The 115,343-nt window shown below is 70.2% G+C and carries 90 protein-coding genes, 5 tRNA genes, 1 other RNA gene and 2 pseudogenes (2 of these 98 cut by a window edge); 35 read left to right on the forward strand and 63 right to left on the reverse strand.

From position 1 onward, the window contains the following. The 3 genes from AAD496_RS02380 to AAD496_RS02390 all read right to left on the reverse strand — a co-directional run. A protein-coding gene (locus AAD496_RS02380; protein WP_349827036.1) for a CPBP family intramembrane glutamic endopeptidase crosses the window boundary here: on the reverse strand, positions 1 to 406 show its beginning. It extends 512 nt beyond the left edge of the window; the window shows 406 of its 918 coding nt (coding positions 1-406); its start codon is at positions 404 to 406; its stop codon lies beyond the left edge, outside the window. A gap of 172 nt (positions 407 to 578) precedes the next feature. Beyond that, positions 579 to 666 (reverse strand) — tRNA-Ser (locus AAD496_RS02385). A gap of 270 nt (positions 667 to 936) precedes the next feature. After that, complete coding sequence (locus tag AAD496_RS02390; protein WP_349827037.1) at positions 937 to 2,409, reverse strand: amidase; 1,473 nt, start codon at positions 2,407 to 2,409, stop codon at positions 937 to 939. A gap of 86 nt (positions 2,410 to 2,495) precedes the next feature. Between AAD496_RS02390 and AAD496_RS02395 the strand changes: the two genes are divergently transcribed. The 6 genes from AAD496_RS02395 (at position 2,496) to AAD496_RS02420 (ending at position 9,945) form a co-directional block, all read left to right on the forward strand. After that, positions 2,496 to 3,971, forward strand: a complete 1,476-nt coding sequence (locus AAD496_RS02395) for a hypothetical protein (protein ID WP_349827038.1) — start codon at positions 2,496 to 2,498, stop codon at positions 3,969 to 3,971. A 279-nt stretch (positions 3,972 to 4,250) separates the two neighbouring features. Then, the gene (locus AAD496_RS02400) at positions 4,251 to 5,219 is read left to right on the forward strand and encodes an HTD2 family dehydratase (RefSeq protein WP_349827039.1); all 969 of its coding nucleotides are present in this window, start codon (positions 4,251 to 4,253) and stop codon (positions 5,217 to 5,219) included. 475 nt (positions 5,220 to 5,694) lie between these two features. Then, complete coding sequence (locus tag AAD496_RS02405) at positions 5,695 to 6,474, forward strand: DUF5058 family protein (RefSeq protein ID WP_349827040.1); 780 nt, start codon at positions 5,695 to 5,697, stop codon at positions 6,472 to 6,474. A 20-nt stretch (positions 6,475 to 6,494) separates the two neighbouring features. Continuing rightward, complete coding sequence (locus AAD496_RS02410; protein ID WP_349827041.1) at positions 6,495 to 7,238, forward strand: hypothetical protein; 744 nt, start codon at positions 6,495 to 6,497, stop codon at positions 7,236 to 7,238. A gap of 37 nt (positions 7,239 to 7,275) precedes the next feature. Further along, positions 7,276 to 8,508, forward strand: coding sequence for an amidohydrolase (locus tag AAD496_RS02415; protein WP_433913716.1), 1,233 nt, complete (start codon positions 7,276 to 7,278; stop codon positions 8,506 to 8,508). Between the two features lie 6 nt (positions 8,509 to 8,514). After that, entirely contained in the window at positions 8,515 to 9,945 is a 1,431-nt protein-coding gene (locus AAD496_RS02420; RefSeq protein ID WP_349827042.1) for an amidase, read from the forward strand. 13 nt (positions 9,946 to 9,958) lie between these two features. On the opposite strand, the gene AAD496_RS02425 is transcribed toward AAD496_RS02420, so the two are convergent. Both AAD496_RS02425 and AAD496_RS02430 read right to left on the reverse strand, forming a co-directional pair. After that, positions 9,959 to 10,906: a hypothetical protein gene (locus AAD496_RS02425; protein WP_349827043.1), complete on the reverse strand. Its 948-nt coding sequence runs from the start codon at positions 10,904 to 10,906 to the stop codon at positions 9,959 to 9,961. 29 nt (positions 10,907 to 10,935) lie between these two features. Continuing rightward, positions 10,936 to 11,580 carry a TetR/AcrR family transcriptional regulator gene (locus AAD496_RS02430; RefSeq protein ID WP_349827044.1) on the reverse strand — a complete coding sequence of 215 codons (645 nt, stop codon included), beginning with the start codon at positions 11,578 to 11,580 and terminating at the stop codon, positions 10,936 to 10,938. A 175-nt stretch (positions 11,581 to 11,755) separates the two neighbouring features. Here AAD496_RS02430 and AAD496_RS02435 point away from each other — a divergent pair, with 175 nt between their 5' ends. Both AAD496_RS02435 and AAD496_RS02440 read left to right on the forward strand, forming a co-directional pair. Next, positions 11,756 to 14,617: an MMPL family transporter gene (locus tag AAD496_RS02435; RefSeq protein ID WP_349827045.1), complete on the forward strand. Its 2,862-nt coding sequence runs from the start codon at positions 11,756 to 11,758 to the stop codon at positions 14,615 to 14,617. Further along, a complete protein-coding gene (locus tag AAD496_RS02440; protein WP_349827046.1) occupies positions 14,617 to 17,277 on the forward strand; it encodes a YhgE/Pip family protein in 2,661 nt (886 codons plus the stop codon). The genes AAD496_RS02435 and AAD496_RS02440 overlap by 1 nt, the downstream gene beginning before the upstream one ends. Before the next feature lie 145 nt (positions 17,278 to 17,422). On the opposite strand, the gene AAD496_RS02445 is transcribed toward AAD496_RS02440, so the two are convergent. Together AAD496_RS02445 and AAD496_RS02450 are read right to left on the reverse strand one after the other, a co-directional pair. Further along, complete coding sequence (locus tag AAD496_RS02445; protein WP_349827047.1) at positions 17,423 to 19,354, reverse strand: FAD/NAD(P)-binding protein; 1,932 nt, start codon at positions 19,352 to 19,354, stop codon at positions 17,423 to 17,425. Next, positions 19,351 to 21,570: an LCP family glycopolymer transferase gene (locus tag AAD496_RS02450; RefSeq protein WP_349827048.1), complete on the reverse strand. Its 2,220-nt coding sequence runs from the start codon at positions 21,568 to 21,570 to the stop codon at positions 19,351 to 19,353. The genes AAD496_RS02445 and AAD496_RS02450 overlap by 4 nt, the downstream gene beginning before the upstream one ends. Before the next feature lie 280 nt (positions 21,571 to 21,850). Between AAD496_RS02450 and AAD496_RS02455 the strand changes: the two genes are divergently transcribed. Then, positions 21,851 to 21,939, forward strand: a tRNA-Ser gene (locus AAD496_RS02455). A 197-nt stretch (positions 21,940 to 22,136) separates the two neighbouring features. Here the strand turns inward: AAD496_RS02455 and AAD496_RS02460 are convergent. The 4 genes from AAD496_RS02460 to AAD496_RS02475 form a co-directional block, all read right to left on the reverse strand. Next, positions 22,137 to 23,192: a hypothetical protein gene (locus AAD496_RS02460; RefSeq protein ID WP_349827049.1), complete on the reverse strand. Its 1,056-nt coding sequence runs from the start codon at positions 23,190 to 23,192 to the stop codon at positions 22,137 to 22,139. A 15-nt stretch (positions 23,193 to 23,207) separates the two neighbouring features. Then, the gene (locus AAD496_RS02465; RefSeq protein WP_349827050.1) at positions 23,208 to 25,397 is read right to left on the reverse strand and encodes a hypothetical protein; all 2,190 of its coding nucleotides are present in this window, start codon (positions 25,395 to 25,397) and stop codon (positions 23,208 to 23,210) included. A 12-nt stretch (positions 25,398 to 25,409) separates the two neighbouring features. Beyond that, the gene (locus AAD496_RS02470; RefSeq protein WP_349827051.1) at positions 25,410 to 25,727 is read right to left on the reverse strand and encodes a hypothetical protein; all 318 of its coding nucleotides are present in this window, start codon (positions 25,725 to 25,727) and stop codon (positions 25,410 to 25,412) included. Between the two features lie 211 nt (positions 25,728 to 25,938). Continuing rightward, the gene (locus AAD496_RS02475) at positions 25,939 to 26,457 is read right to left on the reverse strand and encodes a hypothetical protein (protein ID WP_349827052.1); all 519 of its coding nucleotides are present in this window, start codon (positions 26,455 to 26,457) and stop codon (positions 25,939 to 25,941) included. A gap of 1 nt (position 26,458) precedes the next feature. Between AAD496_RS02475 and AAD496_RS02480 the strand changes: the two genes are divergently transcribed. The 5 genes and pseudogenes from AAD496_RS02480 (at position 26,459) to AAD496_RS02500 (ending at position 30,590) form a co-directional block, all read left to right on the forward strand. Continuing rightward, positions 26,459 to 26,806 (forward strand): gamma-glutamyl-gamma-aminobutyrate hydrolase family protein, encoded by a 348-nt coding sequence (locus tag AAD496_RS02480; RefSeq protein ID WP_349827054.1) that lies wholly within the window; start codon positions 26,459 to 26,461, stop codon positions 26,804 to 26,806. A gap of 155 nt (positions 26,807 to 26,961) precedes the next feature. Then, positions 26,962 to 27,342: pseudogene (locus tag AAD496_RS02485) on the forward strand (gamma-glutamyl-gamma-aminobutyrate hydrolase family protein); the annotation flags it as partial. A 52-nt stretch (positions 27,343 to 27,394) separates the two neighbouring features. Then, a complete protein-coding gene (locus AAD496_RS02490) occupies positions 27,395 to 28,303 on the forward strand; it encodes a gamma-glutamyl-gamma-aminobutyrate hydrolase family protein (RefSeq protein ID WP_349827055.1) in 909 nt (302 codons plus the stop codon). Positions 28,304 to 28,610: 307 nt separating this feature from the next. Next, positions 28,611 to 29,624, forward strand: a complete 1,014-nt coding sequence (locus AAD496_RS02495) for an NADP-dependent oxidoreductase (RefSeq protein WP_349827056.1) — start codon at positions 28,611 to 28,613, stop codon at positions 29,622 to 29,624. 9 nt (positions 29,625 to 29,633) lie between these two features. Further along, on the forward strand, positions 29,634 to 30,590 hold the full coding sequence (locus AAD496_RS02500; RefSeq protein WP_349827057.1) for a phosphotriesterase family protein: 957 nt from the start codon (positions 29,634 to 29,636) through the stop codon (positions 30,588 to 30,590). Here the strand turns inward: AAD496_RS02500 and AAD496_RS02505 are convergent. Next, positions 30,578 to 30,931, reverse strand: coding sequence for a hypothetical protein (locus tag AAD496_RS02505; protein ID WP_349827058.1), 354 nt, complete (start codon positions 30,929 to 30,931; stop codon positions 30,578 to 30,580). The genes AAD496_RS02500 and AAD496_RS02505 overlap by 13 nt on opposite strands. Positions 30,932 to 31,258: 327 nt before the next feature. On the opposite strand from AAD496_RS02505, the gene AAD496_RS02510 reads away from it, so the two are divergent. Next, positions 31,259 to 31,945, forward strand: a complete 687-nt coding sequence (locus AAD496_RS02510; protein ID WP_349827059.1) for an MFS transporter — start codon at positions 31,259 to 31,261, stop codon at positions 31,943 to 31,945. Between the two features lie 20 nt (positions 31,946 to 31,965). Here the strand turns inward: AAD496_RS02510 and AAD496_RS02515 are convergent, their stop codons facing one another. Genes AAD496_RS02515 through AAD496_RS02530 form a run of 4 tightly spaced genes read right to left on the reverse strand, consistent with a single transcriptional unit; the run spans position 31,966 to position 37,233 of the window. Continuing rightward, on the reverse strand, positions 31,966 to 32,796 hold the full coding sequence (locus tag AAD496_RS02515) for an energy-coupling factor transporter transmembrane component T family protein (protein WP_349827060.1): 831 nt from the start codon (positions 32,794 to 32,796) through the stop codon (positions 31,966 to 31,968). Beyond that, positions 32,793 to 34,544: an ABC transporter ATP-binding protein gene (locus AAD496_RS02520; RefSeq protein WP_349827061.1), complete on the reverse strand. Its 1,752-nt coding sequence runs from the start codon at positions 34,542 to 34,544 to the stop codon at positions 32,793 to 32,795. Before AAD496_RS02520 ends, AAD496_RS02515 begins: the two co-directional genes overlap by 4 nt. Then, positions 34,537 to 35,484: a DUF8171 family membrane protein gene (locus AAD496_RS02525; protein ID WP_349827062.1), complete on the reverse strand. Its 948-nt coding sequence runs from the start codon at positions 35,482 to 35,484 to the stop codon at positions 34,537 to 34,539. Before AAD496_RS02525 ends, AAD496_RS02520 begins: the two co-directional genes overlap by 8 nt. 57 nt (positions 35,485 to 35,541) lie before the next feature. After that, the gene (locus AAD496_RS02530; RefSeq protein WP_349827063.1) at positions 35,542 to 37,233 is read right to left on the reverse strand and encodes an HAD family hydrolase; all 1,692 of its coding nucleotides are present in this window, start codon (positions 37,231 to 37,233) and stop codon (positions 35,542 to 35,544) included. Positions 37,234 to 37,427: 194 nt separating this feature from the next. Here AAD496_RS02530 and AAD496_RS02535 point away from each other — a divergent pair, with 194 nt between their 5' ends. Continuing rightward, a complete protein-coding gene (locus AAD496_RS02535; protein ID WP_349827064.1) occupies positions 37,428 to 38,417 on the forward strand; it encodes a LacI family DNA-binding transcriptional regulator in 990 nt (329 codons plus the stop codon). Between the two features lie 158 nt (positions 38,418 to 38,575). Here the strand turns inward: AAD496_RS02535 and AAD496_RS02540 are convergent, their stop codons facing one another. The 19 genes and pseudogenes from AAD496_RS02540 to AAD496_RS02630 form a co-directional block, all read right to left on the reverse strand. Then, positions 38,576 to 39,856 carry an MFS transporter gene (locus tag AAD496_RS02540; protein WP_349827065.1) on the reverse strand — a complete coding sequence of 427 codons (1,281 nt, stop codon included), beginning with the start codon at positions 39,854 to 39,856 and terminating at the stop codon, positions 38,576 to 38,578. Between the two features lie 54 nt (positions 39,857 to 39,910). Continuing rightward, positions 39,911 to 40,369: a helix-turn-helix transcriptional regulator gene (locus tag AAD496_RS02545; RefSeq protein ID WP_349827066.1), complete on the reverse strand. Its 459-nt coding sequence runs from the start codon at positions 40,367 to 40,369 to the stop codon at positions 39,911 to 39,913. A 133-nt stretch (positions 40,370 to 40,502) separates the two neighbouring features. Next, positions 40,503 to 40,790 carry a hypothetical protein gene (locus AAD496_RS02550; protein ID WP_349827067.1) on the reverse strand — a complete coding sequence of 96 codons (288 nt, stop codon included), beginning with the start codon at positions 40,788 to 40,790 and terminating at the stop codon, positions 40,503 to 40,505. Between the two features lie 78 nt (positions 40,791 to 40,868). Further along, on the reverse strand, positions 40,869 to 42,023 hold the full coding sequence (locus tag AAD496_RS02555; protein WP_349827068.1) for a FadR/GntR family transcriptional regulator: 1,155 nt from the start codon (positions 42,021 to 42,023) through the stop codon (positions 40,869 to 40,871). Positions 42,024 to 42,205: 182 nt separating this feature from the next. Further along, on the reverse strand, positions 42,206 to 44,038 hold the full coding sequence (locus tag AAD496_RS02560; RefSeq protein WP_349827069.1) for a phosphoenolpyruvate carboxykinase (GTP): 1,833 nt from the start codon (positions 44,036 to 44,038) through the stop codon (positions 42,206 to 42,208). Between the two features lie 319 nt (positions 44,039 to 44,357). Continuing rightward, positions 44,358 to 44,430, reverse strand: a tRNA-Arg gene (locus AAD496_RS02565). Between the two features lie 270 nt (positions 44,431 to 44,700). Beyond that, positions 44,701 to 47,355 (reverse strand): alpha/beta fold hydrolase, encoded by a 2,655-nt coding sequence (locus AAD496_RS02570; RefSeq protein WP_349827070.1) that lies wholly within the window; start codon positions 47,353 to 47,355, stop codon positions 44,701 to 44,703. 120 nt (positions 47,356 to 47,475) lie between these two features. Further along, a complete protein-coding gene (locus AAD496_RS02575) occupies positions 47,476 to 48,072 on the reverse strand; it encodes a TetR/AcrR family transcriptional regulator (RefSeq protein ID WP_349827071.1) in 597 nt (198 codons plus the stop codon). Between the two features lie 37 nt (positions 48,073 to 48,109). Then, complete coding sequence (locus AAD496_RS02580; RefSeq protein WP_349827072.1) at positions 48,110 to 48,475, reverse strand: AMP-binding enzyme; 366 nt, start codon at positions 48,473 to 48,475, stop codon at positions 48,110 to 48,112. A 146-nt stretch (positions 48,476 to 48,621) separates the two neighbouring features. Further along, positions 48,622 to 49,050 (reverse strand): annotated as a pseudogene (locus AAD496_RS02585) (AMP-binding protein); the annotation flags it as partial. Beyond that, complete coding sequence (locus AAD496_RS02590; RefSeq protein WP_349827246.1) at positions 48,999 to 49,727, reverse strand: AMP-binding protein; 729 nt, start codon at positions 49,725 to 49,727, stop codon at positions 48,999 to 49,001. The pseudogene AAD496_RS02585 and the gene AAD496_RS02590, both read right to left, overlap by 52 nt. A gap of 131 nt (positions 49,728 to 49,858) precedes the next feature. Beyond that, positions 49,859 to 51,013: an acyl-CoA dehydrogenase family protein gene (locus AAD496_RS02595; protein WP_349827073.1), complete on the reverse strand. Its 1,155-nt coding sequence runs from the start codon at positions 51,011 to 51,013 to the stop codon at positions 49,859 to 49,861. A 327-nt stretch (positions 51,014 to 51,340) separates the two neighbouring features. Continuing rightward, entirely contained in the window at positions 51,341 to 52,537 is a 1,197-nt protein-coding gene (locus AAD496_RS02600) for a phenylacetate--CoA ligase family protein (RefSeq protein WP_349827074.1), read from the reverse strand. A gap of 9 nt (positions 52,538 to 52,546) precedes the next feature. After that, positions 52,547 to 53,386, reverse strand: coding sequence for an ABC transporter ATP-binding protein (locus AAD496_RS02605; protein WP_349827075.1), 840 nt, complete (start codon positions 53,384 to 53,386; stop codon positions 52,547 to 52,549). After that, positions 53,383 to 54,564 (reverse strand): ABC transporter substrate-binding protein, encoded by a 1,182-nt coding sequence (locus AAD496_RS02610; RefSeq protein ID WP_349827076.1) that lies wholly within the window; start codon positions 54,562 to 54,564, stop codon positions 53,383 to 53,385. Before AAD496_RS02610 ends, AAD496_RS02605 begins: the two co-directional genes overlap by 4 nt. A 104-nt stretch (positions 54,565 to 54,668) precedes the next feature. Then, positions 54,669 to 55,733 carry a branched-chain amino acid ABC transporter permease gene (locus AAD496_RS02615; protein ID WP_349827077.1) on the reverse strand — a complete coding sequence of 355 codons (1,065 nt, stop codon included), beginning with the start codon at positions 55,731 to 55,733 and terminating at the stop codon, positions 54,669 to 54,671. Position 55,734: 1 nt separating this feature from the next. Continuing rightward, complete coding sequence (locus tag AAD496_RS02620) at positions 55,735 to 56,607, reverse strand: branched-chain amino acid ABC transporter permease (protein ID WP_349827078.1); 873 nt, start codon at positions 56,605 to 56,607, stop codon at positions 55,735 to 55,737. Further along, positions 56,604 to 58,607, reverse strand: coding sequence for an AMP-binding protein (locus tag AAD496_RS02625; RefSeq protein ID WP_349827079.1), 2,004 nt, complete (start codon positions 58,605 to 58,607; stop codon positions 56,604 to 56,606). Before AAD496_RS02625 ends, AAD496_RS02620 begins: the two co-directional genes overlap by 4 nt. A gap of 2 nt (positions 58,608 to 58,609) precedes the next feature. After that, the gene (locus AAD496_RS02630) at positions 58,610 to 59,521 is read right to left on the reverse strand and encodes an ABC transporter ATP-binding protein (protein WP_349827080.1); all 912 of its coding nucleotides are present in this window, start codon (positions 59,519 to 59,521) and stop codon (positions 58,610 to 58,612) included. Between the two features lie 254 nt (positions 59,522 to 59,775). On the opposite strand from AAD496_RS02630, the gene AAD496_RS02635 reads away from it, so the two are divergent. Together AAD496_RS02635 and AAD496_RS02640 are read left to right on the forward strand one after the other, a co-directional pair. Further along, complete coding sequence (locus AAD496_RS02635) at positions 59,776 to 60,534, forward strand: IclR family transcriptional regulator (RefSeq protein WP_349827081.1); 759 nt, start codon at positions 59,776 to 59,778, stop codon at positions 60,532 to 60,534. Further along, complete coding sequence (locus tag AAD496_RS02640; protein WP_349827082.1) at positions 60,527 to 62,461, forward strand: AMP-binding protein; 1,935 nt, start codon at positions 60,527 to 60,529, stop codon at positions 62,459 to 62,461. Before AAD496_RS02635 ends, AAD496_RS02640 begins: the two co-directional genes overlap by 8 nt. A gap of 70 nt (positions 62,462 to 62,531) precedes the next feature. On the opposite strand, the gene AAD496_RS02645 is transcribed toward AAD496_RS02640, so the two are convergent. The 3 genes from AAD496_RS02645 to AAD496_RS02655 form a co-directional block, all read right to left on the reverse strand. After that, complete coding sequence (locus AAD496_RS02645; RefSeq protein WP_349827083.1) at positions 62,532 to 65,222, reverse strand: ExeM/NucH family extracellular endonuclease; 2,691 nt, start codon at positions 65,220 to 65,222, stop codon at positions 62,532 to 62,534. Between the two features lie 185 nt (positions 65,223 to 65,407). Continuing rightward, complete coding sequence (locus AAD496_RS02650; RefSeq protein ID WP_349827084.1) at positions 65,408 to 65,728, reverse strand: cupin domain-containing protein; 321 nt, start codon at positions 65,726 to 65,728, stop codon at positions 65,408 to 65,410. A 106-nt stretch (positions 65,729 to 65,834) separates the two neighbouring features. Then, positions 65,835 to 69,359, reverse strand: a complete 3,525-nt coding sequence (locus AAD496_RS02655) for a bifunctional proline dehydrogenase/L-glutamate gamma-semialdehyde dehydrogenase (RefSeq protein ID WP_433913717.1) — start codon at positions 69,357 to 69,359, stop codon at positions 65,835 to 65,837. 321 nt (positions 69,360 to 69,680) lie between these two features. On the opposite strand from AAD496_RS02655, the gene AAD496_RS02660 reads away from it, so the two are divergent. Beyond that, entirely contained in the window at positions 69,681 to 71,240 is a 1,560-nt protein-coding gene (locus tag AAD496_RS02660) for a helix-turn-helix domain-containing protein (RefSeq protein WP_349827085.1), read from the forward strand. A gap of 63 nt (positions 71,241 to 71,303) precedes the next feature. Here the strand turns inward: AAD496_RS02660 and AAD496_RS02665 are convergent, their stop codons facing one another. Then, on the reverse strand, positions 71,304 to 73,046 hold the full coding sequence (locus AAD496_RS02665) for a hypothetical protein (RefSeq protein WP_349827086.1): 1,743 nt from the start codon (positions 73,044 to 73,046) through the stop codon (positions 71,304 to 71,306). 366 nt (positions 73,047 to 73,412) lie between these two features. Here AAD496_RS02665 and AAD496_RS02670 point away from each other — a divergent pair, with 366 nt between their 5' ends. The 3 genes from AAD496_RS02670 (at position 73,413) to AAD496_RS02680 (ending at position 78,192) form a co-directional block, all read left to right on the forward strand. Continuing rightward, positions 73,413 to 74,888 carry a malate:quinone oxidoreductase gene (locus AAD496_RS02670; RefSeq protein WP_349827087.1) on the forward strand — a complete coding sequence of 492 codons (1,476 nt, stop codon included), beginning with the start codon at positions 73,413 to 73,415 and terminating at the stop codon, positions 74,886 to 74,888. Positions 74,889 to 75,068: 180 nt separating this feature from the next. Beyond that, the gene (locus AAD496_RS02675; RefSeq protein WP_349827088.1) at positions 75,069 to 76,742 is read left to right on the forward strand and encodes a PrsW family glutamic-type intramembrane protease; all 1,674 of its coding nucleotides are present in this window, start codon (positions 75,069 to 75,071) and stop codon (positions 76,740 to 76,742) included. Positions 76,743 to 76,767: 25 nt separating this feature from the next. Further along, positions 76,768 to 78,192 carry a PrsW family intramembrane metalloprotease gene (locus tag AAD496_RS02680; RefSeq protein ID WP_349827090.1) on the forward strand — a complete coding sequence of 475 codons (1,425 nt, stop codon included), beginning with the start codon at positions 76,768 to 76,770 and terminating at the stop codon, positions 78,190 to 78,192. Here the strand turns inward: AAD496_RS02680 and AAD496_RS02685 are convergent. The 3 genes from AAD496_RS02685 to upp form a co-directional block, all read right to left on the reverse strand. Then, complete coding sequence (locus tag AAD496_RS02685; RefSeq protein WP_349827091.1) at positions 78,164 to 79,090, reverse strand: endonuclease/exonuclease/phosphatase family protein; 927 nt, start codon at positions 79,088 to 79,090, stop codon at positions 78,164 to 78,166. The two genes, AAD496_RS02680 and AAD496_RS02685, sit on opposite strands and share 29 nt — an antisense overlap. Before the next feature lie 142 nt (positions 79,091 to 79,232). Then, positions 79,233 to 80,057, reverse strand: coding sequence for a winged helix-turn-helix domain-containing protein (locus AAD496_RS02690; RefSeq protein WP_349827092.1), 825 nt, complete (start codon positions 80,055 to 80,057; stop codon positions 79,233 to 79,235). A 427-nt stretch (positions 80,058 to 80,484) separates the two neighbouring features. Then, the gene (upp, locus tag AAD496_RS02695; RefSeq protein ID WP_349827093.1) at positions 80,485 to 81,120 is read right to left on the reverse strand and encodes a uracil phosphoribosyltransferase; all 636 of its coding nucleotides are present in this window, start codon (positions 81,118 to 81,120) and stop codon (positions 80,485 to 80,487) included. A 133-nt stretch (positions 81,121 to 81,253) separates the two neighbouring features. On the opposite strand from upp, the gene AAD496_RS02700 reads away from it, so the two are divergent. The 4 genes from AAD496_RS02700 (at position 81,254) to AAD496_RS02715 (ending at position 83,483) form a co-directional block, all read left to right on the forward strand. Beyond that, positions 81,254 to 81,826, forward strand: a complete 573-nt coding sequence (locus tag AAD496_RS02700) for a tRNA adenosine deaminase-associated protein (protein ID WP_349827094.1) — start codon at positions 81,254 to 81,256, stop codon at positions 81,824 to 81,826. A 71-nt stretch (positions 81,827 to 81,897) separates the two neighbouring features. Further along, positions 81,898 to 82,332 carry a tRNA adenosine(34) deaminase TadA gene (tadA, locus tag AAD496_RS02705; protein ID WP_349827095.1) on the forward strand — a complete coding sequence of 145 codons (435 nt, stop codon included), beginning with the start codon at positions 81,898 to 81,900 and terminating at the stop codon, positions 82,330 to 82,332. Positions 82,333 to 82,490: 158 nt separating this feature from the next. Beyond that, a tRNA-Ser gene (locus AAD496_RS02710) sits at positions 82,491 to 82,581 on the forward strand. A gap of 110 nt (positions 82,582 to 82,691) precedes the next feature. Continuing rightward, positions 82,692 to 83,483, forward strand: coding sequence for a DUF3152 domain-containing protein (locus AAD496_RS02715; RefSeq protein WP_349827096.1), 792 nt, complete (start codon positions 82,692 to 82,694; stop codon positions 83,481 to 83,483). Between the two features lie 25 nt (positions 83,484 to 83,508). On the opposite strand, the gene AAD496_RS02720 is transcribed toward AAD496_RS02715, so the two are convergent. Together AAD496_RS02720 and AAD496_RS02725 are read right to left on the reverse strand one after the other, a co-directional pair. Beyond that, a complete protein-coding gene (locus AAD496_RS02720) occupies positions 83,509 to 84,564 on the reverse strand; it encodes an alpha/beta hydrolase (RefSeq protein ID WP_349827097.1) in 1,056 nt (351 codons plus the stop codon). Beyond that, positions 84,561 to 86,492, reverse strand: coding sequence for a helicase HerA-like domain-containing protein (locus AAD496_RS02725; RefSeq protein ID WP_349827098.1), 1,932 nt, complete (start codon positions 86,490 to 86,492; stop codon positions 84,561 to 84,563). The genes AAD496_RS02720 and AAD496_RS02725 overlap by 4 nt, the downstream gene beginning before the upstream one ends. A 70-nt stretch (positions 86,493 to 86,562) precedes the next feature. Here AAD496_RS02725 and AAD496_RS02730 point away from each other — a divergent pair, with 70 nt between their 5' ends. The 3 genes from AAD496_RS02730 (at position 86,563) to AAD496_RS02740 (ending at position 90,424) form a co-directional block, all read left to right on the forward strand. After that, positions 86,563 to 87,672, forward strand: a complete 1,110-nt coding sequence (locus AAD496_RS02730) for a histidinol-phosphate transaminase (RefSeq protein WP_349827099.1) — start codon at positions 86,563 to 86,565, stop codon at positions 87,670 to 87,672. Then, complete coding sequence (locus AAD496_RS02735) at positions 87,662 to 89,161, forward strand: FAD-binding oxidoreductase (RefSeq protein WP_349827100.1); 1,500 nt, start codon at positions 87,662 to 87,664, stop codon at positions 89,159 to 89,161. The genes AAD496_RS02730 and AAD496_RS02735 overlap by 11 nt, the downstream gene beginning before the upstream one ends. A 225-nt stretch (positions 89,162 to 89,386) precedes the next feature. Continuing rightward, on the forward strand, positions 89,387 to 90,424 hold the full coding sequence (locus AAD496_RS02740; protein ID WP_349827101.1) for a 1-aminocyclopropane-1-carboxylate deaminase: 1,038 nt from the start codon (positions 89,387 to 89,389) through the stop codon (positions 90,422 to 90,424). A gap of 158 nt (positions 90,425 to 90,582) precedes the next feature. Here AAD496_RS02740 and AAD496_RS02745 read toward each other — a convergent pair whose 3' ends face one another. After that, positions 90,583 to 91,440 (reverse strand): fumarylacetoacetate hydrolase family protein, encoded by an 858-nt coding sequence (locus AAD496_RS02745; RefSeq protein ID WP_349827102.1) that lies wholly within the window; start codon positions 91,438 to 91,440, stop codon positions 90,583 to 90,585. 154 nt (positions 91,441 to 91,594) lie between these two features. On the opposite strand from AAD496_RS02745, the gene tgt reads away from it, so the two are divergent. After that, entirely contained in the window at positions 91,595 to 92,851 is a 1,257-nt protein-coding gene (gene tgt / locus AAD496_RS02750; protein ID WP_349827103.1) for a tRNA guanosine(34) transglycosylase Tgt, read from the forward strand. 131 nt (positions 92,852 to 92,982) lie between these two features. Here tgt and AAD496_RS02755 read toward each other — a convergent pair whose 3' ends face one another. Genes AAD496_RS02755 through AAD496_RS02765 form a run of 3 tightly spaced genes read right to left on the reverse strand, consistent with a single transcriptional unit; the run spans position 92,983 to position 95,219 of the window. Further along, positions 92,983 to 93,903: an SGNH/GDSL hydrolase family protein gene (locus AAD496_RS02755; protein WP_349827104.1), complete on the reverse strand. Its 921-nt coding sequence runs from the start codon at positions 93,901 to 93,903 to the stop codon at positions 92,983 to 92,985. 19 nt (positions 93,904 to 93,922) lie between these two features. Further along, complete coding sequence (locus AAD496_RS02760; protein ID WP_349827105.1) at positions 93,923 to 94,744, reverse strand: queuosine precursor transporter; 822 nt, start codon at positions 94,742 to 94,744, stop codon at positions 93,923 to 93,925. Continuing rightward, positions 94,731 to 95,219, reverse strand: a complete 489-nt coding sequence (locus AAD496_RS02765; RefSeq protein ID WP_349827106.1) for a YbaK/EbsC family protein — start codon at positions 95,217 to 95,219, stop codon at positions 94,731 to 94,733. Before AAD496_RS02765 ends, AAD496_RS02760 begins: the two co-directional genes overlap by 14 nt. Positions 95,220 to 95,290: 71 nt before the next feature. Between AAD496_RS02765 and AAD496_RS02770 the strand changes: the two genes are divergently transcribed. Further along, on the forward strand, positions 95,291 to 96,574 hold the full coding sequence (locus tag AAD496_RS02770) for an MFS transporter (protein ID WP_349827107.1): 1,284 nt from the start codon (positions 95,291 to 95,293) through the stop codon (positions 96,572 to 96,574). A gap of 108 nt (positions 96,575 to 96,682) precedes the next feature. Here the strand turns inward: AAD496_RS02770 and AAD496_RS02775 are convergent, their stop codons facing one another. The 4 genes from AAD496_RS02775 to ffs all read right to left on the reverse strand — a co-directional run bounded on the left by AAD496_RS02775 (position 96,683) and on the right by ffs (position 101,113). Beyond that, positions 96,683 to 97,573, reverse strand: a complete 891-nt coding sequence (locus tag AAD496_RS02775) for a potassium channel family protein (protein ID WP_349827108.1) — start codon at positions 97,571 to 97,573, stop codon at positions 96,683 to 96,685. Positions 97,574 to 97,751: 178 nt separating this feature from the next. After that, entirely contained in the window at positions 97,752 to 99,248 is a 1,497-nt protein-coding gene (locus AAD496_RS02780) for a L,D-transpeptidase (protein ID WP_349827109.1), read from the reverse strand. Positions 99,249 to 99,402: 154 nt separating this feature from the next. After that, positions 99,403 to 100,947, reverse strand: coding sequence for an MFS transporter (locus tag AAD496_RS02785; protein ID WP_349827110.1), 1,545 nt, complete (start codon positions 100,945 to 100,947; stop codon positions 99,403 to 99,405). Between the two features lie 70 nt (positions 100,948 to 101,017). Then, an RNA gene (gene ffs / locus AAD496_RS02790) (signal recognition particle sRNA small type) lies at positions 101,018 to 101,113 on the reverse strand. A gap of 106 nt (positions 101,114 to 101,219) precedes the next feature. On the opposite strand from ffs, the gene AAD496_RS02795 reads away from it, so the two are divergent. Further along, a tRNA-Ser gene (locus tag AAD496_RS02795) sits at positions 101,220 to 101,307 on the forward strand. A gap of 116 nt (positions 101,308 to 101,423) precedes the next feature. On the opposite strand, the gene AAD496_RS02800 is transcribed toward AAD496_RS02795, so the two are convergent. Continuing rightward, positions 101,424 to 102,470 (reverse strand): Rv2578c family radical SAM protein, encoded by a 1,047-nt coding sequence (locus AAD496_RS02800; RefSeq protein ID WP_349827111.1) that lies wholly within the window; start codon positions 102,468 to 102,470, stop codon positions 101,424 to 101,426. 118 nt (positions 102,471 to 102,588) lie between these two features. Further along, positions 102,589 to 102,855 (reverse strand): helix-turn-helix domain-containing protein, encoded by a 267-nt coding sequence (locus AAD496_RS02805; RefSeq protein WP_349827112.1) that lies wholly within the window; start codon positions 102,853 to 102,855, stop codon positions 102,589 to 102,591. 315 nt (positions 102,856 to 103,170) lie between these two features. Between AAD496_RS02805 and AAD496_RS02810 the strand changes: the two genes are divergently transcribed. Beyond that, on the forward strand, positions 103,171 to 104,601 hold the full coding sequence (locus tag AAD496_RS02810; RefSeq protein WP_349827113.1) for a M20 family metallopeptidase: 1,431 nt from the start codon (positions 103,171 to 103,173) through the stop codon (positions 104,599 to 104,601). Positions 104,602 to 104,817: 216 nt separating this feature from the next. Further along, positions 104,818 to 105,159, forward strand: coding sequence for a DUF4190 domain-containing protein (locus AAD496_RS02815; RefSeq protein WP_349827114.1), 342 nt, complete (start codon positions 104,818 to 104,820; stop codon positions 105,157 to 105,159). A gap of 248 nt (positions 105,160 to 105,407) precedes the next feature. Here AAD496_RS02815 and AAD496_RS02820 read toward each other — a convergent pair whose 3' ends face one another. From AAD496_RS02820 to AAD496_RS02845, 6 genes are all read right to left on the reverse strand, one after another. Next, positions 105,408 to 105,857, reverse strand: a complete 450-nt coding sequence (locus AAD496_RS02820; protein ID WP_349827115.1) for a flavodoxin family protein — start codon at positions 105,855 to 105,857, stop codon at positions 105,408 to 105,410. A 58-nt stretch (positions 105,858 to 105,915) separates the two neighbouring features. Next, entirely contained in the window at positions 105,916 to 107,499 is a 1,584-nt protein-coding gene (locus tag AAD496_RS02825; RefSeq protein ID WP_349827116.1) for a polyamine aminopropyltransferase, read from the reverse strand. A gap of 67 nt (positions 107,500 to 107,566) precedes the next feature. After that, on the reverse strand, positions 107,567 to 107,992 hold the full coding sequence (locus tag AAD496_RS02830; protein ID WP_349827117.1) for a DUF350 domain-containing protein: 426 nt from the start codon (positions 107,990 to 107,992) through the stop codon (positions 107,567 to 107,569). Between the two features lie 81 nt (positions 107,993 to 108,073). After that, positions 108,074 to 108,460 (reverse strand): hypothetical protein, encoded by a 387-nt coding sequence (locus AAD496_RS02835; protein ID WP_349827118.1) that lies wholly within the window; start codon positions 108,458 to 108,460, stop codon positions 108,074 to 108,076. Beyond that, complete coding sequence (locus AAD496_RS02840) at positions 108,457 to 109,152, reverse strand: DUF2617 family protein (RefSeq protein WP_349827119.1); 696 nt, start codon at positions 109,150 to 109,152, stop codon at positions 108,457 to 108,459. Before AAD496_RS02840 ends, AAD496_RS02835 begins: the two co-directional genes overlap by 4 nt. Before the next feature lies 1 nt (position 109,153). Beyond that, on the reverse strand, positions 109,154 to 109,768 hold the full coding sequence (locus AAD496_RS02845; RefSeq protein WP_349827120.1) for a DUF4178 domain-containing protein: 615 nt from the start codon (positions 109,766 to 109,768) through the stop codon (positions 109,154 to 109,156). A gap of 236 nt (positions 109,769 to 110,004) precedes the next feature. Between AAD496_RS02845 and AAD496_RS02850 the strand changes: the two genes are divergently transcribed. Further along, complete coding sequence (locus AAD496_RS02850) at positions 110,005 to 110,916, forward strand: Sir2 family NAD-dependent protein deacetylase (protein ID WP_349827121.1); 912 nt, start codon at positions 110,005 to 110,007, stop codon at positions 110,914 to 110,916. Positions 110,917 to 110,987: 71 nt separating this feature from the next. Here the strand turns inward: AAD496_RS02850 and AAD496_RS02855 are convergent, their stop codons facing one another. From AAD496_RS02855 to AAD496_RS02865, 3 genes are all read right to left on the reverse strand, one after another. Continuing rightward, the gene (locus tag AAD496_RS02855) at positions 110,988 to 111,599 is read right to left on the reverse strand and encodes a TIGR03085 family metal-binding protein (RefSeq protein WP_349827122.1); all 612 of its coding nucleotides are present in this window, start codon (positions 111,597 to 111,599) and stop codon (positions 110,988 to 110,990) included. A 123-nt stretch (positions 111,600 to 111,722) separates the two neighbouring features. After that, on the reverse strand, positions 111,723 to 112,319 hold the full coding sequence (gene recR / locus AAD496_RS02860; RefSeq protein WP_349827248.1) for a recombination mediator RecR: 597 nt from the start codon (positions 112,317 to 112,319) through the stop codon (positions 111,723 to 111,725). 5 nt (positions 112,320 to 112,324) lie between these two features. Then, positions 112,325 to 115,343, reverse strand: the 3' portion of a protein-coding gene (locus tag AAD496_RS02865; protein ID WP_349827124.1) for a DNA polymerase III subunit gamma and tau. Its footprint extends 80 nt past the window's final position; the window shows 3,019 of its 3,099 coding nt (coding positions 81-3,099); the start codon falls outside the window, past its right edge; it ends in the stop codon at positions 112,325 to 112,327.

Genomic DNA, 115,343 nt, shown 5'->3' on the forward strand with positions numbered 1-115,343 from the left:
GTGAACCCGAAGCCGTGAGCTGCGCCGAGAGGACCTCGCGGAACCCGGAGAGTCCGGTGAGGTCGGCCGGGTAGACACCGAGGACGGCGCCGATCGGCAGGGCGACGAGGACGAGTGCTGCGGGGACCACCACGGCGAGCGCCGCATACCCGATCAGACGCCCGGCCCGGGGCAACGGCCAGATCCCGAGGGAACGGAGGACCTCACGCCGCGAGCCCGGCCGGTCGACGAGGAGTGCGGAGGAGAGAGCCCCGATGGCCGGGGTGAACATCATCGCGGCCGAGACCGGCAGGAACCACGGACTCGCGAGTCCGTCGCCGAGCCACAGCGGCAGCGCGACGAGCCAGGCGAGCCCGAAGGAGACGAGCAGGAAGACGCCGAGGGCGGCGGGGTCGTGGCGGGTCATACTTCGATCCTGCCACCACGGGCGAGCATGCTGTGATGGCGATCACTCTCACATCGTTAGAGTAAGTGAGAGTGGTGTGAGAGTTGCAGGAGTCCCGCGGCGAGGATCCTCCGCGCATGACGAAGGCCCCGTCTCCCGCGAGATTCTGCGGGAGACGGGGCCTTCGCATCGGCGGTGACGGTGGGATTTGAACCCACGGACGGGGGTTACCCGTCAACGGTTTTCAAGACCGTCGCGTTCGGCCGCTCCGCCACGTCACCAGCGCGCCCACCGCGGTGGGCGCCACGGCAGTATCCCACAACCATGCGTGTCCCACAGAACCACACCGCTCCCCCACGTAGAGCGGGCGCAGTCGCATCGAGTGGGCGCAGCCGAATCCAGTGTTCACGGATCACAGGTCGCGGCCGTCCGCGTCGATGATCTGTGAACAGTCGATGCCGCTGCGAACACTGGATGCACGGTGGGGCTTGGGCTCCACGGGTCAGGGCGCCTCGGCAGCGGGGTCTGGCGCACCCCGCCCCGCCCCCGCCTCACACCACCCCTCTCACCTCCGGGTGCCGCCGGTGGTGGTCCGTCACCTGCTGATAGGCGTGCCCGGCGGCGAGCAGCAGCTGCTCCGACCAGGGCCCAGCCACGAGCTGCACACCGAGAGGAGTGCCCCGGTCCGTCCATCCGGCCGGCAGCGTGAGGGACGGCAGGTTCGCCAGGTTGATCGGGGCGACCGGCAGCGACCGCAGGCGGGGGTCGGCCGGGTCCGCCGTCATCGCGGCCATGTCCGTCCAAGTGGGGGACGCGGTGCCGAGACCGGGCAGCACGAGGACGTCGATCCCGGCGAACAGCGTGTGCATCTGTCCGGTGAAGGCCCGCCGGCGTTCGAGCGCGTCCTGGTACTCGACGGCACTCGCGGCCAGCCCGTCCTCGATCCGCCCGGCCAGCACCCCCGCGTACTCGTCCTTCCGGGCCGGATAGGTGTCGCGGTGGACGTGGGCGACCTCGACGCCGACGAGCAGCGGCCAGTCGGCGTTCGCGGTGGCGAAGTCCGGCAGTTCCACCTCGACGACGTTCCACCCGAGTCCCCGGACGACGCCGAGGGTGTCGTCGACCATCGCCCGGGTGGGCTCGTCGAAGGCCTCCATGAGCGCCGGGGCGACACCGACCGTCGGCACCCGGTCGAGGCGTAGGTCGGTGTAGTCGGGGAGCGGCCGCGGCGCGACCGTGGGGTCGAGGCCGTCGGGCCCGGCGATGACCGCGAGGACGTGCGCGACGTCGCGGACACTGCGTCCCATCGGCCCGATGTGGTCGAGCGACGGCGCGAGGTCGAACGCCCCGTGGCGGCTCACGAGACCCCAGGTCGGCTTCAGCCCCGTCACCCCGTTCTGCGCGGAGGGTGTGCGGATCGACCCACCGGTGTCGGTGCCGAGCGTCGCGTAGGCGAGCCCGGCGGCCGCCGCGACCCCGGACCCGCTCGACGACACCCCGGTCCACGTGTCCGCGTCCCAGGGGTTCACCGGGGTGAGCAGGTCCGGGTGGTGCTCGGACAGCGCGCCTTCCGTCATCGTGAGCTTGCCGAGGATCACGGCCCCGGCCGCGCGCAACCGGGCGACCACCGTCGCGTCCGCCGACGCCATGAAGTCCCGGTGGACGGTCATGCCCGCACCCGTGGGCGCGTCGACGGTGTGGAACAGGTCCTTCACCGCCATCGGCACCCCGTGCAGCGGCCCGCGCCACCGCCCTGCGGCGAGTTCCGCGTCGGCCGCCGTGGCCGCCTGCCGGGCGGAGTCGGCCATGAGCGTCACGTAGGACCGCAGACCGGAGTCCCCGCCGTCGAGGCGCCCGATCCTCTCCAACAGATGCTCGGTGAGTGCCAGGGAAGTGGTCCTCCCGGTCCGCAGGAGTTCGGAGACCTCCGCGAGTTCGAGGTATGCGGGGTCGTCGACGGACGGGGCGGTGGGATGCGGGGACATGGGGGTCGCCGTGGGGTCGGCGGGAGAGGGAGTGGTCATGATCGGCAACCTACTATCAGGAAGTACCCGCCGGTAAGGCCTACGGTGGCGGAGTGTGCACCCGCCACGCCCCGAGGAGGTCCCCAATGAAATCGCGCCGGAGGTTGCTCGTCGGCGTCCTCGCCGGACTCGTGGCGCTCGCCGTCCTCGTCGTCGCCGGGATCACCCTGTTCGGTGACCGTACCCCGCCGACCACCTCGACGACCGCCGACCCCGTGGAGGTCCCCGTGACACCCGAGAACACCGTGCTCACCAGCGCCGTCACCTACGCCGGGCAGGCACCGGTCCGCGACCTGTGGCCCGGCGGCCCGGGGTTCCTCGTCACGGAGGGCGCGGACGCCGACACCCCCGTCCTGCGCGGCGTCGAGGCGGCGAGCGGAACCGCGCTGTGGTCCTGGTCCCGCGAGTCGACCGACCTCGACGTCCACGTGACGCCCGACGGTCGGACCGCCCTCCTGCTCACCACCACGACCGACGGCGACCGCGGCATCACCGTCCTCGACGCGCTCACCGGCGCCGTCACCTGGGAGATCGCTCCGGGCGCCGCCGCTCCGGTGGACACGGACCTGTCCCGTGCCCTGTCCGCCGCCGAGGCGCCCCTCACCGTCCGCGCCCTCGCCGATTCCACGGGGTACCTGGAGATCGGCGGTGCGCCGTCCGGGGACGAACCGGCAGGGGAGGCCGCCGAGGTGACGCGCCTGCACGTCGACCTGACGAACGGTCGGGTGCTCGGGTCCTTCGACGACACCCTCGAGGACGCCACCGAGACGGCACAGGTTCACGTCGTGGCAGGTCAGGGCGCCGGTGCGGATGGCAACGCCGCGGAGGGCACCGGGGGACAGGGCGCCTCGACAGCGGCGGGGAGCCCGGCACCGGCCAGAGAGTTCCGGGACCCCGGGACGGGGGAGGTGCTCGCCCGTGTCGACCTCGAGGAGATCGGACTGCCCGCGTCGACGGGGCTCATGTGGACGCACTTCGGGGCGCTCGCCGTCCCGGTGAAGGCCGAGCGGCCGGTGTGCGACACGGCCGGCGTGCGGACCGCGGCGGTGATCCGGCGGGAGAACCCGTTGCGGACGGGGACCGGGGGAGGGGGCATCGCGCCGAACCTCGGACTGGGGCTGCCGACGATCGACGAGGTCGTGGTCGTCGCCGACGACGGGGCGCTCGTGGCGCACGCGAAGTGCGGGTCCGGCGGGGTGCTCGCCGGGACGACCGGGAACACCGTCCTGCAGATCGACCCGCCTGCGAGCACGATCGATCCGGTCCGGAAGATCCGGCTGTACCAGCGGGAGACTGACCGGCAGGTGACGGACGCGCCGGCGCTCGCCTCCGTGCCGGAATGCGCGCCGGCGGACACCGGCTACTGGTGCCTGAGCGCACCGGACGACCCGGCCACGGACGGGCAGGTGCTCGTGTGGATCGGTGATGACGGACAGGTGTCGACGACGGAGCTCGGCGCGGTGTCCGGGCTCGACGCGGGTGGCCTCGCGGACCTCCGGGTGACCGGCGGTGCCGTGCTGGCCCGTGACACGGACGGCGGCGTGGTGGTGCTGCAGCCGTGAGGAACCGTCGGGGTGCCGAGGCGTGGGTGTCGGCCTCCGGGATTGCGAGGAAAGTGCGTGATGACGAGCCTCATGTCTCGTCATCACGGGTGACTACGAGACATCTGTCCTGCGAAACGACATCGTGCTCGTAGTCATGCGGCCTCCCGCGCGAGATCGCCCTTCCTGATCCTGTAGCGCCCCCTGAACCCGGAGCACCCTCCCCGGCCGGGGCCCGGACCGGGCCGCGCGCTAGGCTCGTGACGCACTCCACGACGACGTGACACGAAGGAGCACCCCATGACGGCCGAGGCACCGGGCCCGACCACCGCAGGGTCCACGACGACTTCCGGGTCCACCACGACCCCCGCCATCGACATCGACCACCTGCGCGAGTGGAACGGCCGCACCCTGGTCACGCACGACGTGGCGACCGCCTCGAAGTCGACCGGTCTCGCCGCGACCCTCGACCACGCGGGCGACCCGTGGGACGGGCACCTCATGCCGGTCGCCCACTGGCTGCAGTTCAACCCCGACGCCCGCCAGAGCGACCTGGGCGTCGACGGTCACCCGCACAAGGGCGGTTTCCTGCCGCCGGTCCCGCTGCCGCGGCGCATGTGGGCCGGCTCCGATGTCACCTTCCACCGGCCGATCGCCGTCGGCGAGTCCCTGCGTGAGGTCCAGACGATCGAGAACACCGTGCACAAGTCCGGGAAGTCCGGTGAGCTCGTGTTCCTCACGGTCCGCCACGAGGTGTTCGCCTCGGACGACCTCGCCACGACCGATGTGCAGACGATCGTCTACAAGGAGGACTCCGGAGCCACGGCTCCCGCACAGTCCGTGGCCGACCGTCTGGCGATGGAGCCGGCCGACACCTCCGACTGGGAGTGGGCTCACCACGTCCGCCCCGACCCCACCATGCTCCTGCGGTACTCGGCGCTCACCTTCAACGCCCACCGCATCCACTACGACCGCGACTACGCGATCGGCGAGGAGGGTTACCCCGGACTCGTCGTGCACGGCCCGCTGTCCGCCACGTACATGGTCGACGCGTTCATGCGCGCCCACCCGGGTGTCACCCCGCGGACCTTCCGGTTCTCCGCGCGGTCCCCGCTCTTCGACCACATGCCCGTCGCCTACGTGGGCCGCGCGGCGGCCACTGAGGAGGGCACTACGGAGACCGACGCCGCCGAGGCGCCCGCCACCTACGAGCTCGCCACCCTCGGGCCCGACGGCCGGGTCTGCCTCACCGGTACCCTCACCGCCTGACGCGCCGCGCCCGCACGCGCGAGATCACGGCCGTATGTCGCCGTCACGGTCCTCGAACACCGTGATGACGACATGCGGCCGTGATTTCATGTCCGGCCAGTCCGGCTTTCCCGGCCTGCCCGGACGCTCCTGCGTCGCCCGGTTCCCGGTCCGCCCCGTCCTACACATTCTGTGTAAACCCTGCGAAAAATTCGGCCCGATCGCCCGCAGGGTCTCGTGTCCGGGGTCGCATCAGGACTAGGATCGTATACAGCCCGGCCCCACCGGGTACCCCTCTCACGAGTCACGCCGCTCCTCGTACCCCGACATCCCCAGGGGGACGGGGCGCACCACCACCGGTCACCGGTGTGCCGCGGAACGATCCCCGTGCTCCGCGACACGCACCGACCCGCGACCCGCGCTCCCCGGCGCGGATGCAATACGCGGACGACCGCCCGGTGGTGGTGCTCCCCACCCCGCCTGAGGAAGGATCCCCATGATTCAGGCCCTTCCGGAGCCTCCGGCGGCCACGCTCGTGCAAGCCGCGGCCGCCCAGGACATCCCCGGTCTCGCCAATTCCCCGGTGCCGTGGATCATCGCGCTCGCGGTGTTCGTCGTCATCCTGCTCCAGTCGACCGTCTTCCTCATGGCCGTGCGCCGAAACGCGGCCTCGGCGGACATGACGAAGGCGGAGGTCAACACGGCCATGCGGTCCGGTGCGGTCTCCGCGATCGGCCCCTCGCTGGCCGTCGTGCTCGTCGCGATCGCCCTGCTGCCGGTGTTCGGCACCCCGCCGATCCTCGTGCGGGTCGGGCTCATCGGGTCCGCCGCCACGGAGACGGCCTCCGCCCAGATCGCCGCCGGCACGATGGGTGCCGACCTGGGCTCCGACACCTACACGCAATCGGTCTTCGTCGTCGCACTGTGCGCCATGAGCCTGTCCGGTGCCGGATGGATGCTTTTCACCCTCATCGCGACGCCGCTGTTGTCCAAGGGTTCCGACTCCCTCACGAAGGTGAACCCGGCGCTCATGGCACTCGTTCCGTCGGCGGCGCTGCTCGCAGCCTTCGGTGCTCTCACCGCGACCGAGCTCCCGAAGTCCTGGGGCCACGTCGTCGCGGTCGTCGTCTCGGCCCTCGTCATGGCGTTGTGTCTGTGGATCGCCAAGGTGACCGATACACACTGGCTCAAGGAATGGGCACTCGGTTTCTCCGTGCTCACCGCCCTCGTCGTCACCGGGATCGCCCACTACAACGTGCCCGGCATCGCCGCCTGAGAGAGGGGAAGGACTCACACATGTCGAACACATCGACCACCACCACCCACGCGGCCATGGACGCGGACTTCAACCGGACCACCATGGGTTGGGGCACCATCACCATGGGCCTCGGCCTGGTGCTCGCCACCTACATGCCCTTCCACTTCGTCCTGTTCTCGGACGTGCCGGTCGAGGCGACCCAGATCCTCGTGGCCTTCGCCGCCGTCGCCGGTGCCTATGCCGTGTTCTGGTTCGTCGAACCGATCACGTACTTCCCGATCCTCGGGCCGGCCGGGATGTACCAGGCCTTCATGATCGGCAACATCTCGAACAAGCTGTTGCCCGCCGCGATCGTCGCCCAGTCGGCCCTCGCGGTGAAGCCGGGTACCAAGAAGGGGTCCTATGCGGCGACCGCCGCGATCTGCGGTGCGGCCTTCGTCCACGTCGCCTCGATGCTCCTGCTCGTCGGGCTCCTCGGGTCCTGGATCGTCTCGATCACCCCGGAACCGGCGACCGTCATCGCCCAGACGTACATCCTCCCGGCCATCCTGGGCGGCGTCGTCGTCCAGCTCGTCGCAGCGGCCAAGAACGTGCGGACCACCGTCATCGCTCTCGGCGTCGGACTCGTCATGTCCGTCGGCGTCATGCAGATCCCGGGGATGCCGGGCATGATCAAGGGCTTCAACGTCGCCCTCTGTGTGATCCTGACGGTGGCGATCGTCTGGTTCACCCGGAACAAGGGCGACCGCTACGACTCCGACGACGCTGCCGGTGTCAACTGACCTCCCCGACCACCACGAGAACGTGAGGACCCCACCCATGGCACTCGCCCCCGCACTCACCGAGACGCTGCGCACCGACATGGACGCACTCGTCGGCACCTACCGCTGGTTCCACGAGAACCCCGAACTGTCGATGCAGGAGGAGAAGACGGCGGCCCGGATCGAGGAGATCCTGGCCGGATACGGCATCCCGACCTTCCGGTGCGGCGGCACCGGCGTGGTCGGTGTCCTGGAGAACGGTGACGGTCCCGTCGTCGCCTACCGCGCCGACACCGACGGCCTGCCGATCGAGGAGGGCACGGGCCTCGAGTACGCCTCGACGGCGGACGGAGTCCTGCCCGACGGCACCCCGACGAAGGTGATGCACGGGTGCGGACACGACTCGCACATCGCCTCGGCGTTGCAGGTCGCGAAGACGATGAGCACGCACAGCGACCTGTGGTCCGGCACGCTCGTGTTCCTGTTCCAGCCCGGTGAGGAGACCGCGGCCGGAGCGAAGGCGATGGTCGAGGACGGCCTGTGGGACCGCGCGCCGAAGCCGGAGGCGGTCTACGGTCAGCACATCTGGCCGGGAGTGGCCGGTCAGGTCGAGGCCTCGGTCGGCACCGCGATGGCGATGGCCGATTCGTGGAAGGTGACGGTCCGCGGCAAGCAGGCCCACGGGTCACAGCCGGAGAACTCCATCGACCCGATCGTCCTCGGCGCAGCCATGGTGACCCGTCTCCAGACCGTCGTGTCCCGGGAGATCCCGGCGACGGCGATGGCCGTCGTGACGATCGGGTCGTTCCACGGGGGCCTCAAGGAGAACATCATCCCGGAGGACGCGTGGTTCACCGTCAACGTCCGGACCTTCGATGAGGAGATCCGGGCGACCGTGCTCGCCGCGATCGAGCGGATCATCAACGGTGAGGCCGTGGCGGCGGGTGCCCCGGAACCGGTCATCGAGGAACTCTCCCGGTTCCCGCGCTGCTACAACAACCCGGAACTGGCCGAGTCCCTCGTCGCGGACTTCCGGTCCGAGCTCGGTGAGGAGAACGTGATCGTCCGCGACGCCGTCACCGGTTCCGAGGACTTCGGCCTGTTCGGTGACGTGATCGGCGTGCCCTATGTCTACTGGTTCTTCGGCGGATACTCTGCTGCCAAGCACGAGTCCGGGGAGACGATCTACGGCAACCATTCGCCGTACTTCGGCCCGGATGCGATCGAGGTGAGCCTCGACGCGGCCGTGCGGACCGGACTCACGGCACTGCTCAAGCACCTGGGGAAGTGAGGTTCCATGCCCAGTGAACTCACCTGGCTGTCCACCCGTGAACTCGCCGGCCGGATCGCCTCCGGGCAGCTCAGCGCGGTCGAGGCGCTCGACGACCACCTGGAACGCATCGACGAGGTGAATGACGAGATCAACGCCGTCGTGACCCTCGACGTCGACGGGGCGATGGAACGCGCCGTCGCGGCGGACAGGGCCTTCGCCGCGGGGGAGCGTCTGGGTCCTCTCCACGGGGTGCCGATGACCCACAAGGACACCCATCCGACAGCCGGGATCCGCACCACCTGGGGGTCCCCGACGATGGACGCGGTGCCCACCGAGGACCACCTGGTCATCGCGCGGCTCAAGGCCGCCGGTGTGAACACGACGGGGAAGACGAACGTCCCTGAGTTCGCCGCCGGGTCCCACACCTTCAACCCGATCTTCGGGACGACTTACAACCCGTACGACCGGACCAAGTCGGCCTCCGGGTCCTCCGGTGGGGTCGGGGCCGCGATCGCCGCGGGCATCCAGGCCTCCGGCGACGGGTCCGACATGGGTGGTTCCCTGCGGACACCCGGGTCCTTCAACAACTGTGTCGGTTTCCGGCCGAGTGCCGGGCGGATCCCGAACGTGCCGCCGGCGAACCCCTGGGCGTGGTTGGCGACGAGTGGTTTCATGGGCCGGACGGTCGGCGATGTCGCGCTGCTCATGTCGGTCGGCTGCGGTCCACATCCGGCGAGCCCCACCTCGATCCCGGAAGCCGGGTCCGTCTTCGACCTGCCGGAGTTCCGGTACGAGTCGACCTACGAGCCCTCGCTGTCCGGGATCACGGTCGGGTTCGCCCCGGACTTCCACGGGATGGTGCCGGTCGCGAAAGCGGTCCGGGAGGTCGTCGACGTCCAGGAGCAGGTGTTCCGCGACCTGGGCGCGCACGTGACGGATGCGCTGCCGGACCTGTCGCGGGCCGATGAGGTGTTCGACGTCCAGCGGGCCTACGACTTCGCCGCGAACTGGGGTGAGCTGGTGCGCACCCGGCGCGACGAGATCAAGGACTCCGTCGTGTGGAACACGGAGAAGGGGTTCGCGCTCACGGCGGACGACCTGGTGGCGAAGGACGCGGCGCGGGTGGCGCTCCTGCAGTCGCTCCAGTCCTACTTCACCACGCACGACGTGCTCGTGACGACGACCAGCCAGGTGCTGCCCTTCGACGCGGACATCGAGTACCCCACGGAGATCGACGGGGAACCGATGGAGACCTACCTCGACTGGATGCGGGCGGCGACGCTCATCTCCGCGACGGGGTGCCCGGCGGTGTCGGTGCCGGCCGGATTCAGCGAGTCGGGCCTGCCGGTGGGCATCCAGCTCGTCGCCGCTCCCGGCAAGGACGTCGAGCTCCTGCGCGTCGCCCACGCCTTCGAGGCGGCGACCCGGGTGCACGAACGTCACCCGGATCTCTGAGCCGGGACCCGCCTCAGCCCTGCCCGAGAACCTCGTCGAGGGCGCGGGCGGGCGCCTTGGGGTCGGTCTCCGCGGCAGTGAGCAGAGCACCGGGGAAGTAGGTCTTCTTCCCGGCCCCGGACCCGACGACGACGTATGGGCCCTCGCCCCGGACCCGCCAGGTGCCGAACCCGTTCTTCCGCAGGGTCTCGCCCAGGTAGCGGGCGGCGCCGCCGTGCCAGAACTCGTCGGTGAGCAGCTGGTCCGCGGCCGCCTCTACCAGGCGCCCCAGCAGCACGAGCGAGTCGCGGTCGAAGGTGAACAGCTCCGGCTTCTCCTGGCGCTTCACCCACTGCGCGATCCCGGGCTCGACCGAGGGCAGGAACCGCAGCAGCTGCTTCTCCTCCTCGGGCGACAGCGCGTTCCCGCTGTCCTCGGTGATCATGATGCCGGTGCACGTCCGGAAGGGCGCACCCTCGGCCCCGAACCCGGCCACGAGCGTGTCCGCGAGCGCGGTGGCGAACACCCGCGAGTCCCGCACCTGGGCTGCGCGCAGGACGAGGCCGGTGATGTGCACCGGCTCGCCCGCGCACTCGCCGTCCTTTGCATCCGGCCGGACGAAGGGCACACCGTCCCCGGTCGTCTCCCCGCTCGGGTCGACGTCCCACTCACCGCCCAGCGAGCGCAGGAACACCTCGCCGACATACCGCACCAGACCCTCGATGAACCGCTGCTTGCGCGGATCGGTGAAGTCCTCGGGCTTCTGCAGCCGCCCGATCGCATAGTTCTCCACCATCACGAGCGAGCCGGGGGAGTAGTCCTTGAGGAAGGCTTTCTCCGCCTCGGCGCCGTCCTGGGTGACGGTCACCTTCTGGGGCAGGTCCGCCTCGACGAAGCTCGTGAGCTTCACCGGCATGTTCGTGAGGAAGGCGCGGAAGGCCTGCTCCTCCGGCGTCGTGGGAGTGTCAGTGGTCTGCGACATGCCCGCCAGCCTATCGGCTCCGGACTCGGTCATCCGAAGGTGACGAAGGCGGTGAGCACCCGCACGATCCCCGCGGGGTCGAGCCGGGACCCTGACGCCGAGGCGCCCTCCACGCCCGTGAGCGCCTTGAGCTCGGCGGCCTTCGCGAGGTCGGCGAGGATGTCGAGGAGCTCGGGCGTGGGGATGGTGGGGCGGCCGCCGATCGCCGCGAGGGCGTTCTCGACGAGGACGGAGAGCTCGCGCATGTGGGTGGCCAGGAGCTCGTCGAACTTCTGCTGGAGTTCGGGCACCCGGCGGACGTAGAGCTCGATCTGGCGTTCGGCGAGCACGATGTGGGGCACCAGCGGCTTGCGGTCGAACACCTGGTGGATGGCCGCGGCGAGTGCCTGCGTGGGTTCGGGGTGTTCGGTGCGGGCGGTGTCGAAGAGGTCGTCGGCGAGCGTGCCCTGGATGTCGGACAGGGCGCTGCCCACCTGGCGGTCTATGATCGCCAGGAGCAGGTCGTCCTTCGTCGCGAAGTTCGAGTAGAAGGCTCCGCGGGTCATGCCGGCGGCCTCGCAGATCGCCTCGATGGAGGCACCCACGACGCCGACCTCCGCGATCACTCCGATCGCGGCGTCCACCAACCGGTCGCGGGTGCGCTGACGGCGCGGGGTGATCTCGGCAACGGTCACGGTCGTGGTGCTCGCTTTCCTGCTGGCGCTCCACCCGGGCTGTGGGCCTCTTCACGGCCACTTGCACGATCCCGGATCGAGGAGAACAATACAACACTGTATCCGATACAGTCCTGTATTGAACCGGGTCTGTGTGGACGGATCCCCCGACGACCTCTGACACGAGAGCGGTGCTGTGTCCTCATTCCTGTACGAACTCGGACGGACGGCCTTCCGGCGACGGTGGACCTTCGTCGGCGCGTGGTTGGCCGTGCTGGTGCTCCTCGGCGCCCTGGCCGGTCTGCTCATGAAGCCCTTCGACGACAACTTCACGATCCCCGGCTCGGAGGGCCAGGAGGCGATGGACCAACTGTCGCTCACCTTCTCCCAGGCCGGCGGCGCCTCGGGCACGCTCATGCTCGTCGCCCCCGAGGGCGAGGACGTCACGGCCGACCCCTACCGCGCGGCGATCGAGAGCGCGGTCGAGGAGATCGAGGACCTGCCGGACGTCGCGGCGGTCACCTCTCCCTTCGACGAGATGGTGAACGGCAACATCAGTGAGGACGAGGACGCCGCGATCGTGGGCGTCCAGTACGACGGGCAGGTGGCGGACCTCCCGGAGAGCACCGGGGACGATCTCCAGCAGGTGGCCGACGACCTCGTCGCCCAGTTGCCGGAGGGGACCCAGGCGACGCCCGGGGGTGGCATCTACCAGGTGACCGGCGTGCACATCTCCTGGGTCGAGGGCGTGGGCGTCGTCATCGCCTTCGTCGTCCTCTTCTTCACCCTCGGGTCGCTCGTCGCCGCAGGTCTACCCCTCGTCACCGCGATCGTCGGCGTGGGGATCGGCATGACGCTCATCCTTCTGTCGACCGCCTTCTTCACGGTGAACTCGACGACCCCGATGCTCGCGCTCATGCTGGGACTGGCGGTCGGGATCGACTACGCCCTCTTCATCGTCTCCCGTGCCCGCGACACGATCGCCGAGGGGCACGACGTGGAGGAGTCCGTGGCCCGCGCCGTCGCGACCTCCGGGTCGGCCGTCGTCTTCGCCGGTGTCACCGTCATCATCGCGCTCGTGGGACTGGGGATCGCCGGGATCCCGTTCCTCACCGTCATGGGCATCGCGGCGGCGGTGACGGTCGGAGTCGCGGTCCTCATCGCGCTCACCATGCTGCCGGCGCTGCTCGGCTTCGCCGGTGAACGTCTCCGGCCCCGGGCCCCGCGGACGAAGTCCGACGGGACGGACCGGACCACCGTGTTCCAGCGGTTCTACGCCGGATGGGAACGGTTCGCGACCAAGGTCCCGGCCCTCACCGTCCTCGTGATCGTCGTGGGACTCGGTGTCTTCGCCTTCCCCGCCACCCGGCTCGAACTCGCGCTGCCCACCAACGGCTCGGCCGAGGAGGGCAGCCCGGCCCGGGAGTCCTACGACCTCACCGCCGAGTACTTCGGCGAGGGGTACAACGGTCCGCTCGTCATGACCTTCGACATCCTGGGCTCCGAGGATCCACTCGGCGACATGGAGGACGTGGCCGACGACATCGAGGCCGTCGACGGCGTCGAGACGGTCCTGCTCGCCACCCCGAACGAGAACGCGGACACCGGCATGGTCCAGCTCGTGCCGTCCTCCGGACCCGACGACCCGCGCACCACCCAGGTCGTCCACGACCTGCGGGACATGGAACAGCACTTCATGGACGAGTACGGGTTCGACTCCGCGGTCACCGGTCAGACCGCCATCCAGATCGACGTGTCCGAGCAGCTGGGCAAAGCACTCCTGCCCTTCGGTGTCTTCGTCGTGGGCCTGAGCTTCCTCCTCCTCATGATGGTGTTCCGCTCGATCGCGGTCCCCCTCAAGGCGACGATCGGCTACCTGCTCTCGGTCGTGACCGCCTTCGGTGCCGTCGTCCTCGTCTTCCAGGACGGTCACCTGGCGGACCTGCTGGGCATCGAGCAGACCGGACCGCTCATCAGCTTCCTGCCGATCATCCTCATGGGAATCCTCTTCGGCCTCGCCATGGACTACGAGGTCTTCCTCGTCTCCGGCATGCGCGAGGCCTACGCCCACGGGGCGAGCGCGAAGGACGCGATCCGCAAGGGCTTCACGTCCTCGGCCAAGGTCGTCACGGCCGCCGCGGTCATCATGTTCTCCGTCTTCTTCGCCTTCGTGCCGACCGGCGAGAACATCATCAAGTCGATCGCACTGGCCCTGGCCGTCGGCGTCTTCGTCGACGCCTTCATCGTCCGGATGACGCTCGTCCCGGCCGTCATGGCGCTGCTGGGCGACAAGGCCTGGTGGCTGCCGCGTTGGCTCGACCGCGTGCTCCCGCACTTCGACGTCGAGGGCGAGGGCCTGTTCCACCAGGTCGCGCTCAAGGACTGGCCGCAGCCGGATTCGCCCTACCGCGTGTACGGGGAGGACATGGGTCTCGAGGGCGCCACCGGCTCGACGGTGTTCTCCGGGGTCGACGTGGCCCTGCGTCCGGGAGAGGTGCTCGTCGTCACCGGTACCGGCTCCGCGGGTCTCCTGCTCGCACTGTCCGGCCGCACGACGCTCACCCACGGCGAGCTCAAGATCGGTGAGTTCGTCATGCCCGAGCAGGCCGGCAAGGTACGCCGCGCCACCCCGCTCGTCATGGTCGACCCGCGTGCCGACGACCTGGCCGTCACCCCGACCGTGCTCCGTGGCCTCGTGGCCGACCCGCCGGAGCTGCTCGTCATCGACCACGCCGATCAGCCCCGCACCCACGAGATCGCCGATCTCCTCCGCGACCTCGTCGCCGAGGCGCTCTCCCGCGGGTCCACCGTCGTCCTCGGCATCGCCACGGCCGAAGGCGCCTGGGCCGTGCCGGAGGGCACCGAGTACACGCTGCTCGACCTCGACGTCCACGCGGGGACGACCACGGCGACCCACCCGGAGACCCAGACCGGCGGGGCACCCGCCGTCACGTCCGTCGATGTGCCCGCGGGCGCCTCGGCGGACCTGCCCACCCAGCCGATGGCCGTGCCAGGGGCGCGGACCACGGCCCCCGAGACCGACGGAGGAACGCACTGATGGCACTGTTCGAACGCGCGGACACCGGCCGCACGGTGACGTGGTGGTCCGTCCTCGGACTGATCCTCGTCCCCGTGATCATCGGGGCGGGTTTCGTCCTGGCGGTGTGGAACACGAACGACCGGCTGGACACCGTCCAGGCCGCGATCGTCAACAACGACGAGGGAACGGAGGTCGACGGGCAGACCGTTCCGATGGGCCGACAGCTGTCGGCCGGGCTCGTCGATTCCGAGATCGAGACGAACATCGACTGGGTGCTCTCCGACGACGAGGACGCGGCCGAGGGACTCGCGGACGGCCGTTACGTCACGGTCCTCACGATCCCCGAGGACTTCTCCGAGAACGTCATGTCGACCTCCGAGGCGATGTCCGCGACCGGTGAGGAGGACCCGGCGGAGGCCGTCCACGCGAAATTGGAGGTCACGAGCTCGAAGACCTCGCCGATCGCGGACTCCCTCGTCGGCCAGATGATCGCGCAGACCGCGCGGACGGCCTTCAACGAGGAGTTCGCGTCGATGGTCTTCGACAACGTCCTCGTGGGCTTCAACGACATCGGCGAACAGTTCGACACGATCGCCGAGGGCGTGAGCGACCTCGACGACGGCGCGAATGATCTGTCGGACGGCGCGGACCTGCTCGACGAGGGATTCGGTGAGTTCGTCATCGGTCTCGACACCCTCGACGAGAGCAGCACCGATCTGTCCGACGGCGCACGGGAACTGGCGAACGGTGTGGGCACCCTCAGCACCTCGATCAACGGGGAGCCCGCGGACGGCAGTACGAACATGGAGGACGGCGCCCGGCAGCTGGCGGACGGGGTCTCGACCCTGAGCGACTCGATCGACGGGGAACCGGCCGACGGCAGCACGAACATGGTCGACGGCGCCCAGCAGTTGGCGGACGGTGCCGCGCAGCTCGACACCGCGGTCTCGGGTGAGCCCGCCGACGGGTCGCCGAACCTCGTGACGGGCGCGGAGGACCTGGCGGACGGGGCCGCGGAGTACACGACCGGCGTCGACACCCTCGTGTGCACGCTCGGGGGTGCGAACGTCACCGATCCGGAGCTCGTGGAGTACTGCGGGCAGTTGACGGCCGGTGCGGATGCGGGATCGGGCGAGGGGTCGGGTTCCGGCTCCGGTGATGCCGCCGGGCTCGGTGACCTCGTCGACGGAGTCTCGCAGCTCGACCAGGGTGCGACAGGTCTGGACGACGGGCTCACGACCTACCAGGAGACCCTGCGGACGAACGCGGACCAGACGGCCGCGGCCGGTGCGGTGACCCTGAGCGAGGAACAGCGGGCCGCGATCGCCGCGCAGATGTGCGCCGATCTCCCGGCCGAGGTCGGCGGGCCCGAGGGGCCCATGTGCGACGGACTCGTCGACGCCTATGCCGCCGGGATGGGTCAGGGAGTCGCCACCGGTCTCGACCAGGCCGCCGACGGTCTCGACCAGCAGGACCCTGCGACCGGCCTGTCCCTCATGGACGTGTCCGGTCAGGTGGCCGACGGTGCCTCACAGTTGGACGAAGGCCTGTCCGACTTCGGGACGGACGCCCTCCTGCCACAGGACCAGGCCGAGCAGTTGCTGGGCGGTGGTGCTGGTCTGCGGACCGGCACCGAACAGTTCTCGGACGGCGTGGGAGACCTCGCCGAGGGGATCGGGGGACTGTCCGAGGGCGCCTCGGGCCTGGCCGACGGGGTCGTCCTCCTCGGGGACGGTGTCGGCGAACTGGAGACCGGGGCCTCGGGCCTGGCCGACGGTGTCACCCAGCTCGGTGAGGGCGTCGACGACCTGGAGACCGGTGCGACCGGTCTGGCCGACGGCATCGACCTGTACACCGACGGTGTCGGAACCCTCGCGGAGAACGGCGGCGACCTGTCCGACGGCGTGGGGGACCTGGCCGACGGCACCGGACAGCTCGCCGACGGCACGGGAGAACTCTCGGACGGCCTCGACGAGGGCAAGGACGAGATCCCGAGTTACGACGAGGGTGAACGGGAGAACCTGTCGGCCGTCATGACCTCGGCGATCGGCGGGGACGACGGGGAGGGCCTGCTCGACGGCGTCAACACCGCCTCGACGGTCGCGCTCCTCCTGGCGATGGCGCTGTGGATCGGCGCGCTCGCGACCTACACCGTCATCCGGGCGGTCCCGGCCGCGGCGCTCGTGTCGCGCAAGTCGTCCTGGCGATTGACGCTCCGCGGACTGGTGCCGGGAGTGTTCGTCGGGGTCGTCCAGGCGCTCGTCCTCGTGGCGATCAGCCTGCTCGTGCTCGACCCGACCTTCACGGACACCATCGCGCTGTTCTTCTTCGCGGTGCTCGCCGCGGTGGCGTTCACGGCGCTGAACTTCGCGCTCGTCGCCTGGTTCGGCGGGGTGGGCCGGTTCGTCTCGGTCGTGCTCGTGGTGTTCGGCATCGCCGGTGCGGTGCTCGGATCGGTCCCGGCCGCCTACCACGCAGTGGCGCCGTTCATGCCGGTCACGCCCTTCATGAAGGGTGTCACCGCGCTGGCGACCGGGGTCGGGGGCATCGGCTCCTGGGTGACGATCCTGCTCGTGTGGACCCTCGTGTCCGTGGCCGCCGGGGTCGTGGCCGTGGCCCGCAAGCGCACGGTCGGTGCCGGCACCCTCGTCGGCACCCAGGGAGCCGCCGTCGCCTGACGCGGTGGCGCCGGTGCCACCGCGCCGGTGCCGGCTCGGCCGCGCAGCCGCCGCGTCATGTGGTGCCGACGGTCTATTTGAGCAAATAGACCGTCGGCACCACATAACGCGGCCAGGATCGCCGCTACGGCCGCTCTGCGCCACCTCAGCCCGCGAGGTCGAGGAGATCCTCGACGAGGGCCTGGGCATCGCGGAACATCGGGGTGTCCCGGCCGGGGTTCGCCGCGATCGCGAGCCCCAACCGGTCCCCGGAGAGCTGGATCGAGTGGACGTACCGGCCGGGGTGGACCCGGCCGTGGAGGTCACGGGTGTGCATCGCGGGTCCCACGACCGCCAGGCCGCTGGAGTGCTGCTCGATCCCTTCGACCCACGTGGCCCCGGCCGTCACCTTGCCCTGTTCGATCAGGCGCGACAGGAACCCGTCGTCCGCCTGGAGCACGCGGTTGGCCGGGGTCGCCGCTTCGACGAGGGCCCGCGCGCGGACGTCCTCGTCCGGCAGCGCCGGGGTGTGCGCGACGAAGGCCGCCGGCTCACCCGCCCGCGTCGTCGTGATCCGCACCTGCGGACCGACGAACCGCACGATCCCGGCCTCGGCGAGCGCCGCCAGTTCGGCGAACCGCTGCGGAGGCGGCCCGTCGCAGATCCCCGCGACGAAATCCTCGAACCATCCGCGCACCTCGGTCGCGTAGCTCTCCTCGTCGACCCGCCCGGTCGCCACGAGTTCCTTGAGCAGCAGCCGTGCCTCCCACAGGACGGCGAACAGTGCCTTCTCGGGGTGCGCCTCGGGCCCGGCCACGGCCGCCGCGGTGTCCGCGCGTAGCCACTCGACCATCCACGTGTGCAGGTCGACGGCCTCGTCTCCCGCTGCCGAGGCGCCCTGCCCCGGGTGCCCGTCCGAGGTCCCGGCGTGGTCCCAGGGGACGCAGCCGGCGCCTCGGGAGCGGAGGACGACCCCTTCGAGGGGGCGGAGGAAATGCCGGAGGGGCGGGGTGCCCTCCCCTCCGGCCGCGGTCCAGGCCTCGTGGAGGTCGGCGAGGACGAGCGGCCACAGGTGTTCGTCGAAGCGAAGTGGTACGGGTCGGCCCGCGGAGTCGCGCGGGTCCGGCAGGTTCGCGGGGCGGAAGTGGGTCAGTACCCGGCGGTGCACGGGGTTCGCGCGTCCGATCGGCTTGGCCCGGTAGGGCACGCCGCGGCGGGAGGAGGGGTACAGGACGGGCTCCCGGCCGCTGGGCTCGTAGCGCAGTGCCCATTCGGGGGCACCGGGCCTCTCGTCGGGGACGAAGCGGCCACCGCGGCCGGTGGTGAGCCGGGCCTGGAGATCGAACCAGTTGAGGCCGAAACCGCGGAACAGGACGGGGGAACCGGCCTCCAGGTCGTCGACCGGGGTGTCCGCGGGGAGGTCGGGCGGCAGGTGCACGAGCCCGCCGGACGCGGCGTAGTCGTGCCAGTGGCGGCGTTCGTCGGTGAGCGCGGCAGGCACGTGGCCGAGGCAGAGGACGAGGGCGTCGACCTGGAGGACGGTCCCGTCGTCGAGGCGGAGCGTCTGGGGTCCGTCCTCGGCACCGGCGTCGACGAGATCGGTGGCCCGTGCGGCGTGGTGGGTGACGGCGAGATGCGCCGGAGCTGCGGCGAGGAGGTGCTCGTACGCCCAGGTGAGGTATTCGCCGTAGAGGCGGCGGGGTGGGAAGACGGTGTCGACCTCGGCCGGTTCCCCACCGTGTACCTCGACGTACCAGGTGCCCATGTCGGGGCCGGTGCCGACCGGGGTGACCCGGGGCGCGGACGAGGTGTCCGGGAAGACGGTCTGCTCGCCGATCGTCGTGTTCATGAGCAGCAGCGGCGACTGGTCGGTCCGCCAGACCCGGCCGGGGCCGGGCGGGTAGGGGTCGACGAGGTGGACGCGGATCTCCCCGTCGAACCCACCGGCCAGCGCCACGATCCGTTCGAGGACGCCCAGACCGCGCGGGCCCGCCCCGACCACGGCGACCGAGAGCGGGCGGCCCGTCGCCCGGGCGACCTGCGCGGGGGAGGAGGACCGGCCGACGGACTCCCGGCCGCTCCCGTGGTGCGGGCTCACCCCTCGGTCCCGGTGGTGGAGTCGGACTCGGTGGAGCCGGAACCGGTGGTCTGTGCCTCCCCGGTGGTGTCCACGTCGGGGCCGGGGTAGCCGGGCCAGGTGTCGCTGCCGGGCACGTAGCCCTCGGGGTAGCAGCCGCCGGGGATCTCCGCGGGGTTCACGGGCTCGGCTCCACCGGCGGCCTCGCCGCCCTCGGCGCCCTCGGCGGGGAGCTCGGTCTCCTCCGGGGCGGGCGCCTCGGTCGCGGTGTCCGCGTCCTCGGCACCGGCCTCCGTGCCCTCGGAACCCTCCTCGACGACGGGCTCCGGCGGGTCGACCTGCTCCTGGATCCAGGCGCGGAGGACGTCGTAGTCCGGGGAGGACATGTTGGTGACGTCGTTGTTGATCTGGGTCGTCTCCAGGCTCGCACCCTGGACCTTCGCGGCGAGCTCGACGAATGCGCCGACCTCGTTCTGCGGGATCGAGGTCTGGATGTGGGTGCCGAAGGAGCTGGCGAGCTTGGGGTAGGCCAGCGCAAGTTCCTGCGGTGTCACCTGGTCGAGCGTCGTCGAGAGCATGCGCTGCTGGCGGCACATGCGGTCGTAGTTGTCCGCCCCGTCGCGGGAACGGACGTACCAGAGGGCGTGGAACCCGTCGAGGGTCTGTGGGCCCGGGTGGATCCAGCCGAAGACGGTGTTCTTGGCTCCGGTGTTCATGTTCGTGCCGCCGCCCATGGGAATGGGGCGCTCGACCTCGATCTCGATACCACCGAAGGCGTCGATGACGTCCTCGAAGCCCTCCATGTCGACGGACACGTAGTAGTCGAGCTCGAGGCCCAGGGACCCCTCGACGGCCTGCATCGTGGCGTACATGCCGGGTTCCAGTCCGCCGGTGTCGCCGACGGACTGCGGCTCCTCCTCGGCCCAGGTCCACACGGCGTTGATCATGTCCTGGTCGCCACCGTAGTAGTTGAATCCGTAGGGCCAGCGTTCCGCCAGGGCCGTGCCCTCCGGGAAGACCGGACGGTTGAGGTTACGCGGGATCGAGATGATCGTGGCGTCGCCGGTTCGGGTGTCGACCGAGGCGACGAGCTGGGTGTCCGCGCGGGTGCCGGTGCGGCCCTCGCCGGCGTCCCGGCCCATGAGATAGACGTTCACCCGTTCCTGGTCCGCCCACAGGGTGGCGGCGTCGATACCCTTGTCGGCCTTGCCGTCGCCGTCGAGGTCGACGCCCTCGTTCCCGCCGAAGACGGTCGACATCGTCGTGGACTGGACGTGCGAGTAGGCAGCGCCGATACCCAGGGGGATACCGACGACGAGCGCGAGCGAGGCGACGAGGACGCCGCCGAGTACCCGCTGCGGGGGAGAGAACCGGCGGTGTCGTTTGACCGCGAAGAACTGGACGACGATGACCGCGAGCCACACGAGGATGCCGAGCACGAGCGTCACGGCGATGAGGTCGAGGATCTGCGGGTCGGTGGCGATCCGGGCCGCGGCCTTCACCGGTCCCCGCCACCACACCCACGCGGCGACGGTGGCGATCCCCAGGAGGAACGCCGCGAGCAGGGCGAACCCGAGGATCCGGGGACGGCCGGCGCGGATGAGACCGGCGCCCGGCAACAGCGTGCCGAGGCTCGTCCACCCGGCCACGGACGGGAAGGCGTCGTAGTGGGTCCGGGCGTGCCGGGCCGGGGCGTGGTCGTCGGCGGGTGGCGTCGCCTTCCGGGCCGTCGTCGTCCTCCCGGCCGCGGTGCTGTTCGCCGGTCCCGCCGCCGAGGCGCCCGCGGAGGCGGGCACGAACGTGTCCCGGTCCTTCGGGGCGGGGGAGGGGGTGCCACGAGTGGCGGGGGTGGTGCCTGGGGAAGGAGCGCGTCCCGGGGAGGTCGGGGTGTCGCCGGACGAGGCGCCTCGGAGGCGGACCTGCCTGCGCGGGGAGGCGGACGGACGGGGTGGGTCGGCGGGACGGGGCGCCTCGGCGGGCGTCTGTGTGCCCTGTTCGGGCACGGCCTCGTGGACGGAGGTGTCGGTGCTCTGGACGGCACGCTCGCGTTCGCGCGCCTCGGCGCGGGTGCGGGGCGGGGTCGACCAGTCCTGGCCCTTCTCCGGCAGTGCACTGCGCTCGGACCTCAACCGCGGTCGACGGGACGCCGAGTAGACGGAGGGCGGGGTGCCGGCCTCCTGCGGACGGTTCGGTCCGCCGGTCTCGCCGGGCGGCGTGCCGTTGCCGTTCTCTGGCACCGAGGAACTCCTGACGTCTGGACGGTGGGCCGACCCCTCAGGTGAGGACCGGACCGTGTTGAGCGTGCGGACACACGTGGGGTGCGTGTACCGGTGCCAGCAGTCTACGGACCGTTTCCTGGGACGATGCCCAGTGCGGGCCGCAGCTGCGGTGGTGGGGTCGGCCACAGGGCGGCGGGGGACACGCGCCGTGTTTTGCCCGCGTGGGCTCTGCGCGGGTACGCTTGTGCCGGTCGCGTGTTCGCGCCGGTGTGAACCGGGCGGGCGGGCGGTACGAACTGGAGTCGTGGCTGAGCGGCCGAAAGCACCACCCTGCTAAGGTGGAGTCCCTTGAACTGGGGACCGTGGGTTCAAATCCCACCGGCTCCGCGTTGTGAAGAAGTCCCGTTTTCCCAGGTGAGACCCGGGAGAGCGGGGCTTCGTCGTGTCCGGGTGACGTCCGGTGGCCACTGTGTGGCCGTGGTCCGGCCGCCTCCTGGTAGCCCGGCCGGCATCGAGTGCGAGGTCAGTGGCGTCTCCAGGGCCCGGATGTTCCACGGAGCTCGCACTCGATCGGAAGAGTGGGGTCAGTCGACGTCGGGTTCCTCGGAGCGGTACTTCTCCAGGGCGGCGCGGAGGACGCCCCCGGAGCGGGGGGTGCGGGAGCCGATCTGGAAATCGTCGACCGCGTTCATCAGAAGGTCCCAGACGGGTACGTAGGCACCTGCACAACCGCGCTCCCAGACGTGAGACACGGAAGGGTGTGAGTCCTCGTCCTTCACCCGCCTGACGTTCTTCAAGAACGGGGCGTGAGGTAGATCGATACGGCCTCCTCCGTGTCTGACGAAAGTGGTGGCGACGTACCGGGACGCACCCCGAACGTCTTCGTCCAGAACTCGATCCTCCAATGCATCCGCAGTCGGGAAGGAATCCAGTAGCCACTGCTCGACTGCATCAAGCGATTCCTGTGAGAGGTCCAGAGAGCCATATGAGACCCGGTCCGTTGTCCAGGTATCGATTGCTCTGTCGTTGTCGACGAGCCAGGCGGCCAGGGTCGGATTGATCCGTTCCGGAGCCGCCAACGCCATGCCCCGCCATCCGGACGACAGGTCGATGGGACCGGGTTCCCCGAAGCTCCGCAGGATCGCGTCGAGGAGCTCACGGAAGTACGTCCCGGACCGCGTCCCGGCGGCGCCGAGGACGGTCGTGTACACGTCGACGGTCCCTCCGGTCGCGTATCCGGCGGGGGAGTCCGCGCGGATGAAGGGCATTCCGGCACCCTCCTCGCCACGCTCCCAGAGTTCCTCCCACTCCCAGTCACCGCCGGCGTTGCGGAGGATCGTCTCGCCCAGGTACCGGTAGGTGCCGAGGAAGACCGCCCGGACGGTCGGGTCCTCCAGGTCCGCGGGACGGTGGAGGTGCGAGAGCAGGTGCGCCTCGACGGCGGCGAGGGAATCCGGCGTGTAGGCGGGGCCCGTGAGGACACCCGCCTCGCGGAGATGCGCGACGAAGGCCTGCGTGTCCTCCCGGAGGGAGTCGGTGAAGGACAGGAAGTACGACTCCGCCTCCGCCCGCGGAGGGCGCTTCCTGACCCCGACGAGCAGACTGCCCAGGTCGTCCGCGTCCTTGTCATCCATCGCCATGTTCTCGTCCTCCACTCAGCCGAATTCCGTGTCGGTCACTTCGTACCGGATATTGTTGTCCCGCATCCGCTTCTTCACGCTCTCACTCGGTTCCTTCGAGAGGATGTAGGTGATCTCCCACGGTGGGTCACCGTTGGCGAGCGCGACGTCCTTCTCCCATTGTGTCTCCCCGCCGTTCTTGGGACGGGAGTTGTCGATCGGTTTCCCGGACTTGACCTCGACGGCCTTCCGCTCGGTCTCGTTGACGGCATCGAAGTACCGACGGTCGCTACTGGCGTCGTTCCTCCCGTCGGCTCGGTAGGGGACTCCGTCGTCGCCGGCTCCGGGGGTCGTCTCCTTCCAATTCGACTCCGGGTCGCGGGTGGGGAACCGCTCCTGGTTCGAGAGCAGGACGGCCTCCTCGTAGGCGTTGCCCTTCCGGTTGTCGATGACCTTCTTGTCGTACTTGGCATTGAATGCGTCGAGGTCGAACTTGTTGCCCAACCGCTGCTGTTCGGCGAGGACGGACGCGGCATAGTGTTCGTCCGTCCCGAGTTTGACGGACGACTTGTCGACGTCGACGGCTGAGATGTTGTTCGATTCCGCCCACCGGACGATGCGCCGTTCGCTCCAACCCTTGAACGTCCCGGTGCTCGGACGATCGATGTGCAGAGTCCCCTTGAGGTCCGTCCCCCGCCCGACGGTGGCCGCATTGTCGAGATGCCCGTAGGAGATCGTCAGATCAGGGGTCGACGGCGTCGGCGCGTCCACGGCCCGGCGGGCGTCCGCGGCGGTGTCGGCCGTGTCCGCGATCCGGCGCAGATCGTTGAGTTTCTCGGCCTGTCGGGAGACCTTCGCCGCGACCGATCCCCACCCTGCCACGGGGACCATCCCGGCGAACGACAGCCCGGCATTCACGAAGTCGCCCTCGGCGGTGTAGATGATGCCGTTGAGTCCGTCGAAGAGCTCGCCGAGCACGGGGACGAGGCCGAGGACGTCGAGGATCCCGTGCACCCAGGCCATCGGGCCGGAGTTCTTCTCCTCGGCCTCGGCGGCGGCCTTCTCGGCCTCCTCGATGATCGTGTCCATGCGCTCGGCGATCCGCTGAGCCGCCTCGTAGTCGGGGGAGTGCGGGGACATCGCGGACTCGAGGACCGAGGTGAGCGCCACGCCCTCGTCGCGCCAGTCCCGCACGAGCAGATACTCGAGGAACTTGGCGGTGGTGACGGTGTACGGCTCGCCCTGCGGGTACCTCCGGGAGGCGCTCGTCGTCCCCTCGACCTCGCGGACAGGGGCATCCGGATCGAGCATGCGCTGGGCGAGCTCGGGCTGTCGGGCCACCTGGATGAGAGCGCCGCTCATCGCGTCCCGGAACCGCGTGCCGTCCGGCAGGGTGAAACCCGAATTCATCCATGTGTTGGATCCGGAGCCGGAGCGCTGCTCCTTGAAGTACATCTGCTCGACCGTGCCCTGCACGACGTCCGGGTCCCAGGTCCCGAAAGTCATCGCCCAGCCGAGCGCGGACGCATGCTGTGCGGTGCCGGTGGTCGGGAACTGCGCTTTCCACTCGGTCTGTTGTTCCGGCGTCCACCGATGGGACGAATTGGCGTACGAGGTGCCCATGAGCGAGGCGATCTCGTAGTACGTCAGGCCGAAGTCCTCGGCCTGACGGACCTCGTCCTCGGACGGGTAGGTGGTCTCGCCGTTCCTGTCGGTCACCGGCCGCGGGGAGAGCTCCGACTGCCGTTTCCCCAGCGCCTCGATGAATGCCCCGTACTCCGCCGGGGGCAGGGACTTCGCGAGCTGGTCGTCGAAGTACGGGTCGCCGCTGTTCTCCCGCAGGAGGCGCAGGATCTCGGGCGGGAGAGGGTCTGTGGAGTCGGCGTTCCACCCGGAGGCCGCCTCGGCGACGGTCCGGGCGTCCTGTTCGGCCTCGTGGGGCGTGGCGGTGGGGAGGTCGGACTCGTCGATCACGACGACCGACAGTTCCGTGGGGGTGGCCCGGTCGATCTCCCGGGCGAGGGCAAGGCGCCGGCGGAGATCCGGGAGCACCTCGTCGATCCATTCGCACGTGCGGTCGGCCGACTCGCTGAACTCGCTCGTCAGGTGGTGCTCCTGCGCCCGACGGGACAGCCAGAGCACGTCGGCGCGGATGTCCTCCTTCGCATCGGTCATCGCGGTGACGAGGGTGTCCATCTCCTCGAGGCCGATCTCGGCAAGTGCCATGCGGGTGGCCCCTCAGACGGAGAAGGTGGCACGCCAGTCGTCGGCGTCCACCTCCGGCTCGTCGTCCTGCACACGGATCTCGTCGGAGAAAGCGGAGAGTGCGATGTTCCCGGAGATGTCGAGTTGGTTCCGGCGGTGGCGCAGGTCCTCGGCGAAGTCCTCCGAGGTGCCGCCGATCCATGCGCCGGAGTCGAATGCGGTCTTCGCCCGGTCCAGGCGGTCGGCGAGGTCGTTCGACCGGGTGCGGACGCGGGGTTTCGTGTCGAGCAGGCTCTCCAGGTACCGGTTGGGTTCCTTCTCGGTCCCGGTGTCGTCACCGCCACCGCACATGGGGCCGCTCCTTTCCGTGTCTTCCATCCCTCGGCTCGGGTCATGGACGGCACGCAGGCGGCGTCCTCCGACACCGTACGGAGGAACCGGTGTGCGGCGGAACGGGTGTCCTGTGACAGAACGGCCACACGACACCCGTTTCCGTGTCCGACGGAAATCGTCGACGCGCGCCTCGCCGTGCGCCGCGACGGACGCCTCGACGGACGCGGACTCAGAACCTCACGCGGTAGCGGATCCGGGGGAGTTCCGTCACCGGGACGAACCCGGGCCGGGCCGCGACGACGTCCGGGATGCGGTTCACCAACTGGGTGCACGTCGTCATCATTGTCGGCACGGTGCCGTTGCTCAGGTACAGGTCGGGTTCGCCGGTGAAGTCCCAGACGTTGATGTCACCCTCGCCCTCTGCGTAGATCTTGCCGGTCATCTCGAACACGAAGATGTGACCCTCCTCCGTCGTGATCCGGTCGATGTCCGTGTAGCCGATCACCAGCCTCTCGGCGATGTCGGTGTCGAAGGCGTTCGAATGCAGGCCTCCGGCCGGTGCGTACTCCGGTCGCTTCTCGTGGGTGATCTCCTGCGGGGTGAGGCCCAGGTCCCGGACGATCGCGTCGAGGCAGGTGCGGCCGAAGGTCGGCGGTACCTCCTCGTCGATCCGTGTCCACGCCTCGAACCCCTCGGCCGTCTTCCCCACCTGGTAGCCGGCGGCCAGTTCCGGCCCGTAGTCGTCCACGTTGACGCTCGCCTTGCCGGTGACCGTGTCGATCGCGGCCCTGGAGGCCGGCCCGGACGTGCCGGCGTCGACGGGGTGCGACGTCCGGGTGGAGGTGTCGTCCTATCATCACCAGGCGGTGGACCGGGTGGGTGACGGGCTGGTCGTCACGGCGCGGGCGGACGACGGCGTGATCGAGGCGCTGGAACTGCCCGGCGCGCGGGTGCTCGCGGTGCAGTGGAATCCCGAGGACCGGGCCGCGGACCTGGCCGTCGACCAGAGCATGTTCGACTGGGTCGTCCGGGAGGCGCGGGTGGCCGGGCGGGCCGAGGTGCCGGGGTCTGAGCAGACGAAAGTGGGAGTCGCATGACGCAGGACGTGGTGGTGCCGGAGGACGGGGCCGTGGCCGGTTCGGCCGCCGTGCCCGGGTCGGAGTGGTTCGTGCAGCGACACGAGGTGTTCCCGGACCCGATGCCGGAGATCGCGTCGGGTGCCGTGCGGATCGCTGTGCTCGGGCCGCTGCAGATGCCGGACTTCACCGAGGAGATCCACGACCTCATCCGGGCATTCACCTCCTCGGCGGTGCGGATCCTGTTGGAGGAAGGCGCGGACGTCGACCTCATCGATCCCAACGCGCTGGTCGGCGAGCGGGTCCCGGCCGAGCAGGCGCTCGCCGCCGAGGGACTGTTCTTCCTGGGTGGTGGTGACGTCCATCCCTCCTGTTACGGAGGAGGTGAGGAACTGCCGCCGGGTTCCTACGGTGTCGACCGGGCGGCGGACGAGTACAGCCTCGACCTGCTGCGCCGGGCCTGGGACGACGACGCGGCGGTGTTCGCGATCTGCCGCGGATCACAGCTTCTCAACGTGTCGCGGGGCGGGACGATCATCGGGGACATCCAGCCGGGCGACCTGCACCACGGCGGGCCGGGAGACCCGATGTTCAAGGACGGGAGACCCGATGTTCAAGGACGAGGAGATCGAGGTGCTCCCCGGGACCCTCGCGGCCGAGGTGCTCGGTGCCGGTCCGTTGACCGTCCGGTCCGGCCACCACCAGGCGGTCGACGTCATGGGGGAGGGACTGCAGGTCGTCGCCCGGGCGCAGGACGGCGTGGTCGAGGGCACGCAGGCGGTCGGGAGGACGTGGATCCTCGGCCTCCGGTGGCACCCGGAGGACCCGGACGGGAACGAGGACGACTTCCTCCGTGCCCTCGTCCGTGCCTTCCTCGCGGAGGTGCGCCGCCGCCGGGGGTCAACCGGCCCTGTGATCACCGAAGCCATGGAGATCGACGAACGACAGGTCGTGGTCTGCCTGGTGCGACTGCTCATGACGGCGGAAGGGCCGATCGACGACGAGAACCGTGCCCGGGCGGGCCAGTACTACACATCGGAGGAGCGCCGCCGACTCGAAGAGATGTTCCGTGCGGGCAAGGATCTCCCGACCCTGGCGGTTGTCTTCGAACGTTCTCAGGTGGGGATCGCCTGGAAGCTGCTCGCTGAGGGGAGCGTGCGGGATTCCGCCGCGGTTCGTGAGAAGGCGACGGGTGCGAAGCGGCGTGTGGTGCCACCACAGCCACGGCCGCCGTTCCCGCCGCTCGCCGGTCAGGTTCTCGTCCTGCGTCTCGACGTGGTGAAATCCGTCGACCGGGTCCGGGACGTGGTGATGCAGTGGGTGCACATGGAAGGACTCGCGGAGGCGAAGATCGACATCGCGGGTCTGGAATCCCACTGGCCGGTTCTCCGGGTCCGTGGAGTACCGGATCGGATCGACCGGGAGATCTCCGAGAACGCCCTTGCCGTCCGTCTGCGCCGCGAGGCCCAGACCGTCGCCCGGACCCGTGCGGAGGTCGCGCGCCTGGCCGGTCCGTGATTCCCGGACCCGTCACAGGAACCCGTTCGTCGCGCATGCGTGGCATGATGCGGGGAGCGGTGCAGTGTGGCGCCCGCCTCACCTGCCGTTCCATGTGAAACGTGAGTCGTCGGCCGGGTTCGTTCCCCGGGGTTCGTTCCCCACGGACCCGACCGGTGACCGCGCAACGCCCGACCGACCGACGACCAGGAGGTCCCACAGTCGTGACCACCGTCCTTCCCGCCGCGCGCCCCGACGCCTGCGGCACTCCCGGCAAGCGCCTCGACGGCCTTCCCTGCAACCGCCCCGTACGCGTAGGAGGTGCCGCATGACGTACACCGCCACCCAGGTCCGCCTGGCCACCCGCCCGCAGGGCATGACCGACGACTCCACGTGGGAGATCACGCAGGAGCAGATCCCCGACCCGGCCGCCGGGCAGGTCGTCGTCGAGGTCGACCACCTGTCCCTCGACCCGGCCATGCGCGGCTGGCTCAACGACGTCCGCTCCTACATCCCGCCCGTCGGGATCGGCGAGGTCATGCGCGCCCACGGCACCGGCACCGTCGTCGCCTCCGAGAACGCCGACTATCCCGTCGGCACAGCGGTCGCCGGCATGTTCGGCGCCTCGGAGTACGCCCTGTGCACCCCGGCCGAGGACACCGAGTTCGAGAAGCTCGACACCGAGCTCGCCCCGGCACCGACCTGGCTCGGCGCTCTCGGCATGCCGGGGATGACGGCGTACTTCGGCCTGCTCGACGTCGGCCGTCTGCAGGCCGGAGACACTGTTCTCGTCTCCGGTGCCGCCGGAGCGGTCGGCAGTGTCGTCGGGCAGCTCGCCAAGGCCAAGGGTGCGAAGGTCATCGGGATCGCCGGTGGTCCGGAGAAGTGCGACTGGTTGCGTGAGATCGGCTTCGACGGCGCGGTCGACTACAAGAACGAGAACCCGCTGAAGAAGCTGCGGGAGCTCGCACCGAAGGGCATCGACGTCTTCTTCGACAACGTCGGTGGTGAGATCCTCGACGCCGGCCTGGCGAACCTGGCCCGTGGTGCCCGGGTCGTCATCTGCGGCGGTATCTCCAGCTACAACGAGGCGTCGCTGCCGGACGGACCCAAGCGGTACATGTCGCTGCTCGTCTTCCGCGCGACGATGACCGGGTTCGTCGTCTTCGACTTCAAGGACCGGTACCCGGAAGCCGTCGAGGAGATCGGGCGCCTCATCCGCACCGGCGACCTCGTCGCCCGAGAGACCGTCGTCGAGGGCGGGATCACGCAGTTCCCGGAGGCCCTCAACGGCCTGTTCCGCGGCATCAACACGGGCAAACTCGTCCTCAAGGTGAAGTGAGGCAGGACCATGACCACCATCCCGACCGTCACCGGCGACATCGACACCGCCGACCTGGGTCGCACACTCGTCCACGAACACGTCTTCGTCCTCAATGAGGAGTACCGCCTCAACTACGACGACTGGGACGAGGAGAAGCGTGTCGCCGAGGCCGTCGACGAGCTCAACGACCTCAAGTCCCGGGGCATCGACACGATCTTCGACCCGACCGTCTGGGGCCTGGGCCGCTACATCCCGCGGGTCCAGCGGATCGCGGAGCAGACCGACCTCAACATCGTCGTCGCGACCGGGCTCTACACCTATGACGACGTCCCCCACCAGATCGAGCACCGGGGCCCGGGGTTGCTCATCGACCAGCCGGAACCGCTCGTCGAGATGTTCCTCGGCGACATCAACGACGGCATCGCCGGCACCGGGGTGAAGGCCGCCTTCCTCAAGTGCGCGATCGAGAAGCAGGGGCTGCGGCCCGGCGTCGAACGGACCATGCGTGCCGTCGGCCAGACGAGCGCGCAGACCGGTGCACCCGTCACTGTCCACACGAACCCGCGGGCGGAGACCGGCCTGGTGGCCCAGCAGGTGTTGAAGGAGGAAGGTGTCGACCTCACGAAGGTCGTCATCGGCCACTCGGGTGACTCGACGGACCTCGACTACCTCATGAAGGTCGCCGACAACGGCTCCTACCTGGGTATGGACCGGTTCGGTCTCGACGGGTTCCTGCCCACGGAGCAGCGCGTCGACACCATCGTCGAACTCGTGCGGCGCGGCTATGCGGAGAAGATCACCCTCGCGCACGACGCGTCCTGCTACATCGACTACTTCACGCCCGAACAGCGTGCCGCGGGGATGCCCAACTGGCGCTTCCGCCACATCCCCGACGACGTCCTGCCCATGCTGGTGGAGAAGGGCGTGACCGAGGACGACATCGACACGATGCTCGTGAAGAACCCCCGGCGTTACTTCGAGTGATCCTGCGGGCCGAGGGCGGCGACGAGGAAGTACGGCTTCCTCGCGTCGCCCTCGTCCTGTGTCCGCCCTCCGGCCGACGCGTCGTTCTCCGCCGCGTCCTCCGCTCCCGAGGCGCCCGTCCGTCGACGGGCCAGGGTCTCCCGGACGAGCTCGGTGATCGCCGCGTGCAGCTCGCCGGCCTCCGCGTCGGTGAGGCGCAGCGGCGTCGAGGTGAGATGCGCCGGCGTTTCCGTGCCGCCCCGCGGGCCGGGCCCGAAGGTACGGGCGAACCATTCGACGACCGGGGCCGTGACCGCGTCGCCGCCCGGTGCGTCCTCGTCCACCCGGAACTGCGTGGCCACCGGCTTCCACACCCGGTCCCGTTTGTCCCGGGCGAACTCGGGCGCCTCGACCGGCGCACTTCTCCTGTGGGGAGTCGTCGCGCTCGGGCTCGTGACCGGGACACTCTCCGCCTGGGTCCTCGCGCTCGTCCTCCTCGGGACCGCCGCGGCCCTCTTGTCGGGCCCGCTCGGCGGTGTGCTCTACGCCCTCGGCACGGCCGTCCCGGCGCTCGCCGCCGCGCTCGGTCACCTGGCCGTGTTCGTCTCGACGCTCACCGTCCGTCGATCCCTCGGCGGCGGTCCCACCTCCGCGTCCGATGTCCACCCGTCACCGACCCCGCAGCCGAGGTGCCCTCCCCGTCTCCCCGCCCCTCGGCCTTCGCAGACCTGTGGGCCGGTCTGCGCTACGTCTTTGCACACCCGCTCTTCCGGGTGCTCGTCGTCCTCTTCGTCGTGCTCAACGTGGCGACGAACGGCATGCTCCTGGCGCTCGTCCTCGACCTCACGGTGCGGGGACAGGAGCCCGTGCTCATCGGACTCGTGAGCGCGGTGGTCGGAGTCGGCACCCTGGTCGGAGCCGCACTCGCACCGGCGCTCGTCAAGCGGATCCGGACCGGTCTCCTGGTCCCACTCGCCCTCGGCTTCCTGGCACTCGGTGGGATCGCGCTCGTGTTCGCGCCCGGATACTGGGCCCAGATCACGGTCCTCGGCCTCGCGTTCCTCGGGGCGCCCGCCTGCAATGCGGCACTCGTCGGGTATGCGTCCGCGATCACGCCGCAGGAGATGCAGGGCCGGTTCGCCTCGATCATCGGCCTCACGGGGTACGCCGCGGCACCCCTGGCTCCCGTCGTCGGTGCCGGTTTGCTGGAGATCGGTGGACTACCGCTCGTCTTCCTCGTCCTGTCCGGGGTCCTCGGAACGGTCGTCGTGGGTCTCTGCTTCTTCCGGCCGCTGCGGCGGATCGGCACCCCCGACACCTGGGTTCCGACCCCGAACTGCCCGGTGGACGGTGAGGAACTGCCTACTCGACGGTGAGGGACTGCCCGGTGGACGGCTCAGCGATGGATCGGGAACTGCCCGCCGAACGCGTAGGCTCCCATGATCGCCAGCGCCGTGAGTCCGAGGACCAGGACGTCGAACCCGGTGACCTTCAGGTACGCGAGCCGCATCTTCCTGCCCCGCGGGTCGGAGGCGGAGAACGTGAAGCCCCGGGTCTCGAGCGCCTCGACGGTGGTCCGGACGTTCTTGGCGGTGTTGAGCATGATCGGGTAGAAGGCCGTGACCGCGAGGACTCCCCAGTGGAGGGCGACCCGCCACCCCAGGAACCCGCGGTTCTCGACCGGCGCGTACCGCAGCCGCTGGCCGTCGAACACCGTGACGTACTCGTCGACGAGGATCGGCAACATCCGGTACCCGTAGCTCACCCCGAAGGCGAGGATCTCCGGTGCCCGCAGTGACAGCAGCGCGTCCGAGAGTTTCTCCGGATCGAGCGACACGAAGGCCGCCATCGAGGCCATCGACACCGCCCCGAGTTTGAGGTTGAGTTCTCCGAGCGCGATGAGCGTCTGCAGGTCCCCGCCGAACAGGAAGGCCGCGGCGAACAGGCCGATCCCGTTGCCCACGAGCCCGAACAGGAACAGCCCGAGGACCAGCGGCCCCACCCGGGCGAGCACGACCGAGACCGCGCCCATCACGAACAGACCCATGAGGACCGTGAGGTTGTGCGTGAACCACGGTGCGAGTGCCGTCACCAGGTACCACAGGAGCACCATCCGCGGATCCATCCGGGCGAACACACCCCCGCGCGTGGAATACGCGGTGCGCAGCAGTTCGAGCCGCACCCAGTCGACGCTCAGGACGTCGCGTTGCTTCCGGGTCATCGTCATCGTGCCATCTCCTGTTCCGCATCCTCGTCCACGACCACCAGCCGGTCCCGCAGTTCGTCCGCGGTGAGCGGCACCGGACACATCCCGAGTTCCGCCCCGATCCTGGCCGCCTGGGGCGGGATCAACCGGGTGCGGGTCGTGATCTCCGGCCGGGAGAAGAGCTGCCGGGGGTGGACGTCGGCGAGTACCTGCCCCTGGTCGAGCACGAGCACCCGCGTGGCCCAGGTCGCCACGAGCTCCATGTCGTGGGTCGCGACGACGGCACACCGCACGGTGTCCGCGAGCGATTCGAGCATCCCGGTGACGTCGTCGCGGGACCGGATGTCGAGACTGGAGGTCGGTTCGTCGAGCAACAGCAGTTCCGGGCGCATCGCCAGGCCGATCCCGATCGTCGCCCGCCGTTGCTGGCCACCCGACAGGGTCCGCCCGTCGCGATCGGCGAGCTCGGCGAGCCCCACCCGGTCGATCACCTCGTCGACGACCGAGCGCGCATCGGGCACCTTCCGTCCCTCGGGGAACAGTGCGATGTCGGCCCGCACGCTGTCCTTGAGGAACATCCGCTGCGGGTGTTGGTACAGGTAGGAGACCGAATCGGCGAGCCGCGCCGCCGACCGTCGGCGCGTGTCCACACCGGCCACGGTCACCGTGCCCTCCCGCGGCACGATCAGCCCGGTGAGCAGCTTCATGAGCGTCGTCTTCCCGGCCCCGTTCGTCCCGACGAGCGCGATCCGCTCCCCGGCGTGCAGGTCGAGATCGAGGTCCCGCAGCACCGGCGTGAGCGCCCCGCTCACACTCCGGTACCCGTGCCGCACACCCCGCAGCGAGGCGACGACCTCCCGCTCCCGAGGCGCGCTGGTCGAATCTCCGGCCGGGTCCTCCCGGCGGAGCCCGGACGCTCGCTCCCGAGGCGCCTCGGCGGCGGGCACGTGGGGACGCAGCACACGGGCGGCGGACTCGACGTCGAGGGCCACGGGACGGGCGCCGACGGCGGCCGACAGGGCGACGGCGTCGGGAGCGGGGATGCCGTGGGCCTCGAGGTCGGCGTGACGGTCCATCGCCTCCTGGACGGGCAGGTGCCAGACGGGGGCGCCGTCGGCCATGAGGACGACGGAGCGGGCGAACTCGGCGACGAACTCCGCGTGGTGTTCGATGGTGATCACCGTGATGCCGTGGTCCTCGTTGAGCTCGCGCAGGCGCAGGTAGATCTCGCGGGCGCGGGCGGGGTCGAGTTCGGCCACGGGTTCGTCCACGACGACCACCTCGGGCCGCATGGCGAGCACGGCGGCCAGCGCGACCAGGTGTGCCTGCCCGCCGGAGAGCTGCCAGACGAACCGGTCGCGCAGGTGGGCGATGCCCAGGCGGTCGAGCGCCTCCTCGGTGCGTTCGGCGTGATCGGCGTGTCCGAAGTTGAGGGGGCCGAAGGACACCTCGTCGCGGACCGTGGGGCGCACGAGCTGGTTCTGGAAGTCCTGGTAGACATACCCCACCCGACTCGACAACGCCGCGACCGAGGAGTCCCAGGTGTCCTCGCCGTCCACGTGGACGGAGCCGGCGAAGTCGCCGTTCCAGTAGTGGGGCACCAGACCGTTGAAGGTCTTGCACAGCGTGGTCTTGGCGGACCCGTTGCCCCCGACGACCGCGACGAAGTCGCCGCGGTCGATCGTGAGGTCGACGTTGCGCAGGGTGTCACGGTCGGTGCCGGGGTACCGGAAGGACAGGTCCTTCACCCGGATGACGGGATCAGTCAACGGACTTCGATCCGGACCGACGGAACAGCAGGAGGGCGAGGCCCATGACGACGACGATCGCGCCGACGGAGACCCACAGGAACCCGTTGCCGAACCGGTCGAGGAAGTCCGGCTCCCAGGCCCCGGCACTCAGGTCGAAGGCCTCGAGGAAGGCGAACCCGAAGGAGGCGAGGGACAGCAGCAGGACGGCGGCGACGAACAGCGGGCCCCGTGGGGCGTCGCCCGGGATCGGCTCGCCGGGGACGCGCGGACGCAGCCCCATGAGGGGTTCGATCTTGCCGTGGAGGGCCGGGACCAGCCAGATCGCGGGGATCGCGCCGAACAGGACACCGCTGATGACGACGTCGGTCAGGAGGCCCACGCCCTCGACGGCGAGGATCGACTGCGGCAGACCGGTGACGAACTCGGCGTCCTCGACACCGATCCACACCTTCGACATGTCGACGATCGCGGAGAGCACCTTGTCGATGAGGATGATCATGAGGGCGCTGATCGCCAGCTGTGCGCGGTTCTGCGGATTCCGCACGATCGAGCCGCCGATGTAGATGGCGAGGAACATCTGGAGGTAGCCCTCGACCTCGGCCAGGCCGCTGAAGTCACCCATGAGCAGGTCGGTGAAGACGATCTCACCGAGCGGCGCCCCGAGTGCGGCCCAGAAGGGGGAGAACAGCGCGGCCATGGCGACCGGGATGAACATCATGTTGGAGATCGACAGCTCGACGGGGCCGATCTGGAACTCCGGGATGATCTCCAACAGGATGTTCGACAGCCCGAAGAGGGACATCGAGAGCACGAAGATCATGAGCTTCTGCGAGGTGGTGAGCTGCGCGGACCGGATGCCGTCGATCGCACCCCGGAGGGTGCCGCTGCGGGCCTCGGTGGATCCGAGCGCGGAGTTCTCGGTGGAGGAGGTCGGATTGCGGTCGGTGGGTGTGGACATGGTGTCGCTCCTGGAGGCAGGTGGGACGGGCGGCGGTGAGAGGTGGTCGGTCGGTGGTCAGGTGTCGAGTGCGGCGAGCACGTCGATCACTTGGGCGGGGGAGTCGAGGACGTGGTCGGCGAGTCCGGCGGCAAGTGCGGCGTCGAGGTCGGCGTCGGAGTCCTTGCCGCCGCGCAGCAGGCAGACGGTGCCGATCCGGGCGTCCCGGCCGCCGCGGCCGTCGTTGACGACCTTGTCGCCGACGTAGACGACATCGGCCCGGTCCGCACCGACACCGGCCAGCGCCGCCTCGAAGATCGCGCCACCGGGCTTGCGGATCCCGATCTCGTCGGAGTACGCCGCCGGGCCGATTTTCTGGGCGACCCCGTACCGGTCGAGCAGTTCACGGACCCCACGCCCGGAGATCGTGTTCGAGACGATGCCGATGGTGATCCCGCGGTCATGCGCCCATTCGATGAGCTCGACGACGCCGTTTCGGGGCGCCGGGATCGACTTGGCGCGGTGGAGGACGAGGGAGAGCTCGGATGCCTCCGCCCGCAGCACCGGCCGCAACGCTTCCGGCAGGTCCTGGCCGACGATCTCACCCCACAGCTCGGCCGGGTCGACCTCCGCGTGGGTGTGGTCGGGCGCCTCGACTCCGTCCCCGGCGTGCTTGCGGGCCCGGTGCCGGTCCCACCCGTTCTCCAACGCGGCCAGTGCCTGCGCGTGGGTGAGGGGCACACCCGCCCGCTCGGCGAGCGCGACGAGGTGCCGGGCGACGATCCGGAACTTCTCCGGGTTCGACTCAGAGTCCGTGATGACCCCGCCGTTGTCGAGCAGCAGCGCCGGCCGTCCCCGCCGTCCGGCAGGTGCCCTGTTCCCCGCCGCCGAGACGCCCTGCCCGGGGCGGGCGTCGGTGGTGTGCGGAGGGCGGGGCGCCTCGGGAGCGGGGGACGCGAGCGCGGCACGTAGCGGGACGAGGAGATCGCGGGGGTCGTCGACGAGGAGGTCGGGCACCTCGGCGACGGAGAAGGGCGGGGCGTCAGTGCGGGAATCACGGGTGATGAGGACGGCGCCGACCCCGGCGCGGCGGCCGACGACGACGTCCCGGTCGAGGGTGTCGCCCACGTACCAGGTGTCCGGGGCGGTGGTCCCGAGGGCGTGGGCGGCGCGGGTGATCATGCCGGGGTGGGGCTTGCGGATGCCGACCTCGTCGGAGTAGATCTGCACGCCGAAGAAGTCGCCCAGGCCCGCCTCGGCCAGCAGGCGGCGGTGGGCGCGCCCGGACTCCGCGTTCGACACGATGCCCAGGAGGATCCCGGCCCCGCGGGCGGTCGTGAGGAGATCGTGGACGCCGGGGCGGACGGCGTGGTCGACCTCCGTGACGACCATTCGTTCGAGGACCGGGTCGGCGTCGAGGGCGAGCATGGCGCGGACCGGGGCGGGGAGGTCGGCGAAGAGGAAGTCGCCGACGAGTTCGGCCGGTGCGAGTTCCTGCGGCTCGGGGCGGCGGGAACAGGAGTCCTTCCACAGACGGTGGGCGCGGCGGCCGGTGCGCAGGGACTCGGCGACCGCCTCGGCGTCGAGGGAGTACCCGATCGTCCGGGCCCGGGTGACGACCCAGTCGGCGAACTCCCGTTCCCAGTCCTCCCGGGGCGTGGTCGTCATGACGACCCCGCCGAAGTCGAGCAGGAGGGCGCGCGGCGCCGGGGCGGAGAGGTCCGCCGGGGCGTCGAGAGCGGGTCCGGGGGTGGGGGTCGTGGTGGTCACGGGGCTCCTCGGCTGTTGGGAAGAGAACTGCGCAGGCGGATCAGGACGTCCCCGACGCTACGGAGTGCCTGGGCCCGGTTCGTGAACAACGGGTGAAGGGGTGCCCACCGGGAGCGGACGAGGACTGAAAATTTTCAGATCGGGGTGCGGGGAACGTCGGACGGATCCGTCCGGGACTGCCAGACTCCGATGTCGTGAGCCCCTCCCGTCGTCCCACCCTCGCCCAGGTCGCCCGCGTCGCCGGGGTGTCGACCGCCTCGGCCTCGATGGCGCTCAACGACCGGCCGGGGGTGAGCGCCGCGACGCGGCGGAAGGTGAGCGCGGTCGCGCGGGAACTCGGCTACGGCCGCCGGGGGAGGGGGACAGGTCTCGTCGGTGTGTTGCCCACGGATCTGGGGAACCCGTACCACACGGACGTCATCGCGGGGATCGAGCGGTACACGGACTCGATCGGGTTGAGCGTCGTCATCATGCACGGCAGGCGCTCCGCGGACCACATGCGGAGTGGGGTGCAGCGGCTCTCGGACCTCGGGGTCGACGGGATCATCGCCGTGACCTCGTGGCTGGACCCGGAACTCATCGAACAGGCCGCGCAGGTGGTGCCGGTCGTCGTCATCGGGCGGATGCAGGACCCGGTCCCGGGTGCCGACCACGTGCTCAACGACGACGAGGCGGGTGCGGTGCTCGCCGTCGACCACCTGGTGGGTCTCGGGCACCGGCGGATCGCGCACGTGACGTCCTCCAACCGGCCCGGTCCGGCCCTGCGGCGGGCGGGGTTCCTGGCCCGGATGGAGCGGTCGGGACTCGGTGCGGGGGCACAGGTCGTCGGGCCGGAAGGTGTGGACGAGGGGATCGACGTGCTGTTGCGCGGGATCCTGCGGGCGGACACCGAGGCCGTGAGCGCGGTGTTCGCCGCCAACGACATCGCGGCCGTCCGGGTGCTCCACCGGGCGGCGGAACTCGGGGTGGGGGTGCCCGAGCAGCTCAGCGTCGTCGGCTACGACAGTTCGGCGGTGGCGCTCACCGTCCGGCCGCACCTCACGAGCGTGAACCAGCCTCGCGAGGCGATGGGGCGATTGGCCGGGCAGATGATCCGGGAGCGGCTGGAGGGCCGCACGCACGCCTCGGTGAGTCGGCTCGAACCGCACCTGCGCGTCCGCGATTCGACGGCCCGTGCGGAGTAGGGGCCGCGACTGCGAGGTTGATGTCGTTCGACGGGGCTCTTGTCTCGCAGTCCTGCACGACTACGAGACTTCTGCTTCGTCGAACGACATCAACCTCGTAGTTCCGATGAGGGACTGCCCGGTCGACGGTGAGGGACTGCCCGGTGGACGGCTCGGGGTCACCGGCGGAGATGGTCGGTGGTCGTCAGGTGGACGATCCGTATGACGGCGGTCGCGGCGGCGAGGACCGCGAGCACGTAGAGGGGGAGCGAGGGTCCGAGGGTGTCGTGGACCGCCTCGAGGAGCACCGGCAGGCCGAAACCCAGATAGGTCGCCACGTAGTAGATCCCGATGACGATCCCACGCCGGTGCGGCGGGGCCAGCCGGTCGACATCGGTGAGCCCCTCCCGCAGGCACAGCCCGTAGGCCGTCCCCAGGACGAACACGGCCGTGACCGCCATCGGCCACGAGGGCGTCGACCCACCGGTGGCGATGAGCGCGAAACCGCAGGCCGCGGCGATCGCCCCGGCCACTCCGGACCCGGCACCCCAGCGCCGCCGCCGGGCGATCACCTGGAGGAGGACCCCGGTGGACAGACCGACGCCCGCGGCGAGTCCCGGCATGATCGCCCGGTACTCCTCGTCCACGGGCAGACGGGAGGGCGTGATGATGAACGCCACGATCGCCGTCGAGAACACCCACATGGCCATCGGCAGCGCGGCGAGGAGCGCACGCCCCACGCCCCGTTCCGGAATCGTCGGCTGCACCGACCCCGGTCCCGAGCCGGCCGAGGCGCCTTCCACTCCGGACGCCCCCGGGTCCTCCCGTGCAGGACCACGGTCCCCGGCGGCAGGGGAGTGCAGGACGGGGGTGGAGGTGAGGGCGCCTCGGGAGCGGGAGGCGACGACCCCGGCGACGGAGACCGCCGCGAGCGAGGCGAGCACGGTGGCGACGAAGGGGACGGTGATCGTGGCGCCACCGCCCAGGAGGAGCGCCAGACCCCCGCTCACGATCGGACCCACGGCGAACCCCGCGGTCAGCGCGATCCCGGCGAAGGTGGCGCCGGCGGTCCCCCGGAGGTCCGCGGCCCAGGCCGTACCCGCGCTCATCGCCAGCCCCACCCCCGCGCCGACGACGAGGCGGCCGACGAACACCCCGGCCTCGGGGTGCCAGACGGACATGAGCAGGTTCCCTCCGGCCGCGACGAGTGCCCCGGTGAGGACCACGGGTCGCGGACCGAGCCGGTCGGCCAGACCTCCGCCGCCCAGCAGGCCCGGGACCAGGCCGAGCGCGTACAGGCCGTAGGCACCGGTGACGACGAGTGCGGACAGGTCGAGTTCGTGGCGGAGCACGCCCATCATCGAGGCGAAGTGGTTCGCCGCCCAGCCCGCGGTGAAGAGCAGGAGGGCGACGGAGCGGAACAGCGCGGTGTCACGGCGCAGGGGTGGTGGTGCAGCCACGGTCGAGGGGTCCTTCCCGGTGACGGCGGTGCACCGTCACCCAGGGGCATCCTCTCAGGAGACGGGTGGTTCCGGGGTGGGATTCCGGTCCGATCCCACGGAGCCCGGATCCGTGGGGCCGGAATCCGTGGTGCCCTGTGGCGGGGACGACCGGGTGCGGGTCCGCGGATCCCCGAACAGGGCGCGTCCCGCTTCCAGGGTCGCCTTGTCGAGCAGCCGCTTGTACTCGCGGGTGTATCCGTCCTCGATCTCGCCGACGAGGTCCCGCAGCGACACCCCGAGCGCCCGGCTGATCCCGAACAGGGTCCACAGTCCCGGGTTGGCCGGCCGTCCGCGCGCCCGGTCGGAGAGACCCGACTCGAGGTTCTGGTAGGGGTTCCGGGAGATCCCGGCGTCCCGGGCGACCTCGGCCTGGGTCCGTGAGACCCGGAAACGGTGGGTCCGCAGCACGTGCGCGAGCGAGGCGGCCAGAGCCCTGTGCTCCGTGTCGGTGTCCGTCCGCGCCTGGTCCATGGATCCGAGTCTCAGACGGTAGAGGCCACGTCATGCCATGTATGTATGGCTTACATGCGTCCCATGCATAGCGGGGTCCGGTCCCCGTCGGGCCCGGCGGCCGCGCTCGCTCCCGGCAGGGCCGCCCGGCCCCTCACTCCCCGATGCGGTGGACGGAGAACCACGTGGACCCCGTCGTGAACCGCCGCGACCACAGGGGTTCGACGTCGGCGGGCAGGGTCTCCCCGGGGAGATACCGGGTGGAGGTCCCGGTGACCACCCGCCCGAAGTAGTCGGTCAACACGACCGGACCGTCCGCCCGCGCGTAGAGCGGGAGGAGCCGGTTCTCCAGGGGCCGGGTGTCGATGTCCGCTCCCGAGAGGCCGATCGTCGTCCCGTCGGCGGTGAACGGCATCGTCACGGTGCGCACGTAGTCGTCCATCCCGAGGAAGTCGTGGTACGGCCCGAACACCGTCGGCCGACGCTGCTCCAGGGGCTCGGTGTAGAACCGGCGGTCCTCCTAGTTGTAGTAGGCGGTCGTGCCCGGGAGCATGTTGAACGCCACCCGGCAGTACCCCTCCGATTCCCAGTCGTGGGCCCACCACTCGATCCCGCGTTCGTAGTCGGGGAAGAGCCCGGGACGGACGAGCACCCCGCACCCGGCGACGACGGGCACCCGCTCGAGCAGGTCGATGTAGGTCCCGCCGAGCTCCGCCAGCCGCGCGCGGGTGCTCTTCCGCCGCGCCCGGCCCCCGGTGAAGATCCGCGCGGCGCGGTCCGTCGCCTCGGCGAGGCGATCGAGGACCTCCCGGAACACCTGCTCGGTGCGGTCGGTCAGGTCCTGCGCCGCCGAGGCGCCCTGCCCGGACCCCGTATCCGCGGTCCCTGCCCCGGGAGCCGAGAGGTCCGCGCGAGCGGCCAGGTCGACCTTGGCGCGCACGAGCGCGGCGATGCCTGCGCGGGAGTGTTCGTGGGCGAGGGCGCCGGCCGTCTCGGCGTCGTGGTCGACGATGGCGCGGACGATCGCGGCGTGATTGCGGCAGGACCCGGCGCGGTCGAGGTGGCCCGTGTGCCACAGGAGCTCCATCGTCTCCGCCTGGAGTTCGATGAGCCCGTCGGTGAGGCGGCGGGAATGGCTGGCCGAGCCGATCTCCACGTGGAAGGCGGCGTCGGCGGTCACGAGTTCCTGGTGGGTCCGCGCCCGTTCGAAGGTCGCCGCGAGATTCTCCAGCCGCAGACGGTTGTGGCTGAAGGCGCGGGCGGCGGCCGTCCGCGCGGAGGTCACCATGAGGGAGGTGAAGTGGTCGCCGAGGTCCCGGAGTTCGGCCAGGGAATAGGCCCGCAGTGTCGCGTCGAGCTCCGTGGGGGTGCGCAGGGGGATCCGGGTGACGAAGGTGCCCCCGGCCCGACCGCGGCGGGTGTCGACGACTCCGTCCTCCCGGAGGACGGACAGGGCTTCGCGGACGGTCGAACTGGCGGTGCCGAGGGTGGCGGCGAGTTCGTGCTCCGTGGGCAGGCGCTCGCCGAGGGTGATGAAGCCGAGGACGATCGCCTGGCGGATGCGATCGGCCACGACGTCCGAGCGGGAGTTGTCCTCCAGGCGCCGGAAGACGAGGGAGCGGGTGGCAGGCGTCGACGGTCGTCCGACCTCGGGCCGTGGCGTCCGTTCACTCATGCGGGCAACTTTACCTGCGAGAACAGGGGTTTCGGTGGCGAAGTCGTCGGGTGCGCCGGACATGGAAACGGGCGTCCTCCTGGCTCAAGGAGGACGCCCGTTCCGTCGGGGGAGGGCACGTCATCGTCGTCGTGCCCGGCCGGTGGCGGGGGATGCAGCCGCCGCCACCGGATCTCGTGCGGTCAGAGACCCATGCGCTCGCGCAGGGCGGTGACCTCGTTCTTCAGTTCGGCCGGGACGTGGTCACCGAGCTCGGCGTACCACTCCTCGATCGACTCCAGCTCGGTGGCCCACTCGTCCGGGTTGATGGCGATCGCGTCCGCCAGCATCTCCGGGGTGAAACCGTCGAGGCCCTCGATGTCGAGCGCGTCCTCGGCCGGCGAGTACCCGATCGGGTTCTCCACGGCCTCGGCCTCGCCCGCCACGCGCTCGAAGACCCACTTGAGCACGCGGGAGTTCTCCGAGAAGCCCGGCCACAGGAAGCCGCCCTCGGAGTCCCGGCGGAACCAGTTGACGTAGAAGATCGTGGGCAGCTGCGCACCTTCGGTGGCGCCGATGTCCAGCCAGTGCTGGAAGTAGTCACCGACGTTGTAGCCGATGAACGGGCGCATGGCCATCGGGTCGCGGCGGACGACGCCCACGGCGCCGGTCGCGGCAGCGGTGGTCTCGGAGGACAGCACCGAACCCATGAACACGCCGTTCGTCCAGTCGCGGGTCTCCATGACCAGCGGCATCGTCGTCTTGCGGCGACCGCCGAACAGGATCGCGGAGATCGGCACACCGTCCGGGTTCTGCCACTCCGGAGCCAGCGTCGGGACGTTGGAGATCGGGGTGCAGAAGCGGGAGTTCGGGTGGGCGGCCTTGGTGCCGGACTCCGGCGTCCAGTCGTTGCCCTTCCAGTCGGTGAGGTGCTCCGGGGTCTCCTCGGTCATGCCCTCCCACCAGACGTCGCCGTCATCGGTGAGCGCGACGTTGGTGAACACGTTGCCGCCGGCCTCGATGGCGTGCATCGCGGTGGGGTTGGTGTCGTAGCCGGTGCCCGGTGCGACACCGAACAGGCCGAACTCGGGGTTGACGGCGTAGAGCTGTCCGTCCTCGCCGAACCGCATCCAGGCGATGTCGTCGCCCAGGGTCTCGGCCTTCCAGCCGGGGATGGTCGGCTCGATCATGGCGAGGTTCGTCTTGCCGCAGGCGCTCGGGAAGGCGGCGGCGACGTACTTGACGTCACCGGCCGGGTTGGTGAGCTTGAGGATGAGCATGTGCTCGGCCAGCCAGCCCTCGTCGTGGGCGATGGCGCTGGCGATCCGCAGGGCGTAGCACTTCTTGCCGAGCAGGGCGTTGCCGCCGTAGCCCGAACCGAAGGACCAGATGGAGCGCTCCTCCGGGTAGTGCACGATGTACTTGGTCGGGTTGCACGGCCAGGCGACGTCCTGCTGACCCTCGGCCAGCGGGGCACCGACGGAGTGGACGCACTCGACGAAGGTGCCGCCGTTGCGCTCGATGGCCTCGAGCACGGCGGTGCCGGTGCGGGCCATGATCATCATCGAGAGGACGACGTAGGGGGAGTCCGTGACCTCGATGCCGAAGGCCGGGTGGGTGGCGTCGACGTGACCCATGACGAAGGGGATCACGTACATGGTGCGACCCTTCATCGACCCCTCGAAGAGACCGTTCATGGTCTCCTTCATCTCGGCCGGGGCCTTCCAGTTGTTGAGGGGGCCTGCGCCCTCCTCGGTCTCCGAGCAGATGAAGGTGCGGTCCTCGACACGGGCGACGTCGTCCGGGTCGGACTTGGCGTAGAACGAGTCCTTCTTCTTGGTGAGGCGGACGAGGGTGCCGGCCTCGACCAGCTGGTCCTGCATCGCGGTCTTCTGCGACTCCTCACCGGTGATCCACTCGATGGAGTCCGGGGTGGTGAGTGCGGCGATCGTGCCGACGAAGTCCAGGACGTTCTTGTCCGTGGTGGGTGCTCCTGCAAGCAGGTCTTCGACTGAGCCATGGTCGAGGACGGTCATCAGGATGTCTCCTCTGTTCGGGGGTTCGGGCGGGCCCGACGGTGTGCCGGGCTCCTCACGTGACATCCACAGTAGGAATTCGACCTGGGGTAGAAGGGCCGTGTCGGGCCTCTTTTCCTGTGTGTCAGCTCACCGGGAGCGATCCAGTGACGGATACATGAGAAGTGAATGACGGATGCTGCCATAAGAATGAAGGATCATGTCATGGCGTCAGGCCTCCCGTCCGGACCTCCACGCTGTCCGGTCGGGCGTTCCGGAGGTGGATCGTGCGGGGGAACGACGAAGGCCCCGGACTCTCGTCCGGGGCCTTCTTGAGCTGTGCGCCACGAGGGATTCGAACCCCCAACCTTCTGATCCGTAGTCAGATGCTCTATCCGTTGAGCTAGTGGCGCGTATTCACTTCTGTGTCGTTCCTGACTGGAACTCGCTGCTCCCTCGGCGTTCCGGCCTCGCTTGCAACGAGACAAAACTATACGCAGGTCCCCGGGGCGACACAAATCCGAACGGGCACTTTCCGGGGTGTTCTCGCTCACGTGACGTCGCGCACGCGAGCGAGGCGCCGGCGTGCCGGACACGACGAGGCCCGGATCCCGATCGCGGGACCCGGGCCTCGTGTGCCTTCAGATCATGCCCTCACCCCGGTGGGGCGGAGCAGGGGAACCTCAGACCTGGCGGCGGTTGCGGGTGATGATCACCAGTCCGACACCGAGGGAGACGAGGGCGAAGGCGATACCGGCCAGCAGGCCGGCACGCTCGGCACCGGTCATCGGCAGGGTCTTGTCATCGGCCTGTGTGTCGGTGACGACCTGCTCGTCCGAGTCGTCCTGCTCGGGGGCGGGGGCCTCCTGCGTCGGCTCGGTCGTCGGCTCGTCCGTCACCGGCTCCTCGGTGGGCTCGGTCGTCGGCTCCTCGGAGGGCTCCGGTTCGGTGGTCGGCTCCTGGGTCGGCTCCGGCTCCGTGGTGGGCTCCTCGGTGGGTTCCGTCGTCGGCTCCGTGGTGGGCTCGGGCTCCGGCTCGGTCGTCGGCTCCTCCGTGGGCTCGGTGGTCGGCTCGGGAGTCGGCTCCGGCGTCGGTTCCGGGGTGGGTGCGGCCGCGGTGAGGTTCTCGATGCGGCAGCGGTTGGTCATGTCGATCTGCACGCCGTCACCGGACTGGGCCAAGACCTCGGGCAGTTCCGGACCGAAGTCGCCGTCCTCGCGGAGGGTGCCCTCCTGGAGGAAGGTCGTGATGACCGGGTCGGCGCAGTTGTCGTACTCCTGCTGCGAAGCGTAGGTGCCGTGGCCGTAGCCCGCGACGGACAGCAGGGTGCCGCCGGCCAGCTCGGCCGTGGCCAGCGATCCCGCGTACGGGGTCCGCGAGTCGTGCGTGCGGTCGACGACCAGGATCTCCGGCATGTTGTCCGGGGTCTGGGCGGACGGCAGGGTGCCGTCGACCGGCCAACCCTCGCACTGGGCGGGGATCTGGTCCGTCGTGTTCCACAGCGGCGGAAGTGCCGGGATCGCGGCCTCCAGAGCGGCGTCGTTCGCGGCCCAGGTGTCGGGGTTACCGACGTAGGACGTGTCGCCGTGGTCGGCGCAGTCGATGGCCAACTGTGCCACGGCCATGTCACCGATGGCGGCGCTCAGGTACTTGGAGCGCAGGGTGATCGGCAGGACCTCGACGTTCGCGGCCACGGACTGTGCCGTGGCCTGGGTGTCGGTGTTCGCGGCGATGTCCAGGTAGAGCTCCGAGGCGTAGCCCCAGATCTGGTCGTAGGACACGTACTCGATGGCCTGGGAGGCGGCGAGCATGCCGGCCTGGTCGCCCTGCGCGGACTGGAAGTCCGTGAGAAGTGCGATACCACGGTCGCGGAGGTTCTGCACGTCGGTGATGCCGTCACCGAGCGGGCAGCTGAAGTCCGCGCCGGGGTTGTTCGTCCCCGTCTGCGTGTACGGCGCGTACTCGCCCCAGGTGGTGCCGTCCTCGCCACGTGCCGAACAGTCGAGTGCCCATCCGTCCCAGTTGGTCTGGACGGCGGCGTACCGCTCGTTCATGAGGTCGTTGTAGTACTGGATCGAGTTCGAGGCGTCGGTGTTCACGCCGACGGCGGAGTCGACGACGATCTGACCGGAGTTCTCCGGGAACCGCTGCCCGTAGAAGTAGCCGATGGTCGATCCGTAGGACACGCCCCAGAAGTCGAACTGCTCGCCACCGAAGACGGACCGGGCGATGTCGAAGTCGACGACGGTGTCCCAGGTGCCCAGGTGCTCCATGTAGCGCTCCTGCTGCGGGACCTGCTGTCCCTCGGCCACGGAGCCGTCACCGTCGAAGTCGACGGCCGAAGCGGTGAGGTTCACGCAGTCGACGTACTGCTGCGGGGTGTTCTCGGTGATCGCCGCGGCGAGGCCTGCGCTCAGGCCGGGGATAGTGAACCCTGCAGGCGCCTCGGTGCCGGGGACCGGATCGACCGGTGCACACTGCGCCGGGGCGAGCGAGGTGGAGACACCACGCGGATCGATCGCGATGAAGTCGTGGGTCGACAGCAGGTTCTGGACCTGCGGCGAGCCGGCCAGGCCGACGGCCGCATCGAGACCGGAACCACCCGGGCCGCCCGGGTTGAAGAAGAGCGGGCCCTGCGGGTTCGCGCTCGTCGAGGGGATCCGCATGACGCCGAGAGCGGCATTGCCGAAGGCCGGGTCGTCGGCGTCGACGGGCACGGCCATGTAACCGCACTCGGCGCCGGCGGCCTGGGCCTCGGCACTCAGCGTCGTCTCCATCGCCGCACAGTTGGCCGGCGAGAGGTCGACGGACTGCGAGTAGTAGGCGTCGAGGCCCGGGTACACGGCACCGGTCGCGGTGCCGGGGCCGGTGGGCGTGGGGACGTGGAAGATGTCGTCACCGTCGGCGTCGTAGAGCGTCGACGCGAGCTCGGTGTACAGGCCCGGGTCCTGCGGGCCGGCGGGGACGGACTGGGCGGATTCCGTCTGCTCCGGCGTGGCCTCGGGAGCGGACTCCTCGGTCGGAGCCGGGGTCGCGTCCTGCGCCTCCTGGTCCTTCGCGGTGTCCTTCTCCGCGGCACCCGTGTCCGCACCGTCCTTCTGTGCCGGACCCTGCTGCTCCTCGGCAGTGGTCTCGCCGGCAGCGGTCTCCTCGGCTGCGGTCTCCGAGGCGGCGGGGGAGGCCGACTGGGTCTGCGTGGGCTGCGCGGTCGCAGCGGCGGCGGGATTCGCGAGGGCGAGCGGGGCGATGAGGCCCGCGGCAGCGAGCGCTGCCGCCCCGGCCCGACGGCCGAGTCGTCGCGTGAATGGGCGCACAAGGGCCCCTGTTCGTCGTGTCATGAGCGCCACCCTACGAATTACTTGTCGGTAACACCACACGTTCTGCCAAGGAAACCTTAAGAATTCACCTGGCGGGCCCGAAGGGGTGCACCCGCCGGTTCCCCACCCGCCGCGTGCTCCTCACCCGCGGAGCACACCCCAGGCGGCGGTGCGCAGGGCCTGCCGCAGACGGTCGTCGGCCAGGCCGCTGCGGTGCAGGCGCGCCGACTGCACCGCACCGATGGCGGCGTGCACGAGGACGTGGGCGGTCGCCTCGTCGACGTCACGGCGGAGTTCACGCAGCAGACGGGTCCACTCGGAGATGTACTTCCGCTGTTTCGTGCGCAGGCGCCGCCGGTCCTCGGGCGGCACGTTCTTGTTCTCGACGTAGTAGACCTGGGCGATCTCGCGGGTGTCGACGACGAAGGAGATCTGTCCGGTCACCAGGCGTTCGAGTGCCGCGGTGAGGGCCGCCTCGGAGTCCGGTTCGGACTCCGGGAGATCGGCGAGGAGGCGGTCGATGGCCGTCTCGAAGAGTGCGGTGAGGATCGCGGGCTTGCCGGGGAAGTGGCGGTACACACCGGAGCCGACGATGCCCGCCGCGGCCCCGATGTCCGCCAGCGACACGGAGTTGAACCCGTGCCGGGCGAATAGCGAGACCGCGGCGGTGAGGATCTTCTGCTTCCGCTCGGGGTCACGCACCCGGGTGGGCGGAGCGGAGGGAGGTGAAGGGCACATCGGTCACGAGCCTAGTCGGCCCACGGACACGTGGACGTCACACCCCGGGCCCGGAGTAATGGTCCTTGAAGTCGTCGCGGATGACGTTCTTCTGGACCTTGCCCGTCGAGGTCCGGGGCATCTCGTCGAGGAGGATGATGTCCTTGGGGACCTTGAAGCCGTCCAGGAGCTCCTTCGACTTCTGGCGCAGCGCCTCCGGATCGATGGTGGTGCCCTCCTTGGCGGTGACGACGGCGGTGATCGCCTCCGACCAGCGGTCGTGCGGCAGACCGACGACGACCACCTCTCCGACGTTCGGGTCCGCGGCGTAGATCGCCTTCTCCACCTCGATCGAGGCGACGTTCTCACCGCCGGACTTGATGACGTCCTTGGTGCGGTGTCCTTGGTGCGGTCCTCGAACCACAGGACCCCGTCCTCGCCGTACCGGCCGACGTCCCCGGAGTGGAACCAGCCGTGGGCGAAGGCCTCGGCGGTCGCCTCCGGGTTCTTCAGGTACTCGGTGAGCGCGTGCGGGCCCCGGTAGACGATCTCGCCCTGCTCCCCGCGGGCCAGGAGATTGCCCTCGGTGTCCATGATCGCGACCTGGACGTTCGGCACCGCCGTGCCCGTCGCGCCGTTGCGCGAGCGCTGGTGCTCGGGGCGCAGGAACGTGGTCGTCGGGCTCATCCCCGTCTGGCCGAAGACCAGGTAGAAGTCGCAACCGAACACGTCGAGGCACTGCAGCAGCTGCTGTTCGGGCATCGGGGCCATCGCGTAGAAGGCCGTCCGCAGGGTCGACAGGTCGGTCTCGCCGATCCGCGGGTGGTCCAGGAGCTCGCGGTACATCATCGGCAGCGCGAAGATCTGGGTGATGCGTTCGGACTCGATGTCGTGGAGCATCCGGTCGGCGTCGAACCCGCGGTGGACGTGGATGGAGGCACCGGCGGTCACCGCGGCGGTGCAGAACACGTTGAGCTGCGCGGTGTGGAACATGGGCATGAGTGCGAGCGTCCGGTCGGACGAGTCGAGCTTGCACTCCGGGCGCTCGACATCGACTCCAGGTAGATCGCGGTGTGGTTGCCCACCACACCCTTGGGCGCCGAGGTGGTGCCCGAGGTGTGGAGGTAGGTGAGGGCGTCGCGGTCGTCGATGATGACGAGCGGTTCCGAGGTGTCCGTGCTCGCCAGTCCGTCGAAGGTCCGCACACTGCGCTCGGCACCGTGGTGTTCCCGGGCGGTGTCGGCCGACTCGCCGGACTGCGGCCCGGTGATGACGACGACGTCCTTGACGTCCGGGCAGGCGTCGACCGCCTGACAGTACTGGTCGGCCAGGTCCGCCTCGTAGATGATGCCCTTCGCCTCGGAGTGGGTGAGCACGTGGACGACCTCCCCGGACTTCCAGCCGAGGTTGAGCGGGACGGCGATGATGCCGGTCTTCGCACAGGCGTAATAGGTGATGAAGTACTCCGCGCAGTTCGCGGTGCCCACCGCGAGCGCGTCGCCGCGGCCGTAGCCGAGGTCCGTGAGTCCGTGCGCCACCTGGTTCACACGGGCGTTGAACTCCGTGTAGGACAGGCGCAGGTCGCCGTCGACGAGCGCCTCCTTGGGGCCGTGGCGGTCGGCGGCGCGGGTGAGCGTGTCACCGACGTTGATGCGGTGGATGAGGTTGTCGTGCAGGTCCGCGGTGAAGTGCGGGGCGTCGAGGCCGGGGGTGTGGAACGCAGCGGCGGGGTGTCGGGGTTCGGGCGGTGTCGGACTTCAGCAGCGGCGGGGTGCCGGGGTTCGGGCGGCGTCGGACACAGCGCGGCTCAGTAGGACTTGGGCAGACCGAGCGAGTGGGTGCCGACGTAGTTGAGGATCATCTCCCGGTTGATCGGGGCGATCCGCAGCAGACGGGCCATGCTCCAGTAGGGGAACAGGTTGTACTCGGTGGCCAGGCCGTTGCCGCCGTGCATCTGGACGGTGTTGTCGATGGCGTGGAGGGCGGCCTCGGCGGCGGCGTACTTGGCCATGTTGCTCGCCTCGCCGGCGGGTTCCCCGGCGCTGTGCAGGCTCGCGGCCTTCTGGGTCATGAGGGCGGCGAGCTCGATCTCGATCTTGGCGGCCGCGAGCGGGTGGGCGACACCCTGGTGGGCACCGATCGGCTGCCCCCACACGTTGCGCTCGTTGCCGTAGCGGGAGGCCTGGTCGAGGGCGAACCGGCCCACGCCCACGCAGATCGCCGCGCCGGTGATGCGCTCGGGGTTGAGGCCGGTGAAGACCTGCTTGAGTCCGTTGCCCTCGGCGCCGATGAGCGCGGAGGAGGGCACGCGGACCTCGTCGAAGTGGAGGGTGTACTGCCACTCGGGCAGGGCGATGTCCATCTCGATCTTCGTCCGCTCCAGGCCCGGGGCGTCGGTCGGCACGAGGAACAGGGACAGCTGGGCCTTGCCCGTCGCCTCGTCGACGCCGGTGCGGGTGACGACGAGGAGGGTGCTCGCCTCGTCCATGCCGGAGATGAAGGTCTTGGACCCGGAGATCAGCCAGTCGTCGCCGTCCTTGCGGGCGGTCGTGGCGATCTTGTGCGAGTTGGAGCCGGCGTCGGGCTCGGTGATGGCGAAGACGACCTTGTCGGTGCCCGCGGCCATGGGCGGCAGGTAGGTCTGCTTCTGCTCGTCGGTGCCGTGGGCGGCGAGGACCTCGGCGGAGATGGCCGAGGAGACGAGGGTGAGCAGCAGCGGGGTGCCGGCGGCGGCCGACTCCTCACAGACGAGGGCCAGTTCCTCCATGCCGGCACCGCCCCCGCCGTACTCCTCGGGGATGTTGATGCCGATGAAGCCGTACTGACCGAGTGCGCGCCAGACCTCTTCGGTGGCCTCGCGGTTCTTCGCCTTCTCGGCGTAGTACTCCGGTCCGTACTCGGCGCAGATGCCGCGCACGGCCTCGCGGAGGGCGACGTGTTCCTCGGGTGTGGTGAAGTCCATGATCAGTCCTCAGGTGTCGGGGCCGCGCCTGTGCGGCCTGTGCGTCGGACCGCGCCGGTGCGGTCCGTGCGGTCGCATCGGTGCGACCTCGGTGCTGTGAACTCTGTGGGGCGGTGAGCGCTGTGGAGGGTGGTGCGGGCGGCGGCCGGGCGGTGGTCGGACGTGAGAGGGGGCGGCCCGAACGGTCGTAGTGATTTCGCATTCACTACGATCGTCCTGAACCGCCCCCGTGTCAAGGAATCAGTGAAATCAGATTCACTAAGTCTTGATGGCCGCCGGTTTCCGAGGACCCGACGTCCCGGGTACCCCGGGCGGGCCCCGGACACCTCAGTCCCAGGTCCGCCGGTCGTCGAGCACCCCGGCGTCGTCCGGCAGGGCGTCGACCGCCCGGACGTCGACCCGGAACCGCAGCGAGGACCGGACCTGTTCGGCCAGGCCGTCCGGATCCGCCTGGCCCACGTACTCGAGGACGACGGTGTCCTTGTGGTCGGCGCGGTCGATCACGAACCGGAAGGCGTCCACCCCCGCGGTGCCCGCGAGCGCGGCGTGGGCCTGCCGCGGGTGCAGGAACATCCCGCGGACCTTGATCGCCTGCCCGGTCCGGCCGAGCACCCCGGCCAGACGGGCTCGCCCGTCCTCCCCGGTGACCGGCGTACCGGAGTCGTCGACCACCCAGGCGGAGAGGTCCCCGGTCCCGAACCGGACGATCGGGCCGTGCTCCCGCAGGACGCTCACGACCACCTCGCCCTGCGTGCCGTCACGCACGGGAACGCCGGTGAGCGGGTCGCACACCTCGACGTCGATCCCGGTGCCCAGTCGCATGCCCGGCCCGGTTCCGTCCTCGAAGGCGATGGTGCCGACCTCGGCGGTGCCGTAGGCCATCCGCACCGTCGCCACGTGCTCCTCCAGGGCCTCCCGGAGTGAGGGTGGCAAGGGTTCGGCGGTCACGAGCGCGTACTCGACGGGGAAGGTCCCCGCTCCCGAGGCGTCCTGCCCCTCGGACTCGACGAACCGGTCGATGAGCGCCTTGAGGTAGCTCGGCAGACCGATGTACCCGCGGACCCCGAGGTCGCCGATGGCCCGGACCTGGAGGTCCTGGTTGCCGATCCCGCCGGGCAGGACGGTGGCCCCGGCGGCGGTGATCGCCTCGTCGAACATGGCGCCCGCCGGCGACAGGTGGTACCCGAAGCAGTTGAGCACCACGTCGCCGCCCTGGACCCCGAGGTCCCGGAGCACCTCGGCCCAGCGCCACGGGTCGGGACCCGGCGGCTGGATCTCGTAGAGCGGTCCCGGTGACTGGAAGACCCGGGGGGCGGGGCCCGCCCCGGTGGTGAGGAGGGCCGCCGTGTCGACGGGCGTGCCGACCAGGTCGTCCTTCCCCATCACCGGGAGGGCGTCGAGGTCGCGGACCCCGGTGACACCCTGCGGGTCGATCCCGACGGTGGCGAAGCGTTCACGCAGCCGGGTGTCCCGGTCCGCGGCCGCGGTGAGAAGTTCTCCCGTGTTCGGAAGGGTGGCGTCCATGGTCGTCCCTCACATCCAGCGCTTGCGGCGCTTGTAGTGCTTGACGTCGCGGTAGCTCTTCTTCTCGTCGCCGCCGGACATGCCGAGGTAGAACTCCTTGACGTCCGGGTTCTCCGCCAGCTCCTTGGCAGGTCCCTCCATCACGATGCGTCCCTGCTCCATGATGTAGCCGTGGTGGGCGGCACCGAGCGCCAGAGAAGCGTTCTGCTCGATGACGAGCACCGTGAGTCCGGTCTCCTCGTTGAGGCGGGCGATCGTCTCGAAGATCTCCTTGACGAGCAGCGGCGCGAGTCCCAGCGAGGGCTCGTCGAGCATGAGCAGCTTGGGCCGGGCCATGAGCGCCCGCCCGATCGCGAGCATCTGCTGCTCGCCACCGGAGAGGAAGCCCGCGATCCGCCCGCGCATGTCCGCGAGCTTGGGAAAGAACTCGTAGACGAAGTCGAGCTGTTCCTTCGTGTTCTTCTGCGTGTACGCGCCGGTCTGCAGGTTCTCCGCGATCGTGAGGTGCGGGAAGACGTGACGGCCCTCCATGCACAGGCTCATGCCGCGGCGCACCCGCTCCGGCGGGTCGAGGTGGGTGATGTCCTCGCCCGCGAAGGTGATGGAGCCGCTCGTCACCTCCCCGTCCTCGCTGGGCAGCAGTCCGTTGACGGCCTTGAGCGTCGTCGACTTGCCGGCGCCGTTGGAGCCGAGCAGGGCCACGACCTTGCCCTCGGGGACCGCCAGGGACATGCCGCGCAGGACGAGCACGACGTCGTCGTAGACGACCTCGACGTTGTTGATGCTCAGCAGTTCGCTGCCCGCCGAGGCGCCCGCCGCTCCCGGCGTGACCTGGGTGTCGACACTCATGCGGGGCTCACCCCGGACTCGATCTCGACCATCGTGCCGTCCTCGACGACGTAGATGCCCGAGGCGGTCGCACCGCGGTGGGAGTCGGCGGAGAACTCGATCTCGCCGGTGCCGACGACACCGCCGGTGTCGATCGGTCCCATGGTCTCCAGGGTCTCGCGGATGGCGGCACCGGTGAGGTCACCGCCGCCCTCCAGCGTCGCCTCGATGCCGGAGACCATGGCGTCCATCGTGAACCAGCCCTGGACGTAGCTCACGACCGTCGATTCCGGGTCGCCGCCGTTCTCCTCGAGGTACGAGACGATGTCCGCGTGGCCGGGCTTGTCCGCGCTCAGCGGCGCGACCGGCTGGATCATCTTGTGGTCCTCGGCGGCGTCCCCGGCGTTCGTGATGAACAGTTCGGACGAGCACCAGTTGAGGCACACGATCGTCTGCCCGGTGTTCTGCCCCTGGATGTCACGGGCCAGCTGGGCGGCCGGGCCGGCGACGTTCTGCACGATGATGTGGTCGGCGTCCGAGACCTGGCTGAGCAGGCCGGTGAAGCTCGTGGTGCCGGACGGGATCGCGTGGGCGGTGTAGTCCAGGTCGTAGCCCTTCTCCTCGACCCAGGCCTCACCGTCGGCCACGGGTGCCGTACCGAAGGGGCTGTCGTGGTGGAGGACCGCCACGGACTCCCCGCCCTCGGCGGCGATGTGGTCGAGAGCGACGCGCATCTGGTCGGAGTAGGTGGGTGCGACGAGGAAGTTGTAGGGCGACTGCTCCGGGTCGGCCAGGATCTCCGCGAAGGACCCGGACATGAAGGGCAGTTCGTCGTTCGCGACGCTGCCGGTGAGCGCCTCGGTGTCGCCGGTGCCCCAGCCGAGGATCGCGACGGCCCCCTCGGAGACGTACTGCTTGTACAGCTCCTCGGCCTGCGGGACCTCGTAGGCGTAGTCGTTGATCATCGCGTTGATCTGCATGTCGGCGACACCGCCGTTGGCGTTGCGCCACTCGACGTAGGCGGCGACCCCCTCGGAGAAGGGGGCCCCCACGTCGGCGGTGGCGCCGGACTGGTCGGCGATCACGCCGATCGTGATCTCGTCGCTGCTGCCGGCGCCGTCCGGCCCACCACAGGCGGTGAGGACGAGACCGAGGGTGGCGGCGGCCGCCAGGTACTTGGTGGTCTTCATGATGCGCATGCCGTTCTCCTTCGAACGTGTGCCCCGGATGGTCGGGGGCGGTTTCTTGCGGTGGGTGTGTGGGGTCCCCGCCGACCGGGTGGGGCCGGCGGGGACGGGGGAACTCAGTACTTGAACGGCCAGAAGCCGAACCAGTCCTTGACGCGTTCCCAGATGCGGTTGAGGCCGCGGGGTTCGACGATGAGGAAGACGATGACCGTGAGGCCGAACACGAGGTTCTGGAAGGCCGCGGTCTGGTCCCGGACGATCGGGATGAACCCGCCGAGCACCCCGGCGATCCAGCGGACGACGATCGGCAGGTACGTCATGAAGAACGCGCCGTAGATGGAACCGGCCACGGACCCCAGACCACCGACGATGATCATCGCGAGGTAGAGGATCGAGACGTCGATGGTGAACTTCTCCCACGACACGATCTCCGTGTAATGGGCCAGCAGCGCACCGGCCAGGCCGACGAACCCGTTGGAGACACCGAAGGCGGTGAGCTTGGCGCGGGTGAGGTTCACGCCCATCGCCGAGGCGGCGATGTCCTGGTCACGGACGGCCATGAAGGAGCGGCCGACGCCGGTGCGGAACAGGTTCGTGGCGACGAAGGCGGCGAGGATCGTGAGGATCAACAGGATGAGGTACCACTGTTGCTCGAACCAGATCCGGTCGATCTGCAGACCGAACAGGCTCAGGCGGTCGACGTTGAGGAAGCCGTGACCCTCGGTGAGCCAGGCCCACCGGCGGATGACCACGACGATGATCATCTGCGCGGCGAGGGTGGCGATCGCCAGGTAGAGACCCTTGAGGCGGAGCGCCGGCAGTCCGAAGAAGATGCCGACCGCGGCGGTGAGGAAGATCGCGCCGATGATCGAGATCGGGGCCGGCAGTCCCAGTCGGTCGGTGAGGATCGCCGAGGTGAAGGCACCGACGGCCAGGAAGGCGCCCTGACCCAGTGAGATCTGTCCGGTGAAACCGACGAGGACGTTGAGGCCGATCGCGCCGATCGAGGCGATGAGCGCCGTGTTGATCAGCGACATCCCGTAGTTGTTGAGCATGAACGGGGCAGCGATCGCGAGGACCGCCAGGAGCACCATCCGGACCTTCGCCGGGGTGGTGGTCCACAGTCTCAGTTCGGAGGAGTAGGACCGGTGGTAGCGGCCTGTCTGTACTGCGTTGGACATGTCAGACCCTTTCGATCCGCTTCTCGCCGAAGATGCCGTAGGGGCGGAAGAGAAGGATGAGCACGAGGACGAGGTACGGCATGACCTCCGCCAGACCCGGATCGATGTATCCGGAGGTGAACTGGACGACGAGCCCGATCACGAGGCCACCGATGATGGTGCCCGGCACGGAGTCGAGACCGCCGAGGATGACGACGGGGAACACGAGCAGACCGAAGGTCGCCAGCTCCGTCGACACCGAGGTGACGTCCGCGAGCAGGACACCGGCGACGAGCGCGCTCACCGCGGCGAGCGACCAGGCCATCGCGAAGATGCGGCGCACGGAGATGCCGACCGTCATGGCGGCCTGCTGGTCGTCGGCCACCGCACGCATCGCGATGCCGTGCTTGGACTTCTGGAAGAACACGGTGAGGGCCACGAGGACGATCGCGGCGACCGCGAGCGCCCACATTCGGTTGGCCGGGATGTTCGCACCGGCGATCGCGACGTTGCCGGCGGGGAAGACCGCGGGCATGTTGCGCGGTGCGGTGCCGAAGAACATCTGGACGATCGAGGAGAGCACCCAGGACAGGCCGATCGTCACCATGATGATCGAGATGTGACTCTGGCCGATCATCGGGCGCAGGACGAACCGTTCGACGATCACACCCATGACGATCGCCACGAGCACGCCGCCGAGGACGGCGACCACCATGGGCAGCCGGAACACGACGAACACGGCGTAGAAGGTGTAGGCGCCGATGAGCAGGAACTCGCCCTGGGCGAAGTTCACGACGCCGGTGGCCTTGTAGATGAGGACGAAGCCGAGGGCGGCGAGTGCGAGGATCGCACCCTCGGAGAGTCCGTAGATCAGCAGTGTGAGAAAGATGCTCATGGGCGTCCGCTCCAGACCTTGCGACGGCTCGCCGTCCCGTCCGCGGGCAGCGGCGTGACGGGCAGGATCCTCAGGGGGATGGTCCGATCCACGGAGGTCCCGTCCTGGTAGGTGATTCGTGATTCGAGGTCGACGCTCCCGGCACCGGCGGCCACCGCCTCGACGAGGGTGGCGTAGCGCTCGCCGACGACGTTGCGGCGCACCTTGCGGGTCCGTGTGATCTCGTCGTCGTCGGGGTCGAACTGCTTGTGGAGGAGGACGAACCGGGCGACGCGGATGCTCTCCTCCAGGCCCTCGTTGGCCTGCGCGAGCTCCCGGCCCACGAGTTCCTGCACCTCGGGCTTCGAGGCGAGGTCCTGGTAGGTCGTGTACGCCAGCCGGGTGTGCTCGGCCCAGGCGCCGGTGGTCTGCGGGTCGATCGTGATGATCGCCGACAGTCCGTGGGAATCGGCCGGGTCGTCGCTGCCGGTGAGGCTGGCGCCGGCGAAGACGACCGCCTCCTCGATGTAGGGCGAGAACTTCAGCTTGTTCTCGACGAAGGCGTAGGAGTACATGGTGCCGTCGGGGGTCCGCCGGACGTCCTTCATCCGGTCGACGACGACCAGGTGGCCGTCGTCGTCGAGGTACCCGGCGTCACCCGTGTGCAGCCAGCCGTCCTCGGTGAGCGCCTCTGCGGTGGCGTCGGGGCGGTCGACGTAGCCCCGGAAGACGGAAGCCGAGCGCAACTGGATCTCGTCCTTCTCACCGAACCGCAGTTCGGTCTCGGGCAGGGGTTCACCCACGGTGTCGAACTTGACCTCGTCGTTGCGGTGGATGACCGCGATGCCGCAGATCTCGGTCTGCCCGTAGATCTGCTTGAGGTTCACGCCGATGGCGTGGAAGAACCGGAAGACGTCCGGTCCCAGGGGTGCGCCACCCGTGTAGCACCGCTTGATCCGGGTGATCCCCAGTTGTTCACGGATCGGGCGGGTGGCGACGAGATCGGCGAACAGGCCCAGGAACTTCAGTCCCGCCCCGGGTTCCTTCCCGGAGTCGCGCAGGCTGGCGATCCGGTCGGAGATCTCGTAGCCCCAACCGAACAGGGCCCGCTTGAGGGGTCCGGCCTCGTCGATGCGGATCTGCACCTCGGTGAGGAAGGACTCCCAGATCCGGGGTGGGGCGAACATGAGCGAGGGACCGACCTCCCGCATGTCGAACCGCTGGGTGGAGGAGTCCTCCGGGAAGGACACCGTGAAACCGGCGGACAGCCCGCACGCAACGGCGAGCATCTGCTCGCCGATCCACGCGAAGGGCAGGATCGAGACGTACCGGTCCTTGCCGTCGAGCGGGTCGACGGTGCCCAGCCGCTCGGCCATCGACAGGAGGTTGGAATGGGTCAGCTGGGCGAGCTTGGGCGCCGAGGTGGTGCCGGAGGTCGTGCAGATGACGGCGAGGTCGTCGGCGGACCCGGCGGCGATCGACTCCTCGACGGCCCCGGGGAACTCCTTCTCCCGGGTGCGGCCGAGCGCCTCGACCTCGGTGAAGTCCAGCAGCATCGGGTCGTCGTAGGACTCCAGACCCTGCGGGTCGTAGTAGACGATGTGCTCGACGAGGAAGGCCTCCCCGCGTTCCTCGTGTTCCTTCCGCAGGGTGAGCAGTTTGTCGACCTGCTCCTGGTCCTCGGCGACGACCACGCGGGTCCCCCCGCTGCGCAGGACGTGCATGATCTCCTCACCGATGGCGGTGGGGTACACGCCGACGACCGCGGCGCCGAGCGCCTGGGTGGCGAGTTCGGAGATCAGCCATTCCGGTCGGTTGTCGCCGAGCACGGCCACGAGATCGCCGCGCTTGATCCCCAGGTGCGTGAGGCCCTGGGCGAAGTCGGTGACCCGGTCGTGGTAGACGGACCAGGTGATGGTCTGCCAGATCCCGTAGCGCTTCTCCTGCATGGCGACCCCCTGTGGGGTCTCGCGGGCGCGCCGGGCGAGGATCTGGGGCATGGTGCCGGTGTCGATGGTCATGATCACTCCCCGGTGCCCAGGTAGGCGTCGATGACGGCTTGGTTCTCCATGACCTCGGCCGGGGTGCCGTCACCGATGACCTTGCCGAAGTCGAGGACGGTGACGTGGTCCGAGAGGTCCATGACGACATTCATGTCGTGTTCGATGAGGACGACGGTGACCTCGCCGAGTTCGTGCACGTCGAGGACGTAGCGGGCCATGTCCTCCTTCTCCTCCGCATTCATGCCGGCCATCGGCTCGTCGAGCAGCAGGAGCGCCGGTTGCATGGCCAGCGCCCGACCGAGCTCCACGCGCTTCTGGATGCCGTAGGCGAGCGAGCCGACCGGCTTCTTGCGGTACTCCTGGAGACCGAGCAGGTCGATGATCTCCTCGACGCGTTCGCGGTTGGCGATCTCCTGCTTCTTGGCCGGCCCGAACCACAGCATCGCGAGGAAGGGATCCTTGAGGAGGTGACCGTGGCGGCCGAGCATCATGTTGTCGAGCACGCTCAGGTGCTCGAACAGCTCGATGTTCTGGAAGCTGCGGGCCACCCCGAGCTTGGCGATCCGGTGCGGCGGCAGCTTCGTGAGGACCTTGCTCGTGACCGGACGGTCGTGGACCGAGGCCATGAGCTCCTTGCGTTCGGCCGCCGAGAGCTTGGCGACCTCCCGGCTCTCCAGGCCCTCGGTGTGCCGCAGCGTGACGCTCCCGCTCGTCGGCTTGTACAGGCCCGAGACACAGTTGAGCAGGGAGGACTTGCCGGCGCCGTTGGGGCCGATGACCGCGTGGATGGTGCCGGACCGGACCGTGAAGTTCACGTGGTCGAGGGCGGTGACGCCACCGAACTTCAGGGTGAGGTCCCGGACCTCCAACAGGGGTTCTCCGGGTGGGAGCGTGCTCCCACTGAGCGAATAGCGGTATGCGCGAGTCCGCATGCCTTCTCCTCGTCCACGGTGGTGCGGCCACCGCCCTTCCGCGTCCTTGCGGTCGGTCGGCGCCCGGGCCACCGGTCGAATTCGTGTCACCCCGGAGGGCGACGGACATCTTTGTCGTTAGCCAACATAGGTTTTCACTATGCGAAAGGCAATACCGATGTGAGAGACTTCGTTCAGATTTCACTCAGCGAGACCACATCGTGACGGACGATTATGATGCCGACACGGACGTGGCGGGACACCGGAGGTGCACCATGCCGGAAGCCGGCACCAGTCGAGGAGGAGGCCTGGGCACGATCCGCAATGCGGTCCGTCTCCTCGACCTCCTGGCCACCGGGCCCGCGTGGCACGCGCTCACGGACCTCGCCACCCGCTCGGAGATGTCCGTCCCGACCGTCCACCGTCTCCTCCGCTCCCTCGTCCTGGCCGGGTACGCCGTCCAGGACCCGGCCACGAGCCGGTACGGGCTCGGCCCCCAGTTCACGCGCCTGTCCTCCCACTACCTCTCCCGTCACCCCGTGCTCGCCGCGCTCGCACCCTTCGCCGTCCCCCTGCGGGACCAGGTGGCCGCGACGGTGTCCGTGTACGAACTCGTCGGCGCCGAAGTGGTCTGCATCGACCAGGTCGACGCCGGTGACCGCGGGGCGTTCCGAGCCGCGAGCCCGCGGGCCCACAACCCGCTCCTGTCCGCGCCGGGCCGGCTTCTCCTCGCGCGCGCCTGCAAGGAGGACTGGGAGGCCGCCCGGACGGCGCTCGCCACCGAGGACCCCGCGCTGGCCGAGGAGGTCGCCGGGTACCGGACCGAGTGGGCGGGTGCGGACTCGGTGCGTGTCGATGCCCCCGATGCCCTGCGCTCCGCCCAGGTCGCGGTCCCGGTCCAGGCCTCCGACGGGCGTGCGGTGGCAGCACTGGCGGCGGATCTGCCCGCCGGGGTCACCGACGACCGGGTGACGGCGATCGCCGGGGCCATGCACCGGACCGCCCTCACCGTGAAGGGAGGACTGCATGTCTGACCACACCCTCGACGCCCTGTCCGCCGCCGCCCGGGAGTACGTGGCCGACTGGGCGCCCGCCGTCGATCTGCTCGACTGGGAGACCCCTCCGCGTGCCCTGTGGGAGGACGGGCCGGCGGACGGCCCCGAGGACGGGACCTGGTTGCCCGGCGGGCGCCTCGACCCGCTGTGGAACCTGCTGGGCCGGCACCTGCCGCACCGGGGTGAACGACTGGCGCTCGTGTGGGAGGGCGAACCGGGCGACCGGCGCTCGCTCACCTACCGGGAACTGGCCGAGGAGGTCGAGAGGGCACTCCACCTGCTCGTCGACACCGGGGTGGGGCCCGGGGACACCGTGGCCGTCCACGCCGGCTGGTTGCCGGAGACCGTGGCGGTGCACCTCGCCTGCCTGGCCCGGGGTGCCGTCGTCACGACGATCCCCGTGTCCCTCCCGGTCGACGCGCTCGTCGAACGCCTGCGTCAGGTCTCCCCGCGGCTCGTCGTCACCCAGGACGGCGCGTGGCGGCGGGGTTCCGTGCTCCCGCTCAAGGCCCGCGTCGACGACGCGCTCGGTTCGCTCGGCAGCGTCGAACACACACTCGTCGTGCGCCGGACCGGGATGGACATCCCGTGGTTCGAGGGTGACGTCTGGTACCACGAGGGCGCGGGCAACCCCCGGCCCCGCGGGAACGGTGGTGCGCACGCGGACGGCGGGGACGTGGCCCACGGGCAGGGCGCCTCGACGGCGCGGTCCGTGGGGGAGACCGCCTATGCGATGTACCTGGCCAGCGAGGGTGCGGAGCCCCTGAGCACCTGGCACACCTGGGCGAACGTCCTGTTGCCGGTGGCCGCCTTCGCGCAGTCCCTCGACCCGGAGGGGATCGTGTGGTGCGCCGGGGACATGTCCTGGGCGGCCTCCACGTGGAACGGGCTGCTCGGCCCGCTGCTGATGGGCGGTCGCGCGGTGATCTTCGAGGGCACGCTCGACGTGCCGGACCGGCGCCGGACCTGGGACGTGCTCGCGCGGCACGACGTCACGACCCTCATCACCTCGCCCTCGGTCCTGCGCACGGTCCGGTCCTGGCAGCCGGACGTCGCGGAGGTCCGCGAACTCCTGGCGCCCCTGCCGCTCAAGCACGTCGTCACCGCCGGCGAGGCGGTCGAGGACGACCTGTACGACTGGCTGCACGCGGTCTTCGCCGACCGCGGCGTCGAGGTCGTCGACGCCTGGGGACAGGTGCCTCTCACCGGGATCGTCACGGTGCCCGCCGGGCGGGAAGGTCTGCCCCGGACCGCCTCGGCCGTCGTGGACGACCAGGGCGGGTCGGTGGCCCGCGGGGCGACCGGGGAGATGGTCCTCGGGCTGCCCGTCCCCGGCTACGTCCCGGACGTCCGCGGCGCCGAGGCGGACCGGGTCCGCCGCATGCAGGCGCGGTTCGGGACCGCGCGGTACGGTACCGGCGACCTCGTGACGGTGGCGGCCGGTTCCCGTCCCCGGTACCTGGGGCGGACCGGAGCGGTCGTCTCCGTGTCCGGGCACCTGGTGAGTCTGCCCGCGGTCCGACGGGCGATCCTCGACCACCCCTGGGTCGAGGCGGCCGAGGTGGTCCCGCACCGGGACACCGAGGTGGGCGTACGCCTGGTCGCCTTCGTGTGCGCCGGGCGGCGGGACAACGACTACAGCGAGGCGGCCCAAGGGGTCGGGCGGGTGTCGGCCGGAGCGGTCGGGACCGTGTCCGCCGCGCACCGGGAGATGGCCGCGGACCTCGGCGGTCTGGTCCGCGACATCCTCGGCGGGCTGGCCCGGCCGCACCTGTGGGTGTTCGTCGACCGGCTGCCCGCGGGCTCCCACCGGTACCTGGAGGAACTGGTGGCCGGGTGGGACCTGTCCGCCGAGGACTCGGGGACGGACGAGGTCCGGGTGCACAGCTTCCCGACCGGGGACTGAAACCGACGGGGGCCGGCCGTCCGGAGCATGAACCGGACGGCCGGCCCCCGTCGAGTGGGCGGCGTGAAGGTCAGCGGCGGATCAGGCCGTGGCCCTTACCCGGGTGGGTGTCGTCCTTGACGACGCCCCAGCCCTTGCCGTTGCCGTTGTCATGACCCTTGCCGTTGCCCTTGCCGGGGTGCGTCGGCTCCTCGCCGGGCTCCGTGGGCTCCGGGCTCGGTTCCTCGCCGAGTCCCCGGTCGAGGCCGACGATCAGCGGGTCGTGGTCGGAGGAGCGGAAGGGCGTCGTGTCGTAGAGGTCGAGCACGTTGCCGTTGTAGCGGCTGTACTCCAGGCCGATCGACTCGACGGAGTTGATGTTCCAGATGTCGGCCCCGGTGAGGTCCTCGACGAGCGAGGGCGAGGCGAGCACGTGGTCGAGCGAGCCGGTCCGACCGCCGTAGAGGTACGTGTCCTCCTCGGTGTACTCCGCGCCGATGTTCACGTAGCCGGCCTCGTAGAAGACCTGCATCGGGTCCTCCTGCGTGTAGGCGTTGAAGTCGCCGAGCAGGAAGACGTCCTCGGTGCCGAGTTCCGCCGCGAGGGAGTCGGCGAAGTCGACGAGCGCGTGGGCCTGGCCGACCCGGTCCGCGTTCGAGGCGCCCTGGCCGTCACCGATGTCCTCGTTGCCCTCACCCGAACCCGAGCCCTTCGACTTGAAGTGGTTGACGATCGCCAGGAACTCGGCGTCCTCGACAGGTGCCCCCTCGGCGTCGAGCGGGGCGAACTCCTGGGCCAGCGGCTCGCGGGCGTTGTCGAAGTTCACCTCGTCGTCGAGGATGCGGGACTCGCCGACCGGAGTGACGGCCTCGGCCTGGTAGATGAAGGCCGTGCGGATGACGTCCTCGTCGGCCGGAACGGTGGCGGGGCTGGGCACGAAGGTCCAGAGGTCCTCGCCCGCGGCGGCGTTGAGGGCGTCGACGAGCGTGGAGAGCGCCTCATCGCGGTCCTTGCCGAAGGCCGCCGAGTTCTCGATCTCCTCGAGGCTCAGGACATCGGCGTCGAGACCGTTGATCGCCGCGACGATCTTGTCCTGCTGACGCTGCAGGTTCTCCGCGTCGTAGGCACCGCGGGGTTCGCAGTAGTCGGTCGTCGTCGGGTTGCCCTCACGGTCGGTGTAGTAGTCGCAGTCCGGGAACTCCTCACCGAGGGTGGTGAAGTAGTTGAGGACGTTGAAGCTGGAGACCGCGACGTCGCCGCCGACCTCGGCCGGGGACTGCTCGCGGGTGTTCTCGATCGACACCGGGGACAGGGCGTCCATCGTGTCGCCGGTCAGGTGACCGGTCGGCTGCAGACGCCAGGCGTCGTGGCCGTAGCCCAGAACAGTCGGAGCCGTGAAGGTGACGGGCGCACCCACACGCACCGGTTCGGTGGGCGAGAGGTAGGGCAGCGGCACGTCCTTCTGCGAGCGGGTGTAGTCGGTGGTCGACCCGTCGTCGAGGACGAAGGAACGTTCCTGGTTCTCGGCCTCCAGCGTCTCGGCGTCGGGGCCGGGACGGTGGACGTCGGTGGCCTGCTTGAGGGTCTCGGTGCCGTGGACCAGGCCGATCTCGCCGTAGCGGTTGGTCGAGTAGGTGTCGGTGACGGTGACGTCCCCGGTCGGCTGGATCAGCATGCCCTCGAGGGACTCGCGGGCGGCGTCGCCGGTGGGCAGTTCACCCTCCGTGATCTTGACGGCCTCGACCGGCTCGTCGAGCACGACGGCCCCGCCGTCGCCCACGGTGATCTGGGTCTGGCCGTAGTACTCGGAGGCCGCACCGGTGAGTTCGACGTATTCGCCGATCTCCACCTCGTCGACGGTGGAGGAGGAGTAGACGAAGATGCCGTGGCTGGGGGTGCCGGGCTCGGGCACCTCGCCGCCGGTGCCGGGGGTCTGGACGAAGTAGCCGCTCAGCCCGCCGGTCGGGTAGGTGGCGGTGACGACTCCGTGGGTGGTGACGACCTGACCGTCGTAGGGGGTCTCGTCGCCGGGGCCCTGGATGTCGGCGATCGCGATCGGCTCACCCGGTGCGGTGGTCGGCTCGTCCGTCGGCTCCGGCGTGGGCTCGGTGGGTTCCGGCTCCGGCTCGGTGTCCGCCGTGTCCGGGCGGGTGAACGGTTCACCGGTGCCGGTGGCGGGGAGTTCGCCCGGGGAGGTCTCGCCTGCGACCCAGGAGCCCTCGGTCAGCGCGATCGACTGCCCGGAGGGTGCCGTGGCGCCGGTCGGGACGGCCTCGACGCCGTCGAGGGCCTCCGGGGTGTTGACGTTCGCCGAGGCCGTGACCCCGGCCCCGTCGACGACCCCGCCGACCTGCGGGAAGTCGAGGACCGTGCCGTCGGTGTCGAGGACGAAGGCGGAGGAACCGTAGGAACCCTCGGCCCGGGAACCGGTGTTCACGGAGTTCGTGATCGGCAGGTCGACGACGAACACACCGGATTCGTCGACGACGGAGCCTGCCGGGAGGGTGAGGGCGTGCTCGGACGAGTACACGTTGCCACCGCGGGTCACGGTGCCCACGGTGTAGCCACTGAGATCGGTGCCGGCCGGGGCGACGATCTCGACGAAGTCGGTCTCGTTGCCGCCCGCGTAGGCGATCTCGGACAGGTAGGGGTCGGTCGTGGGGGTCGTCTGGGCCAGGGCCGGTGCGAGACCGAGGGAACCGGCGGTGAGGCCGAGGGCCAGGGCCGCGGGCAGCACCAGGCGGTACCGGCGGGGCGTGTGGGTGGGTGCGCTTCCGTGCACGGGGGACTCCGATGTCGTCGGGGACGTCTGGGCCGCTGCCCTTCACCGGACCCAGGGGTCGGGTTCGGTGATCGGGCACGAACGACAACGGAGTCTAGGTGACTGTGACGCTCCGTACATGACACCTACATGAATTCCTCAGGAAGGGCCGCACTGCGGGTTCGTGTGGGTGGGCGTCACGCGCGTCAGGTGGGGATGCCGCGTCCCTTGAACTCGATCTCGACGAAGGCGAAGTCGCTGTCGGTGTCGTTGCGGACGTCGTGGGCGCTGCCGGCGCTCCGGGTGTAGGAGGCACCGAGCTCGATCGGGTTGTCGAAGACCTCGTCCGCGGTCTCGATCGTCATCGTCCCGGGGACGGTGGGCACGACGACGTAGTCCCATTCGTGCACGTGGAAGGTGGTGTGGGTCCCGGGCGTGAAGTACCACTCGGTGACCCGGGTGAAATCGGTGTCGAGCTGGACGGTGGCGCGGGCGGGGGTGTGCTCTGTCGTGTGCGAGTCAGCCATGGGCACAGACTAGGACCCCGCCGTGTCGAGGAGGTGACACGACGGGGTCCTGTTCCGGTGGCGTCGGGCTCGGCGGTGGGGTGCCGGGGCCCGGGCGGCGTCCAGTTCAGCGGGCCATGAAGGTCTCGCGGAGGCGGCCGAAGTCGCTGCTCGGGTTGCCGAAGCGGTGCATGGTCATGGAGACGGCCTGCTCCTGGACGAAGTAGCGCTGTTCGACACGACCGGAGACCGTCACCGGGTCGGTCACGAGGGCGACCTCGGGGCGCGGTGCGATCGCGGCGACCAGACCCTCGTCGACCGTGCCGACCATGCGGACGCGGGCGCCGACGGTGTCGTCGTAGGCCCCGTCCACCAGACGCTCGGTGAACTTCTCGGCGGTCTCCGTGACGACCTCGGACTCCGCCACCCCGGCGGTACGGGCCGCCGCGTGCACGGCCGAGACCAGGGCGGAGGGCGCCTCGGCGGCGAGTGAGAACCGCAGGGGAGCACCGACGGTGGCGGCGGCGTGGGCCGTGCGCTCGACGTGGGCGCCCACCGCGTCGGCGGTGACCCGGACGGTGACCGGGCGCGGGCGGTAGCGGAAGGCGTTCATCTCCGCGGCGAGGCCGGAGGGGTCGTGGACGATGCCGAACTCCGACTCCCAGGCTCGGGCGTCGGACTCGCGGGCGGCGTCCAGCCAGGTGGCGGCGTCCGCGGGGTTGCCCGCGACGTCGAGACCTGTCCGGTCGGCCCAGGTGCCGAAGAGCATGAGGTAGTTGGGGCCACCGGCCTTCGACCCGAGCCCGACGGAGGACTGCTTCCAGCCGCCGAAGGGCTGCCGGCGCACGATCGCACCGGTGATCCCGCGGTTGACGTAGATGTTGCCCGCTTGCACGCGGTCGATCCACGTCTCGACCTCCTGCGGGTCGAGGGAGTGGATGCCGCCGGTGAGACCGAAGTCGACGGCGTTCTGCAGCTCGATGGCCTCGTCGAGGTCGGCGGCGTGCATGAGGCCGAGGACCGGACCGAACACCTCGGTGAGGTGGAAGAACGAACCGGGCTTCACGCCGACCTTGATGCCCGGGCTCCACAGACGCCCGGAGTCGTCCAGCTGCTTCGGCTCCAGCAGCCACTCCTCACCCTCGTCGAGGGTGGTGAGCGCACGCTCCAGCTTGTCCGAGGGCAGCTCGGTGAGCGGGCTCATCTCCGCCCGCGGGTTCGTCGGCCAGTCGACGATCATCGAGGACGCGGCGTCGACGATCTGCTTGCGGTACCGCTCGGAGTCGTGGACGGAGCCGACGAGGATGCCGAGCGAGGCCGCCGAGCACTTCTGGCCTGCGTGCCCGAAGGCCGAGTACACGAGGTCGGCGACCGCGAGGTCACGGTCGGCGGCCGGGGTGATGACCAGGGCGTTCTTGCCGGAGGTCTCCGCGTTCACCTGGAGGTCGGGGTTGAAGCCCTTGAAGAGGGCCGCCGTCTCCGAGGCGCCGGTGAGGACCACACGGTCGACGCCGGGGTGGGAGACGAGCTGCGTGCCGTAGGTGCGCTCGGTCGGGGCGACGAGCTGCAGGACGTCACGCGGGACGCCGGCCTCCCACAGGCAGTCGACGAGCAGCGCGGAGCAGTGCGGCGTCGGCTTCGAGGGCTTGTGCACGACGGAGGCGCCGACAGCCAGCGCCGCGACGGTCGAACCGGTCGGGATCGCCACGGGGAAGTTCCACGGCGGGGTGACGAGGACGAGGGTGTCCGTCTCCAGTTCGGCACCGTCGATCTTCTCCAGGTCGAGGGCCCGGTCGGCGTAGTAGCGGATGAAGTCGATCGCCTCGGAGACCTCGGGATCGGACTGGTCGAGGGTCTTGCCGACCTCGGCGGCCATGGTGGCCAGGAACTCGTCGCGGCGGGCGGCGAAGATCTCCGCGGCGCGCAGCAGGATCTCACCGCGGGCCCGGGCGCCGAGCGCCTTCCACTCCGCGGAAGCCGCACGACCGGTCTCGACGATCCGGTCCACGTGCTCCCCGGACTCCACCGACATGGGCTTCGGCCGGTCGTCGAGCCAGCCGGGCGTCGAGGCGGCCGCGGTGATCTCCCGGGCCCAGGCCTGGTTGGCGGGCAGGGAGATGTCGGTGTCCGGTTCGTTGTCGAAACCGCCGAGTTCCCAGCCACCGGCCCCGTTGTCGAGGGCCCGGCGCACGGCCTTCTCCGTCGTGCGGTCCTGACGGCGGTTGGGTGCCGGCGCGGTCTCGCCGGCACGCTCGACGACGGCGGCGAGGTCGTCCACGGAGGCCCGGAACCGCTCCTCCTCCCGGAGGAACACCTCGTTGCCGTTGGCGAGCTCGAAGATCCCGGACATGAAGTTCTCGCTGGAGGCGTTCTCCTCCAGACGGCGGACCAGGTAGGAGATCGCGACGTCGAACTCGTCGGGGTGGACGGCCGGGACGTAGAGGAGCAGGTCCCCGACGTCCTGGCTGATGGCCGCCTGTTGGTCGGTGGCCATGCCCTGGAGCATCTCGAACTCGACCCGCTGTGTGACACCACGGGCCTTCGACAGTTCGTGGGCGAAGGCGATGTCGAAGAGGTTGTGACCGGCCACGCCGATCCGCAGACCCTCCATCCGCTCCGGGGTGAACAGCCAGTGGAGCACGCGCTTGTAGTTGGCGTCCGAGGCCTGCTTGGACTCGCAGGTCGTCATGTCCCATCCGGCGATCTCGGAGTGCACCCGTTCCATCGACAGGTTCGCGCCCTTGACGAGGCGGACCTTGATCCCGGCGCCACCGCCGGCCACGCGGGCGGAGGCGAACTCGGTGAGACGCTGCATGGCACCGAGGGCGTCCGGCAGGTAGGCCTGGAGCACGATGCCGGCCTCGAGGTCTCGCAGTCCGGGCTCGTCGAGCAGACGGGTGAAGACCGCCATCGTGAGCTCGAGGTCGCGGTACTCCTCCATGTCGAGGTTGATGAACTTGGTGCCGGCCGGTGCCGCGGCGGCCTCCAGGTAGAGCGGGCGCAGGCGCTCGACCACGTAGTCGACGGTCTCGTCGAAGGCCCACATGTTGATGCGGGAGGCGACGGAGGAGACCTTGATCGACACGTAGTCGACGTCGTGGCGGGAGACGAGCCGACGGGTCTCCTCCAGGTGGTGGAGGGCCTCCTGCTCGCCGAGGACGGCCTCGCCGAGGAGGTTGATGTTGAGACGGTGGCCGTCGCCGGTGAGCTCCGCGACCGTCCTGCCGAACTGCCGGTCCCGGGCGTCGACGACCATGTGACCGACCATCCCGCGCAGGCGGGCGCGGGCCGCGGGCACGACGACCTGGGGGAGCAGGGGAGCGAGTGCGGAGCCGGCGCGGATCTGTGCGCGGTCGAGGCGCGACATCGTCTCCGGCGCGAGGCGGGCGACCTCGCGCAGTGCCTCGGAGGCGGCGTGGACGTCGTCGGTGCGGATGACGCGATCGACGAAACCGACGGTGAAGTCGAGACCCTGTGGGTCGGACAGCACGGCGGCCAGGCGCTCGGCCGAGGGGTTCGAGTTCGCCTGGGCACCCGTGGAGGCCCGCAGCCACCTGCGCACGGTGCTCACGGCCGCCTCGGTGAGCGGTGCGAGTTCCGCCGCGGTCGCGGTGGCGCCGGTCCGGGTGGGAACGGCGTTCGATGCGGTGATGTCCTGGTCTCCGGCGGAGCCGGTGGGATCGGTGAGCACGGTGTCCTCCTCACGGGTGTCCAACCGGGCGTCACCCCTTCCGGGGGCGCCCTTCGGTACGTCGTCTGTTGGCGGCCGGGAGGTGGCGGTGCGGGCGTTTCAGGACCCTGTCGGCCACCCCTGTTCCGGCGTGTGGGGACAGCGTGGAGGCCATGGCGCGGTTCCGGTAGTCGGGATGGTGCTCCGTGTCGCATATCATGAGTCGGAAGTCGTGCACCGGTGGGAGTGGCGTGTTTCCACACCGTGTCCGACGTGTCACGATCCGGTCGTGGGGAGGGTGTCATGGGTGGTCGTCCGATCTCGGTGACCGACCGGGACCGGGCCGTGTCCCGGGTGCTCGCGGGTGCCTCCGTCGCCGAGGCGGCCGCGGAGGTCGGCGCCTCCGCGTCGACGGTGCGGCGGTGGGTGCACCGGACCGCACGTGGGGAGTCCCTGGCCGACCGGCCGCGTCCCGGTCGGCCGCGGATCCAGGACACCGCGCAGGGTGTCGTGGCCGCGGTGCTCGCGACCGCTGGCGCCCGGGTGGACTCCGCGGACTACTCGACCCGGGCGGTCGCCCGGGCCACGGGCCTGAGCCAGAGCGTGGTCTCCCGGGTGGCGAGTGGGATGTCCGTCGAGGCCCGCGAGGCCCGGGACGACGAGATCGTGGTGTTCGCCGTCGGGTTCCCGGTCCTCGTCGTCGGCACGCGGCCCGTCGTCGGTGGTGCGCGGCGCACCCGCAGTGAGCGGGCCCTGCGGCGGCGCGCCTCGGCGGTCGTCGCCGGTGTCCACGCCTCCGGGGTCGACATGTGGGCCGACCGGTTCGACTCCGACCACCGTCAGGTCCGCCGGGAGGACGTCGCCACGGTGGTGCGGGGTGCCGCGCCCGCGCGCTGGGTGGCCTACGATCCGCACGGGGACCTGGACGTCGGTCGGTTGCCGGGGAAGGGGGTCTCCGACACCTCCTTCGGGTCCTTCATCGGGAACCTGACGGGGCTCCTGGCGACCGTCGTCGACGTGCCCGGTTCGCTGCTCGATCTGGTCGCGGCGCGGGCAGCCCGCGGGCTCGAAGGATTGATGTGGTCACCAGGTGGACAGCCCCTCCGGCGGGCAGAATCCACCACTTTGGAATCATTCGGGCTGGTCCCGGACTCCCGATGGCTGCCGAGGGAGAACCAGTCGATGACGGAGCAGCTCGCCTACGCCCTGCGTCAGGAGATCATCGACTCCGGCTACCGGTCGGGGGACCGGATCCGTCCGACCGTCCTGGTCCACCGCCTGGGGGTGCCGCGCACGGCCGTCGACGCGGCGCTGCGCCGGATGGTCGACGACGAGATCCTCGACGGGTCGCGCGGCGGGGTGCGGATCCCCGACATCACCCCGACCGACGTCCTCGACCTCTATGCCGCCAGGCGGTCGCTCGGCGCGATCCTGCTGCGGAACCTGGCCACGCGCCCCAAGCGGCATCTCGTGCCGGTGAGGCAGGCACTCCAGCGGGTCGAGGCCGTCTCGGAGATGCGCCGGGACGGGCTGACGGAATGGGACGAGGTCGAAAACGCGGACCTGCGGTTCCAGCAGGAGCTGGCGCGGGCCGCCGGTCTCACACAGACCTCGCGCGCCTTCGAGTCCCTCACCCTGCGGCTGCGCATGTACATCTCCGTCCTCCGGCTCGACTACGGCTCGGCGAGCGAACGGATCGTCTACGACGACCGGCGGATCTTCTCCTTCGTCGAACGTTCCGATGCGGTCGCCGCCGTCCGCGCCTGGACCGCGAAGGTGGACAACTCGGTGCGACTCATGTCCGGGATCGCCGGTCAGCGGCGGTTCGACGTGTCCCTGTGGAACCGCCTCACCACCGACTGACCGGGTCCCGGAGGGCCGTGGCCTCGAAAGCCCGGTCCGGACGGCCGACTCCGGCGGCCGGTGTCAGCGACCGCGGCCGGTGACGATGAGCGTGGCGACCCCGATCCCGATGAGCAGGAGCGCCATGACGAGCATCGTCACGGACCGGGCGCCCGTGATCGGGAGGGAGCCCGGGCCGGATTCCTCGGTGGTCTCCGCGGTCGGAGTGGGTGCTGAGGACGGAGTCGGTTCCGAGGTGGGCGCGGGCGCGGGAGGCGGTGTGGTCTCCGGTGTGACCCCGGGTGTGGTCTCCGACGGCGGGCTCTCGACCGGGGCACTCTCCTCGGGCGGGGCCGAATCCGTCGGCATCGGCGCGGTCGTCTCCGGGGTCGTCGGGGTCTCCTCCGGAGGGGTCGACGGGGTGTCCGGGGGAGGCGTGTCCGAGGGCGTGGGCCGTTCCGGTTCCTCCGGGGGAGTCGAGGACGGAGTCTCCTCCGGGACGGTGCGCGGCGACCGCGGCGGGCTCGACGGGGGCGGGCTCGACGGAGGCGGAGAGGTGGGGCGTTCGGAAGCAGGGGTGGTTTCCTCCGGAGTCGACCGTTCCGGCTCGGGCTCCTCGGGCGTTTCCGGCCCCGGAGTACGCGGAGTCGGCGGCCCCGGGGTCGCAGGGGTCTCCGGAGGCGCGGGAGTTTCAGAGGGCTCAGGGCTCTCCGGCGGCGCGGGACTCTCCGGGGTCGGTGCGGAGTCCGTGGGGGAGTCCCAGGTCCGCGGCGGCTGGGTGAAAGGACTCTGCCGCGGCTCCGGAGAAGTCGGAGCGGGAGAGGTCGGCGCCCGAGACGTCGGACCGGTGTTCTCCACATCCTCCGACGCGTTCTCGTCCGTGTCGTCCACAGGGGAAAGACGCACGCTCGGTCCGGTCCCGGCCGCGACGGAGAGGTACTGGACGAGCGCGGTCTGGGGTGCCGGGGCGACGACGTTCTGGGTCCGTTGCCGTCTGCGGTCGGGTCGGTGGAACTCGACGACCTGCGGAGCCAGGTCCGTCACCGTGACCTCCACGTCGACCGAGTCCTCCGGGTCCTCCGGCACGACCCGGACCGAAGCGGCGGTCCGCCCGGTCGTGAACGCCTCCTGCGAGACGGTCCCGCCGGTGACCGACAGTTCGATCCGGGCTCCGGGGACGGGCACCTCGCCCGCGCCCTCGACGGTGGACCGGAGGGTGAAAGCACCCGGCGGGTCCGTGGAATCCGCGGCGTCAGTGCTCCCGACCGTCCCGGTCTCCGCGCTCCGGTCCACCTCGACGTCGAGCGTGTAGGGGCCGGCGAAGGCACGGGAGTCCCGTCGCAGGTCCTCGAGGGCCCTGTCGACCTCGGAGAAGTCCGGCCCCAACTGCGCGACGGGGACGGGCTCGATCCGGTGGCGGTGCGGGATGTCCGGGTGGGTGCGCATGAGTTCGGAGAGCGCGGCCTGTTCGACCGGGTCGGTCGACCGGGACCAGTGGTGCAGGGCCCAGGCGGCCTCCGGCGCCTCGATGAGGCGTTCGGGCTCGGCGTCGAACAGGGCGGCCCGGGGAGAACCCCGGCCGGCGTCGACGCAGTAGGCGACCTGGGCCCGGCCACCGGCGATCGTGCCCGCGAAGGTGTTGTAGCTGCCGTACCAGGTGGCCCGTCCCCGGTCGTCCCGGTACTCGATGCCTGTGCCCCGCAGTCCCGCATCGGAGGCGAGGACCGCGGGGACGGGGACGAGGACGAGCAGGAGGAGGAAGGCGGTGGTGAGCCAGTGGCGGGAGAGGTGTGAACGTGTGGGTGATGTCGGGTGTCGTCGAGTCATGGACCCATCGGAACCCCGACACGGTGGCCGACGGCAGGGGCGGATTCCGCCTGTGGACGACGGGCTCCGCGTCCACAGGCGACGACGCCGGAGGTGTGTGGATCGTCCACAGGCACCGTGACGCAGGTCGGGTCCACGACGGCGGACCCGGGTTCGGCCCGGACCGCGGCTGCCGGTAGAGTGCGGACCGGAAACCCGTGTTGCCGGACCGCCTCCTTCCAGCCGGGCTCCCGACGGACGCGTACACCGCCGACGTGTCACCGTGCGAGGATCGTGAGGCCCCGCCGGGTCCCGGCGACCGTGTGTCCCCGGGGCGTCGGAGGGACGTGGAGGGGACCGACAGCGATCATCGACCCGAGGGATGAGATGTCGTACACCAAGGAAAGCGTGGACGTGGTCCTCGTCGGCAGCGGAATCATGAGTGCCACGCTGGGCACTCTGCTGTCGGAGCTGCAGCCCGACTGGGACATCCGCGTCTACGAGCGTCTGGACTACGTGTCCCGTGAGAGCTCCGACCCGTGGAACAACGCCGGTACCGGTCACGCGGCGCTCTGCGAGCTCAACTACACCCCGCAGGGCAAGGACGGCTCGGTCGACATCACGAAGGCCGTGAACATCAACGAGCAGTTCCACGTCTCGCGGCAGCTGTGGTCGAACTTCGTCGACGAGGGCATCATCACCGACCCCTCCTCCTTCATCAGCCAGGTCCCCCACGTGTCCTACGGCCGCGGCGAGAAGGGCCGGGACTACATCAAGGCCCGCTACGACGCCATGACGGCGAACCCCCTGTTCAAGGACATGGAGTTCTCCGACGACCAGGCCACGCAGGCCGAGTGGCTGCCGGCCATGTTCGCCGATCGGGGCCCCGGTCAGGTCAACGGCATCTCCCGCACCGAACTCGGGACCGACGTCGACTTCGGGTCGCTCTCCCGCCAGCTGCTCACCCACATGAGCTCCAAGAACACGCAGATCCGTACCGGCCACGAGGTCACCGACCTCACCCGGACCGCCGACGGTTGGAAGGTCTCCGTCACGGACTCCGCCTCCTCCGAGTCCTTCGACGTCGACGCCAAGTTCGTCTTCATCGGTGCCGGCGGCGGCGCACTGCAGCTGCTCCAGAAGTCCGGCATCGCCGAGGGCAAGGGCTACGGCGGCTTCCCCGTCTCCGGTCTGTTCCTGCGCACCTCGAACCCGGAGCTCGTGGAGAACCACCACGCGAAGGTCTACGGCCAGGCCGCCATCGGCGCTCCGCCCATGTCGGTGCCGCACCTGGACACCCGCGTGATCAACGGCAAGAAGTACCTGATGTTCGGCCCCTACGCCGGCTTCTCGCCCAAGTTCCTCAAGTCGGGCCGCTTCACCGACCTGCCGTTCTCCGTTCGCGGCGACAACCTGGGCACGATGCTCAACGTCGCCAAGGACAACACGGACCTCGTCACGTACCTGGTCGGTGAACTCGCCGCCTCGAAGGCCAAGAAGTACGACGCCCTGCGCGACTTCCTGCCCGAGGTGGACCCGGAGGACTGGGAGTTCATCACCGCCGGTCAGCGCGTGCAGGTGATGAAGCCCAAGGGCCGGGGTGGCGAGCTCGGCTTCGGCACCGAGGTCATCACCGCCGCCGACGGGTCGATCTCCGCGCTCCTCGGTGCCTCCCCGGGCGCCTCGACCGCGGCACCCATCATGCTCGGCCTCCTGCAGAAGTGCTTCCCGCAGCAGTTCTCCGGGTGGGAGACCAAGCTCAAGCAGATGGTCCCCTCCTTCGGTCGCAAGCTGCACGAGGACGAGACCCTGCTCGACGAGCTCTCCGAGTACACCGCGCGCACGCTCCAGCTGGTCAAGTGACCCCGGGGCCGTGATGGCCCTGTCACGCTCCCGAGGCGCTCTGCACTTCCCGTGGGAAGTGCAGAGCGCCTCGTGCGTAGTGCGAACCCGCCACACGAGGTGTGTTCCGGTGTCCGTGGCGGCAGGTAGGTTTGTCCCGAACGTGACCGTGACGTATCCGTGACGAGGGATGTGGGAACGATGAGTCAGGACCCGCGGCAGTGGCAGCCGGGCGCCCAGGGCCCCGGCGGTGGGCAGCAGTACCCGCATCCGGGTGGGCCGCAACAGGGTGGGCCGCCCGCCGGCGCGCAGCCACAGGGCGGGCAGCCGCAGTACCGGCCGGAACAGCGGCAGTACGAGCAGTCGCGGCTGCACCCGACGATCACCCAGGCCATGCGCGTGAAGGCCGGGGTGGAGCAGTACTCCGGTGGGCCGATCCAGGACGAGTGGTCCACCCAGGCGATCATGCGGATGCCCCGGCAGAACCCGGACGAGGGTTCGAAGACCGCGCGGACCGTCGGGATGTGGGTGGTCGGGGGCGCGCTCCTCCTGCTCTTCGCCGCGGTGCTCGTGTTCCTCCTCATCGGGTTCATCGTCTCGCGCATGCCCGGCGGCGGTATCCCGGTCTTCCTGCTCTCCGGGTTCTCGCTCGCCTGGATCGCGGCCTCGATCATCTGGTTCGACCGGTGGAAGCCCCAGCCGGTCGCGCTCCTGCTCTCCTGTGTCGCCTGGGGCGGCGCGGCGTCGGTCATCGCCACCCTCGTGCTCGGCGGGATCATCGACTTCTTCCTGGCGATCGTCGGGCTGCCGCCCTTCAGCGGACACCCGCTCATCGGCCCGATCGTGAGTGCCCCGGTACTGGAGGAGGGGACCAAGGGTGTCTTCCTCGTCATCCTCGTGCTCGCGTTCCGCAAGTACTTCGAGGGGCCGATGGACGGGTGGATCTACGGGACCCTCATCGGTGCGGGGTTCGCCTTCACGGAGAACCTGCTCTACCTGGGCGGTGCCTATGCCGACGGGGCCCAGTACGGGTACGGCGCCGAGGCGCTCGGACTCACGTGGCTCATGCGTGTGGTCCTCAGCCCGCTCGGCCACTCCGCGTACACGGCTCTCGCGGGGATCTCCATCGGGTTCGCCGCCCGGCGTGGTCGATGGTGGATCGCGATCCTCCTGTGGTTCCCCGGACTGATCGCCGGGATGTTCCTCCACGGTGCGTGGAACGCCTTCGCGACCGTCATGTCCGCCATGGGGGCGGGGCTGTTCGTCCAGTTGTTGGCGGTCGCCCTGTTCGGTGGGCTCGTCTCGATCGGGTGGTTTGTCACCGGCCTGATCCTGCGCAGCAACGAGGCCAAGCACACCAAGCAGATGCTCGGTGAGTACGCGAACGCCGGCTGGCTCACCCACAACGAGGTCGACATGCTCGGCACCTGGAAGGGCCGACGGGCCGGGATGCGGTGGGCGGCCCGGTACCCGGAGGCCAAACCGGTGATGAGCAAGCTCATCCGGTCCGGTGCGCACCTCTCGGGCATCCGGGAGCGCGTGCTCGCGGGGCTCGGTGGGCAGAAGGAACGCGACATCGAGACCTATCAACTCGAACACTTCACCAAGCTCCGGCAGTTGCTCATGTACAAGGTGCAGAAGTCGAACCGGCAGACCGGGCAGGGCATGCAGCAGGGCATCCCGTCCCAGCACGGAATGGCGCAGCAGCAGGGGATGCCACCCCAGGGGATTCCGCCGCAGCAGGGGCCGGGGCAGTTCGCCGGTCCACCGCAGGGCATGCCACCCCAGGGCATGCCACCCCAGGGCATGCCTCCGCAGGGCGGGCACCCGCCACAGGGGTACGGACAGCAGGGTCAGCCGGGTCCGCGGTACTGAACCACATGACAGGAGGGACCACGAGGTGAGCACACCGCCGGAGAACCGGTTCCAGGGACGGGCGCCCTACGCCCCACCGATGGCACCGGGGCGAAACGACCGGACGGCCGTGGCGACCTACGGCGGGCAGGTCGACGACGCCTGGTCGACGCAGGCGATCATGCGGATGCCGCAACCGGACCCGGAGGCCCGGTCCCGGACCGCGCGGACGATCGTCATCTGGGTGATCGTCGGGCTGCTCGTCCTGCTCATGGGCATCACCCTGCTCGTCGTCGGCGTCCAACTCATCGCCCTGCAGGTCCCGGCCCGGGAGGGGCTGCTCGCGGTCCTCCTCTCGGCGGTCCCGCTCACGTGGATCACGGCGGTGATCGTGTGGTTCGACCGGTGGAAACCACAGCCGATTCCGTTCATCGTCGCCGCCGTCCTGTGGGGTGCGGCCGTGGCCGTGCTCGCCACCTTCCTCCTGTCCTTCATCGCCGATCGGGTGGTCGCCACGACGGTGGGTGTGCCCTTCACCGCCGATCCGATCCTCGCCCCCGTCGTGAGCGCGCCGATCATCGAGGAGTTCACCAAGGGTCTGTTCCTCGTCGTCCTCGTCCTGGGGTTCCGCAAGTACTTCGAGGGACCGCTCGACGGGTGGATGTACGGCACGCTCGCCGGTGCGGGCTTCGCCTTCACGGAGAACATCCTCTACCTGGGGCGTGCCTCGACGGAGGGGCTGGCGGCACTCGGCATGCTGTTCGTCCTCCGCGGGGTGCTCAGCCCCCTCATCCACTCCGCCTTCACCGCGGCCGCAGGTATGTCGATCGGGCTCGCGGCCCGGCGCGGGGCGTGGTGGACGGCGCTCATCATGTGGATCCCGGGTCTGTGCGTCGGCATGCTGTTGCACGGCATGTGGAACGGAGTGAGCACGATCGTCTCCGCCCGCGTGCCCCAGCAGGGGACCCTGGGTCTGGTCGTGACGATCGGGGTGGTCGTCGTGATGTCCGCCGTCCTGTCCTGTGCGTGGTTCACCGTCGGATTGGTCCTGCGGCACCAGGAGGCCAAGCACACCCGGACCATGCTCACCGACTACGCGAAGGCCGGGTGGATGACCCCGCGTGAGGTCCAGATGCTCGGCACCTGGAAGGGCCGGCGGGCGGGCCGCCGCTGGGCGAAGAAGTACCCCGGGGCGAAGAAGGAGATGGCGCGCCTGGTCCGCATGGGCGCGCACCTCGCCGGTGTCCGGGAGCGAGTGGTCTCCGGGATCGGCGGGGACAAGGAGAAGGAGACGGAGACCTACCTGCTGGAGAAGTTCACCCGGCAGCGGAAACTGCTCCAGCACCGGGTGAACACCGCCGGGGCCGCAGGACACGGGTCAGGAGGACCGGGGTCGGGCGGTCCGCGATCCGCGCCGCCACGGGTTCCCGTGCAGGCCGGGTTCACTCCACCAGATCGATGGAGCCGATGACGGCCCGGTGATCGCTCGTCCCGCGGTCGAGCACCTCGTCACCCACGGGTTCCAGGGCACCGCCGACCATGATGTGGTCGAGGCGGGTGACCGGGAGGATCGCGGGCCACGTGTACCCGAACCCGCCGCCCGTGGCCTGGCGGGTGTCCTCGAGCATCGCGTCGAGTTCGGCGAAGTACCGGTCGGAGTACGAGGTGTTGAAGTCCCCGGCGACGACGATGCGCTCCGCGTCGTCCGCGGCGATCACGTCCGCCAGTTGCTCCAGACCGGTGTTGCGCAGGGACTCGTGACCCGGCCGGACCGAGGGCAGGTGGACGGCGTAGAACCGGATGTCACCGTGGTCGGTGCTGATGGTCGTGGCGAAGGCCCGGGTCCACTGCATGCCCAGGGTGTACTCCTCGGGCGGGGTCATGGGCCACTTGGACCACACACCCACGGACTCGACCTTCCGCGCGTGCGGGTAGGCCTCCGAGAGTTCCTCGGTGATGATCTGACCCGACAGCGACTCGATCTCCTGGATCGCGACGATGTCTGGTTCCTGGTCGATGATGCTGTGCGCCGTCGCGGTCGGCTGGGGCAGGCGGGCCCCGACATTGTGGGTGGCGACGAGCAGGTCCGGATCCTCCGGCGGGGAGGCCGGGCGCAGGAAGGCCCCGAACATCGACCCCCAGACCAGGCAGGGGATCAACAGTCCCGCGACGCTGAACCAGCTGAGGCGGATGAGCGTGAGCAGGGCGAGGAACACGAGCAGGACCCACGTCCACGGCAACAGGGTCTCCACCACGAGGGCGAGACCGTACGTGGTGGGGATCAACCCGTGGATGGCGAGGGCTGCGGCGAGCACGGCTCCGAGCACGAAGACGAACACGCCCTTGGAGGAGGAACGGCGGCTGGACATCGGGCCCGAGTCTATGGCGACCGGCTGAGGGAGGGCTGGGGGAGGTGTGTGCGGTGTGTCTCGTCCGGGCAGGGCGCCTGGGCGGCGATACGGGCGGCGTGGAACTCAGCGGTGGGGTGCCGGGGTTCGGGCGGTGATGAACTCAGCGGCTCGCGGTGGCGGTCCAGACCTGGACGTCGGGGTGCTCGTCGTAGCGGTACCCGAGGCCGCGGATGGTGCGGACGACGGAGGAGTAGTCGCCCAGGCGCTTGCGCAGGCGGCGTACGTGGACGTCGACGGTGCGGTCGTCGGGACGTTCGGAGTCGCCGGTCCACAGGGCGTCGATGAGGTCGTCGCGGCTGAGCGTCGAGCCCGGGGAGGACACGAGGGTGGCGAGGAGGTCGAACTCCTTGGTCGTGACGGTCACGAGGGAGTCGTCGATGTGGACCTCGCGGCGCGGGATGTCGATCCGCAGACCCGAGGAGGCCTCCGGGACGGGGCGGACGTTCTCGCGGGCGGCCGGCGGGCGGAGACGGCCGGGCACGCGGGACCGGACGGGGCCGTGGCGGCCGGCGGGCTTGCCGGAGGCCGCGGACGATCCGACGTTGACGGCGCGGACCGCGTCGAGGTCGCTGCCCAGGCCCTGCGGGGCGAGCGCGATGATCGCCTGGGTCTGGGCCTGGGTGGACAGTTCGTGCGCGTACTCCTGGAGCGCGTGGGCGATCGCGGCCAGGTTGGTCCCGTCCTCGGCGGCCTTCGACTCGTCGAGTCCGATGTAGAGGACGATGCCGCGCGCCGCCTGCGGACCGGGGGAGACCCCTGCGGGGCCGTAGGTGCGGGGCGCGGTCCGGGGATCGACTGGGGTCAAGGGGGTTCCTCTGCGGCGGGTCGCGGCCGCAGAGCGCGGGTGTGCGCGGTCTTCGGCCTGGTCGGGGGTGGTCGAGGTGGACTCGGCGGTGTGCGCGGGGGTGATCGGGGCGACGGTCATGGCGGCTCCTCCTTCGAGGGGTGGAAGGCAGCTGCGGGAGGACACCGGTGGGGTGTCGGATGGAACCGTCCGTGACGCGGGCAGCCGGTCAGAGGTGGTCACGGACGCAGGGCATCGACATACATGTCGGGCTGCGGTCCGTGGGAGCCCCTGCTGCGGAAATCCCTGCCGTGGGGACTCCTGCCGTACGTGTGATCATGCCGTCATTGTTCTTCACACTCGGAAGATGTGACAACGGTGAGGTCCGGATCCCGGGAAAATATGACGTCACATGACGAAGCGAGGCCCGGCCGGATGGGTCGGCCGGGCCTCGGGATCCGCGGATTACCGGGGATCGGCGCGAGTCGGGTGCGCGCGGTGTGACGTCCGGGGACAACGGGAGTCGATGTCATGTGACGTCACATGCAGGCGGTGGAGAACTCTCCGGTCAGACCACGCCGTACAGGCGGTCACCGGCATCGCCGAGACCGGGGACGATGTAGCCCTTCTCGTTGAGCTTCTCGTCGAGGGCCGCGGAGTAGACGGTCACGGCGGCGACCCCGTCGAACTTCTCGCTCACGGCCTTCACACCCTCCGGGGCGCTCACCAGGCAGATGCACGTGACGTCGTGGGCGCCGCGGGCCAGCAGGTACTCGATCGCCATGATGAGGGTGGAGCCGGTGGCGAGCATGGGGTCGACCAGGTACACCTGCCGACCCGTGAGGTCGGCGGGCAGGCGCTCGGCGTAGGTGGAGACCTCGAAGGTCTCGTCGTCGCGGACCATGCCCAGGAAGCCCACCTCGGCGGTGGGGATCATGCGGGTCATGCCCTCGAGCAGGCCGAGACCGGCCCGCAGGATCGGCACGACGACGGGGCGCGGTTCGCTGATCGTCACCCCGGTCATCGGGGAGACGGGGGTGGTGATCTCCTTGGGCTCCACGCGCAGACCACGGGTCGCCTCGTAGGCCAGGAGGGTGACGAGTTCGTCGGTGAGTGCCCGGAACCGGGCGGAGTCCGTCTGCTCGTCACGGAGGACGGTGAGCTTGTGGGCGATGAGCGGGTGGTCCGGGACGTGGAGTTCCATGGGCCCGAATCTACCGGAGACGCGCCCCGCCGGGCAGGTGTGCACGGGGTCGGGGACCGGGAGATTCGACACGTGCACACGGATCGCGGCTGCAGGCGTCCACACCCGGCGGGGATCCGGGCACAATGGGGGCATGTCGTACTTCACGGAGATCCTCACCGAGTTCCCGGACGGATACCGGGCCACCGATCTGGACGTCACCGACCACTCCTCCCTCGACGATCTCGTCGACGTCATGCGCGGCGCGGGCGAGGTGGACGGCGAGGCGGTCGCCGTCATCGAGCACGAGGACGAGTGGTTCGCCCTCATCCGTCTCACCGGCGACGACGACGTCAAGGTCTTCGTCTCCGACATCGAGGCGGCGGCGAACAGCCCCTTCGCGGACCTCCTCGTCGACTACCTCGACTCCCCGGTCGACGAGTACGAACCGGAGGAGGACTCCTACTCGGACACCTCCGACGCCGACGGCGCGGAGGACGTCGACGGAGACGGTGAACCCGACGAGGGCGAGGAGGACGAGGTCTCGATGTTCGTCCCGGACCCCGATGCCGAGTTCGCCGGCGACGTCGACATCTTCGCCGACCGCGGCGTCCCGGCCGCAGACCTCATCGACCAGGTGGGCAAGTACCAGTCGGACCCCGCCCGTGTCGTCGCGCACGTCGGCGAGATCGTCGGGTTCGCCGACCAGCTGGAAGCCGCACGCTGAGCACCGACTGCGCGCGTGGGCGGAGCCGGGTACGCGGATTCGACGGGCGCCGGCCGGAGTTCGTCACGTGGATGCGTCAGGCGCTCGCCCAGGCCCGTGCCGCCGCGGCCGGTGACGACGTGCCGGTCGGTGCGGTCGTCGTCGACGCGGAGGGTCGGGTCGTCGGTCGCGGGCACAACCTGCGGGAGATCGACCACGACCCCACCGCGCACGCCGAGGTCGTCGCCCTCCGCGAGGCCGGCCGAGCCCTCGGCCGCTGGCGCCTGGACGGATGCACGCTCGTCGTCACGCTCGAGCCCTGCGTCATGTGTGCCGGTGCGGCCGTCGCCGCCCGCGTCGACCGGATCGTCTTCGGCGGCTGGGACGACAAGGCCGGCGCGACCGGCTCCGTCTGGGACCTCCCGCGGGACCGGGCCTCGCTCCACACGCCCGAGGTGTACTCCGGGGTCCTCGCCGAGGAGTGCACCGCTCTGCTCACGGACTTCTTCGCCACCCGCCGGGGGTGAGGAGGCCCTTCGGACTTCCAGTGTCGAATCTTTGGCGTTTCACGGGGTCTGATCCGCCAAAGAATCCACACTGGACGAACGCGTGAGCGTCGTGATCCTCGTCTCAGACGCCTGCTCCGGTTTTGAGGTCCACCGCGGGACTGGTTAGAGTAGTTCTCGGTAGCGTGTCCGAGCGGCCGAAGGTGCAACACTCGAAATGTTGTGTACGGTAACCCCGTACCGTGGGTTCAAATCCCACCGCTACCGCCAGGCGAAATGCCGTGAGAAGCCCGGGACGTCGACGACGCCCCGGGCTTCTTCGCGTCAATGGCGGGTCGACGTGGCCCACTCCGCCCTCATCGGGTCGATAGGCTCGGGGCATGACTCCCCTCCGGTTCGCATCGCGCCTCCCGCGCACCTCGCTCCGTCCCGCGCTGGGCGTCGCGACTGCACTCGCGCTCCTCGGTTCCCTCACCGCTTGCTCGGTCGGCGCCGTCACAGAACCCGCTCCCGTTGCGATGTCCCCCTCCGCCGAGTCCGCTGAGTCGGGCACTCCCGCCGTCTCCACCGCCACCGCCGAGGCGCTCTCCCCACGACCGACTCCCACGCCGACCCCGACAACCGAACCGCCGAGCATCGAGGACATCCCGACGGCCGGCAGCGGTGAGTGGGACGCACCGGCCGAGGCGATCGGTCCGTCGACGGACGAGGGCACGCCCTTCCGCGTGATGCTGCGGGTCGAGGACAACGTGCCGATCGACGCGGACGAGGCGGCCGCCTTCGTCATGGACACCCTGCAGGACGAGCGCGGCTGGCAGGACCTGGACGGGGTCGCCTTCGAACTCGTCACCGAGGGCGACTACGAGGTGCGGATCAACATCGCGAGCCCGGACACCGTCGACCACCGGTGCCTGCCGCTCGACACGATCGGGGAACTCTCCTGCCGCAGCGGCTCCCAGGTGAACCTCAACGCCAAACGCTGGGTGGGCGCGACGGAGGACTTCGACTCGCTCACCGTCTACCGGCAGTACCTGGTCAACCACGAGGTCGGCCACGCGCTCGGTCACGGCCACGAGTACTGCCCCGGCGCCGGCGAACCCGCACCGCTCATGCAGCAACAGTCCAAGGGACTCAACGGCTGCGAACCCAACGCCTGGCCCTCAGTGGCCTGACCGTCCGCCCCGCCGCCGAGGTGCCTCAGGCCTCGGGCAGAGGTGCGACGTACCCGCGGACGAACCTCTCGACGCCCTCCCAGGCGCGGTCCGCGACCTCCGGGGCGGAGAGGAAGGAGTCGTGGAGGGCACCCGGCACCCGGTCGATGACGACCGTCGAGGAGACCGAGGGTGCCCGTCCGGCGATCTGGTCGACGTCGAGGATGATGTCCGCCGCCGCCATCCGGTGCGAGTAACTGGTGCCGCGCACGCTCTCCGTCGAGGTCTGCACGTGGACGGGGACGTCGATCGACAGCCCGTCCTCCACGCGTTCGTGCCCGTCGAAGATCGCGGCGAGCCACCCGGGATAGACGGGGAAACTGCCCGTGGGCTTGAGTCGGAGGTCGTAGGGCACGGCACCGGCGTGGCTCGCGACCGAGAGTGTGTAGAAGTTCGGCATGTCGACCGGGATCGGATTGCGCCACAACTGCTTGTTGCCCAGGCCGCCGAGCTCCAGGAGGGGTTTGAGCAGCTTGCGGGCGCCCGCGGTGAACTGGAACTCCAGCCACGGGGAGTGGAGGACGAGCGCGGAGGCCCGCCCCGGGTGCCGGTCCGCCCACAGCGTGAGCACCAGCCCGCCGGTCGAGTGGCCGGCGAGGACGATGCGGGTCCCGGGCGCCTCGGCGTCGATGAGGTCGAGGGCGGCACCGATCTCGACCTCATACTCGTCGAGGTCCTCGATGTAGCCCGGGCGGGTCGTCTCCCCGGACCCGTCGAGGGCGCGGCCCGACCCGTCGAACCCGGACGCGAGCAGGCTGCGCCCGTAGCCCCTCAGGTCGAGGGCGTAGAACCGGGCGCCGAGCCCGGCCCACTTCACCGCGAGGTCCCGGTGGAAGAAGTAGTCGGACCACCCGTGGACCCAGAGGACGGCGCATCCGGCGGCCGGGCCCTCCGCGGCCACTGCACCCCGGAAGGCGACGAGGGTCCCCTCGTCCGGGAGCGCACGGGCCTCGAAGGGTTCGCCGAGCAGGGTGTCGGTGCTCCAGTCGGCAGGAGCGGGGTCGGGGATCGGGTCCGGCTCCGGGTCGGGGTCCGGGCTCACCGCCACCGCCGGCGGGCGGTCGAGAAGAGACCGCGGACGACGCCCCGGACCACCTGCTTGGTGACCGGCGAGCTGAGCACCTGTTCGAGCCGGGACTCGTCCCGGCGCCGGGAGGTCGTCCGCCGCCGGGACCCGGAGGACCCCGCCGAGGTCGGCAGGGGCAGCCGCGGCGACCCGGACGAGCGGACCTCCTCCTCCAGTGCGCGCTCCTCGGCGGCCCTCGCCTCGGCCGCTGCGGCCTCCTCCTCGGCGCGTTCGGCATCCTCCGCAGCGTTCATCCGGGCGGCGAGGATCTCGTGTGCGGACTCCGGGTCGACGGTCGTGCCGTACTTCTCGAGCAGGTCGGAGGCCTCGATCGTCGCCTCGATCGTGCCCGCGGGCGCGACGGACATGAGGCCCTGGGGTGCGCGCATCCGGGTCCACGCGACCGGTGTCGGCGCACCCTTCTCGCTCATGACGGTGACGATCGCCTCGCCGGTGCCGAGTTCCTGGATCACGCGCTCCAGGTCGTAGCCGGACTCCGGGTAGGTCCGCACCGTCGACCGCAACGCCTTCGCGTCGTCGGGGGTGAAGGCACGCAGGGCGTGCTGCACGCGGGAACCCAACTGCCCGAGCACCTCGCCGGGCACGTCCTTGGGCGTCTGCGTGACGAAGAAGACGCCCACGCCCTTCGACCGGATGAGGCGCACGGTCTGGACGACGGAGGCGAGGAAGTCCTTCGAGGCGTCGCGGAACAGCAGGTGCGCCTCGTCGAAGAAGAACACGAGTGTGGGCTTGTCCGGATTGCCGACCTCCGGCAGTTCCTCGAACAACTCCGCGAGCAGGTACATGAGGAAGGTGGAGAACAGCGCCGGCTTGCTCGCGACGTCCGGCAGCTCCAGCAGGTTGAGGTACCCGCGGCCGTCCGCATGGTGCCGGATGAGGTCGGTGACCTCGAACTCCGGTTCGCCGAAGAACGTGTCAGCCCCGTCCGCGGCGAACCCCACGAGCTCGCGCAGGATCACCCCGACCGTCGCCTTCGAGATCCCGCCGAGCTCCCGCAGGTCCTCCTTGCCCTCCTCGCTCGTGAGGTGGGTGAGCACGGCACGCAGGTCCGCGAGGTCGACGAGCGCCAGCCCGTTCTCGTCGGCGTAGTGGAAGACGAGCTGCAGGCTCGACTCCTGCGTGTCGTTGAGGCCGAGGACCTTGGACAGCAGGAGCGGCCCGAACGCGCTCACCGTGGCCCGGATCGGGATCCCCGTGTGCGCGTTGGTCTCCCGGTCGCCGCCGAGCGCGAAGAACTCGACGGCCGAGGCCTTCGGCTCCCACCCCTGCCCGATCCCGCGTGTGCGGTCCAGCAGTCCCGCGCTCGACTCGCCGGGGACGGCCACCCCCGAGAGGTCGCCCTTCATGTCGGCGGCGAACACGGGCACGCCCTTGTCCGCCAGCTGCTCCGCGATGCCCTGGAGAGTGCGCGTCTTGCCGGTGCCGGTGGCCCCGGCGATGAGTCCGTGCCGGTTCATCATCCGCAAGGGCACCCGTACCTGCGCCTGCGGGACGGCCACGCCGTTCACGGCGGCGCCGAGGTCGAGCGTCTCCCCGGAGAAGTCGTAGCCGGCCACGATCTCCCGGAGTTCCTCGGTGCCGAGCGGTCCGTCGGTCTCCGGGAGGGGATCCGCGCCCGAGGCGCCCTGCACCTCGGGCCCACCCGTGGCGGGCGCCTCGGGCGCGGGATCCGTGGTCCCGGCGGGGGATTCCGCGGGTGCGTCGGTGGTGTCTGCGGGAGCCTCTGCGCCGGCGCGGAGGGCGGCGGCCTCGGCCCTGGCGGCGGCGGCCTCGGCAGCGGCGAGGGCGGCCTTCTTCTCCGCGAGTTCGAGGGCCGCGCGGGCGGCCTCGGCCTCGGCCTTGAGACGGGCGAGTTCGGTGGCGGCAGAATCGGAGGCGCTCATGGGCGCGAGTATAGCCAGCGTGACCCCGGGCACACGGCGAGGGCCGCAGCGGATGTGGAACCATACACACATGACCACCGATTTCCGATTCCGTCCCTCCCTCGCGACGACGCCCGCCTATGTCCCGGGCAAGCCCCCGCAGGCGCCGGAGGGTGTGACGAGCCACAAGCTCTCCTCGAACGAACTCCACCTGGAGCCCCTGCCCGGTGTCGTGCAGGCCGTCGCCGAGGCCGCGACCAACCCCGCCACCTACCCGGATCCGGCGGCCAAGGCGCTCACGGCGGAGCTCGCCGCGCACCTCGACGTCGACCCGGCCCGGGTGATCCTCACCGCCGGTGGGTCCGAGGGTCTGTCCGCGATGGCGCTCGCCACCCTCGAGGCCGGACGCGAGGTCGTCTTCCCGTGGCCGTCCTTCGAGTCCTACCCGCAGCTGGCCGCCCGGCAGGACGCCCGTGCGATCCGCGTGCCGCTCACCGCCGAAGCCCGCCACGACCTGCCGGCGATGGCCGCCGCGCTCACCGACGCCACGGGCCTCGTGCTCCTGTGCTCGCCGAACAACCCGACGGGCCCGGCCCTCCGCACGGACGAGTTCCGCGAGTTCATGGCGCAGGTGCCGACCGACGTGCTCGTCGTCCTCGACGAGGCGTACCTGGAGTTCGTCACCGATCCGGACGCCGTCGACGGCCTGGCCGAGATGGCCACGTACCCCAACCTCGTGCTCGTCCGCACCTTCTCGAAGGCGCACGGCCTCGCGGGCCTGCGCGTCGGCTACACCGTGGCGGACCCGCGAGTGATCGCCGAACTGCGCAAGACCGTCGCCGTGTTCTCCGTGCCCGCCGTGAGCCAGGCGGCCGCCCTCGAATCCGTCCGTCGCTGGTCGGAGGTCGAGGTGCGCGCCAAGCAGGTGGCCGACACCCGTGATCGCCTGGCCGCCGGGCTGCGCGCCCAGGGTTGGCAGGTCCCCGACGCACAGGCGAACTTCGTGTGGGTGCCGCTGGACGACGAGGCGGCCGCCCGACTCGAAGCCGAGTTCCTGGCCGTCGGCCTGTCCGTCCGCAAGCTGCCCGGCGGAATCCGGATCTCGATCGGTGCCGACGAGGCCATGGACCGGGTCCTGCAGGTCACCGCCGCGTTCCGGGCGGAGTCCCAGGGTGCCTCGGGAGCCGACGATGCCGCCTGAGGACGCCGTGATCCCGGGTCCCGCCGCGGTCGCAGGGGACGGGACCGGTCCCGCCGCCGAGGCGCCCGCCCTCCTCGGCGCGGACGTGCCCCTCGACCTCGCGCCTCTGTCCGCCGCCCTGTCCGCCGGTGCGCTCGTCACGGACGACGACGTCGTGGCCGCGCACGCGGAGGACCGGGCCCGGTTCTGCCCGGCGGGGAGAGCCCGTGGACTCGTCCGGGCGAAATCCGTCGAGGACGTGCAGGCGACCCTGCGCTTCGCCCACGAACACCGGGTCCCGGTCGTGCCCCAGGGTGCGCGGACGGGACTGTCCGGGGCGGCGAACGCCGTCGAGGGCTGCCTGCTGCTGAGCGTGGCCGGGATGGACCGGGTGCTCCACGTCGACGAGGTGGAGAAGACCGTCCGGGTCGAGCCGGGTGTCATCAACCAGGACCTCAAGGACCACCTGAAGCCCTACGGACTGTCCTACCCGCCGGATCCCGGCTCGGTGGCGATCAGCACGATCGGGGGCAACGTCGCGACGAACGCCGGCGGTCTGTGCTGTGTGAAGTACGGCGTCACCCGGGACTACGTGCGGGCCCTGCGGGTGGTGCTCGCCGACGGCAGTCTCACGACGGTGGGACGGCCGACGGCCAAGGGGGTCGCCGGGCTGGAGCTCGGGCAGTTGTTCGTCGGTTCGGAGGGGACGCTCGGTGTCGTCGTCGAGGTGCTCCTCGAACTTGTCCCGGCGCTGCCCGACCCGATCACGGGCGTCGCGCTCTTCGCGGATCCCGCGCACGCGGCCGCGACGGTCACCGACTTCATGGGCAGTGGTGCACGCCCGGCGCTCCTCGAACTGCTCGACGGGGCGAACATCCGGTTGCTCAGTGCCTTCGGGGATTTCGGGCTCGACGAGTCCGCCGGCGCCATGCTCCTCGTCCAGTCGAACGGTGACGGGAGCCTGGAGGCCGCGGCTGCCGAACTGGAGTCGTTCACGGCGATCGCGCGGGACAACGGCGCGACCGAGGTGATGTTCTCCGAGGACCCGGCGGACGCGGAACTCCTGATCGTCGCCCGGCGGTCGATCGGACCGGCGGGGGAGAAGTTCTGCCACGAGAACGGTTACAGCTCGCTCGTCGACGACATCTGCATCCCGCGGGCCCGGCTGGCCGAGTACTTCGCCCGGCAGGACGCCCTGCAGGCGGAGTACCCGCAGCTGTTCTTCAACACCGCCGCCCACGCCGGTGACGGGAACCTGCACCCCTGCGTCATGTTCCCGCAGGACGACGCGGAGGCGGTGGCGCAGGCGCAGGAGGCGTTCGGCCGGATCATGCAGCTGGGCCTCGAACTCGGCGGCACGATCACCGGTGAGCACGGCGTCGGGGCGCTCAAGGCCCCGTGGCTCGGTCAGGAACTCGACGAGGCGAACCGCCGCATGCACCGCGGGATCAAGCAGGCACTCGACCCCCGTGGGATCCTCAATCCCGGCAAGATGCTCAGCGGCCTCTGACCCTGCGGTCCGGCAGCACCGCCACAGCGGCGTTGTCGTCTCTCGAAGCCCAACCCCGGGGCGTCTTCGCTCCTCCGCCTTGCTGTGACGGCATTCCCGAACCACAGGGCGGTATGGGCCCCGGCGGGTGAATGGTCGTGCAGGAATCCTGCGCGGATGTGATCGGGGTCACTCCACGCGTACTAGCGTCGGAGTCCCCGCTCGCACCCACCCCCGGAGGTCCCCATGTCGTCCCCACTCCCGAACGCCTTCTCCGACTTCGACCGGTATCCGCTCACCTTCGGGCCTTCGCCGGTCCACCGCCTCGACCGTCTGAGCGACGCCCTCGGTGGCGCCCGGGTGTGGGCGAAGCGGGAGGACGTGAACTCGGGTCTCGCCTTCGGTGGCAACAAGACTCGGAAGCTGGAGTACATCGTCCCCGACGTCCTCGCCTCGGGCGCGGACACGCTCGTGTCGATCGGTGGCTACCAGTCCAACCACACCCGGCAGGTCGCGGCCGTCGCCTCCCACCTGGGGTTGAAGGCCCGCCTCGTCCAGGAGAAGTGGGTCGACTGGTCGGACCCCGTCAACGACCGGGTGGGCAACATCGAGCTGTCCCGGATCATGGGCGCCGACGTCCGCCTCGACCCCGCCGGATTCGACATCGGCATCCGGTCGAGTTGGGAACAGGCCCTCCGGGAGGTCGAGGAGTCCGGTGGGACGCCCTACCCGATCCCGGCGGGCGCCTCGGAACACCGCCTCGGCGGTCTGGGGTTCGCCAACTGGGCGTACGAGGTCGCCGCACAGGAGGAGGACCTGGGCGTCTTCTTCGACACGATCGTCGTGTGTGCCGTCACCGGTTCGACCCTCGGCGGGATGATCGCAGGCTTCGCCGCCCTCGAGGACGCCGGTGGTCGCCCCCGGAAGGTCCTCGGGATCGACGCCTCGGCGACCCTGGAGAAGACGCGGGACCAGGTGGGGCGGATCGCCCGGCACACGGCGGAGCTCATCGGCCTCGGCCGCGAACTGCGCGACGACGAGATCACCGTCCTGCCCGGCTGGGAGGGACCGGCCTACGGGATCCCGGACGACACGACGGTCGCGGCGATCCGCCGGACCGCCGAATTGGAGGGCGTCATCCTCGACCCGGTCTACGAGGGCAAGTCGATGGCCGGACTCATGGACCTCGTCACTGACGGGACGATCGGGGCCGACTCGACGGTCCTCTACGCCCACCTCGGCGGCCAGTTGGCACTCAACGCCTACTCCACCATCTTCGACTGAGTCCGACGCAGCCCCGTCCCCGGTCCACCTGCTAGGTCATCGTCATCTGCCGTACCGATGCCCGGCAGTCTCCCGTGATTGCCGGGCGTCGGTACGGCAGACGACGATGAGGTTGCGCCCGGGCCTGAGCCCTGGGCCCCGAACCGCGGGCGGGAAAATCAGATCAGGCGGTTGGTGATCGCGCCGATCCCGTCGATCTCGACCGTCACCTCGTCGCCGGCCTCCAGCCAGGTCTGCGTGGCCATCCCGACCCCTCCCGGCGTGCCGGTGAAGACGAGGTCGCCGGGTTCGAGCGTGATGATCGTCGACAGGTAGGACACGAGATCCGCGGGTCCGAACACCAGATCGCCCGTGGAGTCCTGCTGGCGCACCTCGCCGTTGACCCGGGTCGTGAGGGTCGCGCCGGCCGGGTCGAACTCGTCGGTCGTGACGACGACGGGGCCGACGGCCGACGAGGCCTCCCACATCTTCCCCTGCCCCCACTCCTCGGTCCGCAGCTGGTAGCCGCGCATGGAGAAGTCGTTGCCGACGGTGTACCCGGCCACGTGGTCGAGGGCCTGCTCGGCGGGGATCCGGCGTCCCTCCTTCCCGATGACGAGGACCAGTTCGCCCTCGTAGTCCAGGCGTTCGTCCTCGGCGGGTGCCAGGATGTCGGCGCCGGGCTCGGCCAGCGAGCGGGCGAACTTGGTGAACACCGTCGGGTACGTGGGCAGCTCCATCCCCACCTCGAGGATGTGGTTGCGGTAGTTCAGCCCGATGCAGAAGACCTTCCGTGGCTCCCGCACGGGGCGCACCAGGCGCGCCTCGGACTCGGGCACGACCGCCGCCGAGGCGCCCTCCCCGCTCCCGGCCCCTTCGACAGTCCCAGCGGAGACCGCCTCGACGACAGCGTGGGGACCACGGGGATCCTCGAGGACGGCGCGGACATCGGCGAAGCCGGGGAGGAGTACCCATCCCGCGTCGGTGCGGTGGGCGGCGGAGGTGGTGCCGTCGAGGGAGAGGGTCGCGAGCTGCACGGTAAGACCTTTCGTCGTAAGCGTCGGGCACTGCGGTGGGGTGCCGGGGGTCGGGCGGCGTCGGATACAGCGGTGGGGATGTGACTCGGCTCAATCCAACCACGCACGCGTGCCCGAGGGCAGGGGATGTCCGCCCTCGTAGACTGTCCCGGTGATGAACGACGACTCCACCGCGCCCGTGACCACCGAGCCCGCAGCCCCCGCGAACGACCGTGCCGCCTTCGGGTTCGAGGTCGGCACCCGCCTGGAGTCGGGTGGGCGGACCGGTGTCATCCACACGCCGCACGGCGACATCCGGACACCGGCCTTCATCCCGGTCGGGACGAAGGCGACGGTCAAGGCCGTGAAGCCGGAGGACGTGCGGGACCTGGGCGCGCAGGCGGTCCTCGCGAACGCCTACCACCTGTACCTGCAGCCGGGCGCGGACCTCGTCGACGAGGCCGGCGGGCTGGGGCGCTTCATGTCCTGGCCGGGCCCCACCTTCACCGATTCCGGCGGGTTCCAGGTGATGAGCCTGGGTTCCGGGTTCAAGAAGGTCATCTCGATGGAACTGCCGGACGAACAGAACGACGACGCGGTGGCGACCGGCAAGGAACGCCGCGCGAACGTCGACGAGGACGGGGTGACCTTCAAGAGCCACCTCGACGGGTCGATGCACCGGTTCACGCCCGAGGTCTCCATGCAGGTCCAGCACCAGCTGGGCGCCGACATCATGTTCGCCTTCGACGAGCTCACGACCCTCGTGAACACCCGCGGGTACCAGGAGGAGTCCCTGGAGCGGACCCGCCGGTGGGCCGAACGGTGCGTGGTCGAGCACCGGCGTCTCACCGAGGAGCGGTCCCACCGTCCTTACCAGGCGCTCTTCGGAGTGCTGCAGGGCGCCCAGTACGAGGATCTGCGACGCAGGGCCGCCCGGGATCTCGGGGCCATGGACTTCGACGGGTTCGGTATCGGCGGGGCGCTGGAGAAGGAGAACCTCGGCACGATCGTCGGGTGGGTCTGCGAGGAACTGCCCGAGGCCAAGCCCCGGCACCTGCTGGGCATCTCCGAGCCGGACGACCTGTTCACCGCGATCGAGGCGGGCGCGGACACCTTCGACTGCGTCTCGCCCTCCCGGGTGGCACGTAACGCCGCGGTGTACACCCGCGACGGCCGGTACAACCTCACCGGGGCGACGTACCGCCGTGACTTCGGGCCGCTCGACCCCGAATGCGACTGCTACACCTGCGAGAACTACTCGCGTGCCTACCTCCGGCACCTGTACAAGGCGAAGGAGATGCTCTTCTCCACGCTCGTGACGATCCACAACGAGTACTTCGTCGTGAACCTCGTCGACCGGATCCGCGCCTCGATCGAGGACGGCACCTTCCACGAGCTCAAGGCTGAGGTCCTGGGCCGCTACTACGCCTGATCGTCGACCTCCGCTCGGACTCTCCACGAGTACGAGGCAGATGTCGTTCGACAGGACTCATGTCTCGTAGTCGTGCACGAGTACGAGACAGATGCTTCGTCGAACGACATCTCGCTCGTCGGGAGGACGCCTCAGGCGGCGGAGGCCAGGGGAGACGTGACCGGGGGAACGGTCGGCCGGGACGTAGCGGGCGCCTCGGCGGCGTGGGTGGGCGCGGTATCCGTACCGTCGGGCCCGCAACCGAACGTGCCGCCGGCGCGGAGCTCCAGACTGCGGACGGCGGCCTGGCCGATCGCCTCGCCCCACACCTCGTAGCCGCGGGCGTTGGGGTGGAAGAAGTCCCCGGCGCAGTGGCGGAAGTACTTGACCGGCCACAGTTTGCGATACGGACCGTAGAGGTCGGCGAGGACCATGTCGTGCTTCTCCGCCTGCCGGAGGACGACGGTGTTCGCCGCCTTCACCCGGGTCTCGAAGGGCGGCACGGCGAAGCTGGGGATCGTGCTCACGACGCTGTACCGCGGGAGGCGGGCGAAGAGTTCCTCGAGCGTGTCCTCGAAGACCACGGGGTCGAAGCGCGGGTCGATCATGTCGTTGCCGCCGATGACGCAGGTGACGAGGTCGGGCCCGTGCCCGGTCCGGCCCCGCAGGTCCGTGCACACCCGGTCGAACAGGGGCATCTGGTCGTCGAGCAGGTGCCGGGTGCGGGCCCCGGGGACGGCGAGGTTGGTGGTGCGCACCGCGTGTCCGGTGGACTCGGAGACGTCGTCCTCCACGTGGCGGACATAGCCGAGTTCGGGATCCTTCACGCCCACACCGGCGGCCGCGGAATCCCCGAGGACCACGTAGTCGAGCGCTCCGGGGTGCAGGCCGTCGGCCCCGGTCGCCGTGTCGCCGGCCGCCTGACCCACCCGGCGTTCCCTCCAGAACTCCGGGTGGGCGGCGGACTGTCCCCGCACGGTGCGCAGGGATGCGGCGTAGTAGCCACCGCCGGCCGCGAGAAGTCCTCCGATGGTGCCGAGGACGGCGGTGGTGAGCAGGGGGTGGCGCGTCATCCGTGGGGGTTCCCTCGTGTCAGGCGGGTGGAGAGGGGGCCTGACCAGCGGTGCCGCCCGCGGTCGAGGCGCCTGTCGTCGGCGCGGTGAGGTCCCCGGGAGCCTCCGTGTAGGAGGGCTCCTTCTGCTTGAACAGTCTGATGACCCAATATGTGACCGGCATGAGAAGGACCTCCACGGCCACCTTGTAGACGAATCCGGTGACGATGTAGATGACGAAGTCCCAGCCGGGGATGACGCCCGCGAAGGCGACGACGCAGAAGATGAGGGTGTCGGCGAACTCACCCACCCCCGTGGAGGTCAACAGGCGGACCCACAGGTGTTTCTCACCCATCCGCTCCTTCACCTTCACGAGGACGAAGGCGTTGAGCGTCTGCCCGACCACGTACCCGGCGACCGAGGCGAGCACGATCCGCGGGTAGAAGCCGAGCACCGCCTCGAAGGACTCCTGGGCGGTGTAGCCGGGGCCGGGTGGGGAGATCTGCACGAGCAGGAAGACGGCGACGGCCAGGATCTGCATGGCGAAGCCGGTGAGGATCGCGCGGCGGGCGGCGCGGAAGCCGTACACCTCGCTGATGACGTCGCCGAGGATGTAGGCGATCGGGAACAGGAAGGCACCGCCGTCGGTGACGATCGGACCGAACCCGATCACCTTCGTCGCGCCGATGTTCGAGATGAGGAAGACGCAGCAGAAGAGTGCGAGCACCGTCGCGTAGTACTTGCCGCGGGTGGAGGCGAAAGTGGTGAGGGAGGGGGTGTTTACCGCCGAGGCCGAGGCTGTCGGTCCCGGCCGCCCAGATGCGGGCGTGGTCCGGTCGGTGTGTGCGTCAGGGGCGGACATCGATCTCTTCTCCGCTCGTCAGGGTGACGAGCTGTGTGTAGGTGAGCGGGAACATGGAATCGGGGGTACCACCGGCGGCCCAGATCTCCGGGTACCGCGCGAGCGCCCGGTCGACATACGTGCGGACCGGGTCCGGGTGCCCGGCGGGTGCGACCCCGCCGATGACCTGGCCGGTCGCCTCCTTCACGAGCTCCGGGGTGGCCCGGTCGAGGGAGGCCGCACCGATGAGCCCGGCGACGTGGGCGGTGTCGACCCGGTGGGCGCCGGAGGTCATGACGAGGACGGCCTGCCCGTCGGCGGCGAAGATCAGGCTGTTGGCGATCGCCCCGAGTTCCACCCCGAGCGTGGCCGCGGCGGCCTTGGCGGAGTGGGCGGGCTCCGTGAACAGTCGGATCTCCGCGTCGATGCCGCAGGCCTCCAGATCGCGGGCGACGGCGAGGTTGCGGCGGTGCGGACGCGGGGTGGTCTCGGTCATGGGTACCTTTCGTACGAGAGGGGGAGGGCTGCTGCGGGACCCGCGGGACGACAGGCGTACAGTCGTTCCACGTGAGCGGATCAGCAGACGGACATGATAGTGGGTCGCAGGACCCTCCGTTCGAGGGCTACCTCAAGGGCGATCCGCGCACCAAGCGAGTGGAGATCGGGCTGTTCCTCGCCGGGATCGCCACCTTCACGCTCCTGTACAACACCCAGGCGATCCTCCCGTACTTCAGCCACGAGTACGACATCACCCCGTCACAGGCCGCCATGTCCGTCTCGGCGGCGACCGCGGGACTGGGGCTCGGGCTCCTCGCGGCGGTGCCGGTTTCCGAACGTCTGGGCCGGGTGACGCTCATCCGGTTCAGCCTGCTCGCCTCGACGGTGCTCGGGATCGCCACTGCCTTCACCGACGACTGGTCCCTCTTCCTCGTCTCCCGGTTCGTCATGGGGTTCCTGCTCGCCGGTCTGCCGGGCACCGCGGCGGTGTACATCAAGGAGGAGATCCACCGCAGCTATTCGACCACGGCGACGAGCATCTACATCTTCGGCACCACGATGGGTGGTCTGGCAGGGCGGATCGTCGCGGCGGGGATCATCGAACTCGTGGTGCTCACCGGTCTCGACGGTGTCGGAGGTCTGGGGGCCTCGAATCTCGCGATGCTCGGGACCGCGCTCCTCGCCGCCGTCTGCGCCGGGTTGTGTTGGGCGCTGCTCCCGGCCTCCCGCGGCTTCACCCCGCACCGGGATTCGCCGGCGGTGCTCGTGCGGAAGTTCGGGCGGAACCTCAAGGATCCCGTCCTCGTCGGGCTGTTCCTGCTGGGTGGTCTGGGGATGGGCACTTTCGTCGGCACCTTCAACTCCCTGGGGTACCGCCTGGAGAGCCCGCCCTACCTGCTCTCCGTCGGTGCGGTGAGCCTCCTGTACTTCGTCTACCCGATCGCGGGATACAGCTCCGTCGTGGCCGGCCGGGCCGCCGACCGGTTCTCCCTGCGCGCCGTCATGCCCTTCGGCGGTCTGTTGGGCGTCGTCGGCGTCCTCACGATGGCGCTCCCGCACCTGGCCTTCATCGTCGTCGGGATGGCGGTCATGGCCGTCGGTTTCTTCGTCATGCACTCGCTCGCCTCGGCCTGGGTGGCCGCGCGGTCCTCGGTGGCGACCGGGGCGACGGCTCAGGCGGCCTCGCTCTACACCCTCACCTACTACGTGGGGTCGTCGATCAGTGGCAACCTCACCCCGCTCGCCTGGGAGGGATTCGGCTGGCCCGGCGTGACGACGGTGGGCGTCGGTCTCATGGGGACGGCCTTCCTCATCTCCCTGCTGTTGCGCCGGTCCAAGCCTTCCGCGGTCTGAACGCGGCCGAGGCGCCTGCAACCTCCCTGTCATCTACCGGACAGATGCCCGGCAACCAGGCCGGATTGCCGGGCATCTGTCCGGCAGACACCATGATGTTGTTCGCAGTCACTCGTTCCGGTGGCAGCCGCAGGTACATTCCGGCACATCCGCACCCACGGTGGAAGGCACCTCGGCGGCGGACCCGGTGCTCGTCCCGGTGCGGGCGAGTTCGACGGGGTCCTCGCCCGCGAGGAGGGCGGTGAGGAGTTCCTTCTCCTCGCGTTCCTTGCGCAGGTGGTCGGCGAACCAGCCGGCCAGGCCCGCGGTGACGGAACCGATGAGTGCGATGCCGACCATCATGAGGACGACGGCCACGATCTTGCCGCCGGTGGTGATCGGGTACAGGTCGCCGTAGCCCACGGTCGTCGTCGTGACGACCGCCCACCAGAGGGCGTCGGGGTACGTGGTGATGAGCGCCTCGGGGTGCTCGGCCTCCATGTCGAGGACGGAGAGCGCGCCGAAGAAGATGCAGGTGACGGCGGTGACGCCCACGTAGGCCGCCTGCATGCCGATGAACCGGCCGACGAACACCCGGTTGAGCACCTTGAGCGTGCCGATGACGCGGATGATGCGCAGCGGGCGGAAGAAGGGCAGCGCGATGATGAGCACGTCGTACCAGTGGCGCAGGATGTAGCGGAACCGGCGTTCGGCCAGGCAGACCCGGACGAGGAAGTCGACGGCGAAGGCTCCCCAGGTGGTCCACGTGACGACGCGGACCCAGGTCTCCAGGGTCGGGTCGAGATCGGGCTTCAGCACCGTGATCGCGTAGGCGGCGACGAAGGCGACCGCCATGAGCAAGAGCGGGATCTCGACGCGGCGTTCCCAGCGGGCCACCCGGGAGAGCTCCCGCAGTTCCCGGACGCGGATCCGGGCGGCCGCCTCCTCCCGGCGTGCCGCAGCGGTGTCGGCCCCGGCGGGCGCGCCGGCGGGCGCGGGCGTGTGGTCGTGCGTGGTCATCGTCGTTCCACCTCCGACCCCCGAACATATCGGTTACCGACCACGCTCCGCGAAGTCCTGGGCCGGGAATCGGGCCGGATGTGACCGATCCGGTGCACGACGGGGCCGGTCACCCCTGCGGCAGTGCCGGGCTCAGGCCTGCGGCAGTGCCGGGCTCAGGCCTGCGACGGTGCCGGGTTCAGGCCTGCGGCAGTGCCGACATCTCCGTCCAGGCGTCCCACTCGTAGACCCAGTCGCTCACCTCACCGGAGGTCGGCGTGAGGTCGACCGAGGAATCGCTGATGATCACCGGGTCCCCGTAGATCGCGGACTGGTAGTACTCGTAGGCGCGCTCGTTCGTCAGGTTGATGCATCCGTGGCTCACGTTCCGCACGCCGTGGGAGGAGGCCGACCACGGGGCACCGTGCACGAACTCGCCGTTGTTGTGGATCCGTACCGCCCAGCGGGTGTCGGTCTCGTAGCCCCACCGTTCCGAGGTCATCGTGTACTCGGCGGCCTTCGCCATGACGATGTGCGGACCGTTGTAGGAGGGCGCCTCGGGCATGCCCAGGCTCGCCGGCCAGTCCCAGATCTCCTCGCCGTCGCGGGTGACGACCATCCGCTTGGTCGCCGCCGAGGCCTCGACGATCTGCTCGCGTCCGATCTCGAAGTCGAGCGTCATGTCCCGGGTGCCCTGGGTGTCCGTGCCGAACTGCACACCGCCGAAGGGCAGCGAGACGCTCACCTCGGTGTACGCCGGCCAGTACTCCTCGGTCCGGTAGTGGATCCGCGACTTCCCCTCGTGGTCGGGCAGCCACGCCCAGGACCCGGTGACGTCGATGTCCGCGCCCTCGGAATCCCGCGTCTCGACGGCCAGGCGCGCCTCGACGTCGTCGCGGTACTCCTCCTCGACGTGGGCGGAGAAGTCGATGACGATCGGCGCGCCGACCCCCACGACCGCGTCGTCGCCGGTGACCGAGCGGGCGCGGACCTGCGTGCCGCTCGCCGGGGCCGTCGTCACGCTGCCGGTGACCTCGTGTTCCTCGCCGTCGCCGTCGAGCACGGTCGCCGTCCAGGCGTACTCCTTGTCCCCGGCGAGCCCGCCCGCCGAGATCCAGTGGGTGCCGGTGTCCGTGTCGGCCCCCGCTCCCGAGGCGCCTTCCGTGTCCTCCGCCTCCGCACCCTCGGTGGGGGAGACCGTCGGTCCGGGGGTGCTGTCGGTCGTCGCGGAGGTGTTCGAAGCCGAGGTGCTCGTCGCGGCGAGCAGCGAGGTCGTGGCATCGAGCGCCTGGGTGTCCGGCTCGTCCGTCTCCTCGGGCGCACTCGTGTCGGTGGGGGAGGGCGCCTCGGCGGCGGGGTCCACCGCGGAGAGGACACCTGTGTCCGTGGGGACACGGTCGTTGCCGGTGTCGACGAGTTCGACGGAGGTGAACTCGCCCTCGGCGACGACGAGTTCCAGGTGGTCGCCGGCCTCCAGCTCGACGGGGTCAGCGCCGACGTCCTGGGTGCCGTCGGCGGTGACGAGGGAGACCTCGGGTTCGGGCGCCGGCATCTCCGAGGGCGGGGTGAGCGGCGTCGAGGCGCTGCCGGTGTCGGCGCCTGCGGTGTCGGTGTCCGTGGGCTCGTCCGCGGTGCAGGCGGACAGGGCGAGGACACCGGCGGCGAGGGCAGCGGCGAGGGCGGGACGTCGGAACACGTGTACTCCAGGGGTGAATGGGTCCGTGGCGCAGGGAGGCACACGGACCGGACGACTGGTCGTCAGAGTAGGCCGTGCCACATGACGGTTCGCCGACGACGGGACCGTGATCGTTCACGAACGTGTTGCGATTGCGCTCTCACCTGGGGTTTCGTCAGGAATCGGTGTTGTCGAATCGTGACGGGGAAGTGGCGTCGGCGAGGGCGGCCGCCCGGCGGTGGTGGAGGACCAGGCGGCCGGCGACGAAGGCGAACCCGAAGCTCACCAGCACGGTGAGTGCCGCCGTGTACCCGAAGGCCGGGCGCATCCCGACGAGGGAGCTGAGCGCGGTGAAGACCCCGGAGAGCGTGGCCACACCCAGCCCCATCCCCGCCTGCTGACCGGTCGCGACCAGTCCACCGGTGAGCCCGGCGACGCGGTTGGGCACGGTGTTCATGACGACGGAGACGAGCGGGCCCATCATGAGGCCCTGACCGCCACCGGTGAACATCCCGCAGACCTGGAAGATCCACTGGAACAGGCCCGGTTCCGCCGGGGAGAAGGCGAGTGCGGCGACCCCGGCGAGTCCGAGCGCCTGGACGAAGGCGCCGAGCACCATCACGCGGGGTCCCATCCGCTCCTGCAGACGTGGTGCGAGCGAGGACGAGACGACGAAGGCGGTGGCCAGGAGCACGAGCGCCACGCCGCCGTGGAGCGGTGACCACCCGAAACCCTGCTGGGTGAGGACCGCGAAGTTGTACATGAAGGCACCGAGCATCATGAACAGCAGACACGCGAGCGTGACCCCCAGGCGGACGCCCGGTTCGCGGATGACGTGGAGGGGCAACACCGAGGGGCGGGACGCCAGGGACCGGTGGCGCAGGTGGAACCCGAGGAGCACGAACCCGATCACGGCCCCCACGAGCAGGACCACGGTGACGGTGAAGGTCCGGGGTGTGTCGAGGACGGCCAGGGGATCCATCGACGAGGCGTTCGTGAGCCCCGCGACGAGACACAGGAGGGAGCCTGCGACGAGGACGGTGCCCAGGAGGTCGAGCCCCTCGGGATCGTCCGACCGGGTGTCCCGCATCCACAGGGTCCCGATGAAGGCGATGAGCGCGATCCCACCGATCGAGGCCATGGCCGCCCGCCAGCCGTACTCCACGGGGAAGAAGGTGGTGAGCACACCGCCGAGAATCTGCCCGCCGATCGTGCCGACCCCGGCGATGATCGCGTACAGACTCACGGCCCTCGCCCGTGCGTGTCCGGTGAGCATCGCCTGGACCGAGGAGAGGATCTGTGGCGTCGTGATCGCGGCGGCCACGCCCTGGAGCAACCGACCGACGATGAGTAGTGCGACGTTCGGGGCCAGGGCCGCCAGGGCCGAGGTCGCGATCATCGACAGGACGCCGATCCGGAACAGGCGGCGGCGCCCGAACCGGTCGCCCAGCCGTCCGCACACGATGAGGCAGGCCGCGAAGGAGACGGTGTAGGCCCCGATGACGAGGGCGGTCGCGGCGGAGTCGACGTCGAGGGCCGCCTGGATACCGGGGACGGAGATGTTCGCGACGGCGAAGGTGTAGGTCGACAGGAAGGTCGCGAGGAACAACGGCCAGATGCGCGGCGGGGGAGCGGGCACGGTGGATCCCTCCGTCCCGAGGTCCCGGGCCCCGGAGGTCGGATCGGTCCGGTTGCCAACCCGCAGCCCCGTCGCTTTCATACAGACACCTTAACGGACGTTCGGTCCGCTTTGAAGGGGAGGGAGGGGCGGTCGGCGGACGTCCGGACACGAAAAAGGCTCTTCGCGCACCTGCCAGAGCATGCTTACCCTTGCTTCCTTCCGGACCTGGGGGAGTTCGCAGGATGACACCGCGCGAAGAGCCGACGACCAGTGTAGACGAAACCGGCGGCGGGTCGCGACCGCACAGGAGTGATTCGGTTCACGCGTCCTCGATTGGCAATCGGCTGTTCACTTCCTATAGAGTCTTTCTCGGAGGATTCGCCTAGCGGCCTATGGCGCACGCCTGGAACGCGTGTTGGGTTAACGCCCTCAGGGGTTCAAATCCCCTATCCTCCGCCACTGAAGAAGGCTCCGAGCCCCTCACTCACCGTGAGGGGCTCGGAGCCTTCCGGTATTCACGGCTCGCTCCGGGAGCGTCGTTTCCGTGTGGGTGGGGTCGGGTCCGTAGCGGGTGTTCAGAAGAGTGCGGGCGTGGTCTCCGCTGCCGAGGCGCCCTGTTCTTCCCTGTCCTGCTCGGCCTCCGCTCGGTTCCGGGCGAACCGTCTCTGCTCCGGGGTGTCCTCGTCCTCGCGTGCCTGCAGTCCGTACTCGTGGAGCAGGGGTTCGAGCCGGGCCGCTAGCCACTGGCGGTACTCGGCCGAGGCGTAGGCGGTCCGGTCGTACATCCGCCGGTACCGCGGCAGCAGGCCCGGACGGGACCGGCGCAACCAGGTGAAGAACCATTCGCGCGCCCCGGGGCGCAGGTGCAGGGCGCCGTAGGCGACGCGGTGGGCTCCCGCCACGGCGATCGACCGGACGGCCGTCTCCAGGTGGGCCCGGGAGTCCGTGAGGGCGGGCATGACCGGCATGAGGAAGACGGTGACCCGGAAGCCCCGTTCGGCGGCCGCGCGCACCGTCGCCAGGCGGGCCGCTGCCGTGGGAGTGCCGGGTTCGATCTCGCGGCGCAGGCCCTCGTCGAAGACCGCGATCGACAGGGCGAGGTCGACCTCGACGTCCGCGGCGGCCCGTTCGAGAGCGGGCAGGTCACGGCGGAGCAGGGTGCCCTTCGTGAGGATCGAGAACGGGGTCCGGGATCCGGCGAGGGCCGCGATGATCCCGGGCATGAGCCGGTAGCGGCCCTCCGCCCGCTGGTACGGGTCGGTGTTCGTGCCGAGGGCCACGTGGTCGTGCGCCCAGCGGGGCCGGTGGAGTTCGGCGGCCAGGACGTCCGCCACGTTCGTCTTCACGACGACCTGGCGGTCGAAGTCGGAGCCTGCGTCGAGGTCGAGATAGGTGTGCGTGTTCCGCGCGAAGCAATAGGTGCAGGCGTGCGCGCAACCCCGGTACGGATTCACCGTCCAGGAGAAGGGCATGGAACTGGAGGCCGGGACCTTGTTGAGGGCGGACTTGGCCAGCACCTCGTGGAACGTCACGCCGGCGAATTCCGGGGTCGTCACGGAGCGGACGAAGCCGGGCACCTCGAGGGCACCCGTGGCATCACTCGACTGGCCGTCCCATCGCATGGAACGATTCGAACACATGTTCGGATGTTCGGCAAGGGTGGGGATGGGCTGTGCGGGAGGGACTGCGTGGGGATGGGCCGTGACGGCCGCCGTGCGGGCGGCGACCGTCACGGGGGACTCACTTCCCGGCGGTGAAGGATGCCGGGAGGGGCTCGTCGTCCGGGTGCTCGTGCAGTAGCCAGAGCGGTTCGACGCCCAACTTGCCCGCGATCTTCTCGACACTCAGCAGGGAGGGGTTCCGCTCGCCACGCTCGAGGGCACCGACATAGGTCCGGTGTACGTCGAGGATGTACTGGGCGAACTCCTCCTGGGAGTATCCGCGTTCCTGGCGCATCCGGTAGAGATTCGCGCCGAGCACCTTCTGGAGCTCACTCGATTCAGCCATGGTGGACATTGTGCTCACCCGGGGGTCGTCGGCGCGACATACTCATGAGTAGTTTAAGTTTCAAGAATCCCGGAATCATGCGGCAGGAGAGGCTCATGTGTGACCTGACTCACTCGGATCTCTATGGTGATTGCCAGGTAGCATCTCGGATCCCGGCTGTCGTCATGGACTCAAGTTTCCTTGGCGAAGCGGACGATGACGGACACATAGTTTTCTTGCTTCTTATGTGAGGCGCTGTTCACCCCTGGTATCACCCTGATCGGTGTGTCGTAGTCTCGTGCCATCCCCGTCACTCCCCGATCTCCAGGAGCCCCGATGACATCCCCGTCCACCCCCGCCGCCGGACGCGCCGGCGCGATCGCCGCGGCGCGCTCCCTCCTGACCGAGGGCGACCTCCTCGACCTCCTCGCGGAGAGGGTCGCCCATCCGACCGAGAGTCAGGGAGGGGGCGACGGGCCGGCCGCCCACGCCTATCTGGACGCCGCCCTCCGTCCGGAGCTCGAAACCCTCGACTTCGCCGTGGAGGTCCACGAGAACCCGGTCTCGGCCAACCAACCGCTCCTCGTCGCCCGGCGGATCGAGGACCCCGCACTCCCGACCGTCCTCCTCTACGGCCACGGCGACGTCCAGTTCGCCCACGCCGAGGAGTGGAGCGACGGCCTCGACCCGTGGGTCCTCACCCGCGACGGCGACCGGCTCTACGGCCGCGGCTCGGCGGACAACAAGGGCCAGCACCTCGTCAACCACCAGGCACTCGGCGCGGTCCTGCGTTCCCGAGGCGGTCGTCTGGGCTACAACGTCACCATCCTCGTCGAGACCGCCGAGGAATCCGGTTCGGTCGGCCTGCGGGAGTTCTGCGCCGCACACCGCGACGGGCTCCTGGCCGCCGACCTCTTCCTCGGCTCCGACGGTCCCCGCCTGGCCGCGGACGTCCCCACCCTGTTCCTCGGGTCCCGGGGTGCGGTGAACTTCTGGCTGCGCCAGGACGCCCGGGACGGTGACCATCACTCCGGCAACTGGGGTGGCAAACTGCGCAATCCGGCGACCACGCTCGCCGCGGCGATCCACGCACTCGTCGACGGCGACGGGGTCATCCGGATCCCGGCGCTCCGGCCCCCGGAGATCCCGGCAGCGGTCCGAGAGGCCATCGCCGCCCTCCCGGACGTCCGGGAGGAGGGTGCCCCCGAGATCGACCCCACCTGGGGCGAGCCGGGCCTCACCCACCAGGAGAGGACCCTCGGGTGGAACGGGCTCGAGGTCCTCGCGCTCGACGCGGGCAACCGGGACTCGCCCGTCAACGCGATCCCCGGTCGGGCCGCCGCGCTCCTCCAATTGCGGTTCGTCGTCGGCACCGACATCACCGATCTCGGGCGGAAGGTCGAGGAGCACCTGGCCGCCCACGGGATCCCCGGGATCGAGGTCGACGTCCCGCCGGTGAGCGCCGCGGCGACCCGCCTCGACCCCGCAGCCTCGGTGGTCCGCGCCGCCGTCGACTCCGTGACGACCACCTGTGGTGCGTCGCCGGCCGTCCAGCCCAATCTCGGCGGGACGATCCCGAACGATGCGTTCAGCGAGATCCTCGGCCTGCCGACCGTGTGGATCCCGCATTCCTATCCCGGGTGCAACCAGCACGCGCCCGACGAGCACATCCTCGTGCCGATCCTCGAATCGGGTCTGGAGATCATGGCGGGGATGTTCTGGGACATGGCCGAGCAGCCGGACCGCTGGTTCACCTCGCAGAAGTGATGCCACGCACGTCCTATGACGTGGGAGATGTGACCTGATCGGTCGTTTACTACTACCGAGTATCTAATTCGTGGCGATCCTGAAACACTGCCCTGAACTGCCTGTCAGCGGCCGCTCTCTGGGTCTACATTGGCCGTGTCACAGTCCGTGAGGGCCGTCGTCGCGCCCGCACGGATTCGTCGCCCGCACACCCCGACTCCCGGAAGAGAGAGTTCGATGTCCGATCAGTACCAGCCCCAGCAGCCCCAGTACACGGCCCCGGCGGGTGCGCCCATGGCCGCCCAGGAGGATCCGGGCAAGACGCTCGGCATCGTCTCCCTCGTCGCGTCGCTGGCGACCTTCATCGGTTTCGCCGTCGTCGGCCCGATCGTCGGGATCATCACCGGCCACATGGCCCGCAAGAAGTCCCGTGAGGCCGGCCTCGAGGACAACCAGCTCGGCAAGTGGGGCTTCATCCTCGGCATCATCTTCCTGATCCTCGGCATCATCGGCATCGTCATCAGCGTCATCGTGATGATCGCCGCGATGGGTGCCTCCGCCGCAGCCGGTACCTACTGACCGGCACACACCTCGGCACGACACAGGGCCCGCATCCGATTCCCGGATGCGGGCCCTGTGTCGTGCCACGACGGACGCCGAGGTGCCCTGCAGGCGCGGTGCCCAGGTGCAGGGCACCTCGGCGTCCGTCGTGGCACGACACAGGGCCCGCCCCCGATTCCCGGAGGCGGGACCTGTGTCGTGCCACGACGGACGCCGAGGTGCCCTGCAGGCGCGGTGCCCAGGTGCAGGGCGCCTCGGCGGCGGGCTCAGAGGCGGCTCGCGGCGACGGTCGCGGCCATCTCGGTGATCTTCTCGAGGTGGTCGTCGGTGACCTCGCCGGTGAAGACGACGGGCGCGGCCACGGTGGTCCAACCGAGCCCCGTGGTGATCGCCTCCATGGCGCGTTCGGCGCCGGTGGTGTCGTAGCCGCCGTGGATCCAGTAGGAGAACGGGCGTCCCTCGGTGGCTTCCCGCACGGCGTCGTAGGTCGAGTCGAAGAAGTGCTTGAGCGCCCCGGAGATGTACCCGAAGTTCGCGGTCGTCCCGAGCACGTAGGCATCGGCGGACAGGACGTCCTCGACGGTCGCCTCGAGGGCCTGCCGCTCCACGAGGGTGATGTCCGCGAGTTCCTCGAACTCGAAGGCGGCACGGGCGGCCTCGGCCAGCCGCGCGGTCGCGTCGGTCGGTGAGTGGTGGACGAGCAGGACGGTCGGCATGTCCCCACGGTAACGGTCGGCCGGCACCCGGGGAAGGGTCGCCGACCGTCCGTCGGGGTCAGTACCCCACCCAGGCGCCCGTCTGCTGTTCGATGACCCGGGGGTGCAGCAGGGAGGAGGGCTCCGGGCCGCCGGGGATCGAATCGCGGTCACGGTCCGGCGGGAACACCCGGGAGGCGGCGAGCACCGGGTCGGTGAGGAACTGCATGTCCTCCGGGGCGTCCGCGGGTACCCGGAGGACCGGGGCCGGGCCCTCGAAGGTGCCGAGGAAGTACCCCCAGTCCCCGAAGCTCGGGACGTCCACGTGGTACGGCACCGTGGAGAATCCGGCCTGCGCGATGCTCTCGCCGATGCCCCAGTAGGACTCGACGGCGAAGTAGGGGGAACCGGCCTGGACGACCAGCCTGGCGTCCCGGGCCATGACCCGCCCGATCAGTCCGTAGAACTCGATCGTGTAGAGCTTGGCGGTGGCCTCCGAGTCGGGGTCCGGCAGGTCCGCGACGACGACGTCGTAGGCGTGGTCGACGTCCTCCTTGAGCCAGGTGAAGGCGTCGGCGGCCAGGTAGTCGACCCGGGGGTCCCGGAAGGAGTCCTCGTTGAGTTCGAGGACCCGGGGATCGCGCATGGCGAGGTCGACGACCGCACTGTCCAGGTCGACGACGGTGACCTCCTCGACGTCGGGGTATTCGAGGATCTCGCGGATCGCCATCCCGTCGCCCCCGCCGAGCACGAGGACTCGCTCCCGCGGGCCGTCCATGGCCGGGTGGACCAGACTCTCGTGGTACCGGTACTCGTCGAGCGACCCGAACTGCAGGTCGCCGTTGAGGTACAGCCGGGTGTCGTCCTGGCGGGCGTCGCGGGTGAGCACGATCTCCTGGTAGTCGGAGCGTTCGGCGACGACGATCGGGTCCCGGTAGAGCTTCTGCCGACCGGTCACCTCGATCCGGTCGGTGTACGCCCAGGCGATGCCGAGGACCACGAGCACGCCGACGAGTCCGGCCGCGAGCAGGGTGCGGGCCTTGGCCGAGACGGTCCGGCGGAAGATCCACAGGACGACGAGGACGCCGACGAGGGCGTTGATCGCGCCGACGGCCAGGGTGCCTCGGGGGAGCCCGAGGACGGGCAGGAGCAGGAACGGGAAGGCGAGACCGCCGACCAGACCGCCCACGTAGTCGGCGGCGAAGATGTCCGCGGCCGCACTGCTGGCCTTCTGGGCGCGGATCCGCTGGACGAGTTCCATGAGGAGCGGGATCTCCGCGCCGATGAGGGCACCGATGACGAAGGCGACGAACACTGTCGCGACGGTGTAGACGTTCATGTACGCGAAGGCGAGGTACAGCGTGAGGACGGAGAGCCCGCCGAGCAGGCCGAGGACCGCCTCGATGACGGCGAAGGAGACGGCTGCGTGTCGGACCAGGCGTTTGGTCGACACGGAGCCCACACCCATGGCGAAGACCATGACGGACAGGACGATCGAGGCCTGCACGATCGTATTGCCCAGCAGGTAGGACCCGAGTGCCACGAGGGCGAGCTCGTAGACCATGCCGCAGGCCGCGCACAGGAACACCGCGAAGAACACGAGGAACCGGGCGGGACCGGGCTGCAGGGGGAGGACCTCGGGGGCGAGGGTGGGTGTCGCCACCGGGACCTCGGAGGAGTCCGGGGAGTCCGGTGCGCCCGAGGGGGGAAGGTGAGGGTCGGTCACCGGATCAGAAGAGGGCGGATGCCATGACGACGGCGATGCCGAGGTGTGCGGAGACGTTGACGAAGATGGCGGGATGGAGGGTGTCGAGGTGGACCATCTCCGCGATCGGGGCCGGCGTCATCCAGTCGATCACGAGGAAGCTCAGCGCCATGATGAGGATCCCGATGACGCCGTAGACCACGGTCGAGATGATGCCCCACATGAAATCGTCGGCGCTCGCCCGGATCGCGGTGGCAGCGATGATCGCGACACCGAACAGGTTGGAGGAGACGAGAGCGACGGCGTTCTTGGACTTCTCACCCCACAGGAGCTCGTGGAGCTTGCCGGGGGTGAGGAGGTCGACGACGCCGTAGCCGACGAGCATGAGGATGAGGCCGGCGGCCGCGTAGGCCAGGACGATGCCGCATTCGACCAGGAGTGCGAGGAACATGATGGACCTTCCGGTTCAGGAGTTCTGTACTCGGTGATGAGCGTGGTGCTCAGGAGTGTTGGGAGGTGGAACGGGCCTGCGTCACTTGCCGAAGCCGGAGCCGCCGCCGCGGAACGACGACCCGCCCGAGGAACTCCCGCCGGACGAGTAGCCGGACGAGCCGCCGGTGCCGAAGAAGAAGAAACCGCCGCCGCTGCCGCCGGAGCGGGTCCGGTCGTCGTCGCAGCCGACGTACTGGTAGTCGTCCCCGACCTTGTCGTACTCGCCGTCCCCGGGATCGGAGACGTACTCGCCGCTCTCCAGGTCGTAGTCGCCGCAGTCGGCGGCGTTGGCACGGCCGGGACTGCACGAGGCGAAGAGGACGATGACGAGGACGAGGACGACGCCGAGGACGACGATCGTCGTGAGGCCCTTCTTCCGGGCGCCGCCGGAATCGTCGTGGGACCCGGGGTTTCCGTAGCCGCTCATGGGTGAACCTCCTGGGCGGTCAGGTGGTGGTCGTGCGGATGCGTGGTGGGGCCGTGCGAAGTGCTCAGGGAGCCCGTGCTCTCGACGATCTGACCGTACTGCGGGTAGCAGTGCCAGGTACGCCAGGTCAGCCGGTCGGAGCCCGCGTGGTCGAGGAGCAGTGCGGTGACCGCGCCCTCGTGGCCGGGGAACCGGGCGATCGCGTGGTGGTCGCAGGCCGTCACCTCGGCGGTGAGGGCGGCGACGGCGGCGTCGAAGTCCGCGGGTTCCGGGGTGCGGACACGGGCGTGGAAGTCATGGGTGCGGAAGGGACCCCAGGAGCCGGTGGCGTGGTGGGTGCCGAAGGGGTCGAGGACCGTGCCGACGTTCCCCGTGGGTGCAGCGTGACGGGGCAGGCAGGCGAGGGTCTCGGAGAAGAGGTCGGTCCCGTCGCGGTGGAGCACCACCTGGTGCGAACTGCCGATGACGACGAGGTCGAGGTGCAGTCCCGTGAGTGCCCCGGCGGTGGACCCGAGGTCGACGGAGGTGCGCAGGACCTCCGGCAGCCGGCCGCGGCCGAGTGCGAGGCCCAGGTCCTCCGCGCGGGTGTCGGCGAAGGGGACGGGCGCCTCGGCGACGGTGGACGGTCCTGCCGGGTGGTGCCCCGGTAGGCGGTCGGTGTCGTCGGCGAGGGGGACGGTGGCGGTGTACACGTCAGCTCCCGGGGTAGATGGTGAACGAACCGAGCGGGACGGTGTGCCCGGTGCTCACCTCCCACTTGCCGTGGTCGTAGCGTTCGATGGACAGCAGCTTGCCGGCGCCGGCCTCGTAGTCGGCGTAGTCGACGCCACCGGAGGACGGCATGGACGTGGTGCCCTCGGTGCGGTAGCGGGCGGTGCCCTTCTCGACGAGGGTGTAGGTGACGTCGTCGACGGTGATCTGCTTGTCACCGGGGACGATCTCCAGCTCGGGGCGGTCCTCCCACACGGAGAGTTCGAGTTCGCCGTCGTCCTCCTCGACGCCCAGCCACTTGCGGACGGGGTCGGTGTCGGCCTGGTAGAAGTGCTCGGACCAGGTGTAGCCGCCCTCCTGGTAGTGGGCGGACCCGCGGACCCAGTACTTCTCCCCCAGGTACTCCAACATGTCGCCGGCCTTGATGTCCCGGGGGTCACCGGCGGCGTCCTGGGAGGCGGCGAAGGGATCGTGCGCGCGGCGCTGGGAGGCCGGCTCCGGCCGGTCCTTCTTCTTCGAGGCCTGCACGAAGCGGACGATCGCCACGACGAGTGCGATGACGAGGATCAGGATCACGAGTCCGAGCAGGAACTTCACGGTGTCCGCCTTCCGGGACGATTGCTGGTCACGAGTGCTGACACCGTGGGGCGCCGTGCACCACTCGTCCACAGTACCGCCGGTGGGGAAGAATGCACACGCAGCGGGTGTTGCAGGATCGACGCGAGAGCCGAAGTCGGAGGACAACCCCACCTGCGGTGGGTGGGGCGCGGACCTGCGTCGCTTCGCTCGGTGTGTCTCGGCTGGACGTGTCACGGATGGAGAGGGAGGGACGGATGCCCGTCATCATGGATCCCCTGCGGGGGAGGACCCGGCCGCAGGCGGACCGGAGCGACACGGAGATCGTCGCCGCGCTCGGGGACCCCGCCGACTGGACGGTGCTCACCGGGGCGGGACTGAGCACGGACTCCGGCATCCCCGACTACCGGGGGCCGGATTCGCCGCCCCGCCGGCCGATGACGGTGCAGATGTTCCTGTCCGGGCCGGAGTCCCGGCGGCGCTACTGGGCGCGCGGATGGATCGGCTGGGAGCGGATGGGATCCGTCCGGCCGAACGCCGGGCACCTGTCGCTCGCCCTCCTGGGCGTGCACGGGATCGTCACGCAGAACGTCGACGGCCTGCACGAACAGGCGGCCGAGGCGGTCGCCGCGGACGGTGCGGAGGTGGCGGACGCAGCGGCGCGGACGGAGATCGTCGACCTGCACGGGCGCCTGGACCGCGTCCTGTGCCTGTCGTGCGGAAAGGTGTACTCCCGTGAACGCGTCCAACAGGAACTCACGCGGTTGAACCCGGACTTCCTCGCTGACCTGGAGGTCGACCCCGGGGACATCGAGACCGCCCCGGACGGGGACGCGGTCCTCGAGGCGACCGCCGGTTTCCGCGTGTGGGACTGCCCGGCCTGTGGCGGGATCCTCAAACCGGACGTCGTCTACTTCGGGGAGTCGGTCCCGAAGGAGCGGAACATCGCGGCGGCCCGACTGGTCGACGAGGCGCACGGTGTCCTGGTCCTCGGCACCTCGCTCGCGGTGATGAGCGGGCTCCGGCTGGTGCGGAAGGCGGCCAAGGACGGCAAACCGGTGGTCGTCGTCACCGACGGGCCCACCCGCGGTGACGACCTGGCGACCATGCGTTCCGTGAGCCGCGTGGCGGACGTCCTGGCCCTCTGGGAGGAGTCCCGCCGCGCCTGAGTTCAGCCCCGATCGACGGAGCCCTCAGCGGGCGTCAGTGGAGGGATGCCGGGGTTCGGGCGGCGTTCGGATCAGCCCCGATCGACACTGACGAGGGCGTGGTCGCGGCGGCCGAAGAACCACAGGAGCATCTCGGTGGGCTCTCCGTGGAGTGTCGTCACCTCGCCGGTCCGACCGATGCGGTGGGTACCGTGGTCGCCGGCTTCGAGGACGTAGGTCTTCCGGTCCTTGAGGGCGACCGGGATCGCCATGCCCTTGACGGCGCGCAGGGCTGCGGCCAGTTGCGCCTCCGGGAGACGACGGGGCGCCCATTCCTCCTGGGCGCGGCGGACGTCCTCGTGGTGGACGAGGAACTCGACGGCGTTCGCGAGCTCGCGCAGCGGCTTGGCCTTCAGCGGTGACCAGCGTGGTTCACCCTCGCCCACGCGTCCGACGAGACGGTCCCAGGGCATCGCGTGGAGGGTCTCCTCCGACTCCCGGGTGCGCTTGCCCAGCCACGGCACCTTCTTCGCGACGGCCGGGGCCATGTGACCGGGCAGCGCGAGCGGGTCCCGGTCGCGGATGACGAGGTGGACGGCGAGGTCACGGGCGTCCCACCCCTCACAGAGCGTGGGGGCGTCCGGCCCGACGGCACGGAACAGAGCGGTGAGTGCCAGGCGTTCGGTACGCGCGAAGTCGGTCATGCGCCCAGGATACGGCCGCCGGATCCACCCGGAGACCCCCACGTGAAATCACGGTCGTTTGTCGTGGTCACGGCCTTCGAACACCGTGACGACGACAAACGACCGTGATCTCGTCGGTCCGGCTCAACTGACGGCGCGGCGGCCTTCGAAGGCGCGCCCGAGGGTGACCTCGTCGGCGTACTCGAGGTCGCCGCCGACGGGCAGTCCGGAGGCCAGACGACTCACCGTCACCCCGAGCGAACCGAGGAGCCGGACCAGGTAGGTCGCGGTCGCCTCGCCCTCGAGGTTCGGGTCGGTGGCGATCACGCACTCCTGCACCTCGCCGTCCTGCAGTCGCGGCATGAGGTCCTTGATCCGCAGGTCGTCGGGGCCCACCCCGGCCATCGGGTCGATGGACCCGCCGAGTACGTGGTACAGGCCGCGGTACTCGCGGGTCCGCTCGATCGCGATGACGTCCTTGGGTTCCTCGACGACGCAGATGATGCTGCGGTCGCGCCGTGGGTCCTGGCAGATGACGCACTGCGTGTCCTCCGCGACGTTGCCGCACACCTCGCAGAACTTCACCTTCTGCTTGACCGCCGTGAGCGCGTGCGCCAGCGCGGCGACGTCCTCGTCCGGGCTCTGCAGGACGTGGAACGCCAGACGCTGCGCCGACTTGGGACCGATGCCCGGCAGCTTGTTGAACTCCTCGACGAGGTCCTGCAGGGCCCCTTCGTACATCATGCTCATGCGTCACGCTCCTCGATCACGACACCGCCCAGGACCCGTTCGACGACGGGTACGCCGAACTCGGGGGCCGCGCTGATGTCGACATCGGCCTCGGGGTCGATGTCGTAGTCCGCCGCCACCGGGTCCGGTTCCTCAGGCGGCGCCTGCGGCTCGGGGACCGGTGGAGGTGGTGCCTGCCCGTTGTGGCGCGCGGCCAGGCGGGCGAACTTGTTGTCCGGGTCGAGACCCGCAGGGGCCCCGGCAGAGGTGCTCCCGGGCCGTCCGCCGGTCCGGCCTCCCGGGCGACCGGTGTCGTTGCCCGGGGCTGCGGTGAGCGGGTCGACACCGTCGACCGTGAAGGAGTCCTCGTCCGCGTAGGCCCCGAGGAAGTCGAGGTCGTCGCCGGTCCCGGCCTCCGTGCCGGATCCCGCCGCCGAGGCGCCCTCCACGTCCACACCACCCGCGGAGGGAGCACCACTGGGCGCGGGCGCACCCTCGTGGTCGTCCTCGTCGTCGGTGTACGGGACGTCCGCATAGGGGTCGTCGATGTCGACCGGGGGTGGGACGACGACGGCACCGAGGTCGACGGCGCCCTCCCCGGCACTCGTCTCCTCGTAGGGACGGGCTTCGTCGAAGCCGCGGGTCTCCGGTTCGGGAGCGGGCTCCGGCGTGGTCGACGTCGAGGGGACCGCGGTGGTCTCCGGAGGCGCGCTCGGGCTCATCGCGGGTGCGGTCTCGGCCGGCGCGGGTGCGGACACACCGGTGGTGTCGGAGGGCTCAGCGCCTGGAGACACCTCCTGGTCGTCCTCGTCCCCGTCGGGACCTGACGCGGGGCGGTCGGCCCCGCTCCACGGTCCGTCCTGCGGGGGAGCCTGCCAGTGACGGGAATGGTCGACGGGGGCACGGTCGGCCTCTCGGGGACCGACGACGCGGTCGATCTCCTCCTGCGAGGGACGATGGGATGCGTTCTGCGTACCACCCGGCCGCCCGCTGGGAGAGACGCCCGGGTACCCGCCGTTCCCACCGGGAGCCTCGGGTCCGGAGCTGCCTGGGCCCTCGCCCCAGGGGACGAACTGCGGTCCGCTGCCGGCGTAGACGACGGTGAGGCGGATGCCGAGGGTCTCGTCGATCGCGGCCGCCAGCTTGTCCTTGCCGCCGGACTTGCCGAACTGCTCGGCGGCCCCGCGGTTGTCGAACGCGAGTCCGAGCTCGCCACCCCGGAACCCGAGCGGGACCGAGTTCGCGGCGACGACGGCACGCACGATCTGACTGCGCCGACCGACGGCCGTGAGGATGTCCGGCCAGGCGCGGCGGATCGCGTCGATCTCCGAGCCCTCGGGACGCGCGGGCGCATCGGGGCCACCGACGGGACGGCCGGGGTCGGCCGGTGCCGGAGTCGGTCCCCCGGACTCCTGCACGGACGGTGCGGGTCCGCTCGGAGCGGGTCCGGACGGTGCGGGCGATTCCGGCGGCGTGACCTGTGGCGGCGCCGAAGTGGTCGGGGTCGGGTCCTCCGGACCGGGGCCACCGGCGGGCCGCCTCTCGGAGACGGCCGGACCCTGGTCCTGCCGACCGGCCTGGTCCTGCCGATCCACTGTTTCCGGGGCCGCAGGCGTCTGGGGCGCTTCTGGTGCCGGGCCGACCTGCCGGGCATCGCTGTCGTCCTGCCGGGCGTCGTCGCCGTCCTGTCGGCCGTCGTCGTCGGCGAGGAAGGACTCCGCTGCTGCCGTCGCGGCGGCCAGCGCGTCGAGATCGTCGTCGTAGGCGCGGGCCCGGGCCTCGGACGGGGTCGGTGCCGCACCGGCAGCCTGTCCGTCGGAAGCACCGGCCCCGGTGGAGGTGCTCGCCCCGGCGGCACCGGGGACGGGACCGTGCGAGGGGGAGGGCGCCTCGGCGGCGGGGGTGGTCGGCGGGGCGGCGGGCACGGCACCGGCCGGCAGGGTGCCGGTGGGGCCCATGCCGAGGCGACGTTCCAGGCGTTCGACGCGGGTGAGGACGGAGGAACGGGTGCCCTCGGCCGCCGGGAGCAGGATCCGGGCGCAGATGAGTTCGAGCTGGAGGCGCGGGGACGTGGCCCCGGTCATCTGGGTGAGCCCGGCGTTGAGGAGGTCCGCGGCCCGGGACAGTTCCGCCGCCCCGTAGGTGAGCGCCTGCTGCTTGAGGCGTTCTAGGCGGTCGGCGGGGACCTCCGGGAGGAAGCCGTGGGCGGCGTCCGGCGCGGTACCGACGACCACGAGGTCGCGGAAACGTTCGAGCAGGTCCTCGACGAACCGGCGCGGGTCCTGCCCGGACTCGACGACCCGGTCGACGACGCGGAAGACCCCGGCACCGTCACCGGCGGCGAAGGCGTCGACGATGTCACCGAGCAGGGACTCCGGGGTGTAGCCCAGGAGGGCGGTGGCGGTGAGGTAGTCGAGACCCTCGGCGGTGGCGCCGGCCATGAGCTGGTCGAGCACCGACAGGGAGTCGCGCACGGAGCCGCCACCGGCACGGACGACGAGCGGCAGCACACCCTTGCCGACGGGCACCGACTCACGGGCGCAGAGGTCCTCCATGTAACCGGTGAGGACCTCCGGCGGGACGAGCCGGAACGGGTAGTGGTGGGTGCGCGACCGGATGGTCCCGATCACCTTCTCCGGTTCCGTCGTCGCGAAGACGAACTTCACGTGCGGCGGGGGTTCCTCCACGAGTTTGAGCAGGGCGTTGAAGCCCTGGGGGGTGACCATGTGGGCCTCGTCGAGGATGAAGACCTTGAACCGGTCCCGCGCCGGGGCGTACACGGCGCGTTCGCGCAGGTCACGGGCGTCGTCGACACCGTTGTGGCTGGCCGCGTCGATCTCCACGACGTCGAGCGACCCGGGGCCGCCGTTGGCCAGATCCCGGCAGCTGGGGCACTGCCCGCAGGGCGTGGGTGTGGGGCCCTCGGCGCAGTTGAGGCAGCGGGCGAGGATCCGGGCGGAGGTCGTCTTCCCGCACCCGCGTGGACCGGAGAACAGATAGGCATGGTTGATGCGCCCGTTGGCGATGGCTGCCTTG

Source organism: Brevibacterium litoralis (genome assembly GCF_040212315.1).
GTDB lineage: Bacteria > Actinomycetota > Actinomycetes > Actinomycetales > Brevibacteriaceae > Brevibacterium > Brevibacterium litoralis.

Bases quoted from the DNA above. Each gene is read 5' to 3' on its own strand.
- AAD496_RS02390 (WP_349827037.1), bottom strand. From the start codon at position 2,409: ATGACCACTCCCTCTCCCGCCGACCCCACGGCGACCCCCATGTCCCCG.
- AAD496_RS02395 (WP_349827038.1), top strand. From the start codon at position 2,496: ATGAAATCGCGCCGGAGGTTGCTCGTCGGCGTCCTCGCCGGACTCGTG.
- AAD496_RS02400 (WP_349827039.1), top strand. From the start codon at position 4,251: ATGACGGCCGAGGCACCGGGCCCGACCACCGCAGGGTCCACGACGACT.
- AAD496_RS02405 (WP_349827040.1), top strand. From the start codon at position 5,695: ATGATTCAGGCCCTTCCGGAGCCTCCGGCGGCCACGCTCGTGCAAGCC.
- AAD496_RS02410 (WP_349827041.1), top strand. From the start codon at position 6,495: ATGTCGAACACATCGACCACCACCACCCACGCGGCCATGGACGCGGAC.
- AAD496_RS02415 (WP_433913716.1), top strand. From the start codon at position 7,276: ATGGCACTCGCCCCCGCACTCACCGAGACGCTGCGCACCGACATGGAC.
- AAD496_RS02420 (WP_349827042.1), top strand. From the start codon at position 8,515: ATGCCCAGTGAACTCACCTGGCTGTCCACCCGTGAACTCGCCGGCCGG.
- AAD496_RS02425 (WP_349827043.1), bottom strand. From the start codon at position 10,906: ATGTCGCAGACCACTGACACTCCCACGACGCCGGAGGAGCAGGCCTTC.
- AAD496_RS02440 (WP_349827046.1), top strand. From the start codon at position 14,617: ATGGCACTGTTCGAACGCGCGGACACCGGCCGCACGGTGACGTGGTGG.
- AAD496_RS02460 (WP_349827049.1), bottom strand. From the start codon at position 23,192: ATGGCGATGGATGACAAGGACGCGGACGACCTGGGCAGTCTGCTCGTC.
- AAD496_RS02465 (WP_349827050.1), bottom strand. From the start codon at position 25,397: ATGGCACTTGCCGAGATCGGCCTCGAGGAGATGGACACCCTCGTCACC.
- AAD496_RS02470 (WP_349827051.1), bottom strand. From the start codon at position 25,727: ATGTGCGGTGGCGGTGACGACACCGGGACCGAGAAGGAACCCAACCGG.
- AAD496_RS02490 (WP_349827055.1), top strand. From the start codon at position 27,395: ATGTTCAAGGACGAGGAGATCGAGGTGCTCCCCGGGACCCTCGCGGCC.
- AAD496_RS02495 (WP_349827056.1), top strand. From the start codon at position 28,611: ATGACGTACACCGCCACCCAGGTCCGCCTGGCCACCCGCCCGCAGGGC.
- AAD496_RS02500 (WP_349827057.1), top strand. From the start codon at position 29,634: ATGACCACCATCCCGACCGTCACCGGCGACATCGACACCGCCGACCTG.
- AAD496_RS02515 (WP_349827060.1), bottom strand. From the start codon at position 32,796: ATGACGATGACCCGGAAGCAACGCGACGTCCTGAGCGTCGACTGGGTG.
- AAD496_RS02525 (WP_349827062.1), bottom strand. From the start codon at position 35,484: ATGTCCACACCCACCGACCGCAATCCGACCTCCTCCACCGAGAACTCC.
- AAD496_RS02545 (WP_349827066.1), bottom strand. From the start codon at position 40,369: ATGGACCAGGCGCGGACGGACACCGACACGGAGCACAGGGCTCTGGCC.
- AAD496_RS02550 (WP_349827067.1), bottom strand. From the start codon at position 40,790: ATGGACGACTACGTGCGCACCGTGACGATGCCGTTCACCGCCGACGGG.
- AAD496_RS02555 (WP_349827068.1), bottom strand. From the start codon at position 42,023: ATGAGTGAACGGACGCCACGGCCCGAGGTCGGACGACCGTCGACGCCT.
- AAD496_RS02560 (WP_349827069.1), bottom strand. From the start codon at position 44,038: ATGACCGTCCTCGACCATGGCTCAGTCGAAGACCTGCTTGCAGGAGCA.
- AAD496_RS02570 (WP_349827070.1), bottom strand. From the start codon at position 47,355: ATGACACGACGAACAGGGGCCCTTGTGCGCCCATTCACGCGACGACTC.
- AAD496_RS02575 (WP_349827071.1), bottom strand. From the start codon at position 48,072: ATGTGCCCTTCACCTCCCTCCGCTCCGCCCACCCGGGTGCGTGACCCC.
- AAD496_RS02595 (WP_349827073.1), bottom strand. From the start codon at position 51,013: ATGGACTTCACCACACCCGAGGAACACGTCGCCCTCCGCGAGGCCGTG.
- AAD496_RS02600 (WP_349827074.1), bottom strand. From the start codon at position 52,537: ATGGACGCCACCCTTCCGAACACGGGAGAACTTCTCACCGCGGCCGCG.
- AAD496_RS02605 (WP_349827075.1), bottom strand. From the start codon at position 53,386: ATGAGTGTCGACACCCAGGTCACGCCGGGAGCGGCGGGCGCCTCGGCG.
- AAD496_RS02610 (WP_349827076.1), bottom strand. From the start codon at position 54,564: ATGCGCATCATGAAGACCACCAAGTACCTGGCGGCCGCCGCCACCCTC.
- AAD496_RS02615 (WP_349827077.1), bottom strand. From the start codon at position 55,733: ATGTCCAACGCAGTACAGACAGGCCGCTACCACCGGTCCTACTCCTCC.
- AAD496_RS02620 (WP_349827078.1), bottom strand. From the start codon at position 56,607: ATGAGCATCTTTCTCACACTGCTGATCTACGGACTCTCCGAGGGTGCG.
- AAD496_RS02625 (WP_349827079.1), bottom strand. From the start codon at position 58,607: ATGACCATCGACACCGGCACCATGCCCCAGATCCTCGCCCGGCGCGCC.
- AAD496_RS02630 (WP_349827080.1), bottom strand. From the start codon at position 59,521: ATGCGGACTCGCGCATACCGCTATTCGCTCAGTGGGAGCACGCTCCCA.
- AAD496_RS02635 (WP_349827081.1), top strand. From the start codon at position 59,776: ATGCCGGAAGCCGGCACCAGTCGAGGAGGAGGCCTGGGCACGATCCGC.
- AAD496_RS02640 (WP_349827082.1), top strand. From the start codon at position 60,527: ATGTCTGACCACACCCTCGACGCCCTGTCCGCCGCCGCCCGGGAGTAC.
- AAD496_RS02650 (WP_349827084.1), bottom strand. From the start codon at position 65,728: ATGGCTGACTCGCACACGACAGAGCACACCCCCGCCCGCGCCACCGTC.
- AAD496_RS02660 (WP_349827085.1), top strand. From the start codon at position 69,681: ATGGGTGGTCGTCCGATCTCGGTGACCGACCGGGACCGGGCCGTGTCC.
- AAD496_RS02665 (WP_349827086.1), bottom strand. From the start codon at position 73,046: ATGACTCGACGACACCCGACATCACCCACACGTTCACACCTCTCCCGC.
- AAD496_RS02670 (WP_349827087.1), top strand. From the start codon at position 73,413: ATGTCGTACACCAAGGAAAGCGTGGACGTGGTCCTCGTCGGCAGCGGA.
- AAD496_RS02675 (WP_349827088.1), top strand. From the start codon at position 75,069: ATGAGTCAGGACCCGCGGCAGTGGCAGCCGGGCGCCCAGGGCCCCGGC.
- AAD496_RS02685 (WP_349827091.1), bottom strand. From the start codon at position 79,090: ATGTCCAGCCGCCGTTCCTCCTCCAAGGGCGTGTTCGTCTTCGTGCTC.
- AAD496_RS02690 (WP_349827092.1), bottom strand. From the start codon at position 80,057: ATGACCGTCGCCCCGATCACCCCCGCGCACACCGCCGAGTCCACCTCG.
- upp (WP_349827093.1), bottom strand. From the start codon at position 81,120: ATGGAACTCCACGTCCCGGACCACCCGCTCATCGCCCACAAGCTCACC.
- AAD496_RS02700 (WP_349827094.1), top strand. From the start codon at position 81,254: ATGTCGTACTTCACGGAGATCCTCACCGAGTTCCCGGACGGATACCGG.
- tadA (WP_349827095.1), top strand. From the start codon at position 81,898: ATGCGTCAGGCGCTCGCCCAGGCCCGTGCCGCCGCGGCCGGTGACGAC.
- AAD496_RS02715 (WP_349827096.1), top strand. From the start codon at position 82,692: ATGACTCCCCTCCGGTTCGCATCGCGCCTCCCGCGCACCTCGCTCCGT.
- AAD496_RS02725 (WP_349827098.1), bottom strand. From the start codon at position 86,492: ATGAGCGCCTCCGATTCTGCCGCCACCGAACTCGCCCGTCTCAAGGCC.
- AAD496_RS02730 (WP_349827099.1), top strand. From the start codon at position 86,563: ATGACCACCGATTTCCGATTCCGTCCCTCCCTCGCGACGACGCCCGCC.
- AAD496_RS02735 (WP_349827100.1), top strand. From the start codon at position 87,662: ATGCCGCCTGAGGACGCCGTGATCCCGGGTCCCGCCGCGGTCGCAGGG.
- AAD496_RS02740 (WP_349827101.1), top strand. From the start codon at position 89,387: ATGTCGTCCCCACTCCCGAACGCCTTCTCCGACTTCGACCGGTATCCG.
- tgt (WP_349827103.1), top strand. From the start codon at position 91,595: ATGAACGACGACTCCACCGCGCCCGTGACCACCGAGCCCGCAGCCCCC.
- AAD496_RS02755 (WP_349827104.1), bottom strand. From the start codon at position 93,903: ATGACGCGCCACCCCCTGCTCACCACCGCCGTCCTCGGCACCATCGGA.
- AAD496_RS02760 (WP_349827105.1), bottom strand. From the start codon at position 94,744: ATGTCCGCCCCTGACGCACACACCGACCGGACCACGCCCGCATCTGGG.
- AAD496_RS02765 (WP_349827106.1), bottom strand. From the start codon at position 95,219: ATGACCGAGACCACCCCGCGTCCGCACCGCCGCAACCTCGCCGTCGCC.
- AAD496_RS02775 (WP_349827108.1), bottom strand. From the start codon at position 97,573: ATGACCACGCACGACCACACGCCCGCGCCCGCCGGCGCGCCCGCCGGG.
- AAD496_RS02785 (WP_349827110.1), bottom strand. From the start codon at position 100,947: ATGAAAGCGACGGGGCTGCGGGTTGGCAACCGGACCGATCCGACCTCC.
- AAD496_RS02800 (WP_349827111.1), bottom strand. From the start codon at position 102,470: ATGCGATGGGACGGCCAGTCGAGTGATGCCACGGGTGCCCTCGAGGTG.
- AAD496_RS02805 (WP_349827112.1), bottom strand. From the start codon at position 102,855: ATGGCTGAATCGAGTGAGCTCCAGAAGGTGCTCGGCGCGAATCTCTAC.
- AAD496_RS02810 (WP_349827113.1), top strand. From the start codon at position 103,171: ATGACATCCCCGTCCACCCCCGCCGCCGGACGCGCCGGCGCGATCGCC.
- AAD496_RS02815 (WP_349827114.1), top strand. From the start codon at position 104,818: ATGTCCGATCAGTACCAGCCCCAGCAGCCCCAGTACACGGCCCCGGCG.
- AAD496_RS02820 (WP_349827115.1), bottom strand. From the start codon at position 105,857: ATGCCGACCGTCCTGCTCGTCCACCACTCACCGACCGACGCGACCGCG.
- AAD496_RS02830 (WP_349827117.1), bottom strand. From the start codon at position 107,992: ATGTTCCTCGCACTCCTGGTCGAATGCGGCATCGTCCTGGCCTACGCG.
- AAD496_RS02835 (WP_349827118.1), bottom strand. From the start codon at position 108,460: ATGAGCGGCTACGGAAACCCCGGGTCCCACGACGATTCCGGCGGCGCC.
- AAD496_RS02850 (WP_349827121.1), top strand. From the start codon at position 110,005: ATGCCCGTCATCATGGATCCCCTGCGGGGGAGGACCCGGCCGCAGGCG.
- AAD496_RS02855 (WP_349827122.1), bottom strand. From the start codon at position 111,599: ATGACCGACTTCGCGCGTACCGAACGCCTGGCACTCACCGCTCTGTTC.
- recR (WP_349827248.1), bottom strand. From the start codon at position 112,319: ATGTACGAAGGGGCCCTGCAGGACCTCGTCGAGGAGTTCAACAAGCTG.